Source organism: Bacillus cereus group sp. TH152-1LC (assembly GCF_027710505.1).
Classification (GTDB): Bacteria; Bacillota; Bacilli; order Bacillales; family Bacillaceae_G; genus Bacillus_A; species Bacillus_A mobilis.
The window spans coordinates 1-115,343 of sequence record NZ_JAQFNK010000015.1 but is presented as its reverse complement, the minus strand read 5'-3'; the positions used below and the strand labels follow the sequence as shown (position 1 = coordinate 115,343).

The window sequence follows — 115,343 nt, the reverse complement described above, 5'->3', positions numbered from 1 at the left end:
AAGACGAAATCGAATAGAGGTGATGAGTATGAGCAATCGAAAAGTTCCGTTACGAAAATGTGTTGCAACGCAAGAAATGAAATCAAAACGAGAGCTCGTTCGCATTGTTCGTTCCAAAGAGGGAGAAGTGTCCATTGATTTAACTGGAAAGAAATCAGGACGAGGTGCTTATTTATCAAAAGATAAAGATAGCATTCTTCAAGCCCAAAAGAAAAATGTTTTGGAACATCATCTAAAAGCGAAAATCGACGGTTCTCTATACGAAGAGCTTCTTGAGCTTGTTGAGAAGGAGTCGAAATAAGTGTCCGATTGGAAATCGTTTTTAGGACTAGCAAACCGGGCTCGGAAAATTATTTCGGGTGAAGAACTTGTTTTAAAAGAAGTACGAAGTGGCAAAGCAAAGCTTGTATTGCTATCTGAAGATGCGTCAGCAAATACTACAAAACGCATCATGGATAAAACGACGTATTACAACGTACCAATGAGAAAGGTCGAAAATCGACAACAATTAGGGCATGCGATTGGGAGAGATGAGCGAGTCGTTGTAGCTGTGTTAGATGAAGGCTTTGCGAAAAAGCTGCGTAGCATGCTCGATACAAATTACCGGGGGTGAAGGTATGAGTAAAATTCGAGTGCATGAATATGCAAAACAACATAATATCTCAAGTAAAGATCTTATGACAAAACTAAAAGAAATGAATATCGAGGTTTCGAATCATATGACAATGTTAGAAGATGAAGTAGTAAATAAATTAGATAATGCGTATCAAACTGAAAAACCTTCTGTTGCAGATGAGTTTGAAGTAGAAGAAAAAGTTGTTCGTAGTAAAAAGAACAGCAATAAGAAAAAGAAAAAAGGCAAAGGAAATGAAGACAAACGTCAAGATAACTTTGCTGGAAGACAACAAACACAAACTGTAGAAACACCAGATAAAGTTACTTTCTCTGGAAGTCTTACAGTAGGTGAGCTTGCTAAAAAATTAAGCAAAGAGCCGTCTGAAATTATTAAGAAGCTCTTTATGCTTGGAATTATGGCAACAATTAACCAAGACTTAGATAAAGATACAATTGAGTTAATTGCTACTGATTATGGTATTGAAGTAGAAGAAGAAGTAGTTGTAAGCGAGACTGAATTCGAAACATTCATCGATGAGCAAGATGATGAAGAGAACTTAAAAGAACGTCCAGCTGTAGTTACAATTATGGGGCACGTTGACCATGGTAAAACAACTTTACTTGACTCTATCCGTAATTCAAAAGTAACTGCAGGCGAAGCAGGTGGAATTACTCAGCATATTGGTGCATACCAAGTTGAAGTAAATGACAAGAAGATTACATTCTTAGATACGCCTGGTCACGCGGCATTTACAACGATGCGTGCTCGTGGTGCGCAAGTAACAGATATTACAATCCTTGTTGTTGCAGCTGATGACGGTGTTATGCCACAAACAGTTGAAGCGATTAGCCATGCGAAAGCAGCTGGAGTACCAATTATTGTAGCTGTGAATAAAATGGATAAACCAGCGGCAAATCCTGATCGTGTAATGCAAGAATTAACAGAATATGAATTAGTTCCAGAAGCTTGGGGCGGAGATACAATTTTCGTACCAATTTCTGCAATTCAAGGTGAAGGAATTGACAACTTACTAGAAATGATTCTTCTTGTAAGTGAAGTTGAAGAATATAAAGCAAATCCAAACCGCTATGCAACTGGTACTGTAATTGAAGCACAACTTGATAAAGGTAAAGGAACTATCGCGACATTACTTGTTCAAAACGGTACACTTCGAGTTGGAGATCCAATCGTTGTTGGTACTTCATTCGGACGTGTTCGTGCAATGGTAAGTGACATTGGTCGTCGTGTAAAAGTTGCTGGACCATCAACTCCTGTTGAAATTACAGGTTTAAACGAAGTACCACAAGCGGGAGATCGTTTCATGGCATTCGCTGATGAGAAGAAAGCTCGTCAAATCGGTGAATCACGTGCACAAGAAGCGTTACTTGCTCAACGTGGTGAGAAATCTAAATTAAGCCTTGAAGATTTATTCCAACAAATCCAAGAAGGCGATGTAAAAGAAATTAACTTAATTGTGAAAGCAGACGTACAAGGTTCTGTAGAAGCAATGGCAGCGTCACTTCGTAAAATTGATGTTGAAGGTGTTAAAGTTAAAATTATCCATACAGGCGTAGGTGCGATTACAGAATCTGATGTTATTTTAGCTTCTGCATCTAATGCAATTGTAATTGGATTTAACGTACGCCCTGATGTGAATGCGAAGCGTACAGCTGAATTAGAGAATGTTGATGTTCGTTTACACCGTATTATCTATAAAGTAATCGAAGAAATCGAATCAGCAATGCAAGGTATGCTGGATCCAGAATTCGAAGAAAAAGTAATCGGTCAAGCGGAAGTACGCCAAACATTCAAAGTAACAAAAGTTGGAACAATCGCAGGTTGTTACGTAATTGACGGTAAAATTACACGTGATAGTGGCGTGCGTATTATCCGTGATGGCGTAGTAATTTTCGAAGGACAACTTGATACGTTAAAACGTTTCAAAGACGACGTAAAAGAAGTTGCACAAAACTATGAGTGTGGTATTACAATTGAGAGATATAATGATCTTAAAGAAGGGGACATCATTGAAGCGTACATTATGGAAGAAGTGAAGCGATGATTATCGCTTCACTCTCATTCGAGTGTATGATTTACGATGTGCATTCTTTAAAAGAGAAACGAGCAATTTTGCAACGGGTGCTAACTCGTGTGAAGCAGCGTTATAATGTAGCTGTTTCAGAAGTAGGGCATCAAGATGTATGGCAACGTACAGAAATTGCAATTGTTTCTGTATCCTCTAATCGTGTTATTTGTGAAAAAGAAATGAATCGTGTACTCGAGTACATCGATTCATTTCCTGAAATTGAACGTACAATAACACAATTGGAATGGTATTGAATGAGGTGAAGAGTTATGAAATTACGTGCAAACCGTGTAGGCGAGCAAATGAAAAAAGAATTAGGCGACATCATCAGTCGTAAAATTAAAGATCCACGTGTTGGATTTGTTACAGTAACAGATGTACAAGTGAGTGGAGATTTACAAATTGCTACAGTATATATTTCTGTTTTAGGTGATGAAGAACAGAAAGAAAGTACATTAAAAGGTTTAGCGAAGGCAAAAGGCTTCATTCGTTCAGAAATTGGCCAACGTATTCGTCTTCGTAAAACACCGGAAATTTCCTTTGAGTTTGATGAGTCTATTGGATATGGTCATCGAATTGATACACTTTTACATCAAATTAATAAAGACGATAAACGTGAAGAATAATGGATAGACATTTGTCTATCCATTTTTTCAATGCAAAATAAATTTTGGATAATTACTATGAAAGAATTATGATGAGGTGAACATATATGGAAGGTGTAGTATTATTACATAAGCCAAAAGGCATGACATCACATGATTGTGTATTTAAATTAAGAAAGATATTGCGTGAGAAACGAATTGGTCATACAGGAACATTAGATCCAGATGTAACAGGAGTATTACCTATTTGTGTGGGACGAGCAACGAAGATTGCACAATTTTTAACAAGTGAGACGAAAACATATGAAGGTGAAGTAACACTTGGATTTTCAACAACAACTGAAGATGCTTCTGGTGAAGTTGTTGAAACGAAACATGTAGATCGCGTTATTACTCGTAAGGAAGTAGAAGGGGCTCTTGCTGCATTAACAGGTACGATTGAACAAATGCCTCCGATGTTTTCAGCTGTAAAAGTTAACGGGAAAAAATTATATGAATATGCAAGAGCAGGACAAGAAGTTGAACGTCCAGTTCGTACAATTACAATTCATGAATTTGTATTACTAGATGACCGTGAAGTGTTTGAGGGGGAAAATATTTCATTCCGTTTCCGTGTAACGTGTAGTAAAGGAACATATGTAAGAACGTTAGCAGTAATGATTGGTGAAAAACTTGGTTTTCCATCACATATGTCTCACCTTGTAAGAACAGCTTCTGGAGAATTTTTATTAGAAGATTGCATATCATTTGAAGAAATTGAAGAAAACGTGCAAAATGGAACAGTAGAGTCTATCTTCATTTCAATTGATGAAGCGTTAAGTAAGTTCCCGAAAATTGTTGTAGATGAAAAGCAAGCAGAGAAAATAAAGAATGGTATGTTCTTAAAAAATGAATTGCAAATAACAGCGCCATTTATAACAGTGTTTGATAAAAATGATCGCTGCCTTGCAATTTTTGAGCACCATCCAAAACACCCTGGTATGCTAAAGCCGATGAAAGTACTTGTGAATAATCAAGAACTAAAGCTATAATGAATTATTGGAAGGATTATTACAGAAAAAGGTGAATTCAAGCGTGAAACTTATTCATTTAACTCATCCACATGAACAAAATAAATTAGAATTACCACCGACTGTAATGGCATTAGGGTTTTTTGATGGCATTCATTTAGGACATCAATGTGTAATTCGAACTGCGAAACAAATAGCGGATGAACGGGGATATAAAAGTGCAGTTATGACATTTTATCCGCACCCATCTGTTGTTTTAGGAAAAAAGGAAGCGCATGCGGAGTATATTACACCAATGTGTGATAAAGAAAAAATAGTCGAAAACTTAGGGATCGATATATTATATGTTATTAAATTTGACGAATCGTTTGCAGGCTTATTGCCACAACAATTTGTAGATGATTATATTATTGGTTTAAATGTAAAGCATGTAGTAGCAGGGTTTGATTATTCATATGGACGTTTAGGAAAAGGAAAGATGGAGACTTTACCATTTCATGCAAGAGGGGAGTTTACACAGACTGTGATTGAAAAAGTTGAATTTCAAGAAGAGAAAGTAAGTTCTACAGCATTACGAAAGTTAATTCGAAATGGCGAAATGGAACAAATTCCATCTATTTTAGGTAGAGCATATACAGTAGGGGGAACGGTTGTACACGGTGATAAACGTGGACGTCAAATTGGTTTTCCTACAGCAAATGTAGGTTTAAGTGATGAGTATCTATTACCACCAGTAGGTGTTTATGCAGTGAGATTAAAGGTTCACGATGAATGGTACGATGGTGTATGTAATATTGGATATAAACCAACTTTTAAAGAAGATGAGCGTCAATTATCTATTGAAGTGCACTTATTTGAATTTAACAAAGACATATATGATCAAAATGTTACAGTAGAGTGGCATATGCGTATAAGAGAAGAGAAGAAATTCAATGGCATCGATGAGTTAGTTGAACAAATCGCAAAAGATAAGAAAACAGCACAAGAATATTTTGTGAACGAAAAGAATATACTTGCTTTTTCAAATGAAAAGTAGTATTCTATGTTATGTACTTTATGACAACCATTGCTTGGCATTGCGACTCACCGACGCTTGCTAGGTAATTGGGGGTTTAATTAATAGGAGGTGAAATAGGATGGCTTTAACACAAGAGCGTAAAAATGAAATCATTGCACAATTTAGAACTCATGAGACTGATACTGGTTCTCCAGAGGTTCAAATTGCTGTCCTAACGGAGCAAATTAACACTCTAAACGAGCACTTACGTACTCACAAGAAAGATCATCATTCACGTCGTGGTCTATTAAAGATGGTTGGTAAACGTCGTAACTTACTAACTTACCTTCGTAATAGCGATATCACACGTTACCGTGAATTAATCACAAAGCTTGGCTTACGTCGATAGTCAAAGAAGCGGGAATATTCCCGCTTTTTTGTTAGGTAAAAATATATCTTCTACCCTTTATAGCTTACTTCATTTTCGGTAATACTAGAGGTAGAATATTGTGATATACTATCCATTTACATAGAAGAATTGAATACTTTAAATTGAGAGGGGTACTTAAATGAGTCAAGAAAAGCAAGTCTTCTCGATAGATTTAGCTGGTCGTCAGCTAACAGTTGAAACAAGTCAGCTTGCGAAGCAAGCGAACGGAGCAGTATTAGTAAGATATGGCGATACAGCGGTTCTATCTACAGCAACTGCATCAAAAGAACCAAAAAATGTAGATTTCTTCCCACTTACAGTAAACTATGAAGAGCGTTTATATGCAGTCGGAAAAATTCCTGGCGGTTTCATTAAACGTGAAGGTCGTCCAAGTGAAAAAGCAATTTTGGCAAGTCGTTTAATCGACCGTCCAATTCGTCCACTTTTCGCAGATGGTTTCCGTAACGAAGTACAAGTTGTCAGCATTGTAATGAGTGTTGATCAAGATTGTTCTTCTGAAATGGCAGCTATGCTTGGTTCTTCATTAGCGTTATCGATTTCAGATATTCCATTTGAAGGTCCAATCGCGGGTGCAACAGTTGGTCGTATTAATGGCGAATTCGTTATTAATCCAACAGTAGAACAGCAAGAGCAAAGTGATATTCACCTTGTTGTAGCTGGTACGAAAGATGCAATTAACATGGTTGAAGCAGGAGCAGATCAAGTGCCTGAAGAAACGATGTTAGAAGCAATTATGTTTGGACATGACGAAATTAAACGTCTAATTGCATTCCAAGAAGAGATTGTACAAGCTGTAGGTAAAGAGAAATCAGAAGTGAAACTTTATGAAGTTGACGCTGATCTTAATCAAGCTGTACGTGAAATGTCTGAGAAGGATATGCATTCTGCAATTCAAGTACATGAGAAACATGCACGTGAAGATGCAATTAACGAAGTGAAAAAGCGTGTAATTGAGCATTACGAAGCGCAGGAAGCTGACGCTGATACATTAGGACAAGTAAATGAGATTTTATATAAAATTGTAAAAGAAGAAGTACGTCGTCTTATTACAGTTGAAAAAATCCGCCCAGATGGCCGTAAAGGTGACGAAATCCGTCCATTAGCATCAGAAGTTGGCATTTTATCTCGTACACACGGTTCTGGTTTGTTCACACGTGGACAAACACAAGCATTAAGTATTTGTACATTAGGTGCATTAGGCGATGTGCAAATCTTAGATGGTCTTGGTGTAGAAGAATCAAAACGCTTTATGCACCATTACAATTTCCCATCATTTAGTGTTGGTGAAACAAGACCGATGCGTGGACCAGGTCGTCGTGAAATTGGTCACGGTGCACTAGGAGAACGTGCTCTTGAGCCTGTAATTCCATCTGAAAAAGACTTCCCATATACAGTACGTCTTGTATCTGAAGTTTTAGAATCAAATGGTTCTACTTCACAAGCAAGTATTTGTGGTAGTACTTTAGCAATGATGGATGCTGGTGTTCCACTTAAAGCTCCAGTTGCAGGTATTGCAATGGGTCTAGTTAAAACTGGTGAGCATTACACAATTTTATCTGATATTCAAGGTATGGAAGATCATTTAGGTGATATGGACTTTAAAGTAGCAGGTACAGCAAAAGGTGTTACTGCACTACAAATGGACATTAAAATCGATGGTCTATCTCGTGAAATTTTAGAAGAGGCATTACAACAAGCGAAAGTTGGTCGTGTGCACATTCTAAATCATATGTTATCTGTTATTGCAGAGCCACGTACTGAATTATCAGCTTACGCTCCAAAGATTATTACAATGACAATTAACCCAGATAAAATCCGTGACGTTATTGGGCCGAGCGGTAAACAAATCAATAAAATTATTGAAGAAACTGGCGTTAAAATTGACATCGAGCAAGATGGTACAGTATTCATTTCTTCAATAAATCAAGAAATGAATGACAAAGCTAAGAAAATTATCGAAGATATCGTTCGCGAAGTACAAGTAGGTGAAATCTACGAAGGAAAAGTGAAACGTGTTGAGAAATTCGGTGCTTTCGTTGAATTATTCAGCGGTAAAGATGGATTAGTTCACATTTCTGAACTTGCACTTGAGCGTGTAGGTAAAGTAGAAGACGTTGTGAAGATCGGTGATGTAATTACAGTTAAAGTTATCGAGATTGACAAGCAAGGTCGTGTGAATCTATCTAGAAAAGTATTGCTAAAAGAAGAGCAAGAAAAAGAAGCTGCTAAAGAAGAAAACAAACAAGAGCAGCAATAAGTAAAAGCCAGTTGAACTGGCTTTTTTTGTTATGTAAAAAATATGATTTATATATATTTTTATGTCAGTATAGGTATAGTTTTCATTATAACGCTCAAATTAACAAAGATAAGAAGAAAAAGGTATTTATATAGTTAATGGGAGGGTTTATATGAAAGCTCGTATATTGGCATACATATGTATATTCTTTTTATATGTCAGTGTAGGCTCTTATTCCGTTTTTGCACAGGATAACTTGTATGAAGAAATTCAAAAACATGCAAAACAATATGAGATTGCACCTCAAAATGCGATGATTGATAAAATATGGAAAGCAACACCGGGATATAATGGAAGACAAGTAGATATCGAAGCATCCTATAATAATATGAAGAAGCTGAAGAAATTTGATCAAAAAAATCTTGAATTCAAGGAAATATCACCGAGTGTTCACTTAAAAGATTTATCACCAGCTCCAATTTATAGGGGACATCCCAATAAAAAGATGGTGGGATTAACAATAAATGTGGCATGGGGAAACGAGTATTTGCCGCGTATATTAGAGATATTGAAAAAACATGATGTGAAGGCAACTTTCTTTTTAGAAGGACGCTGGGTGAAAGAAAATTTGCGATTTGCAAAAATGATTGTCGATGCAAATCAAGAAGTTGGAAATCATTCTTACACACACCCTAATATGAAAACGCTATCGTCTGATGAAATACGAGATCAGTTACAAAAAACAAATCGAATGATTGAAGCTGCTACGAATCAAAAGGTGAGATGGTTTGCACCGCCGAGTGGAAGTTTTCGGGATGAAGTCGTTAAAATCGCTGATGATTTCCAAATGGGAACGATCATGTGGACTGTCGATACAATTGATTGGAAACGACCTGATCCAGATGTACTATTGCAGAGAGTAATGAGAAAAATACATCCAGGTGCTATCGTATTAATGCATCCAACTTCATCTACAGCAGAAGCATTAGATACAATGATTACAAAATTGAAGGAACAAGGATATAAAGTAGGGAATATAACAGAATTACTGGATGAAAAACGTGTGGATTAAATACATTTGCATGACATTCATCCTTAAACTTGTTATCATTAAATAATAGAAATTATTTAGAGAAACTGGCAGTAGGAGGAAAGTTTTTGATTAAAAAATATACTTGTAAAAATGGTGTAAGAATCGTTATGGAGAATATACCAACCGTAAGATCGGTTGCGATTGGTATTTGGATCCATGCGGGATCAAGAAATGAAAATGAAAAAAATAACGGGGTTTCCCACTTTTTAGAGCATATGTTCTTTAAAGGGACGGAAACACGTAGTGCACGCGAAATTGCAGAATCATTTGATAGCATTGGTGGGCAAGTGAATGCTTTTACTTCAAAAGAATACACTTGTTACTATGCAAAAGTGCTAGATGAGCATGCTAAATATGCTTTAGATGTATTAGCAGATATGTTCTTTAATTCAACATTTGATGAGGAAGAACTGAAAAAAGAGAAGAATGTCGTATGTGAAGAAATTAAAATGTACGAAGATGCTCCAGATGATATTGTACATGATATGTTAACGAAAGCGACATATGAAACGCATCCGCTTGGATATCCTATTTTAGGAACAGAAGAAACGCTTGATACGTTTACAGGTGATACGCTACGCCAATATATCAAGGATCATTACACACCTGAAAATGTCGTTGTTTCAGTTGCAGGAAATATTGATGAAGCCTTCTTACAAACGGTAGAGCAATATTTCGGTAGTTATGAAGGAACAACAAACCGTGAACAAGTACATAGCCCAATTTTCCATTTTAATAAAGTAGCACGTAAAAAGGAAACAGAACAAGCTCATTTATGTTTAGGATATAAAGGCTTACAAATGGGACACGAAGATATTTATAACTTAATCGTATTAAATAACGTTTTAGGCGGTAGTATGAGTAGCCGTTTATTCCAAGAAGTACGTGAGCAACGTGGGTTAGCTTACTCAGTATTTTCTTACCATTCTTCTTATGAAGATACAGGTATGTTAACGCTGTATGGAGGAACAGGTAGCCAACAATTAGATACACTGTATGACACAATGCAGGAAACGTTAGAAACATTGAAAAATACAGGTATTACAGAAAAAGAGCTTATTAATAGTAAAGAGCAATTAAAAGGAAACTTAATGTTAAGTTTAGAAAGTACGAATAGTCGTATGAGCCGCAATGGTAAAAATGAATTACTACTTCGTAAGCATCGTTCACTTGATGAGATTATTGAAAGTGTAAACACTGTAACGAAATCAAATGTTGATGAGTTAATTCGTAACATGTTTACAGATGAATTCTCTGCAGCATTAATTAGTCCAGATGGAAAACTTCCAAAAGGAATAAAACTATAATTGCTTTATATGAAGTATGTAAAAATAACCGTATCTCTTTTAAATGAGATACGGTTATTTTTTTGGGATATACAGAATAGGTACTAATTATGGATAACTTACATTCATAATTTCGGTAGGGGGAGAGCGTATGCGATTAAGTGAATTAAGCGGTAAAGAGATCGTAAATTTAGAAAGAGCAGAAAAAATGGGGGTTTTAGGCCATGTGGATTTAGAGATTGATGAGAAGGATGGCCAAATACAAGCTCTGATCATACCAGCTGGAAAATGGGGAGGCTTTAAAAAGGAACCCCAAGAAGTAAGAGTAACGTGGAGTCAAATTAAGAAAGTGGGGCATGATATAATCCTTTGTGATATTACAGATCGTTCAAATTCGGAGTGAAAGATGGCCATTTTGGTCATCTTTTTTTGTTCATTCTCCGCTGAGTAAAAGCTCACATGAATCGAGCTTTTACCGGAAATCAATTTCTCGTATAATGTCCTCTCATATGCCAAATTTTGAGGTGAGGACTAACTGTGTATAAATAGCGGGATAAATCATACGTGCTTTTGGTTTTTCAATCACCTAAAACTCGTACATTACATATGATGTGGAGGAAAAAGAAAAAGTAGGCACTTTTCTTATAAATGACAGAAAAAGAAGGTGAATTAGGGAATGTTGACTGAGATGCATATTGCTGTCATAGGAGGAGATGCAAGACAGCTAGAAGTAATTCGCAAGCTAGTTGAATTGGATGCGAAACTTTCATTGATAGGGTTTGATCAGTTGGATCATGGCTTCACAGGGGCAGCAAAAGAAAGTATACAAAATTTAGATTTCACTTCTGTAGATGCAATTATTTTGCCAGTTGCAGGTACAAATGCCAAGGGAGAAGTAGATACTATTTTTTCAAACGAAAAAGTTTCTATAACGAAAGAACAAATTGAAAATACACCAGAACACTTTACTATATATTCAGGTATTGGTACGCCTTACTTGGAAAATCTCGTATCTACTACAAACCGCAAACTTGTTAAATTATTTGATCGTGATGATGTGGCGATCTACAATTCTATTCCAACTGTAGAAGGTACATTAATGATGGTAATTCAACATACCGACTATACAATTCATGGTTCCAATGTAATGGTTTTAGGATTTGGTAGAACAGGGATGAGTGTTGCCAGAGCATTTCAATCATTAGGCGCCCATGTCAAAGTTGGAGCAAGACGATCCGAACATATTGCACGTATTACAGAAATGATGTTTTCTCCTTTTCATATGCAAAACATTGAGAAAGAAGTAGGCAATATCGATATTGTCATTAATACAATTCCGCATCTCGTTGTGACAGCGAATGTCATTTCAAAAATGCCGGCCCATACGTTAGTAATTGATTTAGCTTCTAAACCAGGTGGTACCGACTTTAGATATGCGGAAAAAAGAGGAGTCAAAGCGCTGTTAGCACCTGGATTACCAGGTATTGTTGCTCCGAAAACAGCAGGGCAAATTTTAGCGAATGTTCTTTCTCAGTTACTGGCAGAAGACGTAATCGCAAGAAAGGAGAATGGGGAATGAATTTAAAAGGGAAAAGAATCGGGTTTGGTTTTACTGGCTCACATTGTACGTACGAAGAAGTAATGCCTCATTTAGAAAAGTTAATTGCTGAGGGCGCAGAAGTACGTCCCGTTGTTTCTTACACTGTTCAATCAACAAATACGAGATTTGGAGAAGGGGCAGAGTGGATTAAAAAGATTGAAGAAGTAACAGGCTTTAAAGCAATTAATTCCATCGTTGGCGCAGAACCACTAGGACCTAAAATTCCACTAGATTGCATGGTAATTGCACCACTAACCGGAAATTCTATGAGTAAATTTGCAAATGCAATGACAGACTCTCCAGTATTAATGGCAGCGAAAGCGACGCTAAGAAATGGCAAGCCTGTCGTATTGGCTGTTTCGACGAATGATGCTTTAGGGCTTAATGGGGTAAATCTCATGCGCCTAATGGCAACAAAAAACATCTATTTCGTCCCATTCGGTCAAGATGCACCAGAGAAAAAACCTAACTCAATGGTAGCTCGCATGGAGCTGCTGGAAGATACAGTATTAGAAGCGCTGCAAGGGAAGCAATTGCAACCGGTTGTCGTAGAAAAATTCAGATATATGAATTAAAAAACGAAAAAAAACGGACAATTTTTGATGAAACCATCATTCTTACTGTAGAATATGATAAAATTAACGTTATTAAGATTAGAAGGGGTATTGTATACTCCTTCTGATTCTAAGTTATAGAAGGATTGGTATCTAGAAAGGGGCATAGTGATGGAAAAGCAAAAAACTTTTCATGTCGCTGTAGTTGGAGCAACCGGCGCAGTTGGTGAACAAATGTTAAATACTTTAGAGAAACGAGAATTTCCAATCGGGAAGTTAACGTTACTTTCATCTAAACGATCTGCAGGTAAGAAACTTGTATTTAAAGGCGAAGAATTTACAGTTCAAGAGGCAACTCCTGAAAGTTTTGAAGGAGTAGATATCGCACTATTTAGTGCTGGTGGATCTGTATCAAAACAATTAGCGCCAGAAGCAGCAAAGCGCGGTGCGATTGTTGTTGATAATACAAGTGCATTCCGTATGACAGAAAACGTGCCACTTGTTGTACCTGAAGTAAATGAAAATGACTTAAAAGAACATAATGGTATTATTGCAAATCCAAACTGTTCTACAATTCAAATGGTAGTAGCTCTTGAGCCAGTTCGTCAGCAATATGGTTTAAAACGAGTAATCGTTTCCACATATCAAGCTGTATCAGGTGCTGGTGCGGCAGCGATTGAAGAACTTCATGAACAATCACAAGCAATCTTAAATGGCGAAGAAGTGAAGGCAAATGTTTTACCTGTATCAGGTGATAAAAAACATTTCCAAATTGCTTTCAACGCGATTCCACAGATTGATAAATTCCAAGATAATGGATTTACGTTTGAAGAAATGAAAATGATTAATGAAACGAAAAAAATTATGCATATGCCAGAGCTAGAAGTAGCGGCAACATGTGTACGTTTACCAGTTGTATCAGGTCACTCTGAGTCTGTTTACATCGAAGTAGAAAAAGAAGGTGTAACAGTAGAAGAATTCAAGAATTTACTTGCAAATGCAGAAGGTATCGTTCTACAAGATAACCCAGAAGAGCAGTTATATCCAATGCCAGCTACTGCAGTAGGTAAAAACGAAGTATTCGTTGGAAGAATCCGTAAAGATTTAAATAACGATAAAGGATTCCATCTTTGGGTCGTATCTGATAACTTATTAAAAGGCGCTGCATGGAATTCTGTTCAAATTGCAGAGCGCTTAGTAAAATTACAATTAGTGTAAACGGCTAAGAGAAGGTGCAAAATATGAAAATTATTGTTCAAAAATTTGGTGGCACATCTGTACGTGATGAAAATGGACGTAAGCATGCGCTTCATCATATAAAAAAATCGCTAGATGCGGGTTATAAGGTAGTTACTGTCGTATCTGCTATGGGCCGTAAAGGTGAACCATATGCAACTGATACTTTGTTAAGTCTTGTAAATCAAGAGGAATCTCACATTTCTAATCGTGAGCAAGATTTATTATTATCATGCGGAGAATTAATCTCAGCAATCGTTTTCTCAAACATGCTAAATGAGAGCGGTATAAAAGCAGCGGCATTAAATGGTGCACAAGCTGGTTTTGTAACAAATGATGATTTTACAAATGCTAAGATTATCGAAATGAACTGTGATCGTATACATGAAGAGCTAGAAAATGTAGATGTAATCGTCGTTACAGGATTCCAAGGACAAACGAAAAAAGGTGATACGACAACACTTGGACGCGGAGGTAGCGATACTTCAGCTTCTGCATTAGGTGTTGCGCTTCATGCTGAATTTATTGATATCTTTACAGATGTAGAAGGTGTTATGACTGCGGATCCTCGCATCGTAAAAGATGCACGTCATCTTCAAACGGTAACATACAATGAAATTTGTAACATGGCATATCAAGGTGCAAAAGTCGTTCATCCACGTGCAGTTGAAATTGCAATGCATGCCAAAGTACCACTTCGTGTACGTTCTACGTATTCTGATAGTGAAGGTACGCTTATTTCAGCATCGGACGGTGCGACAAAAGGCCGTGATGTAGAAGAACGTCCTGTTACAGGTATCGCTCATGTATCAAATGTGACGCAAATTAAAGTGCTGGCAAAAGAAACAGCATATGATTTACAACAGCACGTGTTTAAAGAAATGGCGAATGAAGGAATCAGTGTCGATTTAATTAACATTTCACCTACTGGGGTAGCTTATACGGTGAGTGATAGTGTATCAAGTCGTGCGGTTGAATTATTAAAAAACCTTGGATATGAGCCAATTGTGACAGAGCATTGTGCAAAAGTATCTATTGTAGGAGCTGGAATGGCAGGGTACCCAGGGGTTACTGCGAAAATCGTTACAGCTTTAGCGGAAAAAGGTATTCAAATTCTGCAATCGGCAGATAGCCATACGACAATTTGGGTTCTTGTAAAAGAAACTGATTTAGTGGAGGCTGTAAATGCATTACATAGTGCGTTTGAGCTTTCAAAAGAAAAGCAACTGGAACAATAAGGAGTGAGACCATGATAGATTTTGGGACAATTGCAACCGCGATGGTAACTCCGTTTGATAAAAACGGAAATATCGATTTTGCAAAGACAACGAAATTGGTAAATTATTTAATAGATAACGGTACAACAGCAATCGTGGTAGGAGGAACGACAGGCGAATCTCCTACATTAACTTCAGAAGAAAAAGTAGCGTTATATCGCCATGTCGTATCTGTTGTCGATAAAAGGGTGCCCGTAATCGCTGGAACAGGTAGCAATAATACGCATGCTTCTATTGACTTAACTAAAAAGGCAACAGAAGTTGGTGTTGATGCAGTAATGCTAGTAGCACCGTATTATAACAAACCGAGTCAAGAAGGAATGTATCAGCACTTTAAAGCAATTGCTGAAAGCACGCCGCTTCCGGTTATGCTATACAACGTTCCAGGACGATCTATTGTACAAATCTCCGTTGATACAGTTGTTCGTTTATCAGAAATAGAAAACATTGTTGCGATTAAAGATGCAGGCGGCGATGTGTTAACAATGACAGAAATCATTGAAAAAACAGCGGACGACTTTGCAGTATACAGCGGTGATGACGGTTTAACGTTACCAGCTATGGCAGTTGGAGCGAAAGGTATCGTTTCTGTAGCATCTCATGTGATTGGAAATGAAATGCAAGAAATGATTGCAGCATTCCAAGCAGGTGAATTTAAGAAGGCGCAAAAATTACATCAATTACTTGTAAGAGTAACGGATTCATTATTTATGGTGCCAAGCCCAACGCCAGTAAAAACAGCGTTACAAATGGTTGGATTAGATGTAGGTTCTGTACGTTTACCACTTCTTCCGTTAACAGAAGAAGAAAGAGTAACGTTACAATCTGTTATGCAATCTATCCCTCGTTAATAAAAAATGACCTAGTGTAGAACTAGGTCATTTTTTATTGGTAAGAAAATCTTTGCCGCTCTTTTCTTACTTACATGAATACTTATAAGATTATTAATCGCTTTTTCATTATGTATTGCAATGTGTATAAGAAAATAATTGTACCCCTTTAAAAGGATCAAAAAATCATAGTTATTATAGAATAAACATAATAAACCACCGCTTCTGTTTTTTAGAGAAATCCCCTCAAAGGTGACGTAATTCATAAAAAAACTCCATTTTTTAAGTGTTTTTGTTCAATTCTAGAAAAATAAGTATTGAAAATCCATATTATGAAATGAATTTAGCGTATGTATGGCTATTTCTTCAAAATAATATGGAGTATAAAATCGAAGTAAATATAAAGGAAATACGTTCGATACTTTTGTTATAATTCCGTTCTTTTACCTATTCTTTCGCACGATTTAACTTGTGTTCTATTTCTTGTATCAGGTATAATATGGCTAAGTAGCTTAGTACGGGTATGCTTAGCAAAATTGGTAAAAATTATAATTTGATTACATTTTCATATCATATCGAATAAGATATTTGATTTATATAATGAAAGAGAGGTGAAACCTGGTTTAAAAAATAAACAAGGACATGATATCGCATAACGGTAAGGACATTCGTCTTGGACGGTGAATATATGGTGGTTGTAGAGTTTCCCCTGGTGTCTCTGCAATTTTAGTGAAATCAGTGTTTGAAAGATTTTTAAACCAGGCAACAACATGAAGAGAAAAGAGAATGAGTCTGTTAAAGTATTTGCTCTTGGTGGAGTAGGTGAAATCGGGAAAAACATGTACTGTGTTGAAATTGATTCTGAAATCTTTATTGTAGATGCAGGGTTAATGTTCCCAGGAGATGAAATGTTTGGAATTGATATCGTTATTCCTGATATTACATATTTAGTGGAAAACCAAGAGCGAGTAAAAGGTTTATTTATTACTCACGGTCATGAAGATCATATCGGTGGTATTGTTTACGTACTTCGTAAATTATCCATTCCAGTGTATGCAACGAAATTAACAGTAGGACTTATACAAGAAAAACTTGGCGAAGCGGGTATGTTAGGCCGTGTAGACTTAAAAACAATCGATTCAAATTCAACAGTGGAGTTTAATACTACAACGGTGTCATTCTTTGGAACGACACATAGTATTCCAGATTCTGTTGGTGTTTGTTTCCATACATCAAAAGGTGCGATTGTATATACAGGAGACTTTAAATTCGATCAAACTCCAATTGGAAATAGTGGAGCAGATCTTGGGAAAATGGCACAAATCGGAAATGAAGGCGTCCTGTGCTTATTATCTGATAGTACAAATGCTGAGCGTCCAGGCTATACAGGTTCTGAAAAAGAAGTTGGAGTAGAAATTTCTAAAGTGTTCTACGGCGCAGAAGGACGTATTATCGTTGCTTCATTTGCATCGAATGTACATCGTATTCAACAAGTATTTGATGCAGCTGCTGAAACAGGACGAAAAGTAGCGGTTGTAGGACGTAGTATGGTGAAAGTGGTAGATATTGCAAGACGTCTTGGTTATTTAGATGTTCCAGAAGGTATGGTTATTTCACTACAAGAAGTAGACAATTTCCCAGAGAAAAAGGTAGCTATTTTAACGACAGGTAGCCAAGGGGAACCAATGGCGGCCCTTTCTAGAATGGCAAAGCAAGCTCATAAACAAATTTCAATTCGTAAAGGTGATACGGTTATTATTGCGGCTTCTCCAATTCCGGGTAATGAAATATCTGTATCGAAAATTATTGATTTGTTATTTAGAGCGGGAGCTGAAGTTGTTTATTACGGTGAAAGAAAAGTTCACGTTTCAGGTCATGGTAGCCAAGAAGAATTAAAATTAATGTTAAATTTAATGAAACCGAAATATTTTGTACCCGTACATGGTGAGTTTCGTATGCAAAAAGCACATGCATATTTAGCTGAAGATGTAGGTATTGCAAGAGAAAATATCTTTATCGTAGAAAAAGGCGATGTAATCGGTTTTGGTGACGATGAAGCGAACTTAGTTGGTAAAGTGCAAGCGGGCAATGTATTAATTGATGGATTAGGTGTAGGTGACGTTGGTAATATCGTTCTTCGAGATAGAAAAATGTTATCTCAAGATGGAATATTAGTAGTTGTTGTAACACTTGGTAAGGATGAAAAGAAAATTGTTTCTGGTCCAGAAATCATTTCACGTGGTTTTGTGTATGTACGTGAATCAGAAGCGTTAATTGACCGCTCTACAGAGATTGTACGTATGATTGTTGAGCAATCAATTAAAGAATATTCAATTGAATGGTCTATGTTAAAACAAAATATTCGTGAATTATTAGGACAGTTCTTGTACGAAGAGACAAAGAGAAAACCTATGATTTTACCGATTATTATGGAAGTATAAAAAAGATCACCTTTACGGGTGATCTTTTTTCTTTTTTAACTCTATCGAATGAAATTTATAACTTAAGAAATAATAGTTATATACGAGTGAAAGGGGATGCGATATGACAGAACGTGATCGTTATACAAATGAAGGGAAAGAGGCTGAGCCGAAAGAAATTGGAAAAGAAGCTTCAATAGTGGAAAAAATTCAACAGCTTGGACAAACAAATGTACCACAAATGAATGAATCGCGTATTCATTGTTTAACAATCATTGGACAGGTGGAAGGTCATGTTCAGTTGCCGCCGCAAAATAAAACAACAAAATATGAGCATATTATTCCGCAAATTGTTGCGATAGAACAAAATCCGAAAATTGAAGGCTTACTTTTAATATTAAACACGGTTGGTGGTGATGTTGAAGCAGGGCTAGCAATTTCTGAGATGGTAGCTTCGCTTTCAAAGCCAACAGTCTCTCTTGTTCTAGGCGGAGGACATTCTATCGGTGTACCGATTGCTGTCTCCACGGATTATTCATTTATTGCGGAAACTGCGACAATGACAATTCATCCTATTCGTCTAACAGGTCTTGTTATAGGTGTGCCGCAAACATTTGAGTATTTAGATAAAATGCAAGAAAGAGTTATTCGATTTGTGACGAAGCATTCGAAAGTAACGGAAGATCGTTTTAAAGAGCTTATGTTCGCGAAAGGGAATTTAACGCGAGATATTGGTACGAATGTAATTGGTGGAGATGCAGTGAAGTATGGTCTTATAGATGATGTCGGTGGTATCGGAAATGCGATTCGAAAATTGAACGAATTAATAGATGCACGTGGGGATGATCGTGCAGAAGGGACAATGTTACAATGATTTTATATACAATTATGCCAGAGCAACTTGTCTATCCAGCCGATTATTCGCAATGTGAAAGCCAAAAAGTTGTAAATATAAACGGTGTTGAGTTAATGGTTTCTGAAGAAGAACATGGATATTATTCTATTGTACGTGTGCTAAGTACGGATCCGCTTCACTACTTAGAGTTTGAGCCTGGTCAGAAAATAACCTTTTAGCAAAAAGAAGGATTTTGTTTAGAAGCTATGGTATAATATAAAAAACAAGACGGTTGAGCAGCCATGAGAGGGCTGCTTTCTTCTGTTTATTTAACAATTTACAAGAAGTGTAAAAATAGAAGATGTAAGACCTGAAAAAATAGAGAAAACAGACATATAAGTAGAGCTTTTTTCAGGAAGCTCTATTTATATGTAGAACACGAGGTGAAGAAATGGCAAAACAAAAGCAAAGAGGGACGAAGGCAAAAGCAAGACGCACGATAAAGCCAACTTTGTATTATGAAATCGTCGGTTTAACTCTTTTTGCACTTTCAATCATTACGATTTTACAGCTAGGCGTTGTAGGAAAATCGTTTGTGTTATTTTTTCGCTTCTTCTTTGGTGAGTGGTACATAATTGGTGTGTTAGGTGTAATAGCTTTATCGGTTTCGTTTGTTATCAAACGTGGATGGCCGAACCTTTTAAATAAACGGTTAATCGGTTTTTATTTAATAGTATTGGCGATATTAATGTTTAGTCATATTACATTATTTAACCTACTTACGAAAGATGGAGCAGTGCAAAATACTTCTGTTATTGTGAGTACGAAAGATAACTTCTTTCTTGAAATGAAAAAGGGTCCAGATAGCGTTCATTTAGGCGGTGGTATGTTTGGCGCGCTTATGTTCGCGACATGTTACTTCTTATTTGATGAAGTAGGAGCCTATATTATTGGAATTATTTTAGTGATTCTAGGCATACTTTGTATAACAAATAAGCATATTGGGGAAGTACTTGCCCCTGTAGGAAGAATCCTTAGAAGTCAATTTGAAGTAATGCAAGGGGATTATAAAGATTGGAGATCCAAAAGAACGGCTGAACAAACAGAAAAGAAAAAAACAACGAGAAGCACAAGGAGCAAACGTGCTGCAGAACAAGAAGAAATTATTGAGCCGATGGAAGAAATCTCAATTGATCCTCCCATTATTTCGAATTTCACTGAGAATTATCCAGTAAATGAAGAAGAGGATAAACGAATTGGCGAAATACAGGAAGCAGAGTTGATCACTTCACCGTCTATTGAAGAGGCTCCGCCTGTTGAAGAATCTAAGAAAAAGCGTGGAGAAAAAATCGTTGAATCGCTAGAGAGTGAAACACAAGCGCCTCCTATGCAATTTTCAAATGTAGAAAATAAAGATTACAAGCTTCCTGCACTTGATATATTGAAATTTCCAAAGAATAAGCAAGTTACAAATGAAAATGCGGAAATTTATGAAAATGCTCGTAAATTAGAACGTACATTCCAAAGCTTTGGAGTGAAAGCGAAGGTAACAAAAGTACATAGAGGTCCTGCAGTCACAAAATATGAAGTATATCCTGATATGGGAGTAAAGGTAAGCAAAATCGTTAGTTTAAGTGACGATTTAGCACTTGCTTTAGCTGCGAAAGACATTCGTATCGAGGCACCAATTCCCGGGAAATCAGCTGTAGGGATTGAAGTTCCGAACTCAGAAGTTTCTATGGTAACACTTCGAGAAGTCCTTGATTCTAAGGCTAATAATCATCCAGAAGAGAAGTTGTTAATTGGTCTTGGACGAGATATTACAGGTGAAGCTGTATTAGCCCGCTTAAATAAAATGCCCCATTTACTAGTAGCCGGTGCGACGGGTAGCGGGAAAAGTGTATGTATTAACGGTATTATTGTTAGTATTTTAATGCGTGCAAAACCACATGAAGTAAAGTTAATGATGATTGACCCGAAAATGGTAGAGTTAAATGTATATAACGGTGTTCCACACTTATTAACACCAGTTGTAACTGATCCGAAAAAAGCATCGCAAGCTTTGAAAAAAGTTGTGAGCGAGATGGAGCGTCGTTATGAGTTGTTTGCTCATAGTGGCACGCGTAATATCGAAGGGTATAACGACTATATAAAAGAACATAATAGTCAATCGGAAGCGAAACAACCGGAATTACCTTATATTGTAGTTATTGTGGACGAGTTAGCAGATTTAATGATGGTTGCTTCATCGGATGTAGAGGATGCGATTATGCGTCTAGCGCAAATGGCTCGTGCGGCTGGTATTCATTTAATTATTGCAACACAACGTCCTTCAGTTGATGTTATTACGGGAGTTATTAAAGCGAATATTCCATCACGTATTGCATTCGCTGTATCTTCTCAAACAGATTCTCGTACAATTCTTGACGGTGGTGGTGCAGAGAAACTACTAGGTCGTGGAGATATGCTGTTTATACCAATTGGTGCATCGAAGCCTGTACGTGTACAAGGTGCATTTTTATCAGATGATGAAGTTGAGAGAGTTGTAGAATATGTTATTGGTCAGCAGAAAGCGCAATATCAAGAAGATATGATTCCGCAAGATGTTCCTGATACGAAGCAGGAAGTAGAAGATGAATTATATGATGAAGCAGTTCAGCTTGTAGTGGAAATGCAAACAGCATCTGTTTCTATGTTGCAACGTAGGTTTAGGGTAGGTTATACGCGAGCTGCCCGTTTAATTGATGCAATGGAAATGAATGGTGTAGTAGGTCCGTATGAAGGTAGTAAACCACGAGAAGTGCTCATTAATGATGTGCAAGAAAAAAGTTCGTAAAAAAAGCCTAATTGTTTTTACAATTAGGCTTTTTTATATACTGGTTTTGTTATATACTATATTCAGTAATTAAGAAAGGGCTTACATTCAGAGAGGTTCTTTAGAATACGAATGCTTTGAATATGTTTTTAATGAATGTTCGATATTTAATGTAGAAAAATGTTAAATTTTGTTGACACGTATGGGAGCAAGTGGTAAGATTACTTCGAAAAGAATCACTGCCTCATATAATCTTGGAGATAAGGTCCATAAGTTTCTACCTGGCAACCATGAATTGCTGGACTATGAGGGGAAAAGTGTGTAACAAAGGATGTAAGAGATCTTTGTGCCGAACTTTTTCTCGAAATGAGGAATGTTTATGGTGCAAAGTTTTTTTTATGCAGTAAAGAGTGAAAATTTCATTTTAAAAAATTATTAATATTTATTCGACAATTAAGCTTATTTTTAGTATTTAGCAATTTTTAGTATGTTGTAAGTTGAAAAAAGAGAAAAGAAGTCTTACATCAGAGGTCGAATAATTGAAATGCGGGGGAGTCTTATGTCAGTAAAATCCGATAGTCGTCACCTATATTTACGGGTGATTGATCACATCAAAGAAAAAATTAAAGATGGAGCTTACAAAGAAAGACAGAAGTTACCATCAGAGTTTGATTTAGCGAAAGAACTTGGTGTAAGTAGGGCGACTTTAAGGGAAGCGCTGCGTATTTTAGAAGAAGAAAATGTTGTCATTCGTAGACACGGTGTAGGGACATTTGTAAATGCAAAGCCGTTATTTTCTTCTGGGATTGAACAACTTTCTAGCATTACAGATATGATTTCTAGTGTGGGGAAAACACCAGGAACTATCTTTTTATCATCATCTACAACAAGTTTAACAGAAGAAGAAAAAGAGAAGTTTAATAGTGACGATGGTTTTAATGCAGTAATGATTGAGCGTGTGCGTACAGCAGATGGGGAACCTGTTGTATATTGTATCGATAAACTTGCAAAAGAAATCTTGCCGGATTTATCGGGATACAACGAAGAATCATTGCTTACAGTGATACATAACAATACGCATAAACGTATCACATACGCGGTTGCACACATTGAGCCAATTGGCTATCATCCGAAAATCTCACCGATTTTAGAATGTGAACCAGAAACAGCACTGCTAGTTTTAAAACAAATGCACTATGATCAAAATGATGAGCCAATCTTATATTCTATCAATTACTTTAGAGCTGACAAGTTTAGCTTCCACGTATTAAGAAAACGTATGTAGGTAAGTTCCATTTTAGGGAGGTGACAGCAAGAAGTTAGGGACAGCAGCGTAAGAATAAAGATATATATATATAATTTCAGGAGGGGTTTCTAGTATGAAGAAAAAAACAGGTCTTTTATTATCATTAACATTAGCAGCAAGCACGGTTTTAGGTGCATGTGGTAACTCGGATAAGGCGAGCAGTGACAAGAAAGAAGATAAAGAATTCAAAGTTGGTATGGTAACAGATGTTGGGGGCGTTGATGATAAATCATTCAACCAATCTTCTTGGGAAGGTTTGAAAAAGTTTGGTAAAGATAATGGATTAAAGGAAAAAACAAATTATCGTTACCTACAGTCTGAAAAAGAAGCAGATTATATTCCGAACTTAAAGAAATTCTCAAAAGATAAGTATGATTTATCTTTCGGAATCGGTTATAAATTAGAAGGTGCAATTAAAGAAGTTGCAAAAGAATCTCCAAAACAACAATTCGCAATCGTTGATACTGTTGTAGATGCACCAAACGTAACAAGTATTACATTTAAAGATCATGAAGGATCATTCCTTGTGGGTGCGGTAGCAGCTATGTCAACAAAATCGAATAAAGTAGGATTTGTTGGTGGAATGAAGAGTGATTTAATTAGTAAATTCGAAAATGGATTTAAAGCTGGTGCAAAGGCAGTAAATCCAAATATTGAAATCGTATCTGAATATGCGGAAGCATTTGATAAACCTGAAAAAGGTACAGTTCTTGCATCAGCAATGTATGGTCAAGGTGTAGATGTAATTTATCATGCTGCTGGTGGTACAGGTAATGGCGTGTTCACTGAAGCGAAAAACCGTAAGAAAAAAGGTGAAAATGTTTGGGTAATCGGTGTTGACCGTGACCAAAACCAAGAAGGTATGCCTGAAAACGTAACATTAACTTCAATGGTAAAACGTGTAGATATCGCTGTTGAAAAAGTAGCACAAGAAGCGAAAGATGGTAAATTAAAAGGCGGTAAAGTAGAAGCGTTTGGCTTAAAAGATGACGGTGTTGGTATAGCAAAAACAACTGACAACGTGAAAAAAGTTAACCCTGAAATTTTAACAAAAGTAGAAGAGCTTGAAAAGAAAATTACAGATGGTGAAATTAAAGTACCAGCTACAGATAAAGAGTATAAAGAATATGAAGCTTCTCTAAAAAAATAAATAGAGAAATAGCAAAGGTTAGTTCATAGAACTAACCTTTGTATGTATAAAACTTCCAAATTGCTTAATAAGTTAATAGTGTAATAGGGGAATGTTCCCTGTTAAAAGGAGGAACACAATGGAATACGTAATTGAGATGAATAACATTACGAAAGTATTCCCAGGCATTGTAGCGAATGATGACATTACGCTGCAAGTAAAGCAGGGAGAAATACATGCTTTACTTGGAGAAAATGGTGCAGGGAAATCCACATTGATGAATGTACTATTTGGTTTGTATCAACCGGAACAAGGTGAAATTAAAATTAAAGGAAAGTCTGTAAACATTACCAATCCAAATGTGGCAAATGACCTTGGTATTGGAATGGTTCATCAGCACTTTATGCTTGTTCATAATTTTACAGTTACAGAGAATATTATTCTCGGAAATGAACCGAAGAAAAAAGGGAAAATTGCTGTTGAGGAAGCTGCTAAAGAAATTCAAAAACTGTCTGAACAATACGGATTAGCTGTAGATCCATATGCGAAAATACAGGATATTTCAGTTGGTATGCAGCAGCGTGTAGAGATTTTAAAAACACTTTACCGTGGTGCAGAAATTTTAATATTTGATGAACCGACAGCTGTATTAACACCGCAAGAAATTCATGAGCTAATTCAAATTATGAAGAAGCTTGTACAAGAAGGAAAATCTATTGTTCTTATTACACATAAGTTGAAAGAAATTATGGAAGTTTGCGATCGTTGTACGATTATTCGTAAAGGAAAAGGAATTGGAACGGTTGACGTTGCAAATACGGATGAAAATAAACTTGCAGAATTAATGGTCGGACGTCAAGTGAATTTTAAAACAGAAAAAATAGACGCGAAGCCAAAAGAAGAGGTACTTTCAATTGCAAATCTTGTTGTTCACGATGCACGTCAACTACCTGCTGTAAAAGGCCTTGACTTAACTGTTCGTGCGGGGGAAATTGTTGGAATTGCAGGGATTGATGGAAACGGACAAAGTGAATTGATAGAAGCAATTACTGGTTTACGAAAAGTTGAGTCAGGTTCTATTGCAATTAAAGGAAAAGAAATAACAAATTGGCCTGTTAGAAGGATAACGGAAGAAGGAATTGGTCATATTCCAGAAGATCGTCATAAACACGGCCTTGTTCTTGATTTTTCTGTTAGAGATAATATAGTGCTGCAAACGTACTATAAAAATCCGTTTTCAAAGAAAGGGATTTTAAATTTTAGTAAAATTACAGAAAAAGCAAAGGCACTTATTGAACAGTTTGATGTACGTACACCTAGTGAGCAAACGTTAGCGCGCGCTTTATCTGGGGGGAATCAACAAAAAGCGATTATTGCACGTGAAGTAGACCGTGATCCAGATTTATTAATCGCGGCACAGCCAACACGTGGTTTAGATGTAGGAGCAATTGAATTTATTCATAAGAGATTAATAGAGCAGAGGGATAAAGGAAAAGGTGTATTACTTTTATCTTTAGAGTTAGATGAAATCTTAAATGTTAGTGACCGAATTGCTGTTATTTATGAAGGGAAAATTGTAGCAATTGTTGATGCGAAAGAAACGAATGAACAACAGCTTGGATTGTTAATGGCTGGAGGAACAAAGAAGGAGCAGGTGGGTACAAATGGCTAAAAAACTTTTAACAGAACGAACGATAAATATTTTAGTCCCAGTACTATCCGTTATTTTCGGCTTACTTGTCGGAGCAATTGTAATGCTAGTTAGTGGCTATGATCCGATTGTTGGTTATAGTGCACTTTGGACAGGAATGTTCGGTAGCCCAAGTGCAATAGGTGAAACGCTTCGTACAATGATTCCACTTATTCTTGCCGGCTTATCAGTGGCGTTTGCATTTCGTACAGGTTTATTTAATATCGGGGTAGAGGGTCAATTACTAGTTGGTTGGCTTGCAGCTGTTTGGTTCGGTTATGCAGTTTCGCTACCAGCTGTTCTTCACATTCCGTTATCTATTTTATTTGCAGCATTGGTAGGTGGGATTTGGGGTTTCATCCCTGGATATTTAAAGGGGAAATTTCAAGTTAATGAAGTTATTGTAACAATTATGATGAACTATATTGCGTTATACGTAACATATGACATTATTAAGCGTTTCTTGCACGAGGGTAATGATAAAACGTACGACATCAAAGCGAGCGCGTCATTATCTTCAGACTGGCTTGCTGCCATCACTGATGGTTCGCGCCTTCACTGGGGAATTGTTGTAGCAATTTTAATCGCTATTTTAATGTGGTTCTTATTAGATCGAACAACTTTAGGGTATGAATTAAAGTCGGTAGGATTTAATCAACATGCTTCCCAATATGCCGGTATGAAAGTTTCTCGCAATGTAGTATTCTCTATGACAATTGCTGGTGCATTTGCGGGGATTGGTGGTGCGATGGAAGGGTTAGGAACATTCCAAAGTATGACAGCAATGTCTTCGTTTACAGGAGTAGGATTTGACGGAATTGCCGTAGCCTTACTTGGGGGGAATAATCCGTTTGGTATTATCCTTTCAGCTTTATTATTTGGTGGTTTGAAAAGTGCTTCCCCTCAAATGAACTTTGAGGCAGATGTACCATCAGAGCTTATTAATGTGATTATTGCATGTATCATCTTCTTTGTTGCATGTAGTTATGTGTTAAGATGGGCGCTTACACGCATGAGCAAGGAGGGGAAATAAATGAGCTTTTTAGATATATTAGCCATTCTTGTGACGGGTACATTATATACATCAGCACCTATAATTTTTACAGCACTAGGTGGTGTATTTAGTGAACGATCAGGTGTTGTAAATATCGGATTAGAAGGACTAATGCTATTTGGTGCATTTATTGGAGTTGTTACAAACTTATTAATGGGTGATACATGGGGAACGATGACTCCGTGGATTGCGTTATTATTTGCGGCAATTGGTAGTGGATTATTTGCATTACTTCATGCGGTAGCATCTATTACATTCCGAGCGGATCAAGTTGTAAGTGGTGTAGCGATTAACTTCTTATCTCTTGGATTAACGGTATTTGCAATTAAGAAGATTTTTGATAAAGGACAGACTGACTTTATTCAGTACCGTATTGAAAAGATTGATATTCCAGGCCTTTCGGATATTCCGGTTTTAGGGAAGATATTCTTCTCGAACGTACCGATAACGTCGTATATTGCTATTATTTTAGCATTCGTTGTTTGGTATGTTATTTATAAAACACCGTTCGGTCTTCGTCTTCGTGCGGTTGGTGAGCATCCAATGGCAGCTGATACGATGGGGATTAACGTATATAAAATGCGCTATATTGGTGTTTGTATATCAGGTGTGTTTGCTGGAATTGGTGGAGCAATTTTTGCAATGTCAATTTCTAATAACTTCTCAGGGGCAACTATTACTGGACAAGGTTTCTTAGCGTTAGCTGCTATGATCTTTGGAAAGTGGAATCCACTAGGTGCATTAGGTGCAGCGCTATTCTTTGGTTTTGCACAATCGTTAAGTGTAACAGGTGGAACAATTCCTGTATTAGATCAAATTCCGAGTGTTTTATTAACGATATTACCGTATGTATTTACAATATTAGCACTTGTTGGTTTTGTAGGTCGTTCTGAAGCTCCGAAAGCATTAGGAACACCTTATGAAAAAGGAAAACGATAAGTATAAAAAAAAGCTCGCACATTAGTGCGGGCTTTTTTACATAGACTATATTTAATACGGAATTTTACGATGTTCCTTACAAATGAAAGTTTTTAGAAAGAGCCTAATGTAAGTATAGTGAGGAAGAAAAGTTGATTTTTCATTTCTAAAAACTGTATATTGAAGAGGAATATTCCTACATACGTAAAGGAGGGCTATAAATGAAACTAATGGAACAACAGCTACATGAGTTAGGTGGTTTACGAGTACATATTATTCCAACAGATAAATATAAAACAAATACTTTTGTATTTCGTTTGAAAGCACCTTTAAATGAGGAGACGGTGACAGAGCGTGCCCTATTGCCATACGTATTACAAAGTGCGACAGAAAAGCTTCCTTCTGTAATTCGTCTTCGTCAATATTTAGAAGAATTATACGGATCTTCTTTGGCAGTAGATGTAAGTAAAAAAGGTGAAGACCATATTATCTCTATTTATGTGGACATTGCAAATGAAGTATATTTACATGATGCGCCACCGTTATTTGAAAAAGCACTTTCTATGTTATCGGATATAGTTTTACATCCAGCGACAGAGGGGAACGGTTTTCTACCTTCTATCGTAGAAAGTGAAAAACGCGCGCTCTTGCAACGAATTGAAGCTACGTATGATGATAAAATGCGCTATGCAAACGAGCGTTTAATTGAAGAAATGTGTAAAGTAGAACCATATCGTTTAAGTGCAAATGGGAAAAAAGAGAGTGTTTCTTCTATTACAAATGAAAGTTTGTATCAATATTATCAAAAAATGTTAGCGGAAGATGAAATGGATCTATACATTATTGGTGATATTTCAGAAAATGCAGTGGATCTTGTAAGTAAGTATTTTTCTATTTCAGCGCGTTCTGCGAGAGAAAGAAATGTACTTCTTCATAAGAGAAATAATGAAGAAAAAGAAGTTGTAGAAAAACAAGAATTAAAACAAAGTAAATTACACATCGGTTATCGTACGTTTATTACGTATAAAGACGAAGATTATTTTGCACTGCAATTGTTCAATGGGCTGTTTGGAGGATTTTCTCATTCGAAGTTATTCGTTAACGTCCGTGAAAAAAATAGTTTAGCGTACTATGCAGCATCCCGCTTTGAAAGTCATAAAGGCTTATTATTTGTCATGTCAGGAATTGAAGCGAAAAATTATGAAAAAGCTGTTGAGATTATTAAAGAACAAATGTTAGCGATGCAAAATGGTGATTTTTCTGAAGAAGAGATGCACCAAACGAAAAGTGTCATTCAAAATCAAATATTAGAGGCGATTGATACACCGCGTGGATTTGTGGAAATGCTGTATCATGGTATTATTTCAGAGCGTACGCGTCCGGTTGAAGAATGGCTTACAGGCATTGAAAGTGTGACGAAAGAAGAGATAGTGAAAGTTGCTAAAAATATTGAACTAGATACAATTTACTTTTTACAAGGAACGGAGGGAGAATAAATGGAGAAAATTGTTTATGAGCAATTAAAAGAGGCACTCTATTATGAAAAACTTCCTAATGGATTAGATGTATATATTTTACCGAAGCAAGGATTTAATAAAACATTTGCAACGTTTACGACAAAATATGGTTCTATGGATAATACATTCGTACCATTAGGTAAAGAAGAAATGATTCGTGTACCTGATGGAATTGCTCATTTTCTTGAGCATAAATTATTTGAAAAAGAAGATCATGATGCTTTCCAATTGTTTAGTAAGCAAGGAGCATCGGCAAATGCTTTCACATCTTTCACAAGAACAGCTTACCTTTTTTCATGTACATCAAATGTAGAACAAAATTTAAATACATTGTTAAACTTCGTACAAGAACCTTACTTTTCTGAAAAAACAGTTGAGAAAGAGAAGGGGATTATCGGGCAAGAAATTCAAATGTATCAAGATAATCCGGATTGGCGCTTATACTTTGGATTAATTGATAGCTTGTTTGTAAAACACCCAATTAAAATTGATATTGCAGGGACAATCGAGTCTATTAGTAAAATTACGAAAGACCTATTATATGAATGTTATGAAACGTTTTATCATCCGAGCAATATGTTACTATTTGTTGTGGGGGCAATTGATCCAGAGAAAACAATGGATTTAGTACGTGAAAATCAAGCGAAAAAAGATTATAAAAATCAGCCGGAAATTGTACGTTCATTTGAAGAAGAACCAGATACGGTAAATGAAAAGAAGAAAATTATTTCAATGCCTGTACAAACACCGAAGTGTTTAGTCGGTATTAAAGCGACGAATTTAAAAGAAAAAGGGAACGCTCTTTTAAAACAAGAAATTGCGCTTACGTTACTTTTAGATTATTTATTTGGAAAAAGCTCCGTTCATTACGAATCTTTATATAATGAAGGACTAATTGATGATTCGTTCTCGTATGATTATACAGAAGAGAATAACTTCGGTTTTGCAATGGTAGGCGGCGATACGAAGCAACCTGATGAGCTAGAAGAGCGTTTGAAAGGTATTTTATTAAATACCAATTATGATCAATTAGATGAGTCGGCATTAGAACGAGTAAAGAAAAAGAAAATAGGTGGCTTTTTACGCTCCTTGAATTCACCGGAATATATTGCAAATCAGTTTACACGATATGCATTTAATGAATCAAGTTTGTTTGAAGCATTAACGGTATTAGAAGGGTTAACTGTTCAAGATTTACAAGAAGTAGCGAAAACATTATTATCAGAAGAAAGAATGAGCGTTTGTCAGGTTTTACCGAAGAAATAAAAGGTTTTATAAAAATACCCTCATCTTATCATAGAGAAATGATAAGATGAGGGTATTATTTAGTTGTATGAAAATGAGTTTGTAAAGATAAGAGAGGGAATTTATGAAAAAATATGCATTAGTAACTGGAGGCAGCGGAGGGATTGGCTCTGCTATTTCAAAACAATTAATTCAAGATGGATATACAGTATATGTTCATTATAATAACGGTGAAGAGAAAGTGAATGAGTTGCAGAAAGAATGGGGTGAAGTGATTCCTGTTCAAGCCAATTTAGCTTCTGCTGATGGAGCAGAGCAATTGTGGGAACAAATTGAACAGCCTCTTGATGTTATCGTATATGCAGCTGGGAAGAGTATATTTGGACTCGTAACAGATGTGACGAACGATGAATTGAATAATATGGTAGAACTTCAAGTGAAGAGCATCTATAAACTATTATCAATGGCATTGCCATCTATGATTCAGCGGAGAAGCGGCAATATTGTACTTATTTCGTCTATATGGGGCCAAATTGGTGCATCATGTGAAGTGCTTTACTCGATGGTAAAAGGTGCACAAAATTCATATGTGAAAGCTTTAGCAAAAGAAGTTTCATTAAGTGGATTAAGGGTTAACGCGGTGGCACCAGGTGCGATTGAAACGGAAATGTTATATGTATTTTCAGAAGAGGATAAGAATGGAATTGCTGAAGAGATTCCGTTAGGCAGGTTAGGATTACCAGAAGAAGTAGCGAAAACAGTGTCATTCCTCGTATCGCCAGGTGCATCTTACATAACGGGACAAATTATCGGAGTAAATGGCGGTTGGCATTGCTAAAAAATTGTTACATAAAAAATAAAAAACTGTACAAATTAAGTATGATTCTATTACTAAGTAGTGAGGTGCTTATACATGTCAGTTTTAGATAATTTTGATCAATGGAAGAGCTTTTTAGGAGAACGATTAGAACAGGCATCAGGAAAAGGTCTTGATGGCGGTGCTGTATCAGATATGGCATTTCGTGTTGGAGATTATTTAGCAAATGAAGTAGAAGCGCGTAACGATCAAGAGAAATTATTGTCTGAGCTTTGGAAAGTTGCTGATGAACAAGAGCAACATACAATCGCAAACTTGATGGTGAAGTTTGTACAACATAAGTAAAAAATAGAGAGGAGATTCTCCTCTCTATTTTTTTTGTATAATAATAACGCGGGTTAGATTATACATTTAGCTTCCCTATTAAGGTGAAATCATATAATATAGTACGTAGGTGTAAAGTAAGCAAGGGGAGTGATCTTGGATGATTGAATGGTATTTTGAATATGAAATACATAAAAACCGACCTGGCTTGCTTGGTGACGTTTCTTCGTTAATCGGTATGCTCGGCATTAATATTGTCACAATTAATGGTGTAGATAATGCACGACGTGGATTACTCCTTATGTGTGATAATCAAGAGCAAATCTCTAGACTTGAATCAATTTTAAATACGATGGATAACATAACGGTAACGAAATATCGTCCGCCAAAGCTAAGAGATAAGCTAGCGGTTAGACATGGTAGGTACATACAACGAGATGCGGATGATAAGAAGACATTTCGATTTGTACGTGATGAATTAGGGTTACTTGTAGACTTTATGGCTGAAATCATGAAAAAAGAAGGTCATAAACTAATCGGGATACGAGGAATGCCTCGTGTCGGAAAAACGGAATCCATTGTTGCCGCAAGTGTTTGTGCAAATAAAAGATGGTTATTTGTATCATCTACTCTTATTAAGCAAACTGTTCGTAGTCAATTGATTGAAGATGAGTATAGCGACGACAATATTTTCATCTTAGATGGGATCGTGTCAACAAAGCGTGCTAACGAAAGGCATTGGCAGCTTGTTCGTGAAATTATGAGATTACCTGCAACGAAAGTTGTGGAACATCCTGACGTATTTGTGAGTCAGTCAGAATACACATTGGATGATTTTGATTATATTATCGAGTTGCGTAACGATTATGATGAAGAAATTCAATATAATTTAGTAGATGAAATTGAGCAAGGTACGCAAAATAATTTCTCTATGTTTGACTTTTAAAGAAATATTGAGGTGTTAGTAGTGACAGAATTAGGACAAAAGCTGAAAGAAGCAAGAGGAACGAAAGGCTTGTCTATTGATCAGCTGCATGAGATTACAAAAATTCAAAAGCGCCATTTAGTAGCGATTGAGGAAGGCAATTATGATGTATTGCCAGGAGCTTTTTATGCGCGTGCATTCATTAAACAATACGCAGATGCGGTTGGATTAAGTGGAGAGGAACTGCTTGTAGAATATCAGAGTACGATACCACAATCTGAAAAACGCGATGTTCCACAAGTATCAACAGGACAAAAAACACAAGAAACAATGCAAAAATCTTCATCATGGCCAATTGCAGATCATATGCCGAAAATTTTAGTTGCGTTGTTAGTAATCGCATTTGGAGTGGTAATTTGGTTTGTTTTCCAAGCGTTAACTGGAAAAGGTGATGAGAAAGTTCCGAACGCTCAAAGTGAAAAAATTGAGGTTAAAAAAGCAGAAAACTCTCCGTTAGATACAAAGAAAGATGAAGTGAAAGCGGAAGAGCCTAAAAAAGAGGAACCAAAGAAAGAAGAGCCAAAGAAAGAGGAACAACCAGCACAGCCAACTGGTCAACAAGAAGTGAAAGTAGTTGGGACAACTGGTAAAGTATCTACTTTGGAAATTCATAATAATAAAACATTAGAACTGGAAATATCGGGTAAAGGTGCGAGTTATGTAGATGTTAAAGATGATGCGGGGAAGGTAATTCTAAACACTACAGTACAAGAGGGTCAAATAGAAAAACATGATGTATCAACATTAAAAGAAGTGCGACTTAATATTGGAAATGCAACGAATATTGAAGTTAAACTGAATGGCCAAGTGGTCGCTTATCCATTGGATCCAGAAAAAGAACTTCACCAAAGATTGGTGATAAAAAACCAAGGGATAGAGCAACCTGCACAATAACAGTCATCGCTTCGATGACTTTTTTCAATGAACAAATGTTTTTGATATGATGGAGGAATAGCTGTGAATTTACCAAATAAAATTACAATATCTAGAATCTTCTTAATTCCAATTTTTATGGTAATTATGTTAGCGCCCTTTGATTGGGGTTCATACACAATTGGTGATGTTGATTTACCAATTCAACATTTAGTAGGGGCACTTATCTTTATTATTGCTTCGGCTACAGATTGGATTGATGGATATTACGCAAGAAAGTATAATCTTGTAACGAATTTAGGGAAGTTCCTTGATCCGTTAGCTGATAAATTACTTGTTTCAGCAGCACTTATCACGTTAGTGGAGATGCAATACGTACCTGCTTGGATCGTTATTGTAATTATAAGCCGTGAGTTTGCAGTAACAGGTTTACGCCTTGTACTTGCTGGAACAGGAGAAGTAGTGGCAGCAAATCAGTTAGGAAAAATTAAGACGTGGACACAAATTATTGCGATTGCAGCGTATTTATTACACGATGTACCTTTAAATTTAATCCATATCCCAGTTGCTGATATCTTTATATGGATTGCATTATTCTTTACTGTTATTTCAGGGTGGGATTATTTCTGGAAAAATAGAGCTGCTTTTATAAACTCAAAATAGAAGTTTATGGGGGGATTAGGATGAATGCTGAAATTATTGCGGTTGGAACTGAATTATTACTTGGACAAATTGCAAATACAAATGCCCAGTTTTTATCTGAAAAGTTAGCTTCAATTGGAATTAATGTGTACTACCATACTGTAGTTGGAGATAATAACAAGCGATTACAGCAGGCGATTGAAGTTGCGGAAGAACGTGCTGACATGCTTATTTTCACAGGTGGGTTAGGCCCGACAAAAGATGATTTGACGAAAGAAACGATATCTTCTAGTTTGGGTGGAGAGCTAGTGTATGATGAACTGGCATTAGCATCGATAAGCGAGTACTTTAAGCGTACAGGTCGCGAGTTCACAGAGAATAATAAAAAGCAGGCGCTCGTTTTGAATGGATCAACTGTATTTGCGAATGATCACGGCATGGCACCTGGTATGGGGTTAAATAAGAACGGGAAAGTTTATATTTTATTACCAGGACCACCGAAAGAGATGAAGCCGATGTATATAAGTTATGTAGAGCCTTTTTTACGTAACTTTACAACAGGAGAAAACATTTATTCTCGTGTGCTTCGCTTCTTCGGGATTGGGGAATCTCAATTAGAAGTGAAAGTTCAAGATTTAATTGATGGACAAACGAATCCGACAATTGCCCCCCTTGCGAATGATGGAGAAGTGACACTACGTTTAACTGCCAAACATCAAAATGCTGATGAAGCGGCGAAACTCATTCAGCATATGGAAGATTTGATTTTAGAAAGAGTAGGAGAATTTTTCTACGGGTATGATCAAGAGTTTCTGCATGATAAGGCGATAGAGTTATTGAAGAAAAAAGAATTAACTTTAGCGTGTGCAGAAAGTTTAACCGGTGGACTCTTCGGGAATCAAGTAACAGAAAGTGCTGGTGTGTCTTCAGTATTTAAAGGCGGTGTCATTTGTTATCATAATGATGTGAAGCAACATGTTTTACATGTACCTGAGGGAGTGTTATCTACTGATGGTGCAGTAAGTAAAGAATGTGCTCGTTATCTTGCTGAAAATGTTAAGGGTCTATTAAAAGCAGATATCGGAATTAGTTTCACTGGGGTAGCAGGACCGGATGCTTCAGAACATAAAGAGCCGGGAACAGTATTCGTTGGATTGGCGATGAAGGATGAACCAACTGTAGTCTTTCCTCTTAATTTAAGTGGAAGTCGTCAACAAATTAGGGAACGTTCGGTGAAATATGGATTTTATCATTTATATAAAAAGCTAGAAGAGATATGATTCTCTTCTAGCTTTTTTTAATGCTTAAATGCAGTTTTATTTAATGGAAAATAAAAAAATCGAATAAATGTTCGATTTTTGTTGGCAAATTGAATTGAAAATAGGTATAATGAGATTAGCAATTCAGTTAAGGAGGAATTTTGAATGAGTGATCGTCAAGCGGCATTAGATATGGCGTTAAAACAAATAGAGAAGCAATTTGGTAAAGGTTCAATTATGAAATTAGGAGAACAAGCGGAGCGTAGAGTTTCTACAATTTCAAGTGGTTCTTTAGCACTTGATGTGGCACTAGGGGTAGGCGGATACCCACGTGGCCGTATTATTGAAATTTACGGACCTGAAAGTTCAGGTAAAACAACAGTTTCATTACACGCAATCGCTGAAGTACAGCGTCAAGGTGGACAAGCAGCGTTCATTGATGCGGAGCATGCGATGGATCCTGTATATGCACAAAAATTAGGCGTTAACATAGATGAATTACTATTATCACAACCTGATACAGGGGAGCAAGGACTAGAAATCGCAGAAGCACTTGTACGAAGCGGTGCGGTTGATATTATCGTAATTGACTCTGTAGCAGCTCTTGTACCGAAAGCTGAGATTGAAGGAGACATGGGAGACTCACACGTAGGTTTACAAGCTCGTTTAATGTCTCAAGCACTTCGTAAACTTTCAGGTGCAATCAATAAATCAAAAACAATCGCAATCTTTATTAACCAAATTCGTGAAAAAGTTGGGGTTATGTTCGGGAACCCAGAAACAACTCCAGGTGGTCGTGCGTTGAAATTCTATTCAACAGTTCGTCTTGAAGTACGTCGTGCGGAGCAATTAAAGCAAGGTAACGACATCGTTGGTAATAAAACGAAAGTAAAAGTAGTTAAGAATAAAGTAGCACCACCATTCCGTGTTGCTGAAGTTGATATTATGTATGGAGAAGGTATTTCAAGAGAAGGTGAAATCTTAGATATGGCTTCTGAACTTGATATCGTTCAAAAAAGTGGTGCTTGGTACTCTTATAATGAAGAGCGTTTAGGACAAGGTCGTGAAAATTCGAAGCAATTCTTAAAAGAGAATACGGATTTAAGAGAAGAAATTGCATTCTTTGTTCGTGATCATCACGGAATTGGTGAAGACTCTGGTGTGGAAGACACGGAAGATTCAAATCTTCAAGATTAAAAAATAAAAGACACGGTCCCGTGTCTTTTATTTTTAATTATTATGAAAGCGTTGTATATCGTTGGCGGAAAAATATTTAATCTGCTTAAAAGGCTATGTATAAAGAGGAATATATGCATGTTTTATATGAATAAACTGGAATTTACTAAGGTTTTCCAGGATAATATGCTGTCTGCTTTTTAAATTCATATATGAATTAGGGCTGAAGGTAAAGAAAGTAAAAGTAGACAACGCTTGACAATGAAAATTGCGATAGATACAATGAGAATGTATATTTTTTCTTATATACGAAACACTCTTCTCAAGAAGAGAAGTAATATTCGGAGTAAGACTTAAATCTTGCCGAAATAATAATATGACATTTTAATTGTGAAATGAAGAAAGTCCCTTAAAAAAGTGGGGCGACGGTCTTTGCTGTATGTTGGTATTCAATGTACATGCCGACAGTCTTTTTTCATTCATAGCAAGGGGAGGTGAAATCATGAGTAGTACTACAGTTTGGATACTCATCTCCATTTTGCTTGCAACAGTCGGTGCAGTTGTTGGCTTTTTTGTTCGAAAGTCTATTGCTGAAGCGAAGATTAATGGTGCAGCTAATGAAGCGAAACGTATTATAGACGAAGCGAATCGTGAGGCTGAAGCACTTAAGAAAGAAGCGCTTTTAGAAGCAAAGGATGAAATTCATACACTTCGTACAGAAGCTGAATTAGAAATTCGTGACCGTAGAAGCGAATTACAAAAACAAGAAAATCGTTTAATGCAAAAAGAAGAGAACCTTGATCGTAAAGACGAAACGCTCGATAAACGCGAGCTACAGTTAGAAAAGAAAGAGGATTCTCTTGTAGCGAGACAACAACAGATTGAAGAGTTGGAAAGCAAAGTGGGAGAGTTAGTTCAAAAGCAACAAACAGAATTAGAGCGCATTTCCAATCTGACACGCGAACAAGCGAAAGCAATTATTCTTGGTAAAGTAGAAAGTGAAGTTTCTCATGAAATTGCCGTAATGGTAAAAGAAAGTGAAGTTCGTGCGAAAGAAGAAGCGGATAAGAAAGCAAAAGAAATCTTATCTCTTGCAATGCAAAGATGTGCAGCTGATCATGTTGCTGAAACAACCGTTTCGGTTGTAAATCTTCCAAATGACGAAATGAAGGGACGTATTATCGGACGTGAAGGTCGAAATATTCGTACGTTAGAGACGTTAACAGGTATTGACCTAATTATCGATGATACACCAGAAGCGGTTATCCTTTCTGGATTTGATCCAATTCGTCGTGAAACAGCTCGTATCGCTCTTGATAAACTAGTACAGGACGGACGTATTCACCCAGCACGTATTGAAGAAATGGTCGAAAAATCAAGACGTGAAGTGGACGAGTATATTCGCGAAGTCGGAGAGCAAACAACGTTTGAAGTGGGTGTTCACGGTTTACATCCAGATTTAATTAAGATTTTAGGTCGTTTAAAATACCGTACAAGTTACGGACAAAACGTCTTAAAACACTCTATGGAAGTTGCATATTTAACTGGACTTATGGCAGCAGAGCTTGGTGAGGATGAAAAACTAGCAAGACGTGCTGGTCTATTACATGATATCGGTAAAGCGATTGACCATGAAGTAGAAGGTAGCCACGTTGAAATTGGTGTCGAACTCGCAACGAAGTATAAAGAGCATCCTGTAGTTATAAACAGTATTGCATCTCACCATGGGGACACAGAACCAACTTCTATCATTGCAGTTTTAGTTGCAGCAGCAGATGCATTATCAGCTGCAAGACCTGGAGCTCGTAGTGAAACGCTTGAGAACTATATTCGTCGTCTTGAAAAGTTAGAAGAAATTTCAGAGTCTTATGAAGGCGTAGAAAAATCTTTCGCAATTCAAGCAGGACGAGAAGTTCGTATTCTGGTAAAACCAGATACAATTGATGATTTAGAAGCTCATCGTTTAGCTCGTGATATTCGAAAACGTATTGAAAATGAACTGGATTACCCAGGACATATTAAAGTAACTGTTATTCGTGAAACACGTGCAGTGGAATACGCAAAATAAAGTGGTGAAACGCCACTTTATTTTTTTGTGTTGGAATTGGTTAAAATAAAGGAAATTAGTATACAAGTGAAACAAACTTATCATACATATATTGTAAGGGGATCACTTGAAGCTATAGTAATAAAAAATGTAGTACATAGGAAGGGTAAGACATATGAGAATATTATTTGTTGGGGATGTAGTAGGATCTCCTGGTAGAGGTATGATTCAACAATACGTACCGGCATTAAAGAAAAAATATACACCTACAGTAACCATTATTAATGGAGAAAATGCAGCAGGTGGACGTGGAATTACGGAAAAAATATATCGAAACTTTTTAGAATGCGGGGCACAAGCGGTTACACTTGGAAACCACGCTTGGGATAACCGTGAAGTATTTGAATTTATTGATGATGCAAAATATCTTGCGAGACCAGCTAACTTCCCAGAAGGAACTCCAGGAAAAGGACTTATCTTTGTGAACTGTAATGGAACAGAGGTTGCAGTTATTAACTTACAAGGACGTACATTCCTTCCTCCAATTGATTGCCCATTCCGTAAAGTGGATGAATTAATAAACATTGCAAAAAAACGTACGAATATTATCTTTATTGATTTCCATGCGGAAACTACAAGTGAAAAACAAGCGTTAGGTTGGTATGTAGATGGTCGTGCTACAGCAGTAGTAGGTACACATACACATGTTCCTACAGCAGATAATCGTATTTTACCAAGCGGAACGGCATATATCACAGATGTTGGTATGACAGGTCCTTACGATGGGATTTTAGGTATGGATCGTGAAGCAGTATTGAAGAAGTTTTTAACAAACTTACCAGTACGATTTGAAGTGACAAGTGGTAGAACACAATTAAGTGCAGTGCTAGTTGATGTGGATCCTAATACAGGAAAAGCTAAGAAAATTCAGCGTATCTTAATTAATGATGATCAACCATTTTTTGAGTAATTCCTGGGCATAATTTAGAAAAGTTATTATTTTTTAATTTTTTAGAAAAATTACAGAAATTTAGCAGGAATACGCGTCATTCCTCGTGAATATAAGTTAAAGTGAAATAATTGCTAATACTTTTTATAGAAACGAGGAGGAAACGCGGAATGGAAATATTAAAAGTTAAAGCAACGTCGGTCCCTAATTCTGTAGCTGGTGCACTTGCAGGTGTTATTCGCGAACGCGGAACAGCAGAAATTCAAGCCATTGGTGCAGGTGCATTGAACCAAGCGGTAAAGGCAGTAGCAATTGCAAGAGGATTTGTAGCGCCTAGTGGTTTGGACCTGATTTGTATCCCAGCGTTCACAGATATTATGATTGATGGGGAAGAGCGTACAGCAATAAAATTAATTGTAGAACCTCGTTAAGTTTAAACAACCTGTTTGCAGTATGCAAACAGGTTGTTTTTATAATGGAGGAATGGAAATGAAAATCTTTGATGCTCATTGTGATGTACTCTTTCAGTTATGGAGTGCACAAGGGAAAAAGGATTTTAAAAACAATCCGCAATTACATATTACATTTGAACAATTAAAGAAAAGAAAAGGGAGTATACAATGTTTTGCTATATATGTGCCAGAAATGGTGCTATATGAAAAACGCTTTGAAGTGGCATTACAAATGGTCGATATTTTTTATAATGAAATTCTATCATTACCGGGTGTGAAGTTTATTCAGACAAAAGATGATATTAACATGTTAAAACAGGACGAGATTGGAGCGATATTAACACTAGAAGGATGCGAAGCAATTGGAAAAGATGCAATGAAATTACGGTTGTTTTATCGTCTAGGAGTACGTTCTTTTGGACTAACATGGAATTATGCCAATTTATTAGCTGATGGTGCGCTAGAGACACGTGGGGCGGGTTTAACGACCTTTGGTAAACATGTTGTACAAGAACTTAATACGTTACATGTATGGACTGATGTGTCTCATCTGAATGAAAGAAGCTTTTGGGATGTGATAGAAATTGCAAAAAATCCTATTGCCTCCCATTCAAATTGTATGAAACTTTGTCAGCACCCGCGTAATTTAAACGATGAACAACTTAGAGCTCTTATAAAGCGAAATAGCATGATTGGTGTTACTTTTGTACCACAGTTTCTAACAAGTGAAAAACAAGCGAATATAGCGGATATAGTAAACCATATCGAATATATTTGTTCATTAGGTGGAGAGAACAATATAGGATTTGGTTCGGATTTTGATGGAATTTTAGAAACAGTTGTACATGTATCAGCGTATAGAGAATACGAAAATGTAATGAATGAGCTTTGTAAACACTATGCAGCATCTACTGTAGAGCGATTTTTATATGATAATTTTGTGGAACATATAAGCTTTTAAGATTTTGGTTTTAAAAATCCAGAAAAATTAGAATTAATTCATTTGATATTATTGCTTTTTTTAAGACCTAATACTAGAATGAAAAACAAAATAGCTTTATACTAAAGATTCAGGGAAATCAGAAGAGGCATAATTTGCGTCCGTTGTAGTTTATTTGTATAAAAAATGCTAAACTATTACTGTAAAAAAATACACTACAATGAATGCAGCCAAAAGGGGTGTAGGAGATGATTAGTCAACTTTCGTGGAAAGTTGGAGGCCAACAAGGTGAAGGAATTGAAAGTACAGGAGAAATCTTCTGTATTGCATTAAACCGATTAGGGTATTACCTATACGGTTACCGCCACTTCTCATCACGTATTAAAGGCGGCCATACAAATAATAAAATTCGTGTAAGTACAACAGAAGTACGCGCGATCTCAGATGATTTAGATATTTTAATTGCTTTTGATCAAGAAACTATTGATTTTAACTTCCACGAACTACGTCCAGGTGGAATTGTAGTTGCGGATGCGAAATTTAATCCGACAATACCTGATAATACAGATGTAAATCTATATGTGATACCGTTTACAGATATTGCTTCAGAATTAGGCACATCATTAATGAAAAACATGGTTGCTGTTGGGGCATCAAGTGCGGTATTAGGATTAGATGAAACAGCTTATCTAGATGTTGTTGAAGAGATCTTTGGTCGTAAAGGAGAGCAAGTTGTTCAAAAGAATATGGACGCAATTAAGCGCGGCTCTCAATATATGAAAGAATTGCTAGGTGAAAAAGTAAACATGATGCAGCTTGAAAAAGCTGATGGTAAGAAACGTATGTTTATGATTGGAAACGATGCAATCGCATTTGGTGCGGTAGCTGGTGGTGCTCGCTTTATGTCTGCATATCCAATTACACCTGCATCTGAAATTATGGAATACTTAATTAAAAAATTGCCAAAAGTTGGCGGGACAGTAATCCAAACTGAGGATGAAATCGCAGCTTGTACAATGGCAATCGGTGCAAACTATGCTGGTGTTCGTACATTAACTGCATCTGCTGGTCCGGGTCTATCTTTAATGATGGAAGCGATTGGTTTAGCGGGTATTACAGAAACACCATTAGTAATTGTTGATACACAACGTGGTGGTCCAAGTACAGGATTACCAACGAAACAAGAGCAGTCTGATTTAATGGCGATGATTTACGGTACGCACGGTGAGATTCCAAAAATCGTAATGGCGCCAAGTACAGTGGAAGAAGCGTTCTATGATATTGTAGAAGCATTTAACCTAGCTGAAGAATATCAAGTTCCTGTTATTTTCTTAACGGATTTACAGCTTTCTTTAGGAAAACAAACGGTAGAACCGCTTACGTTAGATAAAGTGGAAATTCGTCGCGGTAAGCTTGATTTAGAAGCGGAATTACCAGAACGTGAAAATAAAGCATACTTCAAGCGTTATGAAGTAACAGAAGATGGCGTTTCACCACGTGTTTTACCTGGTATGAAAAATGGTGTCCACCATGTTACAGGTGTAGAACATGATGAAACTGGTAAACCATCTGAATCAGCAATAAACCGTAAAGATCAAATGGACAAACGTTTCCGTAAAATGGAGAACTTGAAGTTTAATACCCCTGTTTATAAAAATGTTAAGCATGAAGAAGCAGACGTATTGCTTGTTGGATTTAACTCAACTCGTGGTGCGATCGAAGAAGCAATGGAGCGCTTAGAACAAGAGGGTATGAAAGTAAACCATGCTCATGTGCGTTTAATTCACCCGTTCCCAACAGCTGAAATCGATCCACTTGTGAAAAGTGCGAAGCGTGTTGTAGTGGTAGAAAACAACGCAACAGGTCAGCTTGCTAACATTATGAAAATGAATCTTGGTAACGGTGAGAAAATTTCTAGTCTTTTAAAATATGATGGGAACCCATTCTTGCCGAAAGAGATTTACAACGAATGCAAAAAAGGGGTTGTATTAAATGGCAACATTTAAGGACTTTCGTAACAGTGTAAAACCAAACTGGTGCCCAGGTTGCGGAGACTTCTCGGTGCAAGCTGCAATTCAACGTGCGGCAGCTAACGTTGGCTTAAATCCAGATGAACTTGCTGTTATTTCTGGTATCGGCTGTTCAGGTCGTATTTCAGGTTATATTAATTCATATGGTGTGCATAGTATTCATGGTCGTGCCCTTCCAATTGCACAAGGTGTAAAAATGGCAAATCGTGATTTAACAGTTATCGCATCAGGTGGCGATGGTGATGGTTTTGCGATTGGTATGGGACATACAATCCATTCTATTCGTCGTAATATCGACATTACGTATATCGTAATGGATAACCAAATTTACGGATTAACAAAAGGGCAAACTTCACCACGTAGTGAAGCTGGATTTAAAACGAAGAGCACACCACAAGGTTCAATTGAGCCATCATTAAATGTTATGGAAATGGCTTTAACAGCTGGTGCGACGTTTGTGGCGCAAAGCTTTTCAAGTGATTTAAAAGAATTAACACAAATTATTGAAGCTGGTATTAACCATAAAGGTTTTTCATTAATTAACGTATACAGCCCATGTGTTACTTACAATAAAGTAAATACTTACGATTGGTTTAAAGAGAATTTAACAAAACTAAGTACAGTAGAGGGATATGATCCGTCTAATCGCATGATGGCTATGCAAACATTAATGGAAAATAACGGATTAGTAACAGGTTTAATTTATCAAAATACAGCGCAACCTTCATACCAAGAACTTGTAAAAGGCTATAGTGAGAAGCCTTTAGTGCAAGCTGATTTAAATATGGATCAGAAAATGTTTGATGAACTTGTTGCTGAATTTATGTAATATAAGAAGAGGAGGTTGCCATGTGGCAACCTTTTTTATGAGAAAATATAGGATAGTCTTATTTACTTAGAAAATTCAGAATGGTAAAATAATATGTAAATCGTTGTATGAAAATGGTGAGTTCATTGCTTATAAAATGTAAGATCCAAACAGAGCATCTTTCTTGTTAAAATTGGCGAAACGCTTCATACTATGGTAATGTTTATAAAGATAAAGCAATATGCTTTTGGGTAGGACAAAAAGAAATGTTAAAAGGGAATGTCTATTTGTGTGTGGGGAAGACTTCATTCTTATGAATGATTAGATTGATTACTCAAGTTTCAAAGGACAAGTTATCTCTCAAGCTATCTAACCATTTTTGAGGTGAGTCAAAGCGCATTAAAATGGACTATAGAATGTGTATAGTTAAGGGTGAAAGGAGATTACCGATGAACGAGCAACAACGATTAGCAAGTCAACAAGCAAATTCCTCTACGAAAAAAGAAGAGAAAGATTATAGTAAATACTTTGAAAGTGTATACCAACCACCTTCCTTAAAAGACGCGAAAAAACGAGGGAAAGAAGAAGTTAAAATTGAACGGGATTTTGGCTTACCTGAAGAGTTTCGCAATTTTGGTACAGGAAGAAAGTTCTATATTCGTACATATGGTTGTCAAATGAATGAGCATGATACGGAAGTAATGGCAGGTATTTTCACTGCACTTGGATATGAACCAACCTTTTCAACTGAAGATGCAGATGTAGTGTTATTAAATACTTGTGCCATTCGTGAAAATGCTGAAAATAAAGTGTTCGGTGAACTAGGTCATTTAAAGTCATTAAAAAGAAGAAATCCGGACCTTTTAATTGGTGTATGTGGTTGTATGTCGCAAGAAGAATCTGTTGTAAATAAAATTATGCAAAAAAATCAGCATGTAGATATGGTGTTTGGAACGCATAATATTCATAGATTACCGTACATTCTAAAGGATGCAATGTTCTCGAAGGAGACGGTAGTTGAAGTTTGGTCAAAAGAAGGGGATGTAATTGAAAACCTTCCGAAAGTACGCCGTGGCGATATTAAAGCTTGGGTAAATATTATGTATGGCTGTGATAAGTTCTGTACATATTGTATTGTGCCGTATACACGTGGAAAAGAGCGAAGCAGACGTCCAGAAGACATTATCCAAGAAATCCGCCATTTAGCTGCGAATGGTTATAAAGAAATTACATTACTTGGACAGAACGTAAATGCATATGGTAAAGACTTTGAAGATTTTGAATACGGACTTGGCGATTTAATGGACGAACTTCGTAAAGTTGATATTGCCCGTATTCGTTTTACAACGAGTCATCCACGCGATTTCGATGATCACTTAATTGAAGTGCTTGGAAAAGGTGGGAACTTAGTAGAACATATTCACTTACCGGTTCAATCTGGAAGCACAGATATGCTAAAAATTATGGCGCGTAAATATTCACGTGAGCATTATTTAGAGCTTGTAAGAAAAATTAAAGAAGCAATTCCAAACGCGGTATTAACGACTGATATTATCGTCGGTTTCCCAAATGAAACAGATGAGCAATTTGAAGAAACGATGTCGTTATATCGTGAAGTAGGATTTGATACTGCCTTTACCTTTATTTATTCTCCGCGCGAAGGTACACCAGCTGCAAAAATGAAAGATAATGTACCGATGGAAGTGAAGAAAGAACGTCTGCAACGCTTAAATACATTAGTAAATAAATTGGCAATTGAAAAGAATGATCGTTATAAAGGTCAGATTGTAGAAGTGTTAGTTGATGGGGAAAGTAAAAATAACGCGGAAGTACTTGCAGGTTATACTCGTACGAATAAACTTGTAAACTTCGTTGCGTCAAAATCTTTAATTGGTCAGCTTGTGAAAGTAAAAGTAACGGATGCGAAAACTTGGTCTCTTAACGGAGAATTAGTTGAAGAGCCGATTGAGGTGGAATAATAGATGAAAGTATATACGAAAGATGATATTGTTGAGCAAGCGAAAGAATTAGCAAAAATGATTTCTGAAACAGAAGAAGTTGATTTCTTTAAGAAAGCAGAGGCGCAAATTCATAAAAATGAAAATGTAAAGCGCGCAATTGATGAAATTAAAGCACTGCAAAAGCAAGCAGTAAACTTGCAGCATTACGGGAAATGGGAAGCTTTGAAAAAAGTAGAAGCTGAAATTGATGCATTGCAGGATAAGTTGGATAGTATCCCAGTTGTACAAGAATTTAAATCTTCACAAACATATGTAAATGACTTACTACAGCTAGTTGCCAGTACGATTTCTAACAACGTAACAGATGAAATATTAATTTCAACGAATGGCGATGTATTGAAGGGTGAAACGGGCGCAGAGGTAGAAAGTAAAAAAGGAAATTGTGGTTGTTAAAGAGATGTCGAATTGACATCTCTTTTTTTAGTGGGTTAAACGTAAGTTCTTCTCGAAAAAAGAATGACACATTCCGCTATTGTCACGCATATGATTAAGTGAATAGTGATTGAGGAGGGTTACGAATGTCCGAATTTAGAGAGATTATTACAAAAGCAGTGGTTGGAAAAGGACGTAAGTATACAAAGTCAACGCATACATGTGAATCGAATAATGAGCCAACAAGTATTTTAGGGTGCTGGGTAATTAACCACTCGTACGAAGCAAGAAAGAATGGAAAGCATGTGGAAATTGAAGGTTTCTATGATGTGAACACTTGGTATTCGTTTGATGGTAATACAAAGACAGAAGTTGTAACAGAACGTGTGAACTACACTGATGAAGTGAGTATTGGGTATCGTGATAAAAACTTTTCTGGTGATGATTTAGAAATTATTGCTCGTGTCATTCAGCCACCAAATTGTTTAGAAGCTCTTGTATCACCAAATGGTAATAAAATTGTTGTGACTGTAGAACGTGAATTTGTAACAGAAGTAGTTGGAGAAACGAAAATTTGTGTAAGTGTAAATCCTGAAGGTTGTGTAGAATCAGACGAAGATTTCCAAATCGATGATGATGAGTTTGAAGAATTAGATCCGAACTTTATCGTTGATGCAGAAGAAGAGTAATAGAAAGCTAGGGAGAAGTTCTTCCTAGCTTTTTACTTTACATAAGTAGTGCTTGAATGACCATGATTCCTTATGAAATGTGCTATAATGAAGAAAGACTCCTGAAATAGGAGATATGGATGTCCGTGAAATGTGACATATATGAATATAGATTATTATGTAAGAATTATGGAGGATAAGTATGACGCAATATACGCCTATGATACAGCAATATTTAAAGGTTAAGGCAGACTATCAAGATGCCTTTTTATTTTTCCGATTAGGTGATTTTTATGAAATGTTCTTTGAAGATGCGGTTAAAGCAGCTCATGAACTTGAAATTACATTAACGAGCCGAGATGGTGGTAGTAGTGATCGTATACCGATGTGCGGTGTACCGCATCATGCGGCTAAAAATTATATTGAACAACTTGTTGAAAAAGGCTATAAAGTAGCGGTTTGTGAGCAAGTGGAAGATCCAAAAACAGCTAAAGGTGTAGTGCGCCGTGAAGTCGTACAACTCATTACGCCAGGAACGATGATGGAAGGGCGTACGATTGATGAGAAAGAAAATAACTTCTTAGCAGCATTAACACATTTTGAAGATGGATCGTATGCGTTAGCTTGTAATGATTTAACGACTGGACAAAATACAGTAACGTTGTTAACAGGTTCAGTAGAAGATATTTTATTAGAAGTGTATGCAACTGGTTCAAAAGAAATTGTTGTAGATTCTACATTTTCGAAAGATGAATTAAATAAATTAACTGAAACATTAAAAATGACGATTTCGTATGAAGATGCAACAACGATTCCAGAGGGATTAGAACATCTTGTGAAAAATGTTTCACAAGCAAAGTTAATTAAAGCAATTGGTCGCTTACTTAACTATGTAATAAGAACGCAAAAACGTTCGTTAGACCATTTACAACCAGTGGAAATTTATTATACAAACCAGTTTATGAAAATTGATGTGCATTCAAAGCGAAATTTAGAACTGACAGAAACACTTCGAACGAAAGAAAAAACAGGATCATTATTATGGCTATTAGATAAAACGAAAACAGCTATGGGTGGTCGTATGTTAAAACAGTGGATGGAACGTCCACTTATTCAGAAAGAAAAAGTGGAAGAGCGTTTAGAAATGGTTGAAACATTTGTAAATGATTACTTCTTACGTGAAGATTTAAAAGAAAAATTAAAAGAAGTATATGATTTAGAACGTCTAGCAGGGAAAGTTGCATTTGGTAATGTGAATGCACGGGACTTATTACAGTTAAGACGATCTTTACTTCAAGTACCAGCTATTTTAGAAGCGATTAGTTTGTTAGATAATGCGTATGCAGCAAGGTTAATTCAAGGTGCAGATCCATGTGAGAGCTTAACTGAATTACTAGGAAGAAGTATTCAAGAAAACCCACCGCTTTCTATTAAAGATGGAGATATTATTAAAGACGGCTATAATGACAAGCTGGATCAATATCGTTACGTTAGTAAAAACGGAAAAACGTGGATCGCCGAGCTTGAAAAACGAGAGCGTGATATTACAGGAGTTAAATCGTTAAAAATCGGGTACAATCGTATTTTCGGTTATTACATTGAAGTAACGAAAGCGAACCTTGCAGCATTACCAGAAGGCCGCTATGAGCGTAAACAAACGCTTGCTAATGCTGAACGTTTCATAACAGATGAGCTGAAAGAAAAAGAAACGTTAATCTTAGAAGCAGAAGAAAAAATTGTACAATTGGAATACGATTTATTTACAGCGCTTCGCGAAGAAGTCAAAGTATTCATTCCGAAATTACAGCATTTAGCGAAAGTAATTAGTGAACTAGACGTACTGCAAAGTTTTGCGACAGTTAGTGAAGAAGAACAGTTTGTAAAACCTGTTTTAACAACTAAGCGCGAAATCTTTATTAAAGATGGTCGTCATCCTGTCGTTGAAAAAGTATTGAACGGGAAATTGTATGTACCGAATGATTGTATTATGCCGGAGAAGATGGATGTCTTTTTAATTACAGGACCGAACATGTCTGGTAAAAGTACGTATATGAGACAATTAGCACTTGTAACTGTTATGTCACAAATTGGTTGTTTCGTACCAGCAACAGAAGCAGTATTACCTGTATTCGATCAAATCTTTACGAGAATTGGTGCAGCGGATGATTTAATTTCAGGTCAAAGTACATTTATGGTTGAAATGTTAGAAGCGAAAAATGCAATTGCAAATGCATCAGAAAGAAGTTTAATTTTATTTGATGAAATTGGACGAGGTACATCTACGTATGATGGTATGGCACTTGCACAAGCAATCATTGAACATATTCATGACCAAATCGGGGCAAAAACGTTATTCTCTACGCATTATCATGAATTGACGGTGCTAGAAGAAAGTTTAGATCAACTGAAGAATGTACACGTTTCAGCTATTGAAGAGAACGGAAAAGTAGTATTCCTTCATAAAATTCAAGATGGAGCAGCAGATAAAAGTTACGGAATTCACGTTGCGCAACTTGCGGAGCTCCCAGATAGCTTAATCGCTCGTGCGAAAGAAGTGTTAGCACAACTAGAAGGACAAGAAGAAATTATTATTCCAAAGCGTGTAGAAGTGAAAGCGCAAGAGCAAGAAGTAATTCCAGAGCCTGTAGTTGTAAAAGAAGAACCAGTAGAAATCGAAGAAACGAAGGTAGAGACTGAAGAAGAATCGCAACTATCATTCTTTGGTGGAGAACAGTCTTCGAAAAAACAAGACAAGCCAGTTTTAGATGCAAAAGAAACGGCAGTACTTACGCAAATTAAAAAAATTGATTTACTTGATATGACACCTTTAGAAGCGATGAACGAACTGTATCGCTTGCAGAAAAAGTTAAAGAAAGGATGAGTAAGTAGATGGGGAAAATTCGCAAACTCGATGACCAACTCTCTAACTTAATTGCGGCAGGGGAAGTAGTAGAGCGCCCTGCCTCAGTCGTAAAAGAACTTGTGGAAAATTCTATCGATGCGAATAGTACATCTATTGAAATCCACTTAGAAGAAGCCGGTTTATCAAAAATTCGCATCATTGATAATGGGGATGGCATTGCAGAAGAAGATTGTATTGTAGCTTTTGAACGACATGCAACGAGCAAAATTAAAGATGAGAACGATCTGTTTCGCATTAGAACACTCGGTTTCCGTGGTGAGGCATTGCCGAGTATTGCCTCAGTTAGTGAATTAGAATTAATCACTAGTACAGGTGATGCGCCTGGTACGCATCTTATTATTAAAGGTGGAGACATTATAAAGCAGGAGAAAACAGCGAGCCGAAAAGGAACAGATATTACAGTACAAAACTTATTCTTTAATACACCAGCGCGTCTTAAATATATGAAAACCATTCATACAGAGCTTGGGAATATTACAGATATTGTGTATCGTATCGCAATGTCACATCCAGAAGTATCGTTAAAGCTATTTCATAATGAAAAGAAATTGCTTCACACATCAGGAAACGGTGATGTAAGGCAAGTACTTGCATCGATTTACAGCATTCAAGTTGCGAAGAAGCTTATTCCAATTGAAGCTGAATCTTTAGATTTCACAATTAAAGGTTATGTAACATTACCAGAAGTAACGAGAGCATCTCGAAATTATATGTCAACGATCGTAAATGGTCGCTATGTTCGAAATTTCGTATTAATGAAAGCTATTCAGCAAGGATACCATACATTATTGCCAGTCGGGCGATATCCAATCGGCTTCTTATCGATTGAAATGGATCCAATGCTTGTTGACGTTAACGTACATCCTGCGAAATTAGAAGTTCGTTTTAGTAAAGAACAAGAATTGCTAAAACTTATCGAAGAAACATTGCAAGCAGCATTTAAAAAAATACAGCTTATCCCAGATGCAGGTGTAACAACGAAGAAAAAAGAAAAAGATGAAAGTGTGCAAGGACAGTTCCAGTTTGAGCATGCGAAGCCGAAAGAGCCATCTATGCCGGACATCATTTTACCGACGGGCATGGATGAAAAACGAGAAGAACCACTGGCAGTGAAACAGCCAGCACAACTGTGGCAACCGCCGAAGAAAGAATGGCAACCACCACAGTCGCTCGTAAGAGAAGAACAAAGTTGGCAGCCATCTACTAAACCGATAATGGAAGAACCAATTCGAGAAGAGAAATCGTGGAACAGTAACGATGAAGACTTTGAATTAGAGGAATTGGAAGAGGAAGTTCAGGAAATAGAAGAGATTGAAATGAACGGTAATGACTTACCACCGCTTTATCCAATTGGACAAATGCATGGAACATATATTTTCGCTCAAAATGATAAAGGCTTATATATGATTGACCAACATGCTGCGCAGGAACGTATTAATTATGAATACTTCCGTGATAAAGTAGGAAGAGTAGCGCAAGAAGTACAAGAGCTACTTGTACCATACCGTATCGATTTATCTCTTACTGAATTTTTACGTGTCGAAGAGCAACTAGAAGAACTGAAAAAAGTTGGACTGTTCTTAGAGCAATTCGGTCATCAATCCTTTATCGTCCGTTCACATCCAACGTGGTTCCCAAAAGGACAAGAGACAGAAATTATCGACGAAATGATGGAACAAGTCGTCAAACTAAAAAAAGTTGATATTAAAAAATTACGTGAAGAAGCAGCCATCATGATGAGCTGTAAAGCGTCCATTAAAGCAAATCAATACTTAACGAACGATCAAATATTTGCTTTACTGGAAGAACTACGTACAACAACAAACCCATACACATGCCCGCACGGAAGACCAATTCTTGTGCATCATTCTACTTATGAGCTGGAGAAGATGTTTAAGAGGGTTATGTAGGGATATTGTCATAGAGAAAAAATGATTCTTGGTTATTTTAATAAAATATAGAGAGAAATAAAAAGGAGCGATAGTAACAAGTCGCTCCTTTTTAATATGATTCTTTTGCAACTATATATAATTCATTTATCAACTAGAGATAACCTCAACCTATTTGCAATTTATATGTGCTTTCTCAATTTTTTTGTAAAGAAAGAGGTTTTTAATTTACAGATTTATCAGAATTATGTAAAGTGTAGATAAAACCATAAAATGGGGTGTTCTTTATGTGTACTAGTTTGACATTACAGACAAAAAACGGTCAGCACCTTTTTGCAAGAACGATGGACTTCACATTAGATATGAATCAAGAAGTAATAATCATTCCTCGACATTACCAGTGGAATAATATAACTGGTGAAATCATTAATACGAAACATGCTACGGTCGGAATGGGTATTAATCATCAAGGAAGAATCATTATGGCGGACGGAGTAAATGAAGCAGGTATGACATGTGCAACACTCTATTTTCCAGGATTCGCTACTTATAGTCAAAGCATAGATGACAACAATACAAATTTGGCTCCATTTGATTTTGTGACTTGGAGTCTCACGCAATTCAATTCTGTCAAAGAGTTAAAGGAATCTGTAGATAGCCTTACCTTTTTGGATATACCATTACCGGATTTAGGACTTACACCACCACTACATTGGATTTTAGCAGATAAATGGGGAGATTGTATTGTACTGGAGCCGACAAATGAAGGTTTAAAAATGTATGATAACCCACTAGGAGTGATGACGAATAGTCCGGAGTTTAATTGGCATTTGCAAAATTTAAGACAATATATTGGCCTTAAATCGCAACCATTCGCGCCAACTGAGTGGAGTAACTTACCATTAAGTGCTTTTGGTCAGGGCTCAGGCTCAATGGGACTTCCAGGGGATTTCACCCCGCCATCAAGGTTTGTACGAGCAGCATATGGCAAACAAAACATTCAAGGTATAGATAGTGAAGAAGAGGGAGTATCGGCACTATTTCATATCTTATCAAATTGCGAGGTTCCTAAAGGCGGAGTAATAACAGAAGAAGGTGCATTAGATAATACCATTTATACAAGTGTAATGTGTATGGAGTCGGGAACATATTATTATCATACTTACGATTGTAGACAAATTATAGCCATTCATTTATTTCATGAAAATTTAGATACGGATGAAATTAAAGTCTATCCGTTCCAGCGGAAACAAAAAATATTTTATGAAAACTAAGTTGTTTTGAAACAACGTTTAGTAAATTTTTAAATATATATAATAGAGCAATAATGGCTATATAATTCTTGGGTACTTCTTTAACTTTGTGATTCACGATAGATCTACTCCTTTCTTCAATGACTCCAACGAGTAAAACTTTGCTGGTAGAAGCATTGGCTAAGGCGCAGTGATAGTGGAATTTATTGCCTAATGTATTCGAATAGTATTATCTTGAATATCTCTGAAGACGCTAAGAAACTTATTTTTCATTAAATTAGCTTTTATTTCTTCTAGAAGGCTCATCATAGTGCTATTAGGTAAAATAAACATGGACGTACTTTATTTATAAATAGTAAAGAACAAAAAAAGGTGTGGAAAATATCCATACCTTTTTTGTTCTTCTATTATCTATGTATAAAAAAGCGCTGTATATCAGCACTTTTTAAAAGTACATGAATTGTATAAGAAAGATTTATATATTATCTATAACTATGCAAGGTCTAATATAGATTCTTATTTGATTAATTGTTATAAGGCTATTTGTTTTTATTATTATTAATTTTTTCCGTATATAACACCTGTTCTTTATAGTGTTTTTTTATTGGAAAAGTATGTGTACCAGAGCCGTTTTTGTATGTTTTATTGATGGGATTTTTTAGCGGGATTGTTGTAGTTTCAGTAAATTCATATGGGTAGTTTATTTTAGATTTATCTTCAAACATAAAAATGCCTCCTTTTAGGATTTCCTGAATTCTTTACTATAACATGATATGCATATAGATTTTTTTTGGACTAGTTATTTATAGAGGTTAATGGAATTTAATTCCGTACTTACTGAAATATTTCACATTGTTAGTGAAGGAGATATTGCATATATATTCGTTATAGATTGTTTTTATAATATGGATTATATAGGTTTTTCTTGATAATATAATGCGGGAGATTATAGTGTTATTAGGTTATTAGGAACATTTAATGCTGTTTCAAAACTGAAAGGGAATTGAAAAAAAACTGAAACTTTTCTCATAAAAATTCAATCTTACTCGAAAAATGAAAGGAAAATGAAATTTTCCAAAAGATATTCTTTGTTAAGATAAAAAGCATACATACAAATAGTATTGACATATCTTAAAAGTGTATTTTCAAGATATAGTGGGGGAAAAGATGAGAGTAGAAAAACAATTAATAAAAAAGATGTATTATGAAACATTCCTAATGGAGAATGAAACAAAGCCACCTCTTGACGTACTTGGGGAAGTTTATGTAAACGAAGAAAGAAATGAGATTTCTGATGGATCTTATATTCGTTTTGCACAAGGTGAGTTTTATTATCGCCATCAAGATTTTGAAGCTGCTATTTTTAAATGGGAAAAAGTTAGTAATGAATTAGCACCGTGGGCACAAAAAAATATTGCGGATGCTTATTTTGAACTGAATCAATTAGCAGTTGCTGAAAATGTGTATACTTCTATTACTACTGATAATAAAATATTGATGACCGAAATTGGATTACAATTACTTTCTCTTTACATAGAGCAAAATAATTTTGATTCCGCTTTCTCTGTTATTAAAGAAGCGGTTTCTTTAAATCCCGATTACCCGAACGTCACAAAAATTGCCCGTTCTTTTTATGAGGAGCAGCAAGATTTTGATAGTGCAGTAGAGCTTGCAGTGAATGAGTTAATTCGAACAGAATCTTATCCGTGGTTTGAGGTTTTAAAAGGATATATTGATAAAGGATTCACTAAACATATTTCACCAGATTATTTCTATGAAGTATTAGTTACGTTAAATACTGTAGATCAAGTACAATTTACGCAAATGGTTTCATCACTTTGGAATAGTTATAAAAATGAACAAAATTACTTATTATGGCTTAATACAATAAATGAATTTTTCTTACATATTGAAATACATTCGTCCGATATATGGAACAAAATTTCTTCTCTTTACGAAGAAACGTACTTTGAATTAATTCAAGGTCAATATATGCTTACACAATTGCACGACATCATTCCAAACTTGTTAACAAATTGGTTAAAGGTAGTCAATCCATCTTATGCTGTATTTCCATCAGCAGCTGTATTGGCATGGGATGAGATTTTCCCTTCTAAAATAGATTCAGCAAATATAAAACATGCGGAAAACCTGTTGTCATATTCTATTAATCATGTGAATGGCTTAGAGTATAGTTTGCATCTTTTTGAATCTATTACAGAGTGGGCACAAGAGCATAATATAGAAATGGGTCACCGATTTAGATGGTTAGTTGGCGAACTCGCAGATTTAAGCACAAACCGTATTTTAGTAACAGGAACTTCAGGGAACGGAAAAACTACATTTATTAACTCTATAGTAGGAGAAAATATAGTAGAAAAATCAATTTCAAATGTAGTAGTTTTAAAAAATGATGCTCATACAGAAATTAACGCCATAACAGACTCTGCAATTACAACAACGGAAGATGTCTCTGATTACCATAATATGATGTCTCAACACCATCAAACATATAGAGATAGAGCATGTGTGGAATTTAAATTACCATGCAGATTTTTAAGTGAAAATAAACTTACATTTGTAGTTACACCTGGCTTTAATAGAAATAACGATACTAGGGATGAGATATTCGAATATTTAAATTCTGTAGACAAATTACTATTCGTATTAAATGCGGATTCACCTTTTACTGACAAAGAACGTGACATTCTATTAAGCATTCAAGAACATACACCAAATTTACAAATTCATTTCTTATTAAATAAAATCGATAACATATACAGTGAAGCAGAAGTGAAAAGAGTATTATATGATACGCAAGCGAGAATAAACACATATTTCCCGCATGCGAGAATTTTCCCTTACTCTTCGCTATATACAAGTAGTCAACAATTAAATGAGTTAACGGAGTTTATTCATTTTAACTGTAATGATAAAAATATCGATGTAGAACGTACTGAAAAGCTATTGTTTTTCATTCGAAAAACAATTACATATCTTTTGGATAAACGCGTTGAGAAAGAAAATAATTTAGTGGATGCGATTAATTGGAATGAAGATATGCTAGTGAAACTAAATGGTAGTATGAATAATCTTACTGCTTTTGAGAAGGAAAAAATTCATTTTATTACACAATCATATCGTACAATGAAAACTGAAATTACGAATGATCTTACTGAAAATATTCCGAAGATATTACAAGGGTGTTCGGATTTAATTAGTGAAGAAAGTAATTTCGGGCACATGGATACGGAACTAAATAAGGCAATGAATGAAAGAGTGCATAAATACCTAGAACAAACGGTATTATCTAACCTTGCTCTTTCTATGCAAAATTGGATTGCAACTTCTAATAATGAGCTTCTTCAGAGTCAATCGTACCTAGAAGAACTTAGTGAAGGACTCAATTCTTTATTTGGAGAAAATCGAATACAGTTAGCATGTGATTTTAAAGTGCTTGATGATTGGCGTAGAGATACGGACAGAATGACGACTAGAATACAAATGGAGGAAGTAAATATTTTACGTCGATTTACGCCAGCACAATTTTTATTGAAAAGTGCCGGTAAATTATTTGGAGTTCTTCCTAAAAACAAAGCTATGCTATATAACAAATACAAACAGTATGTAGAAAATGAAGATTATACCGAGGTAACGGCTTCTATTATGAAGAAGTTTTTCTTGCAATTCGAGCTATTTGAAAACACGCAAGAGAGGGATATTCATATATTCTTTAGGAATCCATTTAACTCCTTGAAACAATCTGTAGAAAACACTCATTTAGAAATACAAGAAAAACAAGAGATGTTACATAAAATGAAATCAACTCCTGAAGTCTACCATGATTCTATCAAGCTCTTTGAATTGAGATTACGTCAATGTGAAGTAATTTTAAATATAGGTGACGATCATACCTATACAGATGTAACTTTAGAAACAAGCGTAGAATAAAAGTTCTTATATGACAATGCATCGTATGTTATAAGAGAGTAAAAGGGAGCAACTGTAATGAGTTGCTCCCTTTTCATATTTAGGTTATTTTTCAGTCTCTTTAATTTTAGTTTGTACTGCGCCAGTTTTCATTTTATTACTTTCTGAGAAACGTAATAAATCGCCTTCAATAATTTTGTCAGACATTCGTAATTCATTTTGTGCACGATTAATGAGTGCATGTGCTTCTTTTTTTGGTAAATCTACAATTTCACCTGTTATGCGGTCGTAGAATGTGTTGTTTGTGTATGCATACTTGTCTGTAATAAAGCTTCCATCACGTAAAACAACAAATCCGGTATATTCATCTGAAAACATATCATGGCCAAAACGAATATCGCTCGTAGTATCAATCCCTAGTAAATTTAGAATAGTAGGTTTCATATCGATTTGTCCCGTAGGTTTTGAAATGGTTTGACCTTCTGTTTGGCCAGGCATATGAATATATAAAGGTGTGCGTTGTAAATTTAAAGTATCAAATTCTGTTATTTGATCTTTTTCTAAAAACTGTGCCATTGCGCGATTATGTTTTTCAGAAATACCATAATGATCACCATACAATACAATAATAGAATCATCATACATTCCCTCGGCTTTTAAACGCTCAATAAATTTTTTGATGGATTCGTCTAAGTAACGTGCTGTTACGATATAACGATCAAATACGCCATTACCAGAGTTGTATGGTTCAATGAATTTTGTATCTTCATCATACGTAAATGGATAATGGTTCGTTAACGTAAGGAAACGAGCGTAAAATGGTTGATCAACAGTTTTTAATATATCTACAGATTGATCAAAGTATTCGATATCTTTTAATCCCCAATTTAAATTTGTTTCGGGCGTAATTTTGTAATCAAGTTCGTTATAGTAACGATCATAACCAAGAGCAGAGTACATAATGTTACGATTCCAAAATGTTGCGTTATTCGCATGGAATACAGAAGTGTAATAACCTTGTTGACGTAAAATTTCTGGAGTCGCAGTATAATCATTGTTACCGTGTGTGAAAAATACAGCTCCTCGATTTAATGGATACAATGAAGTATCAATTAGAAATTCAGAATCGGATGTTTTTCCTTGCCCAGTTTGGTGGAAAAAGTTATCGAAGTAATAGCTTTCATTTATGAATTGATTCAAGAATGGTGTGACTTCTTGACCGTTAACTGATGCGCCTATTAAGAAGGTTTGCAGGGATTCAAGAGTAACGACAATTACATTTTTTCCTTTCGCTGCACCAAACATGTTAGGATTCGGTTCACTTTGGTTTGCCTTTACGTAGTTTTCCGTTTCTTGTAATTTACTGCTATCAGCAAGTGCTTTTTGTGACCCTGCTTTTACTTGCAGTGTTAAATCATATATTTGATGAGTGTATAGTCCTAAATTTTTAACAAGCATAACTCGGTCAAATGATCTCGTTAATAGTTCAGGTCGCTCTTTTTCTGCAAGATGTAAATTCGCAAAAAATACACCAATCGTTAAAAGAAAATATAGCAAGCGTACCGGATGAGTTACACGTCCTGTTTGGAAGACAATTGATTTCTTCTTCAATAAAATAAAGAAGAAAATAATGTCTACGAATGCGAGTATAATTTTGTAGTTCAATATTTCTATAATACTGCCGCCTAATTGGCCAAAGTTTGATGTTTGTCCAAGTACTGGTAACGTAACGAAATCGCTATAAAAATCATAGAACATGACATTCCCAACCAGTACGATTGTTAATAAGAAATTAATACATAGCGCGATATAATTTCTCTTTTCACCGGTTGCAAATAATGCTAATCCGACAAATGCTAATGATGCAGCGAGAGGGCTAATAAACAAAATAAGCTCTTGTGTAGAAGACTCAATTTTTAAATCAAAACTGAATCTTGTAATAAGATATGTTTTTAACCATACTGCTAAAGCAATTATTAAAACAAAGCTTATATTTTTCATTTGTAAATTGATTTTATTTTTCATTTTTACACCTTCTTTATACAATTTATTTAACTTGTGTTATATATTATGTTTTTATAACTATTATAGTGTAATGAACCATTTAGCTTATGTTTTCTAAAGGTAATAATATGAAGTATTCATATACGTACAATGAGGAATTTTAAAGCATAAATCTATTTTTTAGAAACAGAGAAGAAAAAGTCATAGTTGTATGGAAAACGACTTATAGACATCCTAACATATTAAACACTATGATGATGTTACAAAATATCGAACAAATGAAAGCGGAAATGAATAGAGGCTTTTAAAACTATTGACATTCAATTTGTTAGAATTGAATGTCAATAGTGGTACATACATGGTTATGTTAAATATGTATCTCGTAAAATCCAGATTCCTTGCGGGAGAATCTTTAGTAAGCTATTACTATGGAAGTTAACATATTTGATTGCTATTTTAATGAAAGAAATTAAATATCAGATAAATATTTTCCAACATACAACCCACTTGCAGCAGCTTGAGATAATGAATGAGTGACGCCTGAACAATCTCCAACTAAAAATAGCCCATGCACACTTGTTTCAAAGTGTTTATTGATTTTTATCGTAGGAGCATAGAATTTTCCGTCAATTCCGTATAATAAAGTATCTGTATCGATCGGTTCTTGGATGAATTGTTCTAAGCGTAATAAAAATTCTTTAAGTCCTTCAATATATAATGGAGGAATTTCTGTATTTAAATCTCCATAATCTCCTTGTAGTGTAGGTTGTATACGGTTATGTTTCATGTGGTTATCCGTTGTAGGTTGTTTATTTAGTAAATCCTCTAAGCGCTGAATAACAATCCGATCTCGTCCTTGGTTAATGTTTTTAATAACTGAACTTGCGTATACATTTGCTTCTTTGAGAGTTGAAAAATAGCGCGGGATAAATAAAGTGAAATTTAAGTTAGGTGTGCCAGTTCCTTTCTCTCGAAAATTTTGACCGTCAGGCATAACTAAACCTTCTTCGTACTTTCTAATGATGCGTCCTTTTGGATTCATACAGTACGTAGTTGCTGTGAAGCGTTCATGCTCATAAGAAAGTTTAGTCTCAAATGTATCTTTTAATATAGAACGTAATTGGTGTTCCTTCATCTCTACTCGAATCCCTAAATCTACACGAGTTTGTTCCTGAGAAATATTGAGAGAAGTGCACATTTCTTTTAACCAATCTGCTCCAGAACGTCCAGTTGCAAATACTAGTTGCTTCGATTGAACTGTTCCTTCATTTGTCTCTATTGTAAAATGATCTTTCTGTTTCATAATATGTTGTACATCTATATGAAATTGTATATTTATTTTCATAAGTAAAAATTCATAGAGTTGCTGAAAAATCTCACTTGAAAGGGTAGTGCCAAGATGCCTTACTTCGGTTGTTAGCATTTGTAAACCACACGCTTCAGCTCTCTTATTGAGAGTTGGATTTTCTGTAGAATATTTCGAAACAGAACTTCCTCCGAACTGACATAGAATTTCATCTACTTCAGTCATAAGTTGTATAAAGCCCTCTTTACCGACTTTTTGCTCAAGTTCGCCGCCAAATCCGTTTGTATAATTAAATTTCCCTTCAGATTTTCCTAAACCGCCAAACCCAAAATATTTATCACATGTAGTACAAGTACATGCTTTTCCTTCGTCTAAAGGACAATGACGATCTTCTAGCGCTTTACCTTTATCCAGAATTAAAACCTTTTTGTTACTTTTCGCTAGTGAATAAGCCATAAAAATGCTACTTACTCCAGCGCCGATAATTGTAACATCATACATATTCTTTCACCTGCTAACGAATAGTTTGTTTTTATTTTTCTAGTGTATAACAATTTTATGAAGTTAAGAAATAGCTTTTATTAATAAAGAGGGAGTTTTTAAACTTGATGTTTTTGTATTTCTCCGAGTGGTGGAGTAAATACAAATGTTTTTAATTGAAAGAAGAAATAGTTTTAAATGATCACTATGTCATATGAAGAATAAAATCTAATATATAAAAAAACAGACCTTTTAAGTGAAGAGGTCTGTTAATGGTTTTAAATCTTATTTAGCAAACACATGGTTACCAATTACTGCTACTGTTTGACGTGTCGTAATCCATTTGTCTGTTGATGTTTTTGGATTGTAAAAATAAAGCCAATCAGAATGTATTCCATTTGTGGAGATAGCTTCTTCTACTGCCATTTTTGCTTCTGGGCTTGCAGGCTGATTAATTCTTCCATCTGTAACAGGAGTAAAGGCATATCCGTATTTAATAGGTTCATAAATAACGCCTGTTATTGTATTTGGAAAACCTTTTGCATTTACACGATTTAGAATAACTTTTGCTACAGCTACTTTACCTTTATAGGATTCACCACCTGCTTCAGCGGTAACTAAGCGTGCCATTAAGTCTTTTTCTTTTTCTGAAATGCTTGAGTTAATTTTTAGATGTTGTCCTGTATAAAGCTTGTTTCCGACTGTATTGTTAATTTGTTTTATAGATTGAACGGTAACATTGTAACGCTTTGCTATCATTTCTAATGAATCTCCCTGTTGTACTTGATAAATAATTTGTCCAGAAATGTTCGCAGGTTTGGCGTTTTGACGAACGGTGATTTCATTTGAGTACGTGGACCCTGGAATATGTAACTGTTCACCAATAAAAGTTTGATCGTTTCCTTTATTATTAGCCTGTTTAATGGATTGTATGGAAGCTCCATATTGTTTACTAATGCCCCAAAGTGTATCATTCTTTTTTACTGTATGAATGGTAGATGCTTCAGCTGTGCCTTGATTACATACGAATGTAATTGCAGCTGCAGATAAAGGGATTATATGCTTTATTTTTAATGATTTCATTGTAAATCCTCCTAGCAAAAATAAGGTGAAACTGTTAAGTAATATAGTTCAGAATTTTTATACGTAATATTTTAATACAAGTATATTAGCACATATAAAATAAATAATCATTATAAGTTTCTTATTTATGTAGTGTAGAGTCCGAATATGAAATATTGCATATGAAAATACATTGAAGTTCATATTGCTGATTACTATAATCTATTTAGTAGAAAGGGAATATGTTATATAAACAAAATCATTATAGATTAATATAGTGATTAAATATTATTAATAGGAGGAGTGATGTAATGAATATATTTAAAAGAATATCTGTTTCAGCTGTAATTATTTCAACATTTTTAGGAATAGGGGACACTGTCAATATTGTAAATGCTGATTCTGTAGAACAGCAGAGTAAATTAGGGGTAGAACAAGAAACAGATAAGCAAATCATTGTAAAATTCAGAGCGGATTTGAAATTGCCATATGAAGATGGTATTGAAAAACAAATACAATCTCAAACGAACGATAAAGTACTAGAAGATTTTTTTGCAGAATATCCAGATGTAACATTTAATCGTTTATTTACATCTGTAAGCCCGGAACAAATACAAAACCTTGAAGTGAAAGCACCTAATAATGTATCTACAAGTTTATTAAACTACTATATTCTTCAAACTCAAAATGGTGAGCAGGAAGAAGAACTGGTAGATAAGTTAAAGACATCTTCTTTAATAGAAGATGTGTATGTGAAGAAACAAGAAAAAATAACGCCACCGGAAGTACAACCATTAAGTGTATCTTTTAATCCTAATAACAATCCTAGATATAAAAAACAAGGTTACCTTGATGCGGCACCATACGGTATTAATGCGCCTTTTGCCTGGGGAGTCCAAGGTGGTAATGGAAGTGATATAACTTTTGTTGATATGGAATATGGATGGCTATTAAATCATGAGGATTTAGTACATCAAAATATTGAATTAATGTCTGGAAGAAATATAGATCAGCATGTTGGACATGGAACGTCTGTACTAGGGATTGTATCCTCTGAGGATAATGAGGTTGGGAATATTGGGATTGCGCCAAAAGCGAAAGCGAAAGTGATTTCTCAAATAAGAGATAACGGACAGTATAATACAGCTGATGCAATATTAAGTGCTGTAAATCAGTTAGAAGCTGGGAATGTTTTATTATTAGAGGCACAAGCTTCCTTTGATGGATATGGTGATAAATATTTACCTGTTGAAATACAACCAGATATCTTTGATGCGATTCGTGCTGGTACAGATAAAGGTGTTGTCATTATAGAAGCTGGAGCAAATGGGTGGAATGATTTAGATCAATTTAAAGATAGAAATGGTAAACAAGTCTTAAATCGTAATAGTAAAGATTTTAAAGATTCAGGTGCAATTATGGTAGGCGCGGGTTCTTCATCTTTCCCTCATGAGCGTATGTGGTTTTCAAATTATGGAAGTCGGATTGATGTGTACGGGTGGGGAGAAAATGTAGATACAACTACAGCCGAGCAAAGTCGAAGTGCTGTAAATCTTTATACTTCAAGCTTTAGTGGAACATCTAGTGCTTCACCCATTATCGCAGGAGCAGCGACTTTAGTACAAAGTATTGCTAAAGAAAATTTAGGACAACCATATAGACCAAGTGAATTAAGAACGATATTAAGTAACCGTAACACTGGAACGAGATCTAAAGATCCATCTTCAGATAAAATTGGTGTTTTACCAGATTTGAAGTCTATACTAGTAGATTTAGGGTATGAACGAAGAGAACCGAACGGTGGGAATGAGTTACAAGTAACAGAAAATGAACCAAATAATGAACGTAGACAGGCAAATAAAGTCTCCTTTCATACACCAATGAAAGGAAAACTAGATAATCGTGATAAGGTAGATGTATTTACTTTCCAAATTGACTCACCCGAAAATATTAAAATTTCTCTACTAAATGAACAAAACATTGGAATGACATGGGTACTTCATCATGAATCAGATTTAAACAACTATGTAGCATATGGTGAAAATGAAGGGAATGTAGTTAAAGGAACTTATAATGCAAAGCCAGGTAAATATTATTTATATGTCTATAAGTATGAGAATAAAGATGGTTCATATGTATTGAACATAAAATAAACAAAAGGGACTTCAGATGAAGTTCCTTTAAATTTTTCTAATTCAGTATATGTGAATGATTTTTTAACTTTACTTCTATGCAATATTTCATATTGATAAAATGTTATTTATTTTTTATGAACTAGCTTATATTATATTCAATAAGTTTAATATAAAACGGAAAAAGGAGGAATAATAGTGAGCAATAAGAAGTTTACTTTGAAATTATTCATATGTAGTATGATATTTATCACATTTGTATTCGCTTTACATGATAAGCGGGTCGTTGCAGCTAGCTCTGTTAATGAGTTTGAAAATTGGTCAAAATGGATGCAACCTATACCTGATAACATCTCATTAGCACGAATTTCAATTCCAGGAACACATGATAGTGGTACGTTCAAATTACAAAATCCAATTAAGCAAGTATGGGGAATGACGCAAGAATATGATTTTCGTTACCAAATGGATCATGGAGCTCGTATTTTTGATATAAGAGGACGTTTAACAGATGATAATACGATAGTTCTTCATCATGGTCCATTATATCTTTATGTAACATTGCATGAATTCATAAGCGAAGCGAAACAATTTTTAAAAGATAACCCAAGTGAAACGATTATTATGTCTTTAAAAAAAGAGTATGAGGATATGAAAGGGGCAGAAGGTTCCTTTAGTAATACGTTTGAAAAAAATTATTTTGTTGATCCTATCTTTTTAAAAACAGAAGGAAATATAAAACTTGGAGATGCTCGTGGGAAAATTGTACTATTAAAAAGATATAGTGGTAGTAATGAATCTGGAGGATATAATAATTTTTATTGGCCAGATAATGAGACATTTACGACAACTGTAAATCAAAATGTAAATGTAACAGTACAAGATAAATATAAAGTGAGTTATGATGAGAAAGTAAAATCTATTAAAGATACGATTAATGAAACGATGAATAATAGTGAGGATTTAAATCACCTATATGTTAATTTTACAAGCTTGTCTTCAGGTGGTACAGCATGGAATAGTCCATATTACTATGCCTCTTATATAAATCCTGAAATTGCAAACTATATAAAACAAAAGAGTCCTACAAGAGTAGGTTGGATAATTCAAGACTACATAAATGAAAAGTGGTCACCATTGCTGTATCAAGAAGTTATAAGAACAAATAAGTCATTAATAAAAGAATAAAGATGATGAGAGTAAGAAGCGATAAAATACGTCGATTCTTATTGAAAATACAGTGTATCTTGTAAACGAACAATTATCGAGTTATTTCAATTGATGTTTCATTATGAAAAGACTAAACTTTTAAATCGGATTAGTTTTAAATGAAAATCAATATAAATAATCCTGTAAAAAAGCAACTGACCATAAGTGATCAGTTGCTTTTTATTTTTAAAGTGGATGAGCAAAAAAACACAAAAGTGGTTGGTCCGTTTTTTGCAAACATCCATTATGATAAGAGAAGAAAGGTAGTATGTTATTAACGTTTTAAAGAGAAAGTTCTTTATTAAAATAGATTGTCTGTAGAGAGGTGAAAATACAATGAGTTTTGCAATTTCACTAGTCGTTATTATTGTAATTGGATCGCTGTTCGGCACCGTGCTAGTAGCACGAAATGTGGAGGAGAATTACGGCAAGTCTACAAAGAGAAATGTGAAGAACTTATCAACTATTTATATTCTCCTTCTTTTCGTCCTACTTGTAGGGGTAACATGGTATGCGGTAGTGATTTAATAATTTTGAAAGAAAAGGTTTGTATATGATGGAGGAGTATGATTTTGATGAAAAATGAACGTCACGTTTTAATTGTTTTTCCGCATCCAGATGATGAGTCGTATTGCGTGGCAGGTACAATTTTAGCTTATGCGCAGCGAAATGTTCCGCTTACTTATGTTTGCTTAACGTTAGGTGAAATGGGGAGAGCGATGGGAAATCCTCCTTTTGCAACACGTGAATCATTATATGCGATAAGAGAGAAGGAACTAAAGAAGGCTACAAATATTTTAGGGATTAAAGATTTACGTATGATGGGATACCGTGATAAAACCCTTGAATTTGAAACTCCTGGAGAGTTAAGACGTGTCATACAAAACTGTGTGGAAGAATTGAATCCGTCATTGGTCATTTCTTTTTATCCGGGATATGCAGTTCATCCAGATCATGATGCAACAGGAGAAGCGGTAGCCGAGGCGTTAGCTAATATTCCGGAAAATAAAAGACCAACATTTTATGCGGTAGCTTTTTCAAATAGTCATGAAGCGGAAATAGGCCCTCCGCATTTTAAAAATGAAGTGAAAGAATATGTTCCCAAAAAGTTCGAGGTATTGCAAGCGCATGCATCACAATTTGCGACGAAAGTAACGGAACTAAAAAAAGAGTATGAAGAAGGTGCACCGGAAACAGTAGAGTGGTTAGAAAAGGAACCATTTTGGATATATTCATTCAAAGATAAGAATAAGTGATGTTATAGCTGAAGGTGATGTATATGTATTTTGAATATAAGAATCGAAAAATTTCTTACAATATAGAAGGATCAGGTCCTGTTATATTGTTATTACACGGTCTTGGTGGAAACGCAAATAATTGGCTATATCAAAGGCAATATTTCAAAGAGAATTGGAAAGTGATTTCTCTTGATTTACCAGGACATGGGAAATCTGAAGGGCTGGAAATCCCTTTTAAAGAATATGCAAATGTTTTGTATGAGTTATGTAATTACTTAAAGCTACAAAAAGTAGTCATTTGTGGTCTTTCAAAAGGAGCTAGGGTCGGTATCGATTTCGCTATTCAATATCCAGACTTTGTTTCTAGCTTAATTGTTGTAAATGCATTTCCCTATTTGGAACCGGAAGATCGAAAAGAACGAATTGAAGTATATGATTTACTTAGCTTGCATGATAACGGAAAAACATGGGCGGATACATTATTGAAGGCGATGGGAGTCACGGATAATGAAGTAATTGTCAGGGGATTTTATCAATCTTTACATGCTATTAATTCGGTGCATATTCAAAGATTATTTGCTGAATTAGTGGACTATGATCAAAGGCCGTTTCTTTCACATATTTCATGTCCTACTTTAATTATAAGAGGGGAAAATGATGATTTTGTCCCTGAGAAATATGTAAGAGAGTTTGAACGACATTTGAAAAATACAATTTTCATTGAGTTGAAAAATAGTGGACACTTACCTTATTTAGAACAGCCGACTAGCTTTAATATGACGGTAAAAATATTTTTAAATCATGCGCTTAATTAATACTGTTATTACAGTTAATACTGTTATTAGCGAATCAAGGATAGTTCGTTTTGAAAGGGGGCAACAGGATGGAATGGAAACCAAATCGTACAGATAAGACGCCTGTATATAAACAAATAGCTGATTATATTGAAAGGGGCATCTCTTCAGGTGAGTTTCCTTCTGACAGCAAGTTACCTTCTGAGCGTATGTTAGCAAAAGAATTGCAGGTGAACCGGAGTACAATAGTAGCTGCGTATGAAGAATTAAAATCACTTGGAGTAGTAGAACGGCAAAAAGGAAGCGGAACACGGGTGAATACAGACATATGGGGTGTTTCACATAAACGAATACCGAACTGGGGTAGGTACGTTGAGGATGGATCGTTCTTACCTAATGTGCCACTCGTTCAACAAATTCGAACGGAAACACAAAAAGATGACTTAATTAATTTAGCAAGTGGTGAATTGTCACCAGAGTTAATTCCAAGTGATAGATTCCGAACGATTTTGTCGGAGAAAACATTTATGGAAAACCTAGGTTATGACCATCCACTTGGAAATGAAATGTTGAGAAAAACAATTGCAGCACATGTTCAGCAATATAAACAAATTGAAGCAGATTCGAATTCTATCCTTATTACATCTGGCGCACAACAGGCACTGAATCTTATCGTGCAATGCTTATTAAAACCTGGCGATGCGATTGCAATTGAAGATCCGTCGTATTGTTTTTCATTGCCGATGTTTAAATCCGCAGGCTTAAAAATATTCCATCTACCTGTTGATCAGCATGGAATGAATCCAGATGACCTAATTGATTTGCATAAAAAACATCGTATTCGCATGGTATTTTTGAATCCAGATTATCAAAATCCAACGGGAACAGTGCTTTCATTAGCAAGACGTAAAAAGATTTTAGAACTGTCTTCTGAATTTGGTATACCGATTGTAGAAGATGATCCGTATAGCTTAACGTCATTTAATGGAGAAGTGAATCCAACATTAAAATCAATGGATCAAAACGGGAATGTTCTTTATATAAGTTCATTATCAAAAATTGTTGCATCAGGATTACGTATTGGTTGGGTAATTGGCCCTACACGTGTAATTGAACGTTTAGCGGATGCGAAGCAGCAAGTTGATTTTGGCCATAGCGTATTTACGCAGTGGGTGGCAAATCAATTTTTAGAATCAGAAGATTTTCATGCACATATTACAATGCTTCGTGAACAATTGAAAGAAAGAAGAGATGTGTTAATTAGAAAGCTTGAAGAAATATTGGGGGACCAGGTTGAATTTTTTGTTCCAGAGGGTGGAATACATTTATGGTGCAAAGTGCAAGGAACGTTTGATGAATATCATTTATTAGGCGAATCTATACGAAATGGTGTAGCGTTTGTCCCGGGTAGTGTTTTAGGTACTAAAAGTGAATATATTCGTTTTACTTTTGGGAGAGTAAATGCCGAACAAATTCAGCTGGGAATGACAAGGTTTGCTAAAACGTTAAATGAGATTTCATAATAGAGATGCGTAATATTGAAATGAGGGAAAGAAATGAAGTACGTGACGCTTTTACTTCAAGTAGGCGTGCTATATGTATTTAGTTTAGTTGGTACGTGGATTCAGGGAGAATTCCATCTATCAATGCCAGGAAGTTTAATTGGGATGTTAATGCTATTTCTACTCCTTTCTACTCGTATTTTACCATTAAAGTGGTTTGAGGAAGGGGCGGAAAAATTAATTGTCTTTTTACCGTTATTTCTAATTCCTTCGACAACAGGGCTGATGGAATATGGGTCTTTTCTTTTCAGTAAAGGGAGCGTTATATTTCTTTTAGTAGTTGTAAGCACGGTAGTAACTTTGATTATTTCAGGGTATATAAGTCAATTATTAGTAACATCAAAAAAATAAAATCGACAAGGTGCAAAATGCAAATGGTCTTAATTATTATTACTGTAGTAATGTATGTATTCGCGACAAAGTTATATAAAAAAATTCCGTTTCCATTTACGTTACCGGTGCTAACAGTTACAGCAAGTATGATTTGCTTATTTTTGATTTTTGGTATTTCTCATCAAGAGTATAGAGAAAATGGGGGGAATATTCTTTCCGGTTTATTGAGTCCTGCAATTGTAGCGTTAGCGATACCATTATTTAAAGAGCGAAACATACTTATGAAAAACTTTTTGTCGATACTTATCGGCGTAGCAGTAGGTATAGTGGCTTTAACGAGTATGAATGTAGTGATTGGCGGGATGTTAAATATAGATAAGGAACTCATATTAACGACACTGCCACAATTAGCGACGATGCCTATCGCCATATCATTAGCGGATCAAATTGGCGGCATTCCATCTATGACTTCTAGTTTTGTAGTTGTTGCAGGAATAACAGGTGCTATTATCGGACCAACAGTACTGAAGTTTTGCCGAATAACAAGTACGATTGGAAAAGGAGTGGGGATGGGCTGCGCATCACATATTATCGGTGTGAGCCGTCTCGTGAAGGAAGGCGAGAAAGAGGCGACGATCGGTTCAGTGACGATGATTGTAACCGGAATACTCATTAGTATATTTATACCGTATGGAACGAAATTTTTATTTTAAAAGGTAATGGAGATGATGAAAATGACAACATGGTTTATAGTTACATTATTTATTTTTGGCGCTCTTAAAGTACTAGTTTCTAGTATGCCAACTTCTGTTGTAGAATCAATTATTAGTAGATTTGAATTGCATCAAAAACTTGAGGAAGAGAATACCTCTATATCGATAGATGGAAAAAATATAAAGGGAGAAATGAAACTACAAGTTATTCATGAATTTAATGAAGCTTTATTTTTAGATAAACATTATTTCCCACCGCACGGGGAAGGAACACCGATCGTTATTAACACGAAGAAAGGGAATAAAGAGATTAGGTTTTCTCTATATAGCCATGAGGAACATGTTGATGTAATCAAGCAATATAAGAAGAAAATCGTTGCCTACCGCTTACGTTCAAAAAGTCTTCAAAATCCCGCATCATTAGCAATAACTGAAGATTATGCTTAAGAAGAGATCTATAATGGTCTCTTTATTTTTGTATGAAATGATATACTTTCCAAAGAAAAGAAAAGAAAATCATATAGCCAAATAAAGAATATGTATGATTCCAATCCACACTATGAATAAAGAAACCGAATCTTTCAGCAACCTGCTCAAAAATACTAGCACAAATACCTATTGAAACAATAAATAGTATTCTAGAAACTACAGTTAATGTTTTGGAAATTTGTATGAAAATCATTGTTAAAATCGGTAGTACAAACAAAGTAAAGCCAATGTTAACTGAAAATATGGATGAGAATGGTCTAACTGGAAAGGAATAAATTTGTTTCGCAACAAAGAAAGCATCTAAGCAAGTTCCGATAATACAAGAGAGTAAGATTGTAACTGCTAATGCTAAAAAATCATTCTTCTTCTCGAAGGAGGACGTTTTTCTTTGCAAGAATGGCAAGTTCAATTTTTTCGAGTGTTTTACAGTAGTCTTCTGTAATTTGCCCATTTATATTTTCCTCCTTATCTACTAAATAATTTACAACTTGCCAGTCCGTAAACCAATCTTCACTGTCAACTTCTTCATGCTTCATATCTCGCCATGCATAGATGAGTGCAGGACTGTATATACGATGAGCGCCACTACGCAACTGGCATTTCTTTATTCGACGCTTATAAAATTCACGGGAAAAAGATTCATTTACACTTGAAAATAAATGAGGCCAGTAATCTTTCCTTGATCCTGTATGCGGATGGTGCTGGGCCCAGCTTATTATTTGAGATAAAACATGTGTGTCTCGAAATAATAATGAATACAACCTTTTTCCAATTAAGATTCGTTCGTGTAAGGAAGTGAAATGTTTCATTGTATCACCAAATAGTAATACTTTGTGTTTCTTATCATTTTCGTAGAATGGGAAAAGGATATGATTAAACTGAAAGAAATCAAAGAGTTTAAATCCAATACTATTAAGTACAGTCTTTTGAAATTGTATATTTTGTATCACTCTTTTTTCTAAGTAGTTTTGTTCATTAATAATAGTTGCAATGGCTAATGTTTTTTTGTTACCCGTTTTCCAAAAATCGTTCCACATCGTTTCCATAAATGTAGAAACATTTAGGTGAGGGAGAAGGTGAAATAGTTTTTGTGCTCTTTTTAAACTTTGTTCATAAAGCAGAAATTGAGGATATACATCTTGGAAAATAAGCCAATTCCCTCTTTCTAAAAAAGAAAAAAATGTGATTTGCTCTTTCTCTGATAAAATTTTCGTATATAAATCGCCCTTCAAATCAGTCATATTCCAACCGCCGTTACGTGATACCATATGCCCAAGTAGTGCCCAATGTATTTCTGGATATTGAATGTAAAATTGGTAGTATGCGCGTGTCCTTGTAACATTATTTTTATTTAGCTGTTCTGTTTGTATTTTTATGTTGTTGAGGATGAATTGCTCTTCTTGCGTTAATTTATACATCGTGCCAGAATGAATAAGTTTGCTTTTTTGTTTTAATTCATTCTTCACATCAAATAGGGAGAGAGGCAATGCTTTGGAAAGTCCGTTATATGTATGATTTGAATTGCTTCGGTACATTCCATTACCTCCCTTTTTCATAAAATTAAACATGATTATTGGCTATGAATCATTCTATTTATTTTATTACGAGTATAAGAAATAAATGAGCGGTGTTTTTTACAAGAATTTAGTTATCATACAAAAAGCATAAAAAATCTTACTGTTGTGAGGTGAAATGAAAAACAGAAACTATGTTTAATAGTTTCTGTTTTTTTATTTTGTCAATTAAATGTAACAAACGACGATTATGATTTAAATCAATTGAAAATAATTCAATGAATTTTATAAATACAATTTTAATTGAAATGTGTAGTAGGAGGAAAAGAAATGCTAAATAAAATAATTTTAATTACTGGTGGTACAGGTTCGTGGGGACATGAACTTATAAAACAACTATTAGAAAAATCACCGAAAGAAATTAGGATTTTTTCAAGAAATGAAACGGTTCAGTTTGAAATGCAGCAACAGTTTATAAATGATGATAGATTAAAATTTATTATTGGAGATATTCGTGATAAAGATCAACTAGCCTATGCTTGCCAAGGTGTACATTATGTATTCCATCTTGCAGCTTTAAAACATGTTCCAGTATGTGAGTATTATCCTTATGAAGCTATAAAAACCAATATACATGGTACACAAAATGTAATTGAAGCATCTATACAGATGCAAGTTGAGAAAGTTATATATGTTTCAACGGATAAAGCGGCCGATCCATCAAATACGTATGGGATGACAAAAGCAATTGGTGAGAAATTAATGGTTCATGCGAATATGCAAACGAAGAAAACAAAATTCATTTGTGTTCGTGGTGGAAATGTTTTAGGGACGAGCGGAAGTGTGGTACCACTTTTTAAAAAACAAATTAAAAAATCTTCACAAATAGGGATTACCGATGCAAATATGACTAGATTTTTCTTAACGATTGAAGATGCTGTCGGATTGTTATTTAAAGCCGTATATCAAGGTAGAGGTGGAGAAATCTTTGTTATGAAAATGCCGGCATGCAAAATAACAGATTTAGCAGAAGTGTTAATTGAAGATTCAAAAAAGGAAAACGTGAAGGTAAAAGAGGTAGGGATAAGACCGGGTGAAAAATTAAGTGAAATGCTTTTATCTGAGGTAGAGAGTAAAACAAGTATAAGCTTTGATCAAAATTATTTTGTGGTACTACCGACTATTCCTATAGAAGGGCTGCAGGAATATTATGCTAGTTATCGGTTAGTGGATGTAAAGAGTTTTAGTTCTCAACAAGACTTACTTACAAAACATGAGGTGAAACAAATGCTAGAAAAAGGAGGGTTTTTACGATGAAAAAAAATGCGAGCCTCTTAATAACTGGTGCAAATGGCTTCACAGGACGCCATGCTTGCCAATATTTTTTAGAGCAGGGATTTCATGTAATTCCCATGTTTCAAAATCGTGCACATAGAGAAATAATTGGGAATGGTATTACTTGTAATTTAACTAATAAGAGCGAAGTAATGAAGGTAATGAAACGAATAAAGCCAGATTATGTATTGCATTTAGCAGGAAAGAATTCGGTCATAGAGTCTTGGACAGCCGCTCTTGAATATGTAGAGATTAATGTAATAGGGACATTATATTTATTAGAAGCAATTAATCAAGAAGCACCTCACTGTAGAACGTTGGTTATAGGATCTGCTTTGCAAGCAGATAGTATGAACGAAATAAAAATTTCAAATCCATATAGTTTAAGTAAAACGATGCAAGTCATTATTGCAGAGGCGTGGAGTGAATTAATGAATTCAAATATTATCATTGCAAAGCCCTCGAATTTAATTGGTCCAGGAGTATCGAATGGTATTTGTTCTATTCTTGCAGAAAAAATGATAATGATAGAGTCGAATAAAAGTGAAGCAATTATTGAAGTGAACAGTTTGAAAGATAGTAGGGATTTTTTAGATGTACGTGATGCGGTTAAAGCGTATCATGTGTTATTACGCGATGGAACAAATGGAAAACAATATAATATTGGATCAGGGGTAAAACGGTCTTTATTAGATGTAATAGAACAATACAAAGAATTAACAAAGCTGAATTTTTCCATAAAAGAAACAGAGCATAGTGGGAGCGAATCAAATGAGAGTTTAGTAATAGAGGATATAAAAAGGTTAGGTTGGGTCCCAGAAATTCAATTTCATCAATCATTAAAAGATGTACTCGAGTATGCGAAGTGTAGTGAAATCTGCATTCAATGAAAAATAAAAAGGGTGTAAGAAATATATGAATGGCTATAAAACAATAGATAATCAAAATACGCTACTTCTTTTAATTGTTGATACGCTGGACTGGAAAGATGAGGAAGCGCATGTTTTGTGTATCTATGAGGCAATCAATAAATGTCGAGCTTATGTGGAAGGTAAAAAGGGTGATAGGAAAAGCCCAGTAATAGGTACAGGAACTAGGGCGGTAATTCAAGTCTTTGCTCAGTATGAATGTAGTGAGTGTGGAAATGATTTTTATGATCTCGTTAAAGATTTTTTGCAAGACATAGGATTTGAGTTAAAGGTTTATATAAATAATAGTAAGTTTACTTACATTTAATAGATAAGTATAAAACAAGATTTTTAATGATAAAGGTGGATATAAATTATGAATAAAAAGATTCTCTTTACTGGGGGCGGTACAGCCGGACACGTAATGATTAATATGGTATTGATTCCTAAATTTATGGAAAAAGGATGGGGAGTTGAGTATATTGGATCTCAAAATGGAATTGAAAAACTATTAGTTCAAAATGTGAAATACAATAGTATTTCAACGGGAAAGCTTAGGAGATATTGGGATTGGGAGAACTTTAAAGATCCTTTTAAAATAATAAAAGGTTGTATACAAAGTTATAAATTGATGAAACGAATAAAACCAGATGTTATTTTTTCGGCAGGAGGGTTTGTGTCCGTCCCTGTAGTAATAGGAGCGTGGATGAATAAAGTACCCGTAATAATACGTGAACCAGATAGTACGTTAGGATTAGCAAATAAAATAGCATTACCTTTTACTACAAAACTATGCACAACATTTCCTCAGACAGGAGAAAATGTAAGTAATGAGAAGAAGGTTTATGTAGGACCAATTGTAAGGGAAGAAATTGAGAGGGGCAACGTATTGCGGGGAAGAAGCTATTGTAAATTTCAGCAAGATAAACCAGTATTGTTAATTATGGGTGGGAGTCAAGGTGCTCAATGGATAAATGATATGGTAAGGGAAAGTTTGGAAACATTACTATTAAATTTTAATATTGTTCATATGTGCGGTAAAGGGAAGGTGGATTCATCTATTGGTATGGAAGGTTATATACAATTTGAATATATAGGGGAAGAATTGCCACATATACTAAACATGGCGAGTGTTGTAGTTTCCAGAGCGGGTTCTACTGCTATTTCTGAATTGTTATTTTTGAAGAAACCGATGTTGCTTGTTCCGTTAACTAACAGTTCCAGTAGGGGAGATCAAGTTTTAAATGCTGAATATTTTTCTCGACAAGGATATGCGGAAGTTATACTTCAAGACAGGGTAAGTACGAATATATTTATACATGCAGTAAATAAGTTGTATACAAATAAGGAGAGATATATTCAAAACATGAATGGATATAAGAAAACCAATAATGAGGGGATTCATCAATTAATAGATATAATAAATGAAGTGGTGGAGTAATAGATATTTAAATAAAAAAAGGAAAGAAGCTATCTTCTTTCCTTTTTACTATAGTTGTTCAAATTCATTATTACTTATCCTGATTAGCTATGTATTATGGGTGAATCCCACTTTCTAATAGCTCAGTAAATGCATTAGTATGAATAGGTTTACTGTAATAGTAACCTTGAATAAACTGACATTTATTTTTTTGAAGGAAATTCACATGTTCTTTCGTTTCTACCCCTTCAGCAATGACAGACATTCCTAATGTATTTGCTAATGTGATGATTGTTTTAATAATTTCCATTCCATCGTCACATGTTTCAGACATTGTAATAAATTCTCTTGGGATTTTTAACGTATCGATTGGATATAAAGGTAAGTAAGCTAGCGAAGAATAGCCTGTACCAAAGTCGTCGATTGAAATGTGAATCCCTAAACTTTTTAGTGTGCGCAATTTTATCAATGTTTCTCGCTCATCCATCATTGCAATTCGCTCTGTTAACTCAAGATCGAGAGAACTTGCTGGTAAACCTGTATTTGCTAAAGTAGAAGAAATAGACTTTACAAAATCCTCTTGTTCAAATTCTTTAGCAGATAAATTTACACCTATTTTTAAATGTGAATATCCGAGTGCATGCCAACGTTTCATTTGCTCGCAAGCTTGCTCTAATGTCCATTTTCCTATTGGAATAATTTGTAGTGTTTCTTCTGCAATCGGAATAAACTCGTATGGAGAAATAACGCCTAATTCAGGATGATTCCACCTGATTAAAGCCTCTGCACCAATAATTTTATTAGATTCACTATCAACTTGAGGTTGGTATAAAAGGAATAATTCTTCATTTTGTATTGCGTTTGGTAAATCTTTTTCTAATCGTAATCGTCTTTCAATTTTTTTAGCGATTACATCGTCATAAATAGAGATAGAGTTAAGCTCTTTTGCCTTTGCATCATACATTGCAACATTAGCGTTTTTTAGAAGTGTAGCGGTATCGATTCCGGAATGTGGATAAATTGCGATACCGATACTTAGTGATAAAGTTAATGTATGCTCATGTATGACAAACGGCTTTTCCATGCATTCAAATAACTGGTTACATAATTGGAATAAGGAATCTTCGTCCGTATAGTTTTCAATTAAGATTGTAAATTCATCGCCACCGATTCTTGACAGATGAGTATGTAATGGAAGACAGGATTGGAATCGCTTTGCTACTTCTTCTAATATGTAATCTCCTGACGAATGTCCCAGTGTATCGTTAATTGCTTTAAAGCGATCTAAATCTAAATATAATAATGCGAACTCACTGTCTGTTGTTCTAGCGTTTTTTATAACTCTTTTTAATTTCTTATGGAAAAAGGCACGGTTCCCAATTTTCGTTACAGTATCATGGAATGCTAAATATTTTATTTCTTCTTGCTGTTTTTTTAGTGCAGTAATATCTTTCACCATAATATAACTTCCTGAAATTTGTCCGTCTATCATAATAGGGACAATGGTAACGTATAAAAAATAAGTAAAGCCATCTTTATATTGAGAACTAAGTTGTAAGGATGCCGATTCTTGTTGTTTCACTTTTTCTAATGCAGATGCTAGTTTATGTTTATCTTCTTCTAAAATAATCGAAAAACAAGTTTCACCGAGTAACTCATTCGTTGGTGCTCCCAGTAACATACTTCCAGCTTTATTTACATTTAAGAAGATTCCATTTAAATCAATCGTAAAAATAGGGTCAGGATGATATTCATATAGTGATTTGAATTTTTGCTGTTTCTGAGATAGAGCCTCTGATTTATAAACTAAATCAGAAGTTCGTAAAGTAACTTTTTCTTCTAGTTGAGCATTAAATGCCTGTAAACGTTTTGTTAGGGAATTGTTTTGCATACGTACAATAGAATGACGAATGAGTACGAAAATAAAAGTAATACAATTTCCCGTAATGAGAGTTGAAGATGATGTTTGTTCTTTTAACGTAAACCCGATTAGTATTGCAACGGCAAGATAGGGAAATACAACTAAAACCTTTTTTCCTATTATAGGGTTAACAATGAAATAATTTTTATGGCTATTATGATCTTCTGAAATAGAACCAGCTATTGCAATAAGTAATATAGGTATTCTATATAAAAGACGTAATAATGTTATCGTTTCAGTCGATAAATGATTATTTAAGTAAAAATAAATATAGTTAAAAGTTGCAGAACTTATTAATACAAAAATAAAGATATAAATCTTCCGTTTGGAATTAAAAATTGTTGGACGGAAAAAGAGACTAACGCCTAGTAGAAGAAATAATAAATCTGCAATTGGGTATAGAAATGAAAGGAAAACATCTCCTAGTGAAAGAGAGAATATATTTAAATTTGGCTGATTAAATAAATACCACTCCAATGTGAATATGGAAGTAAGTACGATGCATATATCACAAATAAAGAACGCTTTTTCCCATTTATCGCATTCTTTTAAAATTTTATAACAGAAAGCGATAAGACAGAAAAATAAGAAAAACATGTAAAATACATCAGAAATAGTAAATCGATGTATTGGAATTTCGAAGAAGCTATCCTCATATGTGTATACTATTTTACCTAATAAAAAGCTACCGATTGCTATTGTGATACATATCCAAAATGGATTTGAACTAACTTTTTTAGAATATATAGAGTAAATGAGTGATACAAATGTAATGGCTTCAACGATAAGTGAAGCGAAGCGTACATCCGAATTTGAAAAATGAGTAGGGAACAGATAAAAAAATATAAAATAGATTGAATAGCATATTAATGTTCCAATTAATATACATAGTTGTAAATTTTTATTTAATCTCAATAAAATCACCTTCTTTAATTATGCACTATATTCGTAATATCTATACATAATAATATTATTTAAGAATTGTATCAGATTTCCTTATAAAAATCATGTTTATAAGGAAAGTGTTAAAAAGTGTAATACTTCTTAAAATTAAAAACGTGCTGTTTTTAATAATATGTACTTCATCAAGATTTTAAATGGGAATTGTATATTTAGTCATCCTTTGAATTCTATAGGTTTTTTAATAGTTCGCAAGTGAATATGCATAATTGCATAAAGATAATACATTCAATTTTATATAAAATGTTTTTGTTATAAAGTATGAATTAAACTTTTGTATGTATTTATTCTCATACTAATGAGGGATTTCAAAAAGAGGTTACGTATATACAATAATACGTAAGCATGTATGAAATTTTTAGTATGGGAGGAAAAGCATGAAGAATTGGGTGAAATTTCGAATAGCACGTCCAACTGATCAGTTTGAAAAGGTTATAGAATTCTATGAAAAAGGATTAGGATTAAAACGTATAGGTGAATTCTACGATCATGAAGGCTATGATGGGGTCATGTTTGGACTCCCAGATGAAGAGTATCATTTAGAATTTACAAGACATATAGATGGGAGCCCATGTCCAGCTCCGACAAAAGATAATTTACTCGTATTTTATATGCATGAAGATAGTGAAATGAAAAAGGTGAGTAAAAGGCTGCATGCATTGGGATATGATGAGGTCGAGCCTGAAAACCCATACTGGAAAGATAAGGGAATAACGATAGAGGATCCAGATGGTTGGAGAATTGTGTTGATGAAACTAGAAGAATAATGTGTAATGATGCTTGAAGTTCAAGTAGGACGAAATACGTAAAAGAGCTTTCTTTTGAGGGGATACACTCATGGAAGGCTTTTTTATTTGGAATCTGAAAAATAAAATTTGAAATTATATTCTGAAAAGTTGTAAAATAAGAACGCATATTCCTATTGGTAGGCTATCAAGACATTATAAGAATTATTGATGATTATCCAAGAGCGACATTCGCGGTGTTATATATGGCAGGGCATAATTTACAAGTTGAACAACCTGAAGTATTCGAGAGTTTAGTAGGCGAGTGGATTAGACGAACAAATCAACAAAGTTTATAAAAGACGAATGAATATTTTCAAGGAGGAAGTATGAGTACATATATCTATATGGTTAGACATGGTGAATCACCAAAATTAGAAGGAAATGAAAGAACGCGTGGGTTAACTGAGAAGGGACATATGGATGCCTGTCGAGTAACTGACATATTAAAAGAGGAGAGGATTGATACTTTTATTTCCAGTCCCTATAATCGTGCTACGTTAACGATAGAAAAAGCAGCCGATTTCTATGAAAAAGAAATAGTAGTATATGAAAATCTCAAAGAGTGTATGTTTTCAAATGAGGATCAGGTTATATCAGATAAAGAGATATATCCACTTGTAAAGAAGATGTTCGCAAATCAGGATTTTACACTAACGGAAGGAGAGTCATATAAGGATTGTCAGAGACGGGTAGTGAAAGTGTTAAAGGAAATATTAATGGATTTCCAAGGGCAAAAAATTGTAATTGGTACGCATGGGCTTGTAATGACTTTAATGATGAATTACTTTGATAATCAATACGGGTTTGAATTTCTTATACATGCATCGAAGCCTGACATATATAAGTTGGAATTTAAAGATGAGAAATTAATGAATGTAGAAAGATTATGGATAGGAGATAGAAAGAATCTTTATCAACTATTTTTAGAATCTTAAATCAATAAGTAATTATTCAGTTTCTGAATAATATAATTGGAAGTTGGTTTAAGTAAACAATTTTTAATGTGACAAAACTCCAAACGCTGGATTTATATTCAATTGGAGAAAAAGATGTAGAATTTTGTCTTACGGTCCCCGTTTACTTTTCATTTCATTACATATAGGCTTTGTGGTGTAAAGGAGAAAATCACCTTTACACAAAATTTATAAGGAGGGCATTGTGATGAAAAAGATTAAAAAGTTTGCGGGAGTTGCTTTAGCGGGGACGATTGGATTAAGTGGACTACTGTTTTTAGAACCAAGTGTAAGCGTTGCAGAAATAAAGCAGGTGAAAGAAGAAAACTTCAATGCAATTGATGTAACGATGAATCAAAGTGAATTTTATGTATTGAGTGGTAGAAGTATTGATGTTCTTTCTGGGGATAAAGGAGCAATTCAGCTAAATAAATACACAATTCGTTTTAGTAAACCGGGGAAGTATGTTGTTAGAGTAAACGGTTGTATTTATGATGATGTATATACTTTTATTGTGAATAAATAGTATATATTCTTAAATTGTGAGATGAAAAAGAAACACCCTATTTGCGGTGAGAATCGTAAATAGGGTGAATGATTTGTATTAAACTGTACTTTAAATATGTTCACTAATTTTCTTTTTGTTATGTAAAGTATGTAAAAGTGTTTGAAACATCTTAAATGATTGCTGAAAGATTGGACTTTGAATAAGGTGTACAGAAAAGTTACGATGAAAACAGGACCTCCTAGCATAAATCCAATAACGAGTACAACACATTCTACTATGATTCTAGCACGGCTAATAGACAGTCCTGTTTTGTCGGAAATAGTAAGCATGAATCCATCGCGAGGTCCAGCACCAATCCCAGCCGCAACGTACATCCCTCCCCCAATACCTGTAATTGCAATACCAGCAAATAAAATGAGTAAGTTTATCCATAAATAATCACTTGCGTTTGGAAGGATATTTGATTGTAAGAAAAAGTCCATAATGGGACCGATAAGTAGTGCATTTAAAAATGTACCCACATTTATATATTTTCGATCTACTAGTAAAAAAATGAGAACGAGACATAATCCACATATGACACTCCACGTACCAATCGTCAATCCAAACCTTTGGTAGAGAGCCATGTTTAAAACTTCCCAAGGATGTAAACCGAGAAATTTAACTTTGACTGCAAGAGCATTTCCAAGGCCGAAAAAAATTAATCCTAAGAAAAAAAGAAAATAGCGAAAGAGAGTTAGCCTCATCTTTAAACCTCCCATATTGTATAATTATGTATATTACATGTAAGAGTCTTCGTGTACAAATATTACGACTTTTTGGTTGTTATTTATAATTTCTAAAATGCAAATGAAATAAATATTCGCAGTCAAAAAAGTTAAAATATTTCGTTTTAAGGATTATAATAGAAAGAGAAATGTAAAAGGGAGTGAATGAGTTTGAAACAAGAACTTATTGAAAGATTTACGAGATATGTAAAGATTGATACACAATCAAATGAAGAAAGTCATACAGTACCAACAACACTTGGACAAATTGAGTTTGGAAAGCTATTAGTGGAAGAGTTAAAAGAGATTGGCTTAACAGAAGTAACAATGGATGATAATGGGTATGTAATGGCAACACTTCCTGCTAATACGGATAAGGATGTTCCAGTAATCGGCTTTTTAGCACATTTAGATACGGCAACAGACTTTACAGGGAAAAACGTAAAACCACAAATTCATGAAAATTTTGATGGCAATGCGATTACGTTAAATGAAGAGCTAAATGTTGTTTTAACGCCAGAACAGTTTCCAGAATTACCATCATATAAAGGACATACGATTATTACAACGGATGGTACGACACTTCTAGGAGCAGATGATAAAGCTGGTCTGACTGAAATTATGGTTGCAATGAACTATTTAATACATAATCCGCAAATTAAACATGGGAAAATAAGAGTAGCATTTACGCCGGATGAAGAAATTGGTCGTGGGCCAGCGCATTTTGATGTAGAAGCGTTTGGTGCATCATGTGCTTATACGATGGATGGAGGTCCATTAGGTGGTTTAGAGTATGAAAGCTTTAATGCTGCAGGTGCTAAGTTAACGTTTAACGGAACGAATACACATCCTGGAACAGCGAAAAATAAAATGCGTAACGCAACTAAACTTGCTATGGAGTTTAATGGGCATTTACCAGTAGAAGAGGCACCAGAATATACAGAAGGCTATGAAGGATTCTATCATTTACTTTCATTAAATGGTGATGTTGAACAAAGTAAAGCATATTATATTATTCGAGATTTTGATCGTGAAAATTTTGAGGCGCGTAAACATAACGTTGAAAATATTGTGAAGCAAATGCAAGAGAAGTATGGACAAGATGCAGTCGTTTTAGAAATGAATGATCAATACTATAACATGCTTGAAAAAATTGAACCAGTGAGAGAAATTGTTGATATTGCATATGAAGCGATGAAAAGCTTAAATATCGAACCAAACATTCATCCAATTCGTGGTGGAACAGATGGATCACAATTATCGTATATGGGATTACCAACGCCGAATATTTTCACAGGTGGTGAAAACTATCAGGGAAAATTTGAATATGTTTCGGTAGATACGATGGAAAAAGCTGTTCAGGTTATTGTGGAAATCGCAAGACGCTTCGAAGAACAAGCTTAAAAAAGAACCAAGTAGTGCGGATGCGCTACTTGGTTTTTTAGTATAATACTCGCCACAAATAAAAAGTTGCGTAAGACTCCCAGTTGGTCCAATTTGCCGCAAAATCTTTTATTTCCTGTTTAGTCGGTTTACTTTCAGAACCTGTTATATATTTAATTGCATTGTGCAAGCCAACATCGTCAATTGGAAAAGCGGAAGGAAATCGTAAACAGCGCATTAAAACATAGTTGGCAGTCCACGGTCCTATACCATGTATAGCAGTTAATTGTTTTTCAGCTTGTTTCACATCTTGTATTTGCAGTAAAGATTCTTTTGATAGTTTTCCTTCTGTAATAAGCTTTGCAATACCGATTAAATATTCACATTTTCTAGTCGTCATTTTTAAGTTTTTGAGATCTTCTACATGTAAATTGGCAATCGTTTCAGGAGAAGGGAATATCCAATGTTTTCTACCGTTCCATTCTACATAATTTCCATAGTGTTCGACTAATCGTTTTTTTAGCGTATAAGCATATGTGAGATTAATTTGCTGACCGATAATTCCCCAGGAAAGTGCTTCAAATAAGTCTGGAATACCTAAAGTACGAAGGCCATAATATTGTTCAATTGGTCTTTGAAGGAGTACATCACGTTTAGCTAATGTATAAAAGGGAGCTAAATCAGTAGTTAAATCAAACCACTCTTTCACATAGTGAGCTACAGCTTCGCATATTGATTCTTCAGATGTATATAATTCTTCTAAAAAACGTATTTGAATATGTCCATCCATATTCATACTAATTTCAACTAAAAGGTTTACATCGTGAACAGGGATCACTTTATAAATTTTGTTATCTTCAATGTGGAACATACATTCATTGTTAGAACGCGATAGATAGCGTACATTTTCTTGGAAACTAAATTCTGTTGGAACTGCTAAAGTTAATCTACTAGTATCTTCTGCTGTCATATGCATTTTACCTGCGATTTTTCTAATGTAAGCAATTCTTGCTTCATTGCTAATCCACCTCTAAATCCAGTTAACTTACCATTTTTTCCAATAACACGATGGCAAGGAATTGTAATAAGGAGAGGGTTGGCAGCAATAGCAGTAGCAACAGCACGTACAGCCGTAGGCTTTTGCATTCTTTCGGCAATTTCTGAATAAGAATATGTTTTCCCATAAGGAATTTCACGTACCGCATTCCAAACAGATAATTGAAAATCAGTTCCGTAAGCATCGATAGGGAATGTAAAATTTTCTCGTTTACTTTCTAAATACTCGGTAACTTCTTTCGCATATGATTGTAGATAATTTGGATTACAGGCCAATATATGTTGTGGCAATTTTTTTCTAGCCCATATATTTAGTTCTTCAAAATTTTCATCTTGTGATCCAATGAAGCATAGCCCATTTTCTGTTGCAGCAATATGAAACTGCCAATTCTTATGTGTAAGTAGCGTCCAATAAATAAATTTATTTTTGTTGGAATTCATTATTATATCCTTCTTTCATTTCGTTCTTTTTTCGATATTCAGTAGGAGTAAACCCAGTTTTCTTTTTAAATAAAGTTGCAAAATACTCGGGGTTTTCTATCCCGACAGCAGTACTAATTTCTTTAATGGATTGATTTGTTTGTAATAGCTGTTCTGCTGCTTTAATAATCCTGAATTGTAGTATATATTCTATTGGACTTATTCCTGTTGTTTTTTTGAAAGTGCGTTGTAAATGAAATGGGCTACCATGGCACATTTCTGCAAGTATATCGAGAGTTAATAATTCATCGAAGTGTTTTTCGATATAATCTTTAATTTGTTCTACCCACTCTTCATTAGGTAAAGTGAGCCCATGTGGCTTACAACGTTTGCAAGGGCGAAAGTTTTCACTTAATGCTTGCTCTGCATGATGAAAAATTCGTACATTGTTTCTATTCGGTATTCTTGATTTGCATGAAGGCCGGCAAAAGATTCCGGTTGATTTCACAGCATAAAAGAATTTGCTATCATAGGAAGAATCATTATGAATAATTGCTTGCCAATGCTCATTTGTTAACGTAATCCCTTCATTGTGCAAAGAACATCACCTCTGAAATTAGTATAACCTGAATAAAGTGCGTATGTATGTATTCACAAATGTAAGAGCAAGATTACAAAGATGAAATATGCTTGTTTTTCTATTTTGTGATAGCATGAAATTTGAAAGTGAACATCAAGAGGAGGACTATAGGTGAAGTTAATTTCGTGGAATGTAAATGGTTTGCGAGCAGTTATCGCAAAAGGTGGATTTTTAGACTATCTTGAGGAATCAAATGCTGATATATTTTGTTTACAAGAGATTAAATTACAAGATGGGCAAATTGATTTAAATCTAGAGGGATACTATACATACTGGAATTATGCTGTGAAAAAAGGTTATTCAGGAACGGCTATTTTTTCGAAAAAAGAACCGCTATCTGTAACGTACGGTTTAGGGATTGAAGAGCATGATCAAGAAGGCCGAGTTATTACTTTAGAATTCGAAGATTTTTATATGATAACGTTATATACACCAAATTCAAAACGTGGATTAGAACGATTAGATTACAGAATGAAATGGGAAGATGATTTCCGGGCTTATATTAAAGGGTTAGATGAGAAGAAACCAGTTGTTTTTTGCGGTGATTTAAACGTTGCTCATAAAGAAATTGATTTAAAAAATCCAAAAAGTAATCGTAAAAATCCTGGATTCTCTGATGAGGAACGAGAGAAACTCACACGTATTTTAGAAGAAGGATTTATTGATACGTATCGTTATCTGTATCCTGATCAGGAAGGCGCATACTCATGGTGGTCGTATCGTATGGGAGCGAGAGCAAAAAATATTGGATGGCGTTTAGATTATTTTGTTGTTTCGAAAAGAATGAAAGATCAAATAACAGAGGCGAAAATTAATAGTGAAGTAATGGGATCAGACCATTGCCCAGTTGAATTACATATGAATTTCTAAAAAAAGAAGTATCTTCCTAAGTTTAGGTGGATACTTCTTTTTTATTCAGTTTGTTAAAATTTTTCAAATCTTTCTTGAAATAATTGCATATTAAATATATACTTAGTAACGATAATCATTATCAGTGAAAAAGGTTATCAATGGATGAAGTGTAGAAGAATTATAGTTTAGGGGAAGTGAACGAGAATGAGTTCTGGATAAAATTATTAATCTAATGAAATATATACGTGAGACAAGTTTCATATAGTTAAATTTTATTGAGAATATAGTTTGAGAATTCGAGAGGAGTTATATAAAGATGAACAAGAAGTTATTTACTTTAGGGATGGTTACAGTTTTAAGTGTAGGACTAGCGGCATGTAATAGCGCTGATAAAACTTCTGGGGAGCAAAAGCAACAGACAAAAGCTACGGAAACGAAAAAAGACGAAAAAAGAAAAATTACATATTTAGGTAAAGAATATACAGTGCCAGCAAAAGTAGATAAAATTGCGACAGCTAGTTTAGAGTCAATGGAAGATGCAGCGGTACTTGGTATTAAGCCAGTAGGTGCTATTACTGTTGGTGGTAAATTACCGAAGTATCTTGAAAAAGATTTAGAAGGTGCAAAATCTGTTGGTGAGAAGATGGAACCAAATTTTGAAACATTACTACAATTAAAACCAGATGTAATTACATCAAGTACGAAATTCCCAGCAGAAACAGCTGAGAAGTTCACGAAAGTAGCTCCGACATTCCCAGTATCGCACGTTTCAACAAATTGGGAAGACAATTTAAAGTTAATGGGAGAATTAACTGGTAAAAAAGATAAAGCAGAAAAGATTATTAAAGATTACAATACGGATGCTGAAAAAGCAAAAGCAAAATTAGGAGATAAGTTAAAAGACAAAAAAGTACTTGTCATTAGACTAAGAGCAAACGACTTATTCCTATACCCAGAAGGAGTATACTTTAATCCTGTAATTTATAAAGATCTTGGACTAACTGCTCCAGAACAACTTAAAACGGTAAAAGCACAAGAAAAGATTTCTTTAGAAAAATTAGCTGAAGTTAATCCTGATTATATCTTCTTACAATACGAGGCTAGTGAAAATAATAAACCGAAAGTGTTAGAAGACATTGAAAAGAATCCAATTTGGCAAAGTATGAATGCTGCGAAAGAAAAGAACGTATTTGTAAACGTAGTAGATCCAATGGCACAAGGTGGTACAGCTTGGAGTAAAACAGCATTCTTAAAAGAAGCGGTGAAAAATTTATCTAAATAATACAATAAGTAAGGTGCGTTGAATGATATGCAGAAAACGAATGCGGTACCAGTAACCATTTTATGTATAGCGCCCATATTGATTTTATTGACAGTGATACTTTCTATTTTATATGGTGCGAAAAACATTGATGCTCAAACAGTGTGGAATGCATTATTTCATTTTGATTCAAGTGATGTAAATCATAATATTATTATTACTTCACGTTTACCAAGGGTAGTTGCAGCTCTTTTAGTCGGAGCATTTCTAGCCATATCAGGAGCACTTATGCAGGGGATGACAAGAAACTATCTTGCATCCCCTTCTATTATGGGTGTGACGGATGGTGCAGCTTTTGTTATTACACTTTGTATGATTTTTCTTCCAGTAATGTCATCAATTGGTATGGTTTTATGCTCAATGATTGGTTCTGCATTAGGAGCAGGTATTGTGTTTGGTTTTGGTTCGCTCCTTCAAAATGGCTTATCACCAGTTAGGTTAGCGATTATCGGAACAGTTATAGGAACATTTTTAAGTAGTGTATCTGCTGCGATGGCTTCGTATTTCCAAATTTCTCAAAATGTTAGTTTTTGGTTTAATGCAAAGTTAGATCAAGTGGACCCTAATGTAATTATAATCACGATACCTTTTGGGATAATTGGGATAGCTTTAGCATTAGTAATATCAAAATCTATTACAATTCTTTCTTTAGGAGAAGAGGTATCTATTAATCTAGGACAACGTACAAAACTAGTTAAAGGGATGGCGATTTTATCCGTTATTCTTTTAACAGGAACAGCAGTTGCATTAGTCGGGAAAGTAGGTTTTGTAGGTTTAATTATTCCGCACATTACTCGCTTTATAATTGGGGTAGATTATAAGTGGATCTTGCCATGTGCAGGTGTTATTGGCGGAGTTTTCTTAGCATTATGTGACGTTTTGAGTAGATTTGTAAACTATCCATTTGAAACACCAATTGGCGTCGTTACCTCCTTAATTGGAATTCCGTTCTTCCTTTATTTAATCCGTACAAGAGGGGGAGAGAGACATGCCTAAAAGTTCAAGTCAACGTTTCGGAATGACAATGGGGATTATTATATTTTTAATTTTTGGTGCTATTTATATTAGTTTAACGAACGGTACGTTTGATATTACGATTACGGATGTATTTAAAACACTTTTTAGAATTGATCCAGTACCAGAACATGATCTAGTTATCTTTGATTTTCGTCTTCCACGCATCGTAATTGCTGGGTTAGTAGGATTAGGCCTTGGCGTTGCAGGTGCTGTTATTCAAGGGATTACGAGAAATGGGTTGGCAGACCCAGGTATTTTAGGAGTGAATGCTGGAGCCGGAACAGCCATCGTTATTTTTATGTTTTTCTTTCAAGGGCAATTAAAGAGCACAGACTGGATGTCTATTATGATGATGCCAATGTTTGGTTTAGTCGGCGGATTAGGTGCAGCTATCATCATTTATCTGTTTTCATGGAAAAACGGTAAGCTAGATTCGCAACGTCTTTTATTAACAGGGATTGCAATTGGATCAGGATTTGGAGCATTTTCTATGTACTTATCACTCAAAATGAAGTCAACTGATTTCGAGATGGCTGCAGTTTGGGTGTCTGGAAGCATATATAGCGCAAACTGGAAGTATATTGTTGCTATGTTGCCGTGGCTTATCATATTAATTCCGCTTATACAAAAGAAAGCTTATTTATTAGATTTATTTCAATTGGAAGAAACGAGTATTACAAGTTTAGGTGTTTCAGTTGAAAGAGAGAAATCTATTTTACTACTAAGTAGTATCGGACTTGTGAGCGCATGTGTTGCTGTTTCAGGAAGTATTGGCTTCATTGGACTAATGGCACCGCATATAGCGAAAAGGCTAGTCGGTATTCAGCATAAATATATCATTCCTACGTGCGGAGTAATCGGAATGTTCCTTGTAATTGCTTCAGACTTTATTGCAAAAACAGTGTTCACACCTGTAGAGTTACCAGTTGGAATCGTTATTTCTATTGTCGGTGTACCGTATTTCTTATATTTACTTTATAAGGCGAAAGCGTAAGAGGAGGAATAAAAGTGAGTATTTTAAGTGCAAAAAATTTAGAAACGAGTTATGAAAAGCTTACAGTGTTTCGCGATTTAAATGTGGAAATACAAGAAGGAAAAGTAACGACAATTATAGGGCCAAACGGGTGCGGTAAATCGACATTGTTAAAAACAATGGGAAGAATTTTAAAGCAAAAGAGCGGTAAAGTCTATTTACAAGGACAGGATTTACATACAATTCCAACGAAAGAAATTGCAAAGCAGTTAGCTTTACTTCCGCAAACTCCAATTGCGCCAGGAGAGCTTAAAGTAGAAGAGTTAATTTCTTATGGACGCTACCCACATCGAAATAACGTAAATAAGTTAACTTCAAAAGATAAAGAAATGATTGATTGGGCATTAGAAATAACGAAAACTTCTGAATTTCGAACGAGACAAATTGCAAATTTATCAGGTGGTCAAAGGCAAAAGGTATGGCTAGCGATGGCTTTAGCACAAGAGACAGAAGTGTTACTACTAGATGAACCCACGACATATCTTGATATGTCTCATCAATTAGATGTATTACAAATTGTGGAGAAATTAAATAAAGAACATAATTGTACGGTCGTAATGGTACTACATGATATTAACCATGCAGCAAGGTTTTCAGATGAAATTATTGCAATGAAGGAAGGGGAAATCGTTACAACTGGTAGCCCAGAAGAAATCATTACAAATGAAGTGTTAAAAGAAGTATTTCATATTGATGCGCGTGTCATGATTGATCCATATAACGGATCTCCTGTTTGCTTTGGATACGATAGCGTTGTCTCTCAAGAAGAGAAAGTTGAAATATATGTAACGAGTTAAGAAGGGGGGATATAGGATGAATACTACGATTGAAAAACAGCAGATTATAACATTTAATACAGAGCAGTGGAAAATGTATTCAAAACTAGAAGGTAAGGAATATCAAATTCATATTTCAAAGCCGAGGCAGCCAGCACCAGAGTCAGGCTATCCTGTTATATACGTATTAGATGGCAATGCCTTTTTTCAAACATTCCATGAAGCAGTTAAAATACAATCAGTTAGAGCAGAAAAAACAGGTGTTTCACCAGCCATTATAGTCGGTATTGGTTATCCAATTGAAGGTGCATTTTCAGGTGAAGAAAGATGCTATGATTTTACGCCTAGTGTAATTTCAAAAGATGCGCCTTTAAAACCGGATGGCAAACCGTGGCCTAAAACAGGAGGAGCACATAACTTCTTTACTTTTATAGAAAAAGAACTGAAGCCTCAAATCGAAAATGATTTTGAGATTGATAAAGGAAAACAAACGTTATTTGGGCATTCGCTAGGTGGTTTATTTGCTTTACATATACTATTTACAAACGTAAATGCTTTTCAAAATTATTTTATTAGTAGTCCATCTATTTGGTGGAATAACCAATCTGTGCTTGAAAAAGAAGAGAACCTTATGAGTGAATTAAACAGTGCTAAGTTTGAAACGGGAGTATTTCTTACAGTGGGGTCACTAGAACGAGAGCATATGGTTGTAGGGGCAAACGAATTGTCAGAGCGTCTTCTCCAAGTAAAACATGATCAGTTTAGATTTACGTTTTATGAGGCTGAAGGGGAGAATCATGCATCAGTTGTGCCGACTTCTTTAAGTAAAGGGTTAAGGTTTATTAGTCACGTATAGAAGAGGGGAAAAGGTAAGCAATTGCTTACCTTTTTTCATTATTGTTTAAAGGCAACGTATCCATCAATTAAAAAGCTACTGAAAAAGCGAGTGATGTGAGTAAAGCCACATTCCTCCATAATAGTTAGTAGATTTGTTTCGGAAATAGGAAATATTTCTGTTTCAAAAGAATTTTCAAATCGGTCCCAATCTTTTAATGGAATTTGATTTTGCATCATATGGTTGCGCCAAGCATTTAATTGTGCAGAAAACATACTTGTATGGGGTATACCATTTATTGAAGAGAGAAAGAATGGAGCACCTGGCTTTAAGCGACTACTAATTTCATTAAGTAACTCTATTTTCTCCTTCATAGTTGGGATGAAGTGAAGAACAAGCATACAAGTAGCAGCGTCAAATAATGGATTGGTTAATAATGAATGAACAGTTCCATGTACAAAGTGAATTTGATTTTGCAAGTCTTCGTGTTCAATTCTTTTTTTAGCTAACTGTAGCATGCTTTGAGATGGATCCACACCTGTAAAAGATAAGTTGCTATTTTGTTTACCTATTGAGAGAATTTCTTGTCCACCACCAGCACCTATAACTAGTAAATTTGGCTTCATGTTTTCTTTAGGGAGTGTCGTAAATAAAAAATGGTTCACCATTTCATAAAGGGTAAAATATCCAGGGATTTTTAACGGGATTGTTCGTTCATATGTATGTACAGTATGATCATTCCAGCTCATTTTTTAGCCTCCTCTTTTACAATAAAGTTTCACTTTATTATGAAATAAAATGGTTAGAGGAAACAATCCCATAAATCTGGGGGGAAATCAAGATGATTTATGAACAGGCAACGAAAGAAATAACAGTGTTGATGAAAAGTGAGAGATCAATTAGACAATTTCAAAAAGAGTTTTTAAATATTTTAAAAAAGGTAATTCCTTTTGATGCGTCCTGTTTTGCCGCTATAGACCCACGCACATTTTTAACAACCGGGGCATATACAGATCGAAGAATTGAACAACTGCATTCGCAGTTATTTATGAATGAATTTTTAGAGGATGATTACAACAAATTTAAAGATTTAGCATCAAAGGTCCCTCATGTTGGTGCGATACGTATTGTCACAAATGATAATCCGATAAAAAGTACTAGGTATCGAAATATTTTAAAACCAGCCGGTTTTATAGATGAAGTAAGAGTGGTTTGTATGAGTAAAGGAAAATGTTTTGGACACTTAAGTCTGTTTCGAGATAATACAAAAGTACCTTTTCAGCATGATGAATGTAAGTATTTATCGAAGGTGGGTTTATTGGCAGGAGATACTTTAAGAACATCCTTTATAATCCGGTCAGAAGAACAAGTAAAAGTAGTAGGAAGGGGTATGATTGTATTAAATGAAAATCTTAGACTAAATTATTGGGATGAAACAGGGTACATATGGTTATCAAACTTTAGAAAATATGAGCAATTGAATGAAGATGACATTCCGAGGCCGATACGGGCAGTTTGTTCGAAAGTAAAAGCGCATGAAACTAATAAAGAAGCAACAGTCTGTATAAGTTTAACATGTGGGCAATTTTTGGTTATTCGTGCGAGCAGGCTAGAAGGTTACAGTAGTTGTCATACAGGATATAGGGTTTTGTTCGAAAGTGCACGGCCAGAAGAAGTTTTTCCTCTTCTTGCAGATTCTTATAGTTTGTCTCAAAGAGAGAAAGAAGTGATAGTAGGAATTGTTAGAGGGATGTCAACAAAAGAAGTGGCAAAAGAATTGTGTATTTCTACGTATACAGTTCAGGATCATTTCAAGTCAATTTTTGAAAAGGTCGGAGTATGCAGTAGAAACGAGCTTATATGGGAGCTCTTTACAAAGTTTTATTTTTCTCCGGAGGAATACTAAAAGAAAACCGGTTTGATTTATCCGGTATTAACAATCGGTAAGCTCATAAGATTGATAGCTGTGGGTTAATAATCAGTGGGATTTTTAATATAAACAAGAAACATTCAAATAAACATTTGAATGTTTCTTGTTTATAAGGTATACTACATACATAATCAAATATGTATTTGAATAAGAGGTGTTACATATGAAGGAAGAGCATTGTGAACTTTGCTATCATGATGAGCAAAAAGTAAAACATGCAAGTGACATGCTAGAGAAAGAAAATATAAGTAGTGTAGCGAAAATGTTTAAGGCACTTGCAGATGAAACACGTTTGAAAATTGCTTATGCGTTGTATACAGAAAAAGAGCTTTGTGTACGTGATGTCGCAAGTATTATTCATAGTAGTATTGCAACAGCTTCACATCACTTAAGACTATTACAAACGATAGGATTAGCGAAAAAGCGTAAAGAGGGGAAACTTGTTTTTTATTCATTAGATGACTCTCACGTAAATGGATTAATTGAATTAGCGTGTAGTCATAGTATTGAAATGAAGAATAAAGAAGTTGATATGTAATTATGCATTTTCATAAAGATACTTCTTTATGAAAATGCAACTTTAAAAGGAGAGGAGATAATAAGTATGGTAAAGCTAGTTTTAATACGACACGGACAAAGTGAATGGAATGTTGAAAATAGGTTTACAGGTTGGACGGATGTTGATTTATCTAGTAAAGGTTTGCAAGAAGCAAGAGAAGCCGGAGTAATGCTGAAAGCTAATGGTTTCTCATTTGATATAGCATATACATCTGTTTTGAGAAGAGCGATGCGTACTTTATGGATTACTCTCGAAGAAATGGATTTGATGTGGCTACCTGTTCATAAAACATGGAAATTAAATGAGCGACATTACGGTGCGCTTCAAGGATTAAATAAGGAAGAAACAACGAGAAAATATGGCGATGAGCAAGTAACTTTATGGAGACGTTCAACAAATGTACGCCCACCAGCACTTACAAAAGATGACGAAAGATATGAAGCAGCACATCCGAAATATAGAGAGGTAAAAGAGTATGAGTTTCCTCTTACAGAAGATCTAGAAGATACGAAGAAACGAGTTGTTTCATATTGGAATGAAGAGATAGCTCCTAATGTAAGAGCTGGTAAACAAGTAATTATAGCAGCCCATGGCAATACAATACGTGCTTTAGTAAAATATTTAGATCAAATTTCAGATGAAGATATAAAAAATGTAAATATTCCAACAGGAACACCATTGGTTTATGAATTGGATCAAGATTTAAAACCGATATGCCATTATTATTTAAATAGGGAAATAGAAACTTTAGAAGAAAAACTGGTGTAAAATAAACGATTTAATATACCCTACCTATGTATTGTATGAGAAAAACGGAGGTGAGTTAAATTGTTACATTATACGGTTGTAAATAAAAAGAATTGTGAGGCATGTGGACTATGTACTTCTATAGCACCTGATATATATCAATTAGACGGAAGAGGAAAATCATTTGGTGTATTAGATAACAACCAAGGAAGAATGGGTATTCCAAAAACTTTCTTACAAGCAATGTTGGCGGCAAGTGACGGCTGTCCAACAAGTTCGATTCAGATAAGAAAAGAGCCATTTGTAAATAAGGTAAAAATTTAATAGTGGAATTATGAAAGACAAAACAAAATTAAAAGGAGGCATTTATATGGGACATCATCACGGTCACCAACATCATGGGCATGCTCACGGGCATTCCCATGGACATCATCATTTTGAGGAGAGTAGGAAAGGAAATAGAAAAGGATTAATTACAGCTTTAGTCATTACAGCAACTATTATGTTCCTTGAATTTTTCGGGGGACTAGTTACAAATAGTTTAGCTTTATTATCAGATTCAGGACATATGTTAAGTGATACAAGTTCATTATTATTAAGTTTAATTGCTATTGGATTAGCAGCTAGAACAGTTACTTCTACAAAAACGTATGGATATTATCGTTTTGAAATTTTAGCAGCATTAATCAATGGAATTACATTATTTGTTGTAGCAGGGCTTATCGTATGGGAAGCAATTGGTCGTTTTTTTGAACCGCCAACTGTAGCAAGTGGTCCAATGATGTTAATCGCATCAATTGGTTTACTAGCAAATTTAATCAGTGCATGGGCACTCATGAGACAAGGTGACGTGAAAAATAATGTGAATTTACGTAGCGCGTATTTACATGTTCTTGGGGATGCTTTAGGGTCAGTGGGAGCATTAGTAGCTGGTGCACTTATGTCATTATTCTCATGGTATATTGCAGATCCAATTATCTCGGTAGTTGTAGCTTTATTAATTTTAAAGAGCGCATGGGGAGTAACAAAACATTCTATTCATATACTTATGGAGGGTACACCAGTTGCAATTGAACTAGAGAAAGTGAAGCAAGCGATTAAAGGAATAGAAGGTGTACGTGATTTACATGATCTTCATGTTTGGACAATTACATCTGGATTAGATGCATTAAGCGTCCATGTAATGATTGATAAAAAGCAAGATGATCAAGAAGTACTTCAAAATATTATCGATATGTTAAAGCAAGAGTTCCATATTGAACATGCTACCATTCAAATTGAAACATTTAACATTAAATATAATGAAATGATTGTCTAATCAAATGCAAACGAAAGGCTATGGAGAAATTCTCCATAGCTTTTTGTTTGTGCAAGTAGAATTGTCCTTTTTGAACGTTTTGTTTCAACTTTTCGTCTAAAGAGACAAAAAGTTGTCACAATTCGGTCACAATTAGCATAAACATAAAATAGACGAAATGAACTTATTTCCAAAAAGGCTTAGTTCATTCCAATCATGATTCGTAGAGCTGCAAAAGCATGGATTAAAAGTTCACTATATTCTCAAGGAGGTAGATCGTATGAAAACTATTCTTGCTATCGCTGGGCTTATTTGGGTTTTATCACATGGCATTCCAATTTATGAAGGAGAACAAATTCGCAGTGCTCTGAATAAAAATTTTAATGAATATCACGTTATTGATCGGCAAGATAATGTTGTGACAGTGCGTGTAAATGACTGTTTTCATACGGTAACCGTTGAAGGAACTTCTGTAGTGAATGATACAAAAGTATGTGATCAGCAATAATTATATTTATGGATGAATAATAAGCGGAGATAGATAATCTACGCTTATTATTCTTTTTGAAAAAAGGAAAGGGTATCATGAAAATTGAGACTGAGAAGCTAATAAATTGTTAAGAATAAGCATAGAGCGGAAATATACTCATATGGGGTATCATACATAGATAATTAATGCTATAATTGGTATACTCGTAAAAGCAATTATTTTATTGGATGAAGAGAAACTTTAAGAAGGTGATAATATGGATCATAAAGAGCATGAAGCGGTAACACATAGATCAGAAAAAGAAAAAGAACAAATTATAAATAGATTAAAGAGAATTGAAGGACAAGTCCGCGGTATTCAAAATATGATTGAAAATGATCGTTATTGCGTGGATATTTTAGTTCAAATTTCAGCGATTAATGCAGCGATGAAAAAAGTAGGAATGGGTGTATTAAAAAACCATACAAGTCATTGTGTTTCAGGTGCTATTAAAGATGGCAATGGGGACGAAGCAATTGAAGAATTAATGACAGTATTTGAACGTTTTTCAAAAGCGTAAAAACAAGCTAGTATGTCACTGGCTTGTTTTTTTGTTTATTTTTATATAGGATTTCGAGGTATTGGTGTGAAAAAGTGTGTGTAAAATAAACTTTTAGAAAATAATTGAAAAATCATGATACAAAACCATTGATTACCTTAGGGGGGTATGGTAAGATGTAATTGTGATTAACAAACAATGAAGAAACAAGAGGAGGATTTTAAATGGAACAGTTAACATTACAAGTTGAAGGTATGTCTTGTGGACATTGTGTAAATTCAATTGAAAGCAGCGTGAAAGAACTAAACGGTGTTGAGCAAGTGAAAGTTCAATTAGCAGAAGGTACTGTTGAAGTTACTATCGACTCATCAGTTGTAACGTTAAAAGATATCGTTGCTGTAATTGAAGATCAAGGGTACGATGTTCAATAATTATTTTTAGATATGGAAATAAATCGTACTTTATAGGAAGTACGATTTATTTTGTTAAAAATTATACCTTATGAGGGTATATAGAGGTGAGAGACATGAATGAACAAAAAGAGGCCAATCTTCAAATATCAGGAATGACATGTGCGGCATGTGCAAATAGAATTGAAAAAGGTCTAAAAAAAGTAGAAGGTGTTCATGATGCAAATGTAAATTTTGCACTTGAAAAAACAAAAATAATGTATGATCCCCAAAAAACAAATCCGCAACAATTTAAGCAAAAAGTTGAATCGTTAGGGTATGGAATTGTCAGTGATAAAGCTGAGTTTACTGTTTCAGGGATGACATGCGCAGCATGTGCAAATAGAGTAGAAAAACGTTTAAATAAGTTAGAAGGTGTGAACGGAGCGACAGTAAATTTCACTTTAGAATCAGCTACAGTAGATTTTAATCCTGATGAAATTAATATAAATGAAATGAAGAGTGCAATTACGAAATTAGGATATAAATTAGAAGTGAAATCAGATGAGCAAGATGGATCAACTGATCATCGCTTACAAGAAATTGAGCGACAAAAGAAGAAATTTATCATTTCGTTTATTTTATCATTTCCGTTATTGTGGGCAATGGTAAGTCATTTCTCATTTACATCGTTTATTTATTTACCTGATATGCTTATGAACCCTTGGGTGCAGCTAGCTCTTGCAACTCCAGTTCAGTTTATCATTGGTGGGCAGTTTTATGTTGGGGCTTATAAAGCGTTACGTAATAAAAGCGCCAATATGGATGTTCTCGTTGCACTTGGAACGTCTGCGGCATATTTCTACAGTGTGTATTTAAGTATTAGGTCGATTGGTTCTTCGGAACATATGACAGACTTGTATTTTGAAACGAGTGCAGTACTTATTACATTAATTATTTTAGGTAAATTATTTGAGGCGAAAGCAAAAGGACGCTCGTCAGAAGCAATTAAAAAATTAATGGGTTTACAGGCGAAAACCGCTACTGTTGTACGAGATGGAACAGAAATAAAAATTTTAATCGAAGAAGTGGTAGCTGGTGATATCGTTTATGTAAAGCCAGGTGAAAAAATCCCGGTAGATGGGGAAATAGTAGAAGGAAAGTCAGCAATAGATGAATCGATGTTAACAGGCGAGAGTATTCCGGTTGATAAAACAATTGGAGATGTAGTAATTGGTTCTACAATAAATAAAAATGGCTTTTTAAAAGTGAAAGCAACTAAGGTAGGAAGAGATACTGCATTAGCTCAAATTATTAAAGTAGTAGAAGAGGCTCAAGGTTCAAAAGCTCCTATTCAAAGGGTAGCGGATCAAATTTCAGGTATTTTCGTACCAGTTGTAGTTGTAATTGCCATTATCACATTTGCAGTGTGGATGCTATTTGTTACACCTGGTGATTTTGGCGGAGCACTTGAGAAAATGATCGCCGTACTTGTTATCGCTTGTCCATGTGCATTAGGTCTTGCAACGCCTACGTCTATTATGGCGGGATCAGGAAGATTGGCTGAGTATGGCATTTTATTTAAAGGCGGGGAGCATTTAGAAGCAACTCACCGATTAGATACAGTTATTTTAGATAAAACAGGTACTGTGACAAATGGGAAGCCGGTGTTAACAGATGTAATTGTAGCAGATGGATTCCATGAAGAAGAAATACTACGTTTAGTAGGTGCGGCAGAAAAAAATTCTGAACACCCACTTGCAGAAGCGATTGTAGAAGGAATTAAAGAAAAGAAAATTGATATCCCAAGTTCAGAAACATTTGAAGCGATTCCGGGATTCGGTATCGAATCAGTTGTAGAAGGGAAACAATTACTAATTGGTACACGTCGATTAATGAAGAAATTCGATATTGATATTGAAGAAGTTTCTAAATCGATGGAAGAGCTTGAACGAGAAGGAAAAACAGCAATGCTTATTGCGATCAATAAAGAATATGCTGGTATAGTGGCCGTTGCAGATACTGTAAAAGATACTTCAAAAGCAGCTATTGCCAGACTTAAGAAAATGGGTCTAGACGTTGTTATGATTACAGGAGATAATACACAAACTGCTCAGGCAATTGCTAAGCAAGTTGGTATTGATCACGTAATTGCAGAAGTATTACCAGAAGGAAAAGCAGAAGAAGTGAAAAAACTGCAAGCGCAAGGTAAGAAAGTAGCGATGGTTGGAGATGGAATAAATGATGCTCCTGCACTGGCTACGGCGGATATCGGTATGGCAATTGGAACAGGAACGGATGTAGCGATGGAAGCGGCAGACATTACGTTAATCCGTGGTGATTTAAATAGTATTGCTGATGCAATCTTTATGAGCAAGATGACGATAAGAAATATTAAGCAAAATTTATTCTGGGCACTAGCTTATAATGGATTAGGAATCCCAATTGCAGCGTTCGGTTTCTTGGCACCTTGGGTTGCTGGGGCGGCGATGGCATTTAGTTCTGTATCCGTTGTATTAAATGCATTACGATTACAAAGAGTGAAATTAAAAAAATAAAAATCTATAGAGTAATTGCATATGCTTACAAACAAAAAACAATACTTTGAAATAAGTATTGTTTTTTGTTTATATAGAAAGAAAAAAGCTATAATAAAGCAGAAATATTGAATACTAGATGGTAGAAAAGTTAAATGATAGTTTGATAAGGAGGCTCAAATATGTTAAAAGATACGATCATTAGAACATTCCATAAAGAGGATTTAGAACAAGTATTACAGTTGTTCTATGAAACAGTTCATACAATTAACGCAAAAGATTATAATGTATTACAGCTACAGGCATGGGCACCAGAGCGACTAGATAGAGAAAGCTGGTTACAGTCTTTAGAGAAGAATATTAGTTATGTAGCGGATTATACCGGTGTAATAGTGGGATTTGGTGATTATAATGATGAGCATTACGTAGATCGTCTATTTACGCATAAAGATTATCAAGGGAAAAGGATAGCGTCATACATACTACAGAAGTTAGAAAAAGAAGCAGTGAACTTGGGGCATAGGGAGATATATACAGAAGCGAGTATTACAGCAAAACCTTTCTTTGAAAGTAAAGGTTTTATTTGCATAAAGGAACAAAAGAAACAACATAATGGTCAGATTTTTACTAATTATGTAATGAAAAAAATAGCCCTCTCATAGACGAGAAGGCTATTTTTTCATTATTTTACAGCTTCTTTTAGTTCTTTACCAGCTTTGAAAGCAGGTACTTTAGAAGCTGCGATTTGCATTTCTTCACCAGTTTGTGGGTTACGGCCTGTACGAGCAGCTCTTTCGCGAACTTCGAATGTACCGAATCCGATAAGTTGTACTTTTTCACCAGCAGCTAAAGTGTTAGTGATTGATTCTACTACAGTTTGTACAACTACAGTAGCTTCTTTTTGAGAAATCTCAGCGTTTTGTGCTACGTTTTTGATTAATTCTGTTTTGTTCATGTTTTTCACCTCATATGTAAATAATGCTATTTAAGTTGTTATTATAACGTATAAAACATTCGAGAACAAGTGTACGCACATATATTCGTAAAAAAAATGAAATTTGTAATATTTTTTAGAGCCACTGTATAGACAGTTCATTTAAGCGGATACAGATTGTTTCTTTAATTCGGTTTGTTCTTTATTGGAAGGTAGTTTCTTATTATAAGATATGAAATAAGGTAACGCTACAAAAAACATACCACCTACTAAGTTTCCGAAGAAAACAAAAATGAAGTTTGGAAAATATTCCATCCAAGTTAACTGCCCGGCAAAAATTGCAGCTGGGATAACAAACATATTGGCTACAACGTGTTGAAATCCAATCGCAACAAAAGTCATAACTGGGAACCAGATGCCGATAATCTTCCCGATAAATTCTTTACTTCCCATACTGAGCCAAACGGCTAAACAAACGAGCCAATTACATCCGATTGCAGAAATAAAGGCTTGCAGTGGTGTATCTTGTAGTTTAGCTTGCGCAATAGAAACTGTTTTCGCTAAAAAAGCGCCCTCTGTTAATCCGACGATATGACCGAAAAAATAAGCAACGAATACAGCGCCTATGAAGTTGCTAAACGTAACGATAACTAAATTTCGTATGAAATGAAATAAAGTAATTTTCTTTTGAAGCCAAGCCATAGAAACTGTCATCATGTTACCAGTTACTAGTTCACCACCTGCAAGAATAACAAGTATAAGACCGATAGGGAATACAGTAGCGCCTAGAAAACTAGTAAATGATCCCCAAGATTTTGGCATTGTTCCAATAACATGGATATCGAGTAAATACCCTAATGCTATGAAAGCACCACCAAAAAAACCGAGAATTAGCATAGGGATTAATGATAAATGAGCTTTTTTTCTTCCGGAATTCGTAGCAAGTTCCGTAATTTCTTCTGGTGTAAATACAGACATGAATAATCTCTCCTCAATAAAATGATAGAATAAATAGAAGGAACATTTTTAAAAATCTATGTATTATAAAAATATGTTATGACTTCTGTATAAATTTGTCAAAGTGAATAGGGTAGAATTGGATATAACTAACATTGTTCATGATGTCACATTAATGTAACAATAAGGCTGTAAAGTACTTCTAGAGGTGAGAGCATGAATACGCATCATGTAAAAAAAGAACAAAAAAAATCAATTGTAAAAATATTTATAATCGGTTTTATAAGTATAGTAATGATTTCAGTAAGTTTATATCTCTATGCGACAGAAATAGAACGAAAACTAGTAACAGTTACGTGGAATGAAATAAAAGCATCGACAATTCCTAAAGAGTTTAATAATAAAAAGATATTGCAATTCTCAGATGTACATTTAGGGCCAGAATTTACACTGAAACAACTAGAAAATTTGGTGGAGAAAATGAATGCGTTACATCCAGATGTAGTAGTTTTTACAGGGGATTTAATAGATAAGTTTGGATCGTATAAGGCGGAAAGAGAAGAAGCGAAAGGCATTTTACAAAAAATACATGCACCCTTAGGGAAATATGCAGTGTATGGGAATCATGATAGGGGCGGGGGAGGTAGTTTATTTTATAAAAAGTATATGGAGGAAGCCGGTTTCTCTGTGTTAGTAAATGAAGTGCAAAAAATTAAAGTAGAAAACGGAAAATATATTACAATATCAGGTTTGGATGATTTCTTATTAGGAAAGCCGCAAATAGACTCGACTTTAAAACATGTGAGACAACAAGATTTCAATATGCTCTTAGTACATGAGCCGGATGTTGTAGACAAAGTAGCTCGTTACCCAGTTGATTTTCAAATGTCAGGCCATAGTCACGGAGGACAAGTCCAAATTCCTTTTATAGGTCCATTAATTACTACAAAATTAGCTGAGAGCTATGTGGAAGGTATGTATGAATTAGAAGGGAAGAATAAGCCGTTACATTTATATGTAAATCGTGGTATTGGGACAACACGAATGCCTGTTAGATTTTGGAGTGTACCTGAACTTTCGGTATTTGTGTTAAAGCAAAATAGCAACTAGACTATTCTAGAGTAGTAGGACTTTCAGAGAAAGTTCTCTTTTTTATTAATTAAACACGGAATATTATGTGAGTTTTATTTAAAGTGTTAAAATGGAAAAGAATCTCTTCATCATGTAGAAGTGAAAAAGTAAGTTACATAAATAAAAAACAACAATAGGTTATATAACCTATTGTTGTTTTTTATTATTTTTGCAAGGGAATCGCATCAAAATATGTTCTATAGTTATTAGAGAATTCAAAGTTGTTTTTTGCATCCCAATTAATAGACCAGGACATTAGGCCGCGGAATGCAGGATAGCCACTCTGATTTGAAAGTTTATACTTTCCTCCGAAAGGAATTCCTTTCATGATATAATCTAAAGCTTTTTTCATTTCAGTTGGAGAAATATATCCGCCACTTGGAGCGGCAGCTGGTGCTGCAGGAAGTCCAATCATGACTTGATCCGAACGAAGAGCTGGGAAAATGTTATTTGCATTACCACCTACTGGAAAACCATGTAAGAGCATATCTGCCATAGCGACTTCGTAATCTGCAGTACCTTGATTGTAGTTATTACCGTCCATTCCAATCCCACTACCAGCGTTGTAGTGTTGAACGTGAATGTATGTTAGTTTGTCTTTCACTCCGTAAATAATCGGTAAATATGCACCCCAGATGCTTCCATATGCACTATAACCGCCTTGAACATAAGCTGTTTCAGGAGCCATGCTTAATAGAAAATTTGTACCATAATGATCTGAGATTGTCCGAATAGCTGAAATAAGATTTACGATTTGAGGAGTCGTTGGGTTTTTGAAATTAGTGTCATTTCCGTTTAAGTAAATTCCTGATTCAAGGTCAATATCTATTCCATCAAAACCGTATTTATCAATTAGAGATTGTATGGAATTAATAAAACGTTGCTTAGCGGCATTATCAGGAAGTAAAACGACCCCATTTTGTCCACCTATTGAAAGAACTACTTTCTTTCCTTTACTTTTTAAATAAGCAATATCTGATTTGAATTCTGCATCCGTACCATACACAGGAGAAAATTCAACAGTGGAACGATCGCCACCAGTTTCACCGAAAGATACATTGATTACATCCCATTTTGGTGAAACGTCTCTTAATTTAATAATACCAGTACCATTATCGAAGTTATGCCAGTATCCAACGAGTAATTTTGATCCTAAATTGTTTGCTGCTTGTGCCTGAAAGGGAGCTAGTGGTAGCAGTAAGAAAATTACTAAAGTACAACAAATGAATTTGAACTTGTTTAACATATCAACACTCCTATACAAAAAAGTTGTCTAGATGTATAATCTTGTTCATTTAATGATATCTGAAAATTCGATCTTTTGTAAGGTGACTATAATTTTCTCAACAATTGTGTATGATAAAATTATTAAACCTAATGAAATAATTTCTGAAGGAGGTCGAATTACGATTGTTAAATTCAGAATATTTTGATATATTTTAAGGTATAGGACAAGATTTTTCGCATAATACTCTTACATAAATTTCAAAATTAAGTTTGGAAGGGGATGTACAAGAGTTGGATAAAAATCTTAAGAAAGACCTCAAAATACGCCACATTACAATGATCTCAATTGGCGGCGTAATAGGAGCTGGTTTGTTTGTTGGAAGTGGTGCGGTTGTGCATTCAGCAGGTCCAGGTTCTATCGTTTCATATGCATTAGCAGGACTGCTAGTTATTTTCGTTATGAGAATGCTAGGAGAAATGGCAGCTATTAATCCGACAAGTGGTTCATTTGCAACATATGCAAGAGAGGCAATTGGTCCATGGGCAGGTTATACAATTGGGTGGTTATATTGGTTTTTCTGGGTAATTGTTATTGCAATAGAAGCTACAGCAGGTGCTGGTATTATTCAATACTGGATTCCAGAAATCCCGCTCTGGTTATTAAGCTTAATATTAACGATTTTATTAACATTGACGAATGTTTTCTCGGTGAAATCATTTGGAGAATTTGAATATTGGTTTTCATTTATTAAAGTAATAAGTATTGTTTTGTTCCTTTGTCTTGGACTAGCTGTTATTTTAGGATTTGTACCAGGAACGGAAGCACCTGGCACTTCGAATTTAGTAGGTCAAGGAGGATTTATGCCAAATGGTATAAGTTCGGTGTTACTTGGAATCACCGTCGTTATATTTTCATTTATGGGATCTGAGATTGTTGCAGTGGCCGCTGGAGAGTCTGCCGAACCTGTAAAAGCCGTAAAAACAGCAACAAATAGTGTAATTTGGCGTATTCTCGTATTTTTCATTGGATCGATTGCTGTAGTTGTTACACTCCTTCCATGGAATTCGGCGAACATACTAAAAAGCCCGTTTGTGGCGGTACTGGAACATATAGGGATACCAGCGGCAGCGCAAATTATGAATTTTATCGTTTTAACAGCTGTACTTTCTTGTTTGAATTCGGGTTTATATACGAACTCAAGAATGCTTTTTTCAATGGCAGAAAGAGGAGATGCGCCAAAGGCATTTTTGAAATTGAATAGTAGTGGTGTTCCAGTTCGGGCGGTTTTATTTGGAACTTTCTTTGCTTACATTGGAGTTGTTTTTAGTTACATATCTCCAGATAAAGTATTTTTATTTTTAGTGAATGCATCTGGCGGGATTGCGTTACTCGTTTATCTCGTAATAGCAGTTTCTCATTTCAAGATACGTAAAAAAATGGGGAAAGCGGAACAACAAAATTTGAAAGTGAAAATGTGGCTTTTTCCGTATGTAACATACGTTACAATTGCTGCGATTATAGCAGTTTTAGTTGCAATGCTCGCAATTGAATCTTTACGTTCACAGGCACTATTAACGATGCTAGTTACTGTTCTTATCATAATTTCTTATTTTATTTTCAATAGAAATAAAAATAGTACAGTATTGACTCCTAAAAGTAAAAATGAGGAATCTGTTCGATTCTAATTTATTGTTTTAGAAGAGAGTTACACCCAATCATTGCTATAAAAGAATCATATATAATCATAGAAACAAGTAATTACTATTGTCATAGTGAATATAAACTTTTTTCTTGACTTTTTATACGAAGGCGAGCAAAATGGTAAAAAAGGAAGGGGGGATGGCAATGGAAGAGTACGTATTAGAGCTATATAACCTGTTATATACGACAGAATGGCAAGATATTGTTTCGTTTCTAGGAATAATGTTTTGTATGAAAATTGTAATTGTATATATGGAAGAGCAAGGTATGTTCTATTCCTTCTCATCCCCGTTCGATGTGCAGCGCGAGCCGTTGCCAAACTATGCCAAGGTAAATTACGAACAAATTCCTTTTGTTATATTCTTTATGATTCGATTTATAACAGCGATTGTAAAGAAAAAGGAAAGTGACGATGAAGAGTGCCACTCAACTTGTAATATAGCGACTGCTTTTTAAGCTAAATACAAGGAGGAGATTTATATGTGGTTTCGATTTCTTATGATTGGTTTCTTTTCATTAACAGCAATTTCTTTAATGGGATATCAAGTGTCTGAAATTTTTCAAGCATATAGCAATACGTTTTTCAACAAAAACTAATTACATTGCTATTTAAATAATAAAGCGATAAAATCCTTCTTAAGAAGTTTTATTAAGAAGGATTTTTTTCTTTGCTCTGTCTTACTGTGTCAAACTATTGTCACATTTACACTGTGAATAATATGTTAAAATAGTGAGGTTACGTATACATATTTGAAGGAAGAGGAGTGACCATTTTGGTGGATCAATCAACGAATCAGAAAAGCTATGCTCCTATTGTGATAACGCTTTCTGTAATTGTAAATGCGATTATTTTATTTTTGTTCTTTGGACCTGTTGGCTATGAAGGAGAAGTACATTTTGATGTAACGATTTTACCAATGTTAAATGCAATTTTTAATAGCTTTACGTTCGTATTCTTATTAGCAGCTTTATACTCGATTATTAAGAAGAATGTGAAAATGCACCGTGGTTTCATCCTGGCAGCATTTACAACGACGTTACTATTTTGTGTTTCTTATTTATCGTATCATTACTTGGCGCCGGCAACACATTTTGGTGGGGAAGGATTCATTAAATATGTGTACTTCATTATTTTAATTACACATATTATCCTTGCAGCAATTATTGTACCACTTGCATTGTTTGCACTTGTATTTGGTTTTACAAATCAATTAACACGTCATCGTAAAATTGTACGTTGGACGATGCCGATTTGGTTATATGTAAGTTTATCTGGTGTTATTGTTTACTTAATGATATCACCTTATTACCAATAAAAAATCTCAGCCTGTAGGCTGGGATTTTTTTGTTAGGCAAATATTTTTGTGAAATGAAAAAAATATGGTATACAAAAGTATAGTTGCTTTTCATATAGAAGGGATGGTAAAGGGATATGCAAAATTTTGTATTTCGTAATCCGACGAAACTTATTTTTGGTAAAGGTCAATTAGAACAGTTAAAAACTGAAATTCCACAGTTTGGTAAAAAAGTTCTTCTCGTATACGGGGGAGGCAGTATTAAAAGAAACGGTATTTATGATAATGTACTTTCTATTTTAAAAGATATAAATGCAGAAGTATTTGAATTGACAGGCGTTGAACCGAATCCTCGTGTATCAACTGTAAAGAAAGGAATTCAAATTTGTAAAGATAATGGTGTTGAATTTATTTTAGCAGTTGGCGGAGGAAGTGTGATCGACTGTACGAAGGCAATTGCTGCTGGTAGCAAATATGATGGAGATGTATGGGATATTGTAACGAAAAAAGCATTTGCTAGTGAGGCGTTACCATTTGGTACGGTGCTTACTCTTGCAGCAACAGGATCTGAAATGAATGCGGGTTCTGTCATTACAAACTGGGAAACGAATGAAAAATATGGCTGGGGTAGCCCAGTTACTTTCCCGCAGTTTTCGATTTTAGATCCAGTTCATACTGTGTCTGTGCCGAGGGATCAAACAATTTACGGTATGGTAGATATTATGTCACACGTATTAGAGCAATATTTCCACCACGGAACAAATACAGAACTACAAGATCGTTATTGTGAATCTGTATTAAAAACAGTAATTGAAACCGCTCCTAAGCTTTTAAGTGATTTAGAAAATTATGAGCATAGAGAAACCATTTTATATTGCGGTACTATGGCGTTAAACGGCATTTTAGCGATGGGAGTAAAAGGAGACTGGGCAACTCACAATATTGAGCACGCCGTTTCTGCGGTTCATGATATACCACATGGGGGTGGCCTTGCGATTTTATTCCCGAACTGGATGAAGCATGTTCTAGATGAAAATGTCAGTCGTTTTAAACAGTTCGCTATTCGTGTATTCGATGTAGAAACAGATGGGAAAACTGATCGAGAAATTGCGTTAGAAGGAATTGAGGCGTTACGTCAATTTTGGACTTCAATTGAGGCGCCGGTAACATTAGCGGATTATGCTATTGGGGAAAATGAAATTGATTTAATGGCGGATAAAGCGATGGCTTATGGCGAATTTGGTAACTTTACAAAATTAAATAAAGACGATGTTTTAAGCATATATAAAGCTTCTTTATAAGTGAATCGAGCAAAGAAACCCATTTGATTGTTATATCAAATGGGTTTCTTTTTTGTTGTTTATAACTGTTTGTGATTGGTTTTGGTTATTTATGAATGTTTATGGTTGATTTTTGTGATCGTTTTCATTATACTGTAATCAAAGAAGAGGTGAATGAAATGTTAACTCCTGAACGTCATCAAATGATATTGCAACTTGTAAAAGAGCTGAAGGTAGTAAAATTACAACAATTAGTGGAAAGAACAGAAAGCTCTGAATCAACAATTCGTCGTGATTTAGCGCAATTGGAAAAACAAAGGTTATTAAAAAGAGTTCACGGTGGTGCGGCTGTTTTAACAGGAAAAGGACAGGAGCCAACGATGGTTGAAAAATCATCCAAAAACATTCAAATAAAACAACAAATTGCGAAGCATGCGGCTAGCATTGTTGAACAAGGTGATTGTATTTATTTAGATGCAGGAAGTACGACATTTGAAATGATTCCATTTTTAATAAATAAAGACGTTACTGTCGTTACAAATGGACTTATGCATATTGAAGCTTTAGTTGAAAATAATATTCGTGCATATTTACTAGGTGGAATGATGAAAAGTAGGACGAAAGCTTTAATTGGTGCTATGGCACAGGAAAGCATGCAAAAGTATCGTTTTGATAAATGTTTTTTAGGCGCGAATGGTGTACATGAACAGCTTGGTTTTACAACGCCAGATCCAGAAGAGGCACTATTAAAACAAATGACATTAACATTAGCAAACGAAGGATATTTCTTAATTGATGAAAGTAAGTTTTCAGAAGTTGCGTTTGCGAAAATTGCCAATGTTGAAGAGGCAAATATTATTACAAACCATTTAGAAATTGATTTAGAAAAATATAAAAGACAAACCAATGTAATTGAGGCTGATAAACAATGATCTATACCGTTACTTTAAATCCATCTATTGATTACGTAGTACAAGTTAATTCCTTTGATTTAGGCGCAGTAAATCGAGCAGAGAAAGATATGAAGTTTCCTGGAGGAAAAGGGATTAATGTTTCTCGCGTTCTCCATCGTTTAGGTGTGGAAAATGTAGCACTTGGATTTACTGGTGGATTTACCGGTCAATTTATTAAAGATGTATTACAGGCGGAAGGTGTAACAACAAACTTCGTCCAAGTAGACGGTGATTCCCGAATTAATGTGAAAATAAAAGGGCAAGAAGAGACAGAATTAAATGGGCAAGGTCCTAATGTGACAAAAGAACAATTTGAACAATTAATGAAAAAAATTGAAAGTATGAAGCAGGGGGATTGTATTGTACTAGCTGGAAGTGTACCAGCGTCTATTTCAAATACTTTTTATGAATCAATCGCAGCGCTCGGAGCTGAAAAAGGTATTCGCGTAGTAGTCGATGCGAGCGGAAGTGCACTGCAGCATGTAATTAAAAATAAGCCTTTTTTAATAAAGCCTAATCATCATGAACTGGGTGAGTTATTCGGAGTAAATATTGCCACAGTAGAAGATATTTTACCGTATGGAAGAAAATTAATCGAACAAGGTGTAGAGCATGTGATCGTATCAATGGCCGGAGATGGAGCTTTATTATTTACGGCAGAAGGTATATATGAAGCAACTGTTCCAAAAGGTGTTGTAATTAATTCGGTTGGGGCCGGAGATTCTCTTGTTGCAGGATTTGTAGGGAAATATGAACAGACAAAAAATATTGAAAAGGCATTTCAATATGGCGTTGCAACAGGGAGTGCAACAGCATTTTCAGCTGATTTATGTGAAAAAGAAAAAGTAGAAGAATTATTGTCGCAAGTAATTGTAACTAAGCGATAGGGGGAAGCAACATATGAAAATTACAGAACTATTAAAAAGGGATACAGTTATTATGAATTTGACAGCTTCAAATAAAGAAGCTGTCATAGATGAATTAGTTGAGAAATTAGACGGCGCAAATCGTTTAATTAGTAAAGCGGAATTTAAAGAAGCTATTTTAAAGAGAGAGTCACAAAGTACAACTGGAATAGGGGAAGGGATTGCGATCCCTCATGCGAAAACAAAAGCTGTTAAGCAACCAGCGATTTGTTTTGGTAGAAGTGTAAGCGGTATCAACTATGAATCGCTTGACGGACAGCCAGCTCATTTATTCTTTATGATTGCTGCGAGCGAAGGTGCGAATAATACTCATTTAGAAACGTTATCACGCCTATCTACATTATTAATGGATGAAGGATTTCGTAAGCAATTATTAGAAGCGAAGGATGAAGAGGAACTTCTTCGTTTATTTGATGAAAAAGAGAATGAAAAAGAAGAAGCGGAGATTGAAGTTGCAAAACCAGAAGGAAATGAACCATACGTATTAGCAGTTACGGCTTGCCCCACTGGAATCGCTCACACGTATATGGCTGCGGATAGCTTGAAAGCAAAAGCAACAGAGCTAGGTATAGCAATTAAAGTTGAGACGAATGGATCAACAGGTATAAAAAACGGTTTAACAAAAGAGGACATTGAACGCGCAACGGCTATAATTGTTGCGGCAGATAAACAAGTAGAAATGAACCGTTTTGCTGGGAAACATGTCATTCAAGTGCCAGTCGCCGATGGGATTAGAAAAACGGAAGCGCTTCTTAATCGAGCTGTAAAACAAGACGCGCCAATCTTTAAAGGAATAAAAGAAGATGGGAAGACAGAAAGTACAGAGAAAGAAAAAGGGTTAGGAATTTATAAGCACTTAATGAACGGTGTAAGTAATATGCTTCCATTCGTTGTTGGTGGCGGAATTTTAATCGCATTAGCATTTATGTTCGGTGGAATTAAGGCGGAAGGTCCTATTGCTGAAATATTAATGACTATTGGCGGTGGAGAAAAAGGAGCCTTTTTATTCCTTGTACCAATTTTAGCTGGATTTATTGCAAGTTCTATTGCTGATCGACCTGGTTTTATGCCTGGTGTTGTGGGTGGATTTTTAGCAGCACAAGCAAATGCTGGCTTTTTAGGTGGATTAATTGCTGGTTTCTTAGCTGGATATGTTGTTGTTGGTTTGAAAAAGGTATTTTCTAGTTTACCAGCGCAGTTAGAAGGGATTAAACCAGTCTTGATTTATCCGGTATTAGGGTTATTAGTTACAGGTGTTATCATGTTAAAAGTGGTTAATCCACCTGTAGTTGCGTTAAATGAAATGTTAACGAGTTGGTTAAATAGTTTAGGTGGTACAAATGCTATACTATTAGGTTTAATTTTAGGTGGTATGATGGCAATTGATATGGGGGGACCAATTAATAAAGCAGCATTTACATTTGGTATCGCTGCAATCTCAGCAGGGAACTTTGGTGTTCACTCAGCAGTTATGGCTGGTGGTATGGTACCGCCATTAGCGATTGCATTTGCAACTACATTCTTTAAATCAAAGTTTACTGAAGCGGAACGTAAATCTGGTTTAACAAATTATATTATGGGAGCATCGTTTATTACAGAAGGGGCGATTCCATTTGCAGCTGCAGATCCGGTTCGAGTAATAGTAAGTTGTGTTGTTGGTTCAAGTATTGCGGGTGCATTATCTATGTTATTCCAAATTACATTACCAGCACCGCATGGTGGACTGTTTGTTATCGCATTAGTAAATAAACCGGTGTTATATATTTTCTCGATATTGATAGGGACAGTTGTTTCAGCTCTTATGATGGGGATTTGGAAAAAGAAAGTTAAATAACATATGAAAAGGGAGGAGCTTTTATTAGCTGCTCCTTTTTATTACAAAAAAGAAGGTTAATAATTGAAGAATGATGGATTTTGGTAAAAGATGTAATGGAATATGAATTTTTTGTAACAAAAAAGTAATACTGTAATTTTTTCTGGAAAAAATCCTGGTGCTTGTATGTGGAAAATATATGAAAACTATTGGGAATTCTATTGGAAATGGAATTCATTAATATGGAAATTTATGTTACAACTCATTAATCGTATATTACGAATGGTTTGTAATTGTGTGATTTCAGAAAATCCTAAAAATCTGTTGCTATAATGAAAATACGAAAACAAAGCAAATGGAGGCTATTCATGAAAAAATTATTAGGTATAGCAACGGCAGCAGTTTTTGGTCTTGGGATTTTTGCGGGTTCTGCGAAAGCAGAAACGATTGTAACAACAGACGTATTAAATGTTAGAGAAAACCCAACTGTAGAGTCAAAGCTTGTAGGTAAAATGTTAAGTGGAAATAAATTAGATGTTGTAAATACAGAAAATGGATGGACGAAAATTAAATTAAATGGTCAAGAAGCGTTTGTGAGTGCTGAGTTTACAAAAAGTACATATTATGTAACAGTGGGCGTGCTAAATGTTCGTGCTGGAGCGAATACGGACTCTGAAATTCTTGGTAAACTTAATAAAAATGATGTAATTGAAACGACAAATCAAGTTCAAAATGAATGGTTGCAATTTAACTATAATGGAAAAACAGGATATGTTCACGTGCCATTTTTAACAGGGACGGCACCTGTGATTGAAAAGAAAGAAGTTGTAACGCAAGAAGAAGCGCCGGAAAAAGTAAATACGCCGGTTAAAAATAATAAAGCAGTTAAGAGTAAAGAGTCTGTTAAGAATGTAGAATCAAGTAAACCTGTGGCGAAAGAGAAGCCAACTGCGAAACCAGTTGCGAAATCTAATGAAACAAGTGCGCCTGCTGGTGGACGTGAAATAACAGTAGAAGCGACAGCGTATACAGCGCATCCAAGTGAGAATGGTACGTATGGTGGTCGTGTATTAACTGCAATGGGGCATGATTTAACAGCAAATCCAAATATGAAAGTAATTGCTGTTGATCCTAAAGTAATTCCACTTGGATCAAAAGTATGGGTAGAAGGATATGGAGAAGCGATTGCTGGAGATACAGGTGGCGCGATTAAAGGAAATCGTATTGATGTTTTAGTTGGCTCAGATGGTAGTGCTGATAACTGGGGGCGCAAATCTGTAAAAGTTAAAGTTATAGAGTAGTATAAATGTATGAATATAAAAGGCGGTTGCTTGAAATTGTGTAAGCAACCGCCTTTTATGGATTATTGAAAAGGATAAATCGTTTTACCTGTAATAATTTTATATGCACTGCAAAATTGATTTTGAATATATTCTGTATTTTTATTTTCTGGATGTAATGTTGTTTCATGGAGAGTAGAATGAAAAGAACGTAGCAAACAATTTAAGGCGAAGTATAACTCTTCTTGTGAGCAATTTTGTTCTTTTGTAGCAGTAGCTAAAATGAGGTCTTTTGTTAAAGATGAAAAATTAATGGTGGATTGTTTCATAGTCAACTCATCCTCTCGAAGGTATTTTTAATCATGTATATGCGGAATTGGACAAACTATGTTCTTTTTTTATTTATAATTTCATGTACCGGAATGAAAGAACTTGCAATCATGCCGTTAAAATTGGTAAGATTGGATATAATCAATAGATGGAGTACATCACATAAAGAGAGTTGAATGATATGGGAGAAGTGCAACGTGAAAAAGTTGCTGTCATCATTGGACCAACTGCTGTTGGGAAGACGAAGTTAAGTATTGATCTTGCTAAAACATTGAATGGTGAAATTATAAGTGGAGATTCCATGCAGATTTATCGTACGATGGATATTGGAACCGCAAAAGTGACGAAAGAAGAGATGGACGGAATTCCACATTATATGGTCGATATAAAAGATCCGGAAGAATCATTTTCTGTTGCAGAATTTCAAGAACGTGTTCGTAAGCATATTCGAGAGATTACAGAGCGTGGTAAATTGCCAATTATCGTTGGTGGAACTGGCCTGTATATACAATCTGTTTTATTCGATTATCAGTTTACGGATGATGCTGGTGATACGATATACCGAGAGCAAATGGAACAGTTAGCATTAGAACGTGGTGTGGAATATATACATAAAAAGTTACAAGAAGTAGACCCAGAAAGCGCTGAGCGTATTCATGCAAATAATGTACGCCGTGTCATTAGAGCGTTAGAAATTTTCCACACGACGGGTGAAAAAATGAGCGATCAACTTGAAAAACAAGAAAACGAGTTATTATATGATGTTTCCTTGATTGGCTTGACAATGGATCGAGAAATGCTATACGATCGCATTAACTTGCGAGTTGATATAATGATGGAACAAGGTTTATTAGAAGAAGTAGAAGGATTGTATAATAGCGGGATACGAGATTGTCAATCTATTCAAGCGATTGGGTATAAAGAGATATATGATTATTTTGAGGATCGTGTCTCTTTAGAGGAAGCGGTATCACAATTAAAGACGAATTCACGTCGTTATGCAAAGCGCCAATTAACGTGGTTCCGTAATAAGATGGATGTCACATGGTTTGATGTTACAGGCGGTGAAAAAACGTCAGAAATTTTACGATACATAGAAGGAAAGTTACAACTAAAGTCGAATAATAGTAAGTAGAGAAAAAGAGGAGGATTCGACATGAAGCAATCAATCAATATTCAAGATCAGTTTTTAAATCAACTCCGTAAAGAGAATACGTTTGTTACGCTGTACTTATTAAATGGTTTCCAGCTTCGTGGATTAATTAAAGGATTTGATAATTTTACAGTCCTACTGGAAACAGAAGGTAAGCAACAGCTTATTTATAAACATGCAATTTCTACATTTGTACCACAAAAAAATGTTTCAATTGAATTAGAGTAGTAATAAATTATTGTACATAACAAAAAAAGAGCGAGTTTCTCGCTCTTTTTTTATTTGCCATAAACAATAAATCGTGGAATTTAAGCGATTCTAAATACAGTAAGACGAATGTTAGTGTTGCCTGTTGCAGGGATCGTAATCTCGTTAAGAGTAGATTGGACAGAAATGTTTGCGCCAGCTCTTAACGTTTCAATTGTAGTAAATGAAAGTGAGTCGCCTATTAGATTTGAAGAGAAGTTGTCAGTTGCGACTGCTCCATTTATTGAAATTCCTACTCCAAGTGGGGCACATCCTGGTGCAGTGGTAGAAATCGATACGCTAATGACATAAATACCAGCGTTGATAACAGTGACTGTATCTGTGCCATTGAAGGTAATGTTGTTTACGTTAATTGCAGTATTAAAAATGAAGTTGTTAAATTGGAGTACTGTTTGTTGAATGTTGTTTGTTACAACAATTGTTGCTACAGGGAAGCTAGGACCAGTAGGCCCGGTAGGTCCGGTAGGTCCACCAGAAGGTCCAGTAGGTCCAGTAACTCCTATACCAGTGGCACCAGTAGCGCCTGTTGGTCCTTGAACGCCTTGAGGACCAGTAGCACCAGTAGCACCTGTGTTACCTTGAGGACCTTGAGGACCAGTAGCACCAGTAGCACCTGTGTTACCTTGAACGCCTTGAGGACCAGTAGCACCTGTGTTACCTTGAACGCCCTGAGGTCCGGTAGCACCAGTAGCACCCGTGTTACCTTGAGGACCAG

109 protein-coding genes, 3 pseudogenes and 1 riboswitch (1 of these 113 running past the window's edge) are annotated in these 115,343 nt (G+C 35.1%); of the genes and pseudogenes, 95 read left to right on the top strand and 17 right to left on the bottom strand.

What is annotated here, in order from left to right; all coding sequences use genetic code 11:
* From nusA to PDL00_RS24990, 48 genes are all read left to right on the top strand, one after another.
* Positions 1-17: the end of a transcription termination factor NusA gene (gene nusA, locus PDL00_RS25225; RefSeq protein ID WP_000102596.1), read on the top strand. Its footprint begins 1,090 nt before the window's first position; the window shows 17 of its 1,107 coding nt (coding positions 1,091-1,107); the start codon falls outside the window, past its left edge; the stop codon is at positions 15-17.
* Between the two features lie 11 nt (positions 18-28).
* On the top strand, positions 29-301 hold the full coding sequence (gene rnpM, locus PDL00_RS25220) for an RNase P modulator RnpM (RefSeq protein WP_262740378.1): 273 nt from the start codon (positions 29-31) through the stop codon (positions 299-301).
* Positions 302-613: a YlxQ family RNA-binding protein gene (locus PDL00_RS25215; RefSeq protein ID WP_001286520.1), complete on the top strand. Its 312-nt coding sequence runs from the start codon at positions 302-304 to the stop codon at positions 611-613. It abuts the gene before it with no gap.
* Positions 614-617: 4 nt separating this feature from the next.
* Complete coding sequence (gene infB, locus PDL00_RS25210; RefSeq protein WP_000036353.1) at positions 618-2,678, top strand: translation initiation factor IF-2; 2,061 nt, start codon at positions 618-620, stop codon at positions 2,676-2,678.
* Positions 2,675-2,956: a DUF503 domain-containing protein gene (locus PDL00_RS25205; RefSeq protein WP_000582364.1), complete on the top strand. Its 282-nt coding sequence runs from the start codon at positions 2,675-2,677 to the stop codon at positions 2,954-2,956. The genes infB and PDL00_RS25205 overlap by 4 nt, the downstream gene beginning before the upstream one ends.
* A gap of 15 nt (positions 2,957-2,971) precedes the next feature.
* A complete protein-coding gene (gene rbfA, locus PDL00_RS25200) occupies positions 2,972-3,328 on the top strand; it encodes a 30S ribosome-binding factor RbfA (RefSeq protein ID WP_000776444.1) in 357 nt (118 codons plus the stop codon).
* A gap of 86 nt (positions 3,329-3,414) precedes the next feature.
* The gene (gene truB, locus PDL00_RS25195) at positions 3,415-4,338 is read left to right on the top strand and encodes a tRNA pseudouridine(55) synthase TruB (RefSeq protein ID WP_063260410.1); all 924 of its coding nucleotides are present in this window, start codon (positions 3,415-3,417) and stop codon (positions 4,336-4,338) included.
* A gap of 43 nt (positions 4,339-4,381) precedes the next feature.
* Positions 4,382-5,353 carry a bifunctional riboflavin kinase/FAD synthetase gene (gene ribF, locus PDL00_RS25190; protein ID WP_270731883.1) on the top strand — a complete coding sequence of 324 codons (972 nt, stop codon included), beginning with the start codon at positions 4,382-4,384 and terminating at the stop codon, positions 5,351-5,353.
* A gap of 100 nt (positions 5,354-5,453) precedes the next feature.
* On the top strand, positions 5,454-5,723 hold the full coding sequence (gene rpsO, locus PDL00_RS25185; protein ID WP_001229392.1) for a 30S ribosomal protein S15: 270 nt from the start codon (positions 5,454-5,456) through the stop codon (positions 5,721-5,723).
* Between the two features lie 160 nt (positions 5,724-5,883).
* The gene (gene pnp / locus PDL00_RS25180; RefSeq protein WP_097816845.1) at positions 5,884-8,022 is read left to right on the top strand and encodes a polyribonucleotide nucleotidyltransferase; all 2,139 of its coding nucleotides are present in this window, start codon (positions 5,884-5,886) and stop codon (positions 8,020-8,022) included.
* 151 nt (positions 8,023-8,173) lie between these two features.
* On the top strand, positions 8,174-9,073 hold the full coding sequence (locus PDL00_RS25175; protein ID WP_270731880.1) for a polysaccharide deacetylase family protein: 900 nt from the start codon (positions 8,174-8,176) through the stop codon (positions 9,071-9,073).
* Between the two features lie 86 nt (positions 9,074-9,159).
* A complete protein-coding gene (locus PDL00_RS25170) occupies positions 9,160-10,401 on the top strand; it encodes a M16 family metallopeptidase (RefSeq protein WP_270731878.1) in 1,242 nt (413 codons plus the stop codon).
* 130 nt (positions 10,402-10,531) lie between these two features.
* Positions 10,532-10,783 (top strand): YlmC/YmxH family sporulation protein, encoded by a 252-nt coding sequence (locus PDL00_RS25165; RefSeq protein WP_242250694.1) that lies wholly within the window; start codon positions 10,532-10,534, stop codon positions 10,781-10,783.
* A gap of 273 nt (positions 10,784-11,056) precedes the next feature.
* On the top strand, positions 11,057-11,959 hold the full coding sequence (dpaA, locus tag PDL00_RS25160) for a dipicolinic acid synthetase subunit A (protein WP_000954740.1): 903 nt from the start codon (positions 11,057-11,059) through the stop codon (positions 11,957-11,959).
* Positions 11,956-12,555 (top strand): dipicolinate synthase subunit B, encoded by a 600-nt coding sequence (dpaB, locus tag PDL00_RS25155; protein WP_001049480.1) that lies wholly within the window; start codon positions 11,956-11,958, stop codon positions 12,553-12,555. Before dpaA ends, dpaB begins: the two co-directional genes overlap by 4 nt.
* A gap of 150 nt (positions 12,556-12,705) precedes the next feature.
* On the top strand, positions 12,706-13,752 hold the full coding sequence (asd, locus tag PDL00_RS25150; protein WP_061678191.1) for an aspartate-semialdehyde dehydrogenase: 1,047 nt from the start codon (positions 12,706-12,708) through the stop codon (positions 13,750-13,752).
* Positions 13,753-13,775: 23 nt separating this feature from the next.
* Positions 13,776-15,008 carry an aspartate kinase gene (gene dapG / locus PDL00_RS25145; RefSeq protein WP_063260407.1) on the top strand — a complete coding sequence of 411 codons (1,233 nt, stop codon included), beginning with the start codon at positions 13,776-13,778 and terminating at the stop codon, positions 15,006-15,008.
* A gap of 11 nt (positions 15,009-15,019) precedes the next feature.
* Entirely contained in the window at positions 15,020-15,898 is an 879-nt protein-coding gene (dapA, locus tag PDL00_RS25140) for a 4-hydroxy-tetrahydrodipicolinate synthase (protein ID WP_270731871.1), read from the top strand.
* A 749-nt stretch (positions 15,899-16,647) separates the two neighbouring features.
* Complete coding sequence (locus PDL00_RS25135) at positions 16,648-18,318, top strand: ribonuclease J (RefSeq protein WP_000823086.1); 1,671 nt, start codon at positions 16,648-16,650, stop codon at positions 18,316-18,318.
* Between the two features lie 103 nt (positions 18,319-18,421).
* Positions 18,422-19,171: a translocation-enhancing protein TepA gene (tepA, locus tag PDL00_RS25130; RefSeq protein ID WP_242250701.1), complete on the top strand. Its 750-nt coding sequence runs from the start codon at positions 18,422-18,424 to the stop codon at positions 19,169-19,171.
* Positions 19,168-19,371 (top strand): YlzJ-like family protein, encoded by a 204-nt coding sequence (locus PDL00_RS25125; RefSeq protein WP_000605027.1) that lies wholly within the window; start codon positions 19,168-19,170, stop codon positions 19,369-19,371. The genes tepA and PDL00_RS25125 overlap by 4 nt, the downstream gene beginning before the upstream one ends.
* Positions 19,372-19,583: 212 nt before the next feature.
* Positions 19,584-21,968 (top strand): DNA translocase FtsK, encoded by a 2,385-nt coding sequence (locus PDL00_RS25120; protein WP_088028712.1) that lies wholly within the window; start codon positions 19,584-19,586, stop codon positions 21,966-21,968.
* 203 nt (positions 21,969-22,171) lie between these two features.
* Positions 22,172-22,273: riboswitch (purine riboswitch) on the top strand.
* A 233-nt stretch (positions 22,274-22,506) separates the two neighbouring features.
* Positions 22,507-23,232: a GntR family transcriptional regulator gene (locus PDL00_RS25115; RefSeq protein WP_061678186.1), complete on the top strand. Its 726-nt coding sequence runs from the start codon at positions 22,507-22,509 to the stop codon at positions 23,230-23,232.
* A 94-nt stretch (positions 23,233-23,326) separates the two neighbouring features.
* Positions 23,327-24,403 carry a BMP family lipoprotein gene (locus PDL00_RS25110; RefSeq protein ID WP_063260403.1) on the top strand — a complete coding sequence of 359 codons (1,077 nt, stop codon included), beginning with the start codon at positions 23,327-23,329 and terminating at the stop codon, positions 24,401-24,403.
* Between the two features lie 118 nt (positions 24,404-24,521).
* Positions 24,522-26,054 (top strand): ABC transporter ATP-binding protein, encoded by a 1,533-nt coding sequence (locus tag PDL00_RS25105; protein WP_000456925.1) that lies wholly within the window; start codon positions 24,522-24,524, stop codon positions 26,052-26,054.
* Complete coding sequence (locus PDL00_RS25100; RefSeq protein WP_001085261.1) at positions 26,047-27,105, top strand: ABC transporter permease; 1,059 nt, start codon at positions 26,047-26,049, stop codon at positions 27,103-27,105. Before PDL00_RS25105 ends, PDL00_RS25100 begins: the two co-directional genes overlap by 8 nt.
* Positions 27,106-28,065, top strand: a complete 960-nt coding sequence (locus tag PDL00_RS25095; RefSeq protein WP_000008857.1) for an ABC transporter permease — start codon at positions 27,106-27,108, stop codon at positions 28,063-28,065.
* 200 nt (positions 28,066-28,265) lie between these two features.
* The gene (gene yfmF, locus PDL00_RS25090; protein ID WP_270731862.1) at positions 28,266-29,540 is read left to right on the top strand and encodes an EF-P 5-aminopentanol modification-associated protein YfmF; all 1,275 of its coding nucleotides are present in this window, start codon (positions 28,266-28,268) and stop codon (positions 29,538-29,540) included.
* Positions 29,541-30,827, top strand: a complete 1,287-nt coding sequence (gene yfmH / locus PDL00_RS25085; RefSeq protein ID WP_270731859.1) for an EF-P 5-aminopentanol modification-associated protein YfmH — start codon at positions 29,541-29,543, stop codon at positions 30,825-30,827.
* A gap of 103 nt (positions 30,828-30,930) precedes the next feature.
* The gene (gene ymfI, locus PDL00_RS25080) at positions 30,931-31,644 is read left to right on the top strand and encodes an elongation factor P 5-aminopentanone reductase (RefSeq protein WP_242250706.1); all 714 of its coding nucleotides are present in this window, start codon (positions 30,931-30,933) and stop codon (positions 31,642-31,644) included.
* A gap of 75 nt (positions 31,645-31,719) precedes the next feature.
* Positions 31,720-31,968, top strand: a complete 249-nt coding sequence (locus PDL00_RS25075; protein WP_000114455.1) for a DUF3243 domain-containing protein — start codon at positions 31,720-31,722, stop codon at positions 31,966-31,968.
* Between the two features lie 139 nt (positions 31,969-32,107).
* Positions 32,108-32,893, top strand: a complete 786-nt coding sequence (locus PDL00_RS25070; protein WP_000574107.1) for a DUF3388 domain-containing protein — start codon at positions 32,108-32,110, stop codon at positions 32,891-32,893.
* A gap of 21 nt (positions 32,894-32,914) precedes the next feature.
* A complete protein-coding gene (locus PDL00_RS25065) occupies positions 32,915-33,826 on the top strand; it encodes a helix-turn-helix domain-containing protein (RefSeq protein WP_242250707.1) in 912 nt (303 codons plus the stop codon).
* Positions 33,827-33,889: 63 nt separating this feature from the next.
* Entirely contained in the window at positions 33,890-34,468 is a 579-nt protein-coding gene (pgsA, locus tag PDL00_RS25060) for a CDP-diacylglycerol--glycerol-3-phosphate 3-phosphatidyltransferase (RefSeq protein WP_270731853.1), read from the top strand.
* 20 nt (positions 34,469-34,488) lie between these two features.
* Positions 34,489-35,727, top strand: a complete 1,239-nt coding sequence (cinA, locus tag PDL00_RS25055; RefSeq protein ID WP_270731851.1) for a competence/damage-inducible protein CinA — start codon at positions 34,489-34,491, stop codon at positions 35,725-35,727.
* A 144-nt stretch (positions 35,728-35,871) separates the two neighbouring features.
* On the top strand, positions 35,872-36,903 hold the full coding sequence (gene recA / locus PDL00_RS25050; RefSeq protein ID WP_063260397.1) for a recombinase RecA: 1,032 nt from the start codon (positions 35,872-35,874) through the stop codon (positions 36,901-36,903).
* A gap of 481 nt (positions 36,904-37,384) precedes the next feature.
* The gene (gene rny, locus PDL00_RS25045; RefSeq protein WP_016086643.1) at positions 37,385-38,950 is read left to right on the top strand and encodes a ribonuclease Y; all 1,566 of its coding nucleotides are present in this window, start codon (positions 37,385-37,387) and stop codon (positions 38,948-38,950) included.
* A gap of 154 nt (positions 38,951-39,104) precedes the next feature.
* The gene (locus PDL00_RS25040; protein ID WP_001221093.1) at positions 39,105-39,899 is read left to right on the top strand and encodes a TIGR00282 family metallophosphoesterase; all 795 of its coding nucleotides are present in this window, start codon (positions 39,105-39,107) and stop codon (positions 39,897-39,899) included.
* A gap of 149 nt (positions 39,900-40,048) precedes the next feature.
* The gene (gene spoVS / locus PDL00_RS25035) at positions 40,049-40,309 is read left to right on the top strand and encodes a stage V sporulation protein SpoVS (RefSeq protein WP_000404341.1); all 261 of its coding nucleotides are present in this window, start codon (positions 40,049-40,051) and stop codon (positions 40,307-40,309) included.
* 58 nt (positions 40,310-40,367) lie between these two features.
* Positions 40,368-41,291 carry a dipeptidase gene (locus tag PDL00_RS25030; RefSeq protein WP_270731847.1) on the top strand — a complete coding sequence of 308 codons (924 nt, stop codon included), beginning with the start codon at positions 40,368-40,370 and terminating at the stop codon, positions 41,289-41,291.
* A gap of 227 nt (positions 41,292-41,518) precedes the next feature.
* Positions 41,519-43,276 carry a 2-oxoacid:acceptor oxidoreductase subunit alpha gene (locus PDL00_RS25025; protein ID WP_242250710.1) on the top strand — a complete coding sequence of 586 codons (1,758 nt, stop codon included), beginning with the start codon at positions 41,519-41,521 and terminating at the stop codon, positions 43,274-43,276.
* A complete protein-coding gene (locus tag PDL00_RS25020; protein ID WP_000190158.1) occupies positions 43,263-44,129 on the top strand; it encodes a 2-oxoacid:ferredoxin oxidoreductase subunit beta in 867 nt (288 codons plus the stop codon). Before PDL00_RS25025 ends, PDL00_RS25020 begins: the two co-directional genes overlap by 14 nt.
* A 428-nt stretch (positions 44,130-44,557) precedes the next feature.
* Positions 44,558-46,087: a tRNA (N6-isopentenyl adenosine(37)-C2)-methylthiotransferase MiaB gene (gene miaB / locus PDL00_RS25015; protein WP_242250711.1), complete on the top strand. Its 1,530-nt coding sequence runs from the start codon at positions 44,558-44,560 to the stop codon at positions 46,085-46,087.
* Between the two features lie 3 nt (positions 46,088-46,090).
* A complete protein-coding gene (locus PDL00_RS25010; protein WP_000870464.1) occupies positions 46,091-46,522 on the top strand; it encodes a RicAFT regulatory complex protein RicA family protein in 432 nt (143 codons plus the stop codon).
* 125 nt (positions 46,523-46,647) lie between these two features.
* Positions 46,648-47,190: an outer spore coat protein CotE gene (gene cotE, locus PDL00_RS25005; RefSeq protein WP_001288800.1), complete on the top strand. Its 543-nt coding sequence runs from the start codon at positions 46,648-46,650 to the stop codon at positions 47,188-47,190.
* A 181-nt stretch (positions 47,191-47,371) separates the two neighbouring features.
* The gene (gene mutS, locus PDL00_RS25000; RefSeq protein ID WP_242250712.1) at positions 47,372-50,050 is read left to right on the top strand and encodes a DNA mismatch repair protein MutS; all 2,679 of its coding nucleotides are present in this window, start codon (positions 47,372-47,374) and stop codon (positions 50,048-50,050) included.
* An 8-nt stretch (positions 50,051-50,058) separates the two neighbouring features.
* Positions 50,059-52,002 (top strand): DNA mismatch repair endonuclease MutL, encoded by a 1,944-nt coding sequence (gene mutL / locus PDL00_RS24995; protein ID WP_270731842.1) that lies wholly within the window; start codon positions 50,059-50,061, stop codon positions 52,000-52,002.
* 266 nt (positions 52,003-52,268) lie between these two features.
* Positions 52,269-53,255, top strand: a complete 987-nt coding sequence (locus tag PDL00_RS24990; protein WP_270731839.1) for a choloylglycine hydrolase family protein — start codon at positions 52,269-52,271, stop codon at positions 53,253-53,255.
* 518 nt (positions 53,256-53,773) lie between these two features.
* On the opposite strand, the gene PDL00_RS24985 is transcribed toward PDL00_RS24990, so the two are convergent.
* On the bottom strand, positions 53,774-53,959 hold the full coding sequence (locus tag PDL00_RS24985) for a hypothetical protein (RefSeq protein WP_000461131.1): 186 nt from the start codon (positions 53,957-53,959) through the stop codon (positions 53,774-53,776).
* 442 nt (positions 53,960-54,401) lie between these two features.
* Between PDL00_RS24985 and PDL00_RS24980 the strand changes: the two genes are divergently transcribed.
* The gene (locus PDL00_RS24980; RefSeq protein WP_270731837.1) at positions 54,402-57,185 is read left to right on the top strand and encodes a dynamin family protein; all 2,784 of its coding nucleotides are present in this window, start codon (positions 54,402-54,404) and stop codon (positions 57,183-57,185) included.
* An 84-nt stretch (positions 57,186-57,269) separates the two neighbouring features.
* Here the strand turns inward: PDL00_RS24980 and PDL00_RS24975 are convergent, their stop codons facing one another.
* The 3 genes from PDL00_RS24975 to PDL00_RS24965 all read right to left on the bottom strand — a co-directional run bounded on the left by PDL00_RS24975 (position 57,270) and on the right by PDL00_RS24965 (position 62,037).
* Positions 57,270-59,189: an LTA synthase family protein gene (locus PDL00_RS24975; RefSeq protein ID WP_270731834.1), complete on the bottom strand. Its 1,920-nt coding sequence runs from the start codon at positions 59,187-59,189 to the stop codon at positions 57,270-57,272.
* 448 nt (positions 59,190-59,637) lie between these two features.
* A complete protein-coding gene (locus PDL00_RS24970) occupies positions 59,638-60,975 on the bottom strand; it encodes an NAD(P)/FAD-dependent oxidoreductase (RefSeq protein ID WP_270731831.1) in 1,338 nt (445 codons plus the stop codon).
* Between the two features lie 264 nt (positions 60,976-61,239).
* Positions 61,240-62,037, bottom strand: coding sequence for a cell wall hydrolase (locus tag PDL00_RS24965; RefSeq protein WP_270731829.1), 798 nt, complete (start codon positions 62,035-62,037; stop codon positions 61,240-61,242).
* A gap of 290 nt (positions 62,038-62,327) precedes the next feature.
* Here PDL00_RS24965 and PDL00_RS24960 point away from each other — a divergent pair, with 290 nt between their 5' ends.
* The 10 genes and pseudogenes from PDL00_RS24960 to PDL00_RS24915 all read left to right on the top strand — a co-directional run bounded on the left by PDL00_RS24960 (position 62,328) and on the right by PDL00_RS24915 (position 70,444).
* A complete protein-coding gene (locus PDL00_RS24960) occupies positions 62,328-64,169 on the top strand; it encodes a S8 family peptidase (protein WP_270731828.1) in 1,842 nt (613 codons plus the stop codon).
* 177 nt (positions 64,170-64,346) lie between these two features.
* Positions 64,347-65,336, top strand: coding sequence for a phosphatidylinositol diacylglycerol-lyase (gene plcA / locus PDL00_RS24955; protein ID WP_163094876.1), 990 nt, complete (start codon positions 64,347-64,349; stop codon positions 65,334-65,336).
* 31 nt (positions 65,337-65,367) lie between these two features.
* Positions 65,368-65,480, top strand: a pseudogene (locus tag PDL00_RS24950) (GntR family transcriptional regulator); the annotation flags it as partial.
* Between the two features lie 213 nt (positions 65,481-65,693).
* Entirely contained in the window at positions 65,694-65,885 is a 192-nt protein-coding gene (locus PDL00_RS24945) for a hypothetical protein (RefSeq protein WP_061678165.1), read from the top strand.
* Between the two features lie 47 nt (positions 65,886-65,932).
* The gene (gene bshB2, locus PDL00_RS24940; RefSeq protein WP_270731917.1) at positions 65,933-66,613 is read left to right on the top strand and encodes a bacillithiol biosynthesis deacetylase BshB2; all 681 of its coding nucleotides are present in this window, start codon (positions 65,933-65,935) and stop codon (positions 66,611-66,613) included.
* A gap of 23 nt (positions 66,614-66,636) precedes the next feature.
* Entirely contained in the window at positions 66,637-67,410 is a 774-nt protein-coding gene (locus PDL00_RS24935) for an alpha/beta fold hydrolase (RefSeq protein ID WP_270731824.1), read from the top strand.
* A gap of 68 nt (positions 67,411-67,478) precedes the next feature.
* Positions 67,479-68,912 carry a MocR-like pyridoxine biosynthesis transcription factor PdxR gene (gene pdxR / locus PDL00_RS24930; RefSeq protein ID WP_242250721.1) on the top strand — a complete coding sequence of 478 codons (1,434 nt, stop codon included), beginning with the start codon at positions 67,479-67,481 and terminating at the stop codon, positions 68,910-68,912.
* 33 nt (positions 68,913-68,945) lie between these two features.
* Positions 68,946-69,302 (top strand): CidA/LrgA family holin-like protein, encoded by a 357-nt coding sequence (locus PDL00_RS24925; protein WP_163094872.1) that lies wholly within the window; start codon positions 68,946-68,948, stop codon positions 69,300-69,302.
* A 23-nt stretch (positions 69,303-69,325) separates the two neighbouring features.
* On the top strand, positions 69,326-69,997 hold the full coding sequence (locus PDL00_RS24920; RefSeq protein ID WP_270731817.1) for an LrgB family protein: 672 nt from the start codon (positions 69,326-69,328) through the stop codon (positions 69,995-69,997).
* Positions 69,998-70,018: 21 nt separating this feature from the next.
* Positions 70,019-70,444, top strand: a complete 426-nt coding sequence (locus PDL00_RS24915; RefSeq protein WP_242250722.1) for a YfmQ family protein — start codon at positions 70,019-70,021, stop codon at positions 70,442-70,444.
* Between the two features lie 22 nt (positions 70,445-70,466).
* Here the strand turns inward: PDL00_RS24915 and PDL00_RS24910 are convergent, their stop codons facing one another.
* Both PDL00_RS24910 and PDL00_RS24905 read right to left on the bottom strand, forming a co-directional pair.
* Positions 70,467-70,937 (bottom strand): CBO0543 family protein, encoded by a 471-nt coding sequence (locus PDL00_RS24910; RefSeq protein ID WP_242250723.1) that lies wholly within the window; start codon positions 70,935-70,937, stop codon positions 70,467-70,469.
* Complete coding sequence (locus PDL00_RS24905; RefSeq protein WP_270731812.1) at positions 70,843-72,021, bottom strand: DUF2515 domain-containing protein; 1,179 nt, start codon at positions 72,019-72,021, stop codon at positions 70,843-70,845. Before PDL00_RS24905 ends, PDL00_RS24910 begins: the two co-directional genes overlap by 95 nt.
* Before the next feature lie 309 nt (positions 72,022-72,330).
* Between PDL00_RS24905 and PDL00_RS24900 the strand changes: the two genes are divergently transcribed.
* From PDL00_RS24900 to PDL00_RS24885, 4 genes are read left to right on the top strand one after another with little or no spacing between them, the layout of a single operon-like run.
* Positions 72,331-73,317: a UDP-N-acetylglucosamine 4,6-dehydratase family protein gene (locus PDL00_RS24900; RefSeq protein ID WP_270731809.1), complete on the top strand. Its 987-nt coding sequence runs from the start codon at positions 72,331-72,333 to the stop codon at positions 73,315-73,317.
* Positions 73,314-74,225: an NAD-dependent epimerase/dehydratase family protein gene (locus PDL00_RS24895; RefSeq protein WP_242250726.1), complete on the top strand. Its 912-nt coding sequence runs from the start codon at positions 73,314-73,316 to the stop codon at positions 74,223-74,225. The genes PDL00_RS24900 and PDL00_RS24895 overlap by 4 nt, the downstream gene beginning before the upstream one ends.
* Before the next feature lie 25 nt (positions 74,226-74,250).
* A complete protein-coding gene (locus tag PDL00_RS24890) occupies positions 74,251-74,571 on the top strand; it encodes a DUF6572 domain-containing protein (RefSeq protein ID WP_242250727.1) in 321 nt (106 codons plus the stop codon).
* A gap of 48 nt (positions 74,572-74,619) precedes the next feature.
* Positions 74,620-75,684: an undecaprenyldiphospho-muramoylpentapeptide beta-N-acetylglucosaminyltransferase gene (locus tag PDL00_RS24885; protein ID WP_270731805.1), complete on the top strand. Its 1,065-nt coding sequence runs from the start codon at positions 74,620-74,622 to the stop codon at positions 75,682-75,684.
* 94 nt (positions 75,685-75,778) lie between these two features.
* Here PDL00_RS24885 and PDL00_RS24880 read toward each other — a convergent pair whose 3' ends face one another.
* Entirely contained in the window at positions 75,779-78,499 is a 2,721-nt protein-coding gene (locus PDL00_RS24880) for a sensor domain-containing phosphodiesterase (protein WP_270731802.1), read from the bottom strand.
* 422 nt (positions 78,500-78,921) lie between these two features.
* Here PDL00_RS24880 and PDL00_RS24875 point away from each other — a divergent pair, with 422 nt between their 5' ends.
* From PDL00_RS24875 to PDL00_RS24860, 4 genes and pseudogenes are all read left to right on the top strand, one after another.
* The gene (locus PDL00_RS24875) at positions 78,922-79,311 is read left to right on the top strand and encodes a VOC family protein (RefSeq protein WP_000800657.1); all 390 of its coding nucleotides are present in this window, start codon (positions 78,922-78,924) and stop codon (positions 79,309-79,311) included.
* A 158-nt stretch (positions 79,312-79,469) separates the two neighbouring features.
* A pseudogene (locus tag PDL00_RS24870) lies at positions 79,470-79,628 on the top strand (alpha/beta fold hydrolase); the annotation flags it as partial.
* A 30-nt stretch (positions 79,629-79,658) separates the two neighbouring features.
* Entirely contained in the window at positions 79,659-80,267 is a 609-nt protein-coding gene (locus PDL00_RS24865) for a histidine phosphatase family protein (RefSeq protein ID WP_242250730.1), read from the top strand.
* Between the two features lie 226 nt (positions 80,268-80,493).
* Positions 80,494-80,811 (top strand): hypothetical protein, encoded by a 318-nt coding sequence (locus PDL00_RS24860; RefSeq protein WP_270731798.1) that lies wholly within the window; start codon positions 80,494-80,496, stop codon positions 80,809-80,811.
* A 90-nt stretch (positions 80,812-80,901) separates the two neighbouring features.
* Here the strand turns inward: PDL00_RS24860 and PDL00_RS24855 are convergent.
* Positions 80,902-81,539: pseudogene (locus tag PDL00_RS24855) on the bottom strand (YczE/YyaS/YitT family protein).
* Positions 81,540-81,731: 192 nt separating this feature from the next.
* Between PDL00_RS24855 and pepT the strand changes: the two are divergent.
* On the top strand, positions 81,732-82,964 hold the full coding sequence (gene pepT, locus PDL00_RS24850) for a peptidase T (protein WP_270731796.1): 1,233 nt from the start codon (positions 81,732-81,734) through the stop codon (positions 82,962-82,964).
* Positions 82,965-83,001: 37 nt separating this feature from the next.
* Here pepT and PDL00_RS24845 read toward each other — a convergent pair whose 3' ends face one another.
* Genes PDL00_RS24845 through PDL00_RS24835 form a run of 3 tightly spaced genes read right to left on the bottom strand, consistent with a single transcriptional unit; the run spans position 83,002 to position 85,017 of the window.
* Positions 83,002-83,913, bottom strand: coding sequence for a DNA-3-methyladenine glycosylase family protein (locus PDL00_RS24845; RefSeq protein WP_242250734.1), 912 nt, complete (start codon positions 83,911-83,913; stop codon positions 83,002-83,004).
* A complete protein-coding gene (locus PDL00_RS24840) occupies positions 83,910-84,440 on the bottom strand; it encodes a methylated-DNA--[protein]-cysteine S-methyltransferase (protein WP_097816803.1) in 531 nt (176 codons plus the stop codon). Before PDL00_RS24840 ends, PDL00_RS24845 begins: the two co-directional genes overlap by 4 nt.
* Positions 84,421-85,017 carry a bifunctional transcriptional activator/DNA repair enzyme AdaA gene (locus PDL00_RS24835; RefSeq protein WP_270731792.1) on the bottom strand — a complete coding sequence of 199 codons (597 nt, stop codon included), beginning with the start codon at positions 85,015-85,017 and terminating at the stop codon, positions 84,421-84,423. The genes PDL00_RS24840 and PDL00_RS24835 overlap by 20 nt, the downstream gene beginning before the upstream one ends.
* A gap of 153 nt (positions 85,018-85,170) precedes the next feature.
* Between PDL00_RS24835 and PDL00_RS24830 the strand changes: the two genes are divergently transcribed.
* The 6 genes from PDL00_RS24830 (at position 85,171) to PDL00_RS24805 (ending at position 90,914) form a co-directional block, all read left to right on the top strand.
* Entirely contained in the window at positions 85,171-85,929 is a 759-nt protein-coding gene (locus tag PDL00_RS24830) for an exodeoxyribonuclease III (protein WP_242250736.1), read from the top strand.
* A gap of 298 nt (positions 85,930-86,227) precedes the next feature.
* A complete protein-coding gene (locus PDL00_RS24825; RefSeq protein ID WP_242250737.1) occupies positions 86,228-87,193 on the top strand; it encodes an iron-hydroxamate ABC transporter substrate-binding protein in 966 nt (321 codons plus the stop codon).
* A gap of 27 nt (positions 87,194-87,220) precedes the next feature.
* On the top strand, positions 87,221-88,228 hold the full coding sequence (locus PDL00_RS24820) for a FecCD family ABC transporter permease (RefSeq protein ID WP_270731789.1): 1,008 nt from the start codon (positions 87,221-87,223) through the stop codon (positions 88,226-88,228).
* On the top strand, positions 88,221-89,243 hold the full coding sequence (locus PDL00_RS24815; protein ID WP_061678140.1) for a FecCD family ABC transporter permease: 1,023 nt from the start codon (positions 88,221-88,223) through the stop codon (positions 89,241-89,243). Before PDL00_RS24820 ends, PDL00_RS24815 begins: the two co-directional genes overlap by 8 nt.
* A 14-nt stretch (positions 89,244-89,257) precedes the next feature.
* Entirely contained in the window at positions 89,258-90,079 is an 822-nt protein-coding gene (locus PDL00_RS24810; protein WP_098585681.1) for an ABC transporter ATP-binding protein, read from the top strand.
* Between the two features lie 16 nt (positions 90,080-90,095).
* Positions 90,096-90,914 (top strand): alpha/beta hydrolase, encoded by an 819-nt coding sequence (locus PDL00_RS24805; RefSeq protein ID WP_242250739.1) that lies wholly within the window; start codon positions 90,096-90,098, stop codon positions 90,912-90,914.
* Between the two features lie 38 nt (positions 90,915-90,952).
* Here the strand turns inward: PDL00_RS24805 and PDL00_RS24800 are convergent, their stop codons facing one another.
* Entirely contained in the window at positions 90,953-91,642 is a 690-nt protein-coding gene (locus PDL00_RS24800; protein ID WP_270731786.1) for a class I SAM-dependent methyltransferase, read from the bottom strand.
* Between the two features lie 92 nt (positions 91,643-91,734).
* Between PDL00_RS24800 and PDL00_RS24795 the strand changes: the two genes are divergently transcribed.
* The 10 genes from PDL00_RS24795 (at position 91,735) to PDL00_RS24750 (ending at position 100,042) form a co-directional block, all read left to right on the top strand.
* Complete coding sequence (locus PDL00_RS24795) at positions 91,735-92,799, top strand: helix-turn-helix transcriptional regulator (RefSeq protein ID WP_270731783.1); 1,065 nt, start codon at positions 91,735-91,737, stop codon at positions 92,797-92,799.
* A 187-nt stretch (positions 92,800-92,986) separates the two neighbouring features.
* Complete coding sequence (locus PDL00_RS24790) at positions 92,987-93,361, top strand: ArsR/SmtB family transcription factor (protein ID WP_270731780.1); 375 nt, start codon at positions 92,987-92,989, stop codon at positions 93,359-93,361.
* Between the two features lie 66 nt (positions 93,362-93,427).
* Positions 93,428-94,150: a 2,3-diphosphoglycerate-dependent phosphoglycerate mutase gene (gene gpmA, locus PDL00_RS24785; protein WP_242250743.1), complete on the top strand. Its 723-nt coding sequence runs from the start codon at positions 93,428-93,430 to the stop codon at positions 94,148-94,150.
* 60 nt (positions 94,151-94,210) lie between these two features.
* Positions 94,211-94,453, top strand: coding sequence for a ferredoxin (locus PDL00_RS24780; RefSeq protein ID WP_242250744.1), 243 nt, complete (start codon positions 94,211-94,213; stop codon positions 94,451-94,453).
* A 46-nt stretch (positions 94,454-94,499) separates the two neighbouring features.
* Positions 94,500-95,447 carry a cation diffusion facilitator family transporter gene (locus PDL00_RS24775; protein ID WP_270731777.1) on the top strand — a complete coding sequence of 316 codons (948 nt, stop codon included), beginning with the start codon at positions 94,500-94,502 and terminating at the stop codon, positions 95,445-95,447.
* A gap of 259 nt (positions 95,448-95,706) precedes the next feature.
* Positions 95,707-95,934, top strand: a complete 228-nt coding sequence (locus tag PDL00_RS24770; protein ID WP_000849106.1) for a hypothetical protein — start codon at positions 95,707-95,709, stop codon at positions 95,932-95,934.
* Between the two features lie 238 nt (positions 95,935-96,172).
* A complete protein-coding gene (locus tag PDL00_RS24765; protein WP_000349636.1) occupies positions 96,173-96,475 on the top strand; it encodes a metal-sensing transcriptional repressor in 303 nt (100 codons plus the stop codon).
* A gap of 203 nt (positions 96,476-96,678) precedes the next feature.
* A complete protein-coding gene (copZ, locus tag PDL00_RS24760; protein ID WP_000436980.1) occupies positions 96,679-96,885 on the top strand; it encodes a copper chaperone CopZ in 207 nt (68 codons plus the stop codon).
* A gap of 95 nt (positions 96,886-96,980) precedes the next feature.
* Entirely contained in the window at positions 96,981-99,401 is a 2,421-nt protein-coding gene (locus PDL00_RS24755) for a heavy metal translocating P-type ATPase (RefSeq protein ID WP_270731774.1), read from the top strand.
* A 161-nt stretch (positions 99,402-99,562) separates the two neighbouring features.
* The gene (locus PDL00_RS24750; RefSeq protein ID WP_242250747.1) at positions 99,563-100,042 is read left to right on the top strand and encodes a GNAT family N-acetyltransferase; all 480 of its coding nucleotides are present in this window, start codon (positions 99,563-99,565) and stop codon (positions 100,040-100,042) included.
* Positions 100,043-100,062: 20 nt separating this feature from the next.
* Here the strand turns inward: PDL00_RS24750 and PDL00_RS24745 are convergent, their stop codons facing one another.
* Both PDL00_RS24745 and PDL00_RS24740 read right to left on the bottom strand, forming a co-directional pair.
* Positions 100,063-100,335, bottom strand: a complete 273-nt coding sequence (locus PDL00_RS24745; protein WP_001043904.1) for an HU family DNA-binding protein — start codon at positions 100,333-100,335, stop codon at positions 100,063-100,065.
* Between the two features lie 141 nt (positions 100,336-100,476).
* Positions 100,477-101,292: a formate/nitrite transporter family protein gene (locus PDL00_RS24740; RefSeq protein WP_270731771.1), complete on the bottom strand. Its 816-nt coding sequence runs from the start codon at positions 101,290-101,292 to the stop codon at positions 100,477-100,479.
* A gap of 195 nt (positions 101,293-101,487) precedes the next feature.
* Here PDL00_RS24740 and PDL00_RS24735 point away from each other — a divergent pair, with 195 nt between their 5' ends.
* Entirely contained in the window at positions 101,488-102,381 is an 894-nt protein-coding gene (locus PDL00_RS24735) for a metallophosphoesterase (RefSeq protein ID WP_242250749.1), read from the top strand.
* Between the two features lie 184 nt (positions 102,382-102,565).
* Here the strand turns inward: PDL00_RS24735 and PDL00_RS24730 are convergent, their stop codons facing one another.
* Positions 102,566-103,648, bottom strand: a complete 1,083-nt coding sequence (locus PDL00_RS24730; RefSeq protein WP_270731768.1) for a chitinase — start codon at positions 103,646-103,648, stop codon at positions 102,566-102,568.
* A gap of 272 nt (positions 103,649-103,920) precedes the next feature.
* Between PDL00_RS24730 and gabP the strand changes: the two genes are divergently transcribed.
* The 8 genes from gabP to entD all read left to right on the top strand — a co-directional run bounded on the left by gabP (position 103,921) and on the right by entD (position 112,899).
* Positions 103,921-105,315, top strand: coding sequence for a GABA permease (gene gabP, locus PDL00_RS24725; protein ID WP_270731766.1), 1,395 nt, complete (start codon positions 103,921-103,923; stop codon positions 105,313-105,315).
* Between the two features lie 133 nt (positions 105,316-105,448).
* Positions 105,449-105,787 carry a hypothetical protein gene (locus PDL00_RS24720; RefSeq protein ID WP_270731763.1) on the top strand — a complete coding sequence of 113 codons (339 nt, stop codon included), beginning with the start codon at positions 105,449-105,451 and terminating at the stop codon, positions 105,785-105,787.
* Positions 105,788-106,104: 317 nt separating this feature from the next.
* A complete protein-coding gene (locus tag PDL00_RS24715) occupies positions 106,105-106,647 on the top strand; it encodes a DUF420 domain-containing protein (RefSeq protein WP_000228316.1) in 543 nt (180 codons plus the stop codon).
* Between the two features lie 116 nt (positions 106,648-106,763).
* The gene (locus tag PDL00_RS24710) at positions 106,764-107,927 is read left to right on the top strand and encodes an iron-containing alcohol dehydrogenase (RefSeq protein ID WP_270731760.1); all 1,164 of its coding nucleotides are present in this window, start codon (positions 106,764-106,766) and stop codon (positions 107,925-107,927) included.
* A 158-nt stretch (positions 107,928-108,085) separates the two neighbouring features.
* Positions 108,086-108,838: a DeoR/GlpR family DNA-binding transcription regulator gene (locus tag PDL00_RS24705; RefSeq protein ID WP_242257365.1), complete on the top strand. Its 753-nt coding sequence runs from the start codon at positions 108,086-108,088 to the stop codon at positions 108,836-108,838.
* Positions 108,835-109,746 (top strand): 1-phosphofructokinase, encoded by a 912-nt coding sequence (gene pfkB / locus PDL00_RS24700; protein ID WP_270731757.1) that lies wholly within the window; start codon positions 108,835-108,837, stop codon positions 109,744-109,746. The genes PDL00_RS24705 and pfkB overlap by 4 nt, the downstream gene beginning before the upstream one ends.
* Before the next feature lie 13 nt (positions 109,747-109,759).
* Entirely contained in the window at positions 109,760-111,619 is a 1,860-nt protein-coding gene (locus PDL00_RS24695; protein WP_242257367.1) for a PTS fructose transporter subunit IIABC, read from the top strand.
* Positions 111,620-111,966: 347 nt separating this feature from the next.
* Positions 111,967-112,899, top strand: coding sequence for a cell wall-binding protein EntD (gene entD / locus PDL00_RS24690; RefSeq protein WP_270731754.1), 933 nt, complete (start codon positions 111,967-111,969; stop codon positions 112,897-112,899).
* Positions 112,900-112,961: 62 nt separating this feature from the next.
* On the opposite strand, the gene PDL00_RS24685 is transcribed toward entD, so the two are convergent.
* Complete coding sequence (locus PDL00_RS24685; RefSeq protein ID WP_242257369.1) at positions 112,962-113,207, bottom strand: hypothetical protein; 246 nt, start codon at positions 113,205-113,207, stop codon at positions 112,962-112,964.
* Positions 113,208-113,389: 182 nt separating this feature from the next.
* On the opposite strand from PDL00_RS24685, the gene miaA reads away from it, so the two are divergent.
* Together miaA and hfq are read left to right on the top strand one after the other, a co-directional pair.
* The gene (miaA, locus tag PDL00_RS24680) at positions 113,390-114,343 is read left to right on the top strand and encodes a tRNA (adenosine(37)-N6)-dimethylallyltransferase MiaA (protein ID WP_242257370.1); all 954 of its coding nucleotides are present in this window, start codon (positions 113,390-113,392) and stop codon (positions 114,341-114,343) included.
* Between the two features lie 21 nt (positions 114,344-114,364).
* Positions 114,365-114,589, top strand: coding sequence for an RNA chaperone Hfq (gene hfq, locus PDL00_RS24675; RefSeq protein WP_000813896.1), 225 nt, complete (start codon positions 114,365-114,367; stop codon positions 114,587-114,589).
* An 80-nt stretch (positions 114,590-114,669) separates the two neighbouring features.
* Here hfq and PDL00_RS24670 read toward each other — a convergent pair.
* On the bottom strand, positions 114,670-115,343 hold a 674-nt coding region (locus PDL00_RS24670), incomplete at its 5' end, for a Gly-Xaa-Xaa repeat protein (RefSeq protein WP_270731750.1).

Bases quoted from the DNA above. Each gene is read 5' to 3' on its own strand.
- rnpM (WP_262740378.1), top strand. From the start codon at position 29: ATGAGCAATCGAAAAGTTCCGTTACGAAAATGTGTTGCAACGCAAGAA.
- infB (WP_000036353.1), top strand. From the start codon at position 618: ATGAGTAAAATTCGAGTGCATGAATATGCAAAACAACATAATATCTCA.
- PDL00_RS25205 (WP_000582364.1), top strand. From the start codon at position 2,675: ATGATTATCGCTTCACTCTCATTCGAGTGTATGATTTACGATGTGCAT.
- rbfA (WP_000776444.1), top strand. From the start codon at position 2,972: ATGAAATTACGTGCAAACCGTGTAGGCGAGCAAATGAAAAAAGAATTA.
- truB (WP_063260410.1), top strand. From the start codon at position 3,415: ATGGAAGGTGTAGTATTATTACATAAGCCAAAAGGCATGACATCACAT.
- rpsO (WP_001229392.1), top strand. From the start codon at position 5,454: ATGGCTTTAACACAAGAGCGTAAAAATGAAATCATTGCACAATTTAGA.
- pnp (WP_097816845.1), top strand. From the start codon at position 5,884: ATGAGTCAAGAAAAGCAAGTCTTCTCGATAGATTTAGCTGGTCGTCAG.
- PDL00_RS25175 (WP_270731880.1), top strand. From the start codon at position 8,174: ATGAAAGCTCGTATATTGGCATACATATGTATATTCTTTTTATATGTC.
- PDL00_RS25165 (WP_242250694.1), top strand. From the start codon at position 10,532: ATGCGATTAAGTGAATTAAGCGGTAAAGAGATCGTAAATTTAGAAAGA.
- dpaA (WP_000954740.1), top strand. From the start codon at position 11,057: ATGTTGACTGAGATGCATATTGCTGTCATAGGAGGAGATGCAAGACAG.
- dpaB (WP_001049480.1), top strand. From the start codon at position 11,956: ATGAATTTAAAAGGGAAAAGAATCGGGTTTGGTTTTACTGGCTCACAT.
- asd (WP_061678191.1), top strand. From the start codon at position 12,706: ATGGAAAAGCAAAAAACTTTTCATGTCGCTGTAGTTGGAGCAACCGGC.
- dapG (WP_063260407.1), top strand. From the start codon at position 13,776: ATGAAAATTATTGTTCAAAAATTTGGTGGCACATCTGTACGTGATGAA.
- dapA (WP_270731871.1), top strand. From the start codon at position 15,020: ATGATAGATTTTGGGACAATTGCAACCGCGATGGTAACTCCGTTTGAT.
- PDL00_RS25135 (WP_000823086.1), top strand. From the start codon at position 16,648: ATGAAGAGAAAAGAGAATGAGTCTGTTAAAGTATTTGCTCTTGGTGGA.
- tepA (WP_242250701.1), top strand. From the start codon at position 18,422: ATGACAGAACGTGATCGTTATACAAATGAAGGGAAAGAGGCTGAGCCG.
- PDL00_RS25125 (WP_000605027.1), top strand. From the start codon at position 19,168: ATGATTTTATATACAATTATGCCAGAGCAACTTGTCTATCCAGCCGAT.
- PDL00_RS25120 (WP_088028712.1), top strand. From the start codon at position 19,584: ATGGCAAAACAAAAGCAAAGAGGGACGAAGGCAAAAGCAAGACGCACG.
- PDL00_RS25115 (WP_061678186.1), top strand. From the start codon at position 22,507: ATGTCAGTAAAATCCGATAGTCGTCACCTATATTTACGGGTGATTGAT.
- PDL00_RS25110 (WP_063260403.1), top strand. From the start codon at position 23,327: ATGAAGAAAAAAACAGGTCTTTTATTATCATTAACATTAGCAGCAAGC.
- PDL00_RS25105 (WP_000456925.1), top strand. From the start codon at position 24,522: ATGGAATACGTAATTGAGATGAATAACATTACGAAAGTATTCCCAGGC.
- PDL00_RS25100 (WP_001085261.1), top strand. From the start codon at position 26,047: ATGGCTAAAAAACTTTTAACAGAACGAACGATAAATATTTTAGTCCCA.
- PDL00_RS25095 (WP_000008857.1), top strand. From the start codon at position 27,106: ATGAGCTTTTTAGATATATTAGCCATTCTTGTGACGGGTACATTATAT.
- yfmF (WP_270731862.1), top strand. From the start codon at position 28,266: ATGAAACTAATGGAACAACAGCTACATGAGTTAGGTGGTTTACGAGTA.
- yfmH (WP_270731859.1), top strand. From the start codon at position 29,541: ATGGAGAAAATTGTTTATGAGCAATTAAAAGAGGCACTCTATTATGAA.
- ymfI (WP_242250706.1), top strand. From the start codon at position 30,931: ATGAAAAAATATGCATTAGTAACTGGAGGCAGCGGAGGGATTGGCTCT.
- PDL00_RS25075 (WP_000114455.1), top strand. From the start codon at position 31,720: ATGTCAGTTTTAGATAATTTTGATCAATGGAAGAGCTTTTTAGGAGAA.
- PDL00_RS25070 (WP_000574107.1), top strand. From the start codon at position 32,108: ATGATTGAATGGTATTTTGAATATGAAATACATAAAAACCGACCTGGC.
- cinA (WP_270731851.1), top strand. From the start codon at position 34,489: ATGAATGCTGAAATTATTGCGGTTGGAACTGAATTATTACTTGGACAA.
- recA (WP_063260397.1), top strand. From the start codon at position 35,872: ATGAGTGATCGTCAAGCGGCATTAGATATGGCGTTAAAACAAATAGAG.
- rny (WP_016086643.1), top strand. From the start codon at position 37,385: ATGAGTAGTACTACAGTTTGGATACTCATCTCCATTTTGCTTGCAACA.
- PDL00_RS25040 (WP_001221093.1), top strand. From the start codon at position 39,105: ATGAGAATATTATTTGTTGGGGATGTAGTAGGATCTCCTGGTAGAGGT.
- spoVS (WP_000404341.1), top strand. From the start codon at position 40,049: ATGGAAATATTAAAAGTTAAAGCAACGTCGGTCCCTAATTCTGTAGCT.
- PDL00_RS25030 (WP_270731847.1), top strand. From the start codon at position 40,368: ATGAAAATCTTTGATGCTCATTGTGATGTACTCTTTCAGTTATGGAGT.
- PDL00_RS25025 (WP_242250710.1), top strand. From the start codon at position 41,519: ATGATTAGTCAACTTTCGTGGAAAGTTGGAGGCCAACAAGGTGAAGGA.
- PDL00_RS25020 (WP_000190158.1), top strand. From the start codon at position 43,263: ATGGCAACATTTAAGGACTTTCGTAACAGTGTAAAACCAAACTGGTGC.
- miaB (WP_242250711.1), top strand. From the start codon at position 44,558: ATGAACGAGCAACAACGATTAGCAAGTCAACAAGCAAATTCCTCTACG.
- PDL00_RS25010 (WP_000870464.1), top strand. From the start codon at position 46,091: ATGAAAGTATATACGAAAGATGATATTGTTGAGCAAGCGAAAGAATTA.
- cotE (WP_001288800.1), top strand. From the start codon at position 46,648: ATGTCCGAATTTAGAGAGATTATTACAAAAGCAGTGGTTGGAAAAGGA.
- mutS (WP_242250712.1), top strand. From the start codon at position 47,372: ATGACGCAATATACGCCTATGATACAGCAATATTTAAAGGTTAAGGCA.
- mutL (WP_270731842.1), top strand. From the start codon at position 50,059: ATGGGGAAAATTCGCAAACTCGATGACCAACTCTCTAACTTAATTGCG.
- PDL00_RS24990 (WP_270731839.1), top strand. From the start codon at position 52,269: ATGTGTACTAGTTTGACATTACAGACAAAAAACGGTCAGCACCTTTTT.
- PDL00_RS24985 (WP_000461131.1), bottom strand. From the start codon at position 53,959: ATGTTTGAAGATAAATCTAAAATAAACTACCCATATGAATTTACTGAA.
- PDL00_RS24980 (WP_270731837.1), top strand. From the start codon at position 54,402: ATGAGAGTAGAAAAACAATTAATAAAAAAGATGTATTATGAAACATTC.
- PDL00_RS24975 (WP_270731834.1), bottom strand. From the start codon at position 59,189: ATGAAAAATAAAATCAATTTACAAATGAAAAATATAAGCTTTGTTTTA.
- PDL00_RS24970 (WP_270731831.1), bottom strand. From the start codon at position 60,975: ATGTATGATGTTACAATTATCGGCGCTGGAGTAAGTAGCATTTTTATG.
- PDL00_RS24965 (WP_270731829.1), bottom strand. From the start codon at position 62,037: ATGAAATCATTAAAAATAAAGCATATAATCCCTTTATCTGCAGCTGCA.
- PDL00_RS24960 (WP_270731828.1), top strand. From the start codon at position 62,328: ATGAATATATTTAAAAGAATATCTGTTTCAGCTGTAATTATTTCAACA.
- PDL00_RS24945 (WP_061678165.1), top strand. From the start codon at position 65,694: ATGAGTTTTGCAATTTCACTAGTCGTTATTATTGTAATTGGATCGCTG.
- bshB2 (WP_270731917.1), top strand. From the start codon at position 65,933: ATGAAAAATGAACGTCACGTTTTAATTGTTTTTCCGCATCCAGATGAT.
- PDL00_RS24935 (WP_270731824.1), top strand. From the start codon at position 66,637: ATGTATTTTGAATATAAGAATCGAAAAATTTCTTACAATATAGAAGGA.
- pdxR (WP_242250721.1), top strand. From the start codon at position 67,479: ATGGAATGGAAACCAAATCGTACAGATAAGACGCCTGTATATAAACAA.
- PDL00_RS24925 (WP_163094872.1), top strand. From the start codon at position 68,946: ATGAAGTACGTGACGCTTTTACTTCAAGTAGGCGTGCTATATGTATTT.
- PDL00_RS24920 (WP_270731817.1), top strand. From the start codon at position 69,326: ATGGTCTTAATTATTATTACTGTAGTAATGTATGTATTCGCGACAAAG.
- PDL00_RS24915 (WP_242250722.1), top strand. From the start codon at position 70,019: ATGACAACATGGTTTATAGTTACATTATTTATTTTTGGCGCTCTTAAA.
- PDL00_RS24910 (WP_242250723.1), bottom strand. From the start codon at position 70,937: ATGGGCAAATTACAGAAGACTACTGTAAAACACTCGAAAAAATTGAAC.
- PDL00_RS24905 (WP_270731812.1), bottom strand. From the start codon at position 72,021: ATGTACCGAAGCAATTCAAATCATACATATAACGGACTTTCCAAAGCA.
- PDL00_RS24900 (WP_270731809.1), top strand. From the start codon at position 72,331: ATGCTAAATAAAATAATTTTAATTACTGGTGGTACAGGTTCGTGGGGA.
- PDL00_RS24895 (WP_242250726.1), top strand. From the start codon at position 73,314: ATGAAAAAAAATGCGAGCCTCTTAATAACTGGTGCAAATGGCTTCACA.
- PDL00_RS24890 (WP_242250727.1), top strand. From the start codon at position 74,251: ATGAATGGCTATAAAACAATAGATAATCAAAATACGCTACTTCTTTTA.
- PDL00_RS24885 (WP_270731805.1), top strand. From the start codon at position 74,620: ATGAATAAAAAGATTCTCTTTACTGGGGGCGGTACAGCCGGACACGTA.
- PDL00_RS24875 (WP_000800657.1), top strand. From the start codon at position 78,922: ATGAAGAATTGGGTGAAATTTCGAATAGCACGTCCAACTGATCAGTTT.
- PDL00_RS24865 (WP_242250730.1), top strand. From the start codon at position 79,659: ATGAGTACATATATCTATATGGTTAGACATGGTGAATCACCAAAATTA.
- PDL00_RS24860 (WP_270731798.1), top strand. From the start codon at position 80,494: ATGAAAAAGATTAAAAAGTTTGCGGGAGTTGCTTTAGCGGGGACGATT.
- PDL00_RS24845 (WP_242250734.1), bottom strand. From the start codon at position 83,913: ATGACAGCAGAAGATACTAGTAGATTAACTTTAGCAGTTCCAACAGAA.
- PDL00_RS24840 (WP_097816803.1), bottom strand. From the start codon at position 84,440: ATGAATTCCAACAAAAATAAATTTATTTATTGGACGCTACTTACACAT.
- PDL00_RS24825 (WP_242250737.1), top strand. From the start codon at position 86,228: ATGAACAAGAAGTTATTTACTTTAGGGATGGTTACAGTTTTAAGTGTA.
- PDL00_RS24820 (WP_270731789.1), top strand. From the start codon at position 87,221: ATGCAGAAAACGAATGCGGTACCAGTAACCATTTTATGTATAGCGCCC.
- PDL00_RS24815 (WP_061678140.1), top strand. From the start codon at position 88,221: ATGCCTAAAAGTTCAAGTCAACGTTTCGGAATGACAATGGGGATTATT.
- PDL00_RS24805 (WP_242250739.1), top strand. From the start codon at position 90,096: ATGAATACTACGATTGAAAAACAGCAGATTATAACATTTAATACAGAG.
- PDL00_RS24800 (WP_270731786.1), bottom strand. From the start codon at position 91,642: ATGAGCTGGAATGATCATACTGTACATACATATGAACGAACAATCCCG.
- PDL00_RS24795 (WP_270731783.1), top strand. From the start codon at position 91,735: ATGATTTATGAACAGGCAACGAAAGAAATAACAGTGTTGATGAAAAGT.
- PDL00_RS24790 (WP_270731780.1), top strand. From the start codon at position 92,987: ATGAAGGAAGAGCATTGTGAACTTTGCTATCATGATGAGCAAAAAGTA.
- gpmA (WP_242250743.1), top strand. From the start codon at position 93,428: ATGGTAAAGCTAGTTTTAATACGACACGGACAAAGTGAATGGAATGTT.
- PDL00_RS24775 (WP_270731777.1), top strand. From the start codon at position 94,500: ATGGGACATCATCACGGTCACCAACATCATGGGCATGCTCACGGGCAT.
- PDL00_RS24770 (WP_000849106.1), top strand. From the start codon at position 95,707: ATGAAAACTATTCTTGCTATCGCTGGGCTTATTTGGGTTTTATCACAT.
- PDL00_RS24765 (WP_000349636.1), top strand. From the start codon at position 96,173: ATGGATCATAAAGAGCATGAAGCGGTAACACATAGATCAGAAAAAGAA.
- copZ (WP_000436980.1), top strand. From the start codon at position 96,679: ATGGAACAGTTAACATTACAAGTTGAAGGTATGTCTTGTGGACATTGT.
- PDL00_RS24755 (WP_270731774.1), top strand. From the start codon at position 96,981: ATGAATGAACAAAAAGAGGCCAATCTTCAAATATCAGGAATGACATGT.
- PDL00_RS24750 (WP_242250747.1), top strand. From the start codon at position 99,563: ATGTTAAAAGATACGATCATTAGAACATTCCATAAAGAGGATTTAGAA.
- PDL00_RS24745 (WP_001043904.1), bottom strand. From the start codon at position 100,335: ATGAACAAAACAGAATTAATCAAAAACGTAGCACAAAACGCTGAGATT.
- PDL00_RS24740 (WP_270731771.1), bottom strand. From the start codon at position 101,292: ATGTCTGTATTTACACCAGAAGAAATTACGGAACTTGCTACGAATTCC.
- PDL00_RS24735 (WP_242250749.1), top strand. From the start codon at position 101,488: ATGAATACGCATCATGTAAAAAAAGAACAAAAAAAATCAATTGTAAAA.
- PDL00_RS24730 (WP_270731768.1), bottom strand. From the start codon at position 103,648: ATGTTAAACAAGTTCAAATTCATTTGTTGTACTTTAGTAATTTTCTTA.
- PDL00_RS24720 (WP_270731763.1), top strand. From the start codon at position 105,449: ATGGTAAAAAAGGAAGGGGGGATGGCAATGGAAGAGTACGTATTAGAG.
- PDL00_RS24710 (WP_270731760.1), top strand. From the start codon at position 106,764: ATGCAAAATTTTGTATTTCGTAATCCGACGAAACTTATTTTTGGTAAA.
- PDL00_RS24705 (WP_242257365.1), top strand. From the start codon at position 108,086: ATGTTAACTCCTGAACGTCATCAAATGATATTGCAACTTGTAAAAGAG.
- pfkB (WP_270731757.1), top strand. From the start codon at position 108,835: ATGATCTATACCGTTACTTTAAATCCATCTATTGATTACGTAGTACAA.
- PDL00_RS24695 (WP_242257367.1), top strand. From the start codon at position 109,760: ATGAAAATTACAGAACTATTAAAAAGGGATACAGTTATTATGAATTTG.
- entD (WP_270731754.1), top strand. From the start codon at position 111,967: ATGAAAAAATTATTAGGTATAGCAACGGCAGCAGTTTTTGGTCTTGGG.
- PDL00_RS24685 (WP_242257369.1), bottom strand. From the start codon at position 113,207: ATGAAACAATCCACCATTAATTTTTCATCTTTAACAAAAGACCTCATT.
- miaA (WP_242257370.1), top strand. From the start codon at position 113,390: ATGGGAGAAGTGCAACGTGAAAAAGTTGCTGTCATCATTGGACCAACT.
- hfq (WP_000813896.1), top strand. From the start codon at position 114,365: ATGAAGCAATCAATCAATATTCAAGATCAGTTTTTAAATCAACTCCGT.